Source organism: Bradyrhizobium iriomotense (genome assembly GCF_018129405.1).
GTDB classification, from domain to species: Bacteria; Pseudomonadota; Alphaproteobacteria; order Rhizobiales; family Xanthobacteraceae; genus Bradyrhizobium; species Bradyrhizobium iriomotense_B.
This window is the reverse complement of the sequence record NZ_JAFCLP010000013.1, coordinates 1-113,721: the sequence shown is the minus strand read 5'-3', so window position 1 is coordinate 113,721 and position 113,721 is coordinate 1. Positions and strand designations below refer to the sequence as shown.

Here is a 113,721-nt window from a genome sequence, read left to right as displayed (position 1 = left end):
TTCCGGCGGATAGGCATCGCGGCGCGAGGCGTTGGGCTGGGCCTTCGGATAGGGCGGGCCTTCCATCATGCCTTGATAGGCATGGACGCCGTAGATCTCGAGATGATGCTGCCAGCGCTTGGCGAGGTAGGGATAGAGCTCGGTGCGGGTGGCGCGTGCCGGGTGGATGTCGCAGTCGGCGATCGCGGTTTTGACGGTCAGTGGGGAAGCGGCTTCTTGGCTCTCGCGGAACTGGACATTCATCGCCTTGCCTCCTTTGGCAGCGGGCTCATTTCAGGCGGGGATAGGTTGCATACGGATTGTCGATCATGATCTTGCGCACGAGATCGGGGGACAGACCTTCGGGCAGCGCGTCCTGGTCGTCGAACTGCCAGTGCGGATAGTCCGTAGAGAATAAGACCAATTCGTCCGACTGCATATGCTCAAACAGGCGAATTAATGTCTCGGGTTCCGGCGGCGCATCAAATGGCTGTAACGAGAAGCGGATGTTGCTGCGCACAAGTTCCAGCGGCGCGCGATCGACCCACGGTGTCTCCATCCGCACCCCGCGCCAGAACTTGTGCAGCCGCCAGAGATACGGCGCGATCCAGGAGACGCCGGATTCCAGCATCACCATTTTCAGCCGCGGATATTTGGCGAACACACCCTCGACGATCACGCTGGTGAGCTGGGTCTGGAACGCCTGGGCCTGACCGACATAGTCCTCGATGTGATAGGACCCCCATCCCACAGCGGTCGGCGGATTGTGATAGGCGGAACCGGCGTGGATGCCGATCGGCAGGTCGAGCCGTTCCGCGGCTTCATAGATCGGCCACAGCGCGCGCTTGCCGAGCGGCGTGTCGCCCATCACCAGCATCAGCACCTGCACGAAGCGCTTGTCCTCTGCGCAGCGCTCGATCTCGGCGACGGCCTTCTCGATGCTTTGCGTGGGGATCACGATCGAGCCGCGCAGTCGTGAATCGCGATCGAGCCATTCCTTCACAAGCCAGTCGTTCAGCGCGCGGCAAAAGGCGGCCTGCAAATCTTCCGAAAACACCATCTGCACGCCGTAGAGCGGATTGCAGATGGCATGCTTGAGCTGGAAGGGATCGAGCACATGACGTTGCATGGCCTCCAGGCTCTCGCCCGGCTTGCCGCTTTCGGGCCGCCAGTCGTGACGCGCCGTGATCGGCGAGTTCTTCGGATAGGATTGCGAGACGAGATCGACCATGCCGCGCGTCGTCACCTGATCGCGCCAATAGTCGTTCAGGTACGGCAGCAGGCTGGTCAGATGCGGCACAGCCGGATGCACGTCGCAATCGATGCCGCCGGCGATCAGGGACGCCATGACGTCTCCCTTCTCACGTTTCCTCGCATGTCTCTTTTTGTACCCCACCATTCAAGCAGGCCTGCCCGTCGCTCGCAACTCGGCCAAGCCTGCTGTCATATGCTAGGAAGGCTGAGCTCGGTTGCGAAGGAATAAGGGGTCTCAGGGATGAAAGAGCTCATCGGCATTGCGGAACAGGTCGCGGCAAAACTGATCGCGCGCAAACAGACCATTGCGGTGGCGGAATCGTCCGGCGGCGGACTGATCTCGGCCAGCCTGCTCGCGGTGCCCGGCGCCTCCGCCTATTACCTCGGCGGCGCCGTGGTCTACACCCGCGATGCCAGGCGCGTGCTGATGGATATTTCGGATGAAGGAATGAAGGGCTTCCGTTCGTCGTCCGAGCCCTACGCGCAATTACTGGCCGAACAGATGCGCAGCCGCTTTGGCTGCGACTGGGGCCTGTCCGAGACCGGCGCAGCCGGCCCTACCGGCAACCGCTACGGTGATGCCGCCGGCCATAGCTGCATGGCCGTCGCGGGGCCCGCAGCGGAGGTGATGACGCTGGAGACAGGCAGCAACGACCGGTTCGCGAACATGCAGGTGTTTGCTGCGACGGCGCTGAGGTTGTTGTTGAGGAAGCTGGAGGAATAGCGGGCTCCTCGCGTCGAGGGAGACGGTGCGGCCGCGCCTTACATTCGGTGTCGTCCTGGCGAAGGCCAGGACCCATTACCCCGAATGAGCGTTATGCGGACAGTGGTGCCACAGCTTCTTCTAATAACGTAAGCCGGTGGTAATGGGTCCTGGCCTTCGCCAGGACGACATCGTGGAAGCGTTGTGCCCTACCGCCCCAAATGCCGCATGAAAATCCGCACCACGTAGCCCTGCACCCTCGGCGCCTCGTCGTAGAGGTCCGAGGCGATGCGTTCGATGGTTTCGCGCAGAGAGAGGAATTGCGCCTGCCGCGCGCTGCTCTCGGTGCCCTGCATGCCCGCAAGTTCGTCCATCGCGGCGTCGGAGATCTGGCAATCCACGACGTCACCATCGTTCAGCATGGTGAAGCGAAAGGCCAGACGTTCGAGGTCGTGGCCGATAATCCTGTCGCGCGTCAGCGGCATCCAATTGTCCCGTTCGCGCCCCCGAACGGGACAATGCTGAAAATCTGACGCGTTGTCACCACCCGCGCCGGTGACATGGCCGTCATACGACGCTCTTCAACAGCGCGCCCGTCAGCCCGCCACGCTCCGACTTCAGTAAACGAGCGCCGTTCCGGCCGGCTTGTCCAGTGCCGCGGCCAGCGATCGATATTCCTCGCAGTCCGTCCCGCAGATCGATGCGATCCGACCGAGGTGATAGAGCGCTTGCTCGCGGTTGCCCCGCTCGAGCTGCCACAGTCCATAATATTGCCATGTCAGCACGTGGTTCGGATCTGCCTGCAAGGCGCGCTCGTACCAGACCTGCGACTGTTCGTAGTCGCCGAGCTTGCGGTAGGAGTAGCCGATGAGGTTGGCGACGTTCGGATGGTCGTCATGGCCGAGCGACTTCAACTGCGCGATCGCGGCCGCATAGTCGTTGTGCTCGTAGATGGTATCATAGGCGGCGCGATAGCCGGCGGCGAAAGCGGGATCGCCAATGCTGGACTGGTTGCCTTGCTTCTTACCCTTCTGGGTTGCCTTGGCGCCTGGCCGCTTCGGATAGGTCGCCTGCGGCTTCTGATCCGAATAGGCGCCGGCATAAGGATCGGTAGAACCGGAACCGCCACCGCCTCCTCCACCACCGCCCGCCGCGAACGCCGGCAAACTCAACAGGGCTGCCGCAAATGTACCTAGCGTGACGAGCCTGATCATCCCAGTGAACATCTTCGTCTCCTGTCCTGCTTCGCGCGCCCCGGACGAATTGATAACCCTGCCTCGGCAGCGTTATTCCGGGACGCGGTGCTCACGGAGACGTCAGCGTTCGTACGACAGTTCTGTTGTCCTTTACTGGAATGCCACTTCGGCAAAGCTTCTCAGCTTTCGCGAATGCAGGCGTTCGGATTCCTGCTGCTTGATCCGCTCCAGTGCCTTCAGGCCGATCTCGAGATGCTGGCCGACACGGCGGCGGTAAAATTCGCTGGCCATGCCCGCGAGCTTGATCTCGCCATGCAGCGGCTTGTCGGAGACGCACAGCAGCGTGCCGTAGGGGACGCGGAAGCGGTAACCGTTGGCGGCGATCGCAGCCGATTCCATGTCGAGCGCGACCGCGCGCGACTGCGACATGCGGCGGATCACCTCGGGCCCGGAAATCTCCCAGTTGCGGTTGTCGACGCTCGCGACAGTCCCTGTGCGCATCAGGCGTTTGAGCTCGAAGCCTTCGAGGCCGGTCACGTCCTCGACCGCCTCCTCGAGTGCAACCTGCATCTCGGCCAATGCCGGGATCGGGACCCAGAGCGGCAGCTCGCGGTCGAGCACGTGATCCTCGCGCACATAGCCGTGCGCGAGCACGTAGTCGCCGAGCCGCTGCGTGTTGCGCAGGCCCGCGCAATGGCCGAGCATCAGCCAGGCGTGCGGCCTCAGCACCGCGACGTGGTCGGTGACGTTGCGCGCATTCGACGGGCCGGTGCCGATATTGATCAGCGTGATGCCGCGATAATCGGGTTCGACCAGGTGGAAGGCCGGCATCTGCGGCGTGCGGGCGGGCGCGGCCCCCGTCGTCGCGCCACCGGCGCGTGTGATGACGTTGCCGGGCGCGACAAAGGCTTCGAGGCCGGCTTCACTAGCCTGAAGCCGCTGCTGGCAGAGCTGCGCGAAGGCGTCGATATAGAACTGGTAGTTGGTGAAGATCACGAAGTTCTGGAAATGCTCGGGATCGGTGCCGGTGTAGTGGTAGAGCCGGCGCAGCGAGTAGTCGACGCGGGCAGCGCGGAACAGGGACAGCGGCTCGGGCGCGCCCGCCTGGAGCTCGAAGGTGCCGTCGGCGATGGCATCGTCCATGGTGGCAAGGTCAGGGACGTCGAACGCATCGCGCAGCGAGCGCGTGACGGGCGAGTTCTCGCTGGTCGTGATGGCGGCCTCGATGTTGATGTCGCGGCGATAGGCGAAGTGAATCGGGATCGGCTCGGTCGACTCGCCGATCTCGACCGGCACACCATGATTCTGGATCAACAGACCGATCTGCTCGGTCAGGTAGGCGCGGAACAGATCCGGCCGCGTGACGCTGGTCTCGTGCACGCCGGGTCCGGCGACGAAGCCGTAGGACAGCCGGGAATCGAGCCGCGCATGCGTCGCGGTGGTGAGGCGGACGAAGGGATAGTAGGCCCGCACCCGCGTGGTGACGGCTTCGCCGCCAACATAGGCCTCGAACCGGTCGCGCAGGAACTTTGTGTTGCGCTCGTAGATCTCTTCGAGCCGGGCAACGGCAAGAGACGCATCGGAGAAGGATTTGGTGGCGATGGACGGAGGGGACTGCATTGTTCGACCGCCGGGTTGCTGGGGGCTTGAGCCGAACTATAGCAAAGAAGGAGGTGCCGTAGGGTGGGTTAGCGCAGCGTAACCCACCACTTCTGCTTCTGACTTCTGAAGAGAGTGCCGTAGGGTGGGCAAAGCGAAGCGTGCCCACCAAAATGCTCGTCGTATGAAAGACGGTGGGCACGGCGCGTTGCGCCTTTGCCCACCCTACGAGATCCCGCAACACACCGCTGTCATGCCCCGGCTTGACCGGGGCATCCAGTACGCCGCGGCGTCTCGGTTCAATCACAACGGTCTCTGGAATACTGGATCGCCCGGTCAAGCCGGGCGATGACAGCGAGTGTGCGGCTCGAGATCCCGGATGCGCGCCAGGCGCGCTCCGGGATGACGCGCTTTCGCGCGTCACTTCTCGCGGAAGGCCCGCATCAGCTGGTCGTGCAGCGGCTTCATCAGGTAGGACAGCATGGTGCGGTCGCCGGTCTGGACGAAGGCTTCCACGGGCATGCCGGGGATGATCTTGACGTCGCCGAGGCGGGCGATCTCTTCCGGCGGCATCGAGACGCGGATGGTGTAATAGCTCTGGCCGGTGCGCTGCTCGGTGGTGACGTCGGGCGAGACGCGGCTGACGACGCCGTTGAGCTCGGGCGTGGTGCGCTGGTTGAAGGCGGACAGGCGCAGCAGCGTCTTCTGGCCGATCTGGAGCTTGTCGATGTCGACCGGATTGACCTTGGCCTCGACCTGGAGGTCGTCGGCCTGCGGCACGATCAGCATCAACGTGTCGCCGGCAGTGACGACGCCGCCGACGGTATGCACCGTCGATTGCAGCACCATGCCGTCCTGCGGCGCGCGGATGTCGACGCGGCGAAGCTGGTCCTCGGCGGCGACCTTGCGCTCGATCAGCTCGCCGATCTTGTCGTTGGTCTCGCGCAGATCCTTGGAGACCTCGCTGACCATGTCCTTGTCGACCTGGATGATCTGAAGCTCGGTCTCGGTGATCTTGCCCTTGGCCTGTGCGCGCGAGGCGATGTACTGCGCACGCTCGCCGTTGAGGCGGGCACTGTCGCGCTCGAGCTGGGTCAGGCGCGAGATCTGCACCAGACGCTTGTCATAGAGATCGCGGACGCCGGTGAGCTCGTTCTGGACAAGCGCGATCTCCTTGTCCTTGGCCGTCTCCTGTGCGGACAGGCCCTCGATTTCCTCGTTGAGCTGCAGGACGCGCTCGCGGAGCTGCGCCTTCTGGCCGGCGCGGCCGTTGACGCGGACGTCGAACAGCTTGGACTCGGCGGAGAGCAGCGCCTTGACATCGGGATCGTTGCCGCGATCGAGCAGGGATTGCGGGAACTCGATCTTGTCGAGACCGCGCTGCTCGGCCTGGAGCCGCGCGGTGCGCGCCTGCGCGGCATCGAGATTCTTGGTGACGATGGCGAGGTTCGCCCTGGTCACGGTGTCGTCGAGCCGCACCACGATGTCGCCGGCCTTGACCACGTCGCCGTCGCGGGCGCGCAGCTCGCCGACCACGCCGCCGGTCGGGTGCTGCACCTTCTTGACGTTGGATTCGACCACGATCTGGCCCGGCGCGATCAGCGCGCCCGAGATCAGCGCCGTCGATGCCCAGCCGCCGAGGCCGACGACGAGGACCAGCACGATGCCGAGGCCGAGCATCAGGTGAAACGTGATGGAATCACGCACGGTCTTCTTGGCGGCGGGCTTCGTACCGCCGATCGCCATCGTGCTCATGACTTTGTCACTCCGCCTTCACTGACGACCTTGATCGGTGCCGGCGGTGTCACCCGTGGCTGGAGCACCTGAGCGAGCACCTGCTCCTTCGGGCCGAACGCCTGCATGCGGCCCTCGCGCAGCACCAGAATCTGGTCGACCGCCTCGACGCCGATGGGGCGATGCGCCACCACGACGACGATGGCGCCGCGCTCGCGGGCGGCGCGGATGGCGCGGGTCAGCGCCTCGTCGCCTTCGGTATCGAGGTTGGAATTCGGCTCGTCGAGCACGATCAGGAACGGGCTGCCGTACAGCGCGCGCGCCAGCGCCACGCGCTGCGCCTGTCCTGCGGACAGCGCTGTGCCCTGCTCGCCGACTTGCGTGTTGTAGCCCTCGCGCATCTTGATGATCATCTCGTGCACGCCGGCCTCCTTGGCGGCGGCGATGATGCCGTCGGAGGTGGCCTCGGGATCGAACCGGCTGATGTTCTGCGCGATGGTGCCGCCGAACAGTTCGACGTCCTGCGGCAGATAGCCGATGTGGCGCCCGAGCACGTCGCTTGACCATTGGTCGAGCGCCGCGCCGTCGAGCCGCACCTTGCCGCGCACCGGCTGCCAGACACCGACGAGCGCGCGGATCAGCGAGGATTTGCCGGAGCCGCTCGGCCCGATCACGCCGAGACCGTTGCCGGCGTCGAGCGCGAAGGTGACGTCCTGCACGATGAGGCGTTGGTCGCCCGGCGGCACCATGGCGATGCCCTCGACCGAGAGGCGGCTGGTCGGCGCCTGCAGCTGGGTCGGCATCGTCTGCGCCGGCATCTGCTCCAGAAGGCGCGTGAGGCGCTGCCAGCTCTGACGTGCCGCGACGAAGGACTTCCAGTGCGCAATCGCGAGATCGACCGGCGCCAGCGCGCGGGCCGAGAGGATCGAGCCGGCGATGATGATGCCCGCGGTCGCCTCCTGGTGGATGACGAGATAGGCGCCGACGGCGAGCACCGCCGATTGCAGCATCATGCGCAGCACTTTTGCGACCGCCCCTAAGCCGCCGGCGACGTCGCTGGCACGCTGATTGCCGGCGAGATATTTTTCGTTGGCCTCGCTCCAGCGCTGGTTCATCCGGCCGCTCATGCCCATCGCCACCATCACCTCGGCGTTGCGGCGGCTGGACTGGGCGAGATCGTTGCGCTGCGCGGCAAGGCCCATCGCCTCTTTCGCCGGCTGGCGGGACATGAATTCGGTAACCAGCGTCAAGCCCACCAGGATGATGGCGCCGACCAGTGCGGTCACCCCGATCATGACGTGGAACGCGAAGCAGATGGCGAGGTAGAGCGGCAGCCAGGGCAGGTCGAAGAACGCGCTCGGTCCCATGCCACCGAGAAAGGAGCGGACATTGTCGAGGTCGCGCAGCGGCTGCAGGCCCTCGTTGCGGCTCCCGACCAGCAGCGGCAGGCGCACGATGGTGTCGAACACGCGCTTGTTGAGGGCATCATCGAGCGCGGTTCCGATCCGCCCCAGGATCCGGTTGCGGATCATGTCGAGCACGCCCTGCGCCATGTAGAGGAAGCTGGCGAGGATGATGAGGCCGACCAGGGTTGGAACGCTGCGGCTCGGCAGCACCCGGTCGTAGACCTCCAGCATGAAGATCGACCCGGTCAGATAGAGCAGGTTGATCACGCAGCTCATCAGGCCGACGCCGACGAACGCCGTGCGACAGGCGCGCAGCGCGTCACCGAGCTCTGAACGGCGAACGCCAGGTGCGGCTGCCATCAGTCTGTTCTCTTTCGGGTGAGGGGACAAAGCCCCTGATTTCAAAGGCAATCTCAGGAGTACTTGACCCGGATTAACATCGCGTTTTCCGCTCGTCCAACGCAGTCGAATTAATCCAGGACCCTGATGAGCCACATCTACCCCGACCGGCCTTCCGCGCAAGTCCGGAATTTCACAGGCTTGCGGCTTTTTCTTGCAGGCTTTCAGCCCCTCCCGGGGAAAGGACGAGGCTGAAAGTCCGAATCGGGACGCTAGAGGCGGCCGCCGCCACGCACCAGGCGCACCACCAGCAGCAGGATGACCGCTCCGATGGCGGAGTAGACGATCTCCGAAACGAGGCCGGTCCCGAGCCGGATGCCGAGCTTCGGAAACAGGAAGCTCGCAACCAGCGCGCCGGCAACGCCGACCACGATGTCGCCGATGATGCCGAACCCGGTTCCGCGCACCACCTTGCCTGCGAGCCAGCCGGCGACGAGGCCGACGAACAGGATGACGAGCAGGCCTTCATTGGAAATGTACATAAGTGAGGTCCCTCTGGCGTGAACGGGCGCATGGAACCGGAACCGGGATGAATGAGGTCTGAATACCTTTGCGGCCGCGCCGCGCCACCCCCGACAAAAAAGTCGAAAACAACCCCATGCACAGTAGAGGTGCGCCCAGCGGTCAGCGCCCGGCGAACTGTGACAAGTCGGTGATGTCGTGGGGGAATTTTGAAGGAAGCTCGCCTTGAGCTGGAGAACGAACTAAGTCACCACCACCGGCTCCGCCAGCACGCACCGCGCCGCCCGGCCCGGTCCTACCTCCACATTCCCTGGCAATTGCTCCAGGCAGCGCGGCTGCGCCGCGGCGCAGCGGGGGGCGAAGGAGCAGTTGTGGGGTTTCTCGGCCAGCGATGGCGGCGTGCCGGGGATGGTCTCCAGCCGTGCCCCGCGCTTCGCTCCGTGGATGGTCGAGGCGAGCAGGCCCTTGGCGTAGGGATGCACGGGGGTGCGGACGATGTCGCGCAAGGTCCCCTGCTCCACGATCTGGCCGGCATACATCACCGCGACGCGGTCGCAGATCTCGATGGCCACACCGATGTCGTGGGTCACGAAGATCACGGACATGCCGAACTCGCGCTGCAGCTCGCGCAGCAGCAAGAGGATCTGGATCTGCACCGTGGCATCGAGCGCGGTGGTCGGCTCGTCCGCCAGCAAAATCTTGGGCCGGCAGGCGAGCGCCAGCGCGATCATCGCGCGCTGGCGCATGCCGCCGGACATCTCGTGCGGATAGGCATCTAACCGACGCTTGGCTGAGGGAATGCGCACGACCTCGAGCATCTCCAGCGCCCGCGCCCTGCCCTCCGCATAGCTTTTGCCCTCGTGGCGCACCACGCTTTCGGCGATCTGCGCGCCGATGGTGTAGACCGGATCGAGCGCGAGCGCGGGCTCCTGGAAGATCATCGAGACGGTCTGGCCGCGGAAGGACGAAAGCTGCTCGTCATTCATGGCGAGCACATCCTGTCCCATCACGTTGACCGTGCCCGAAATCTGCGTGCGCTTCTTCGGCAAGAGCCGCATCAGGGCACGCAGGGTCACGCTCTTGCCCGAACCGGACTCGCCGAGCAGGCCAAGCACCTCACTGTTGCCGAGCGAGAGATTGAGATCGTTCACGGCATAGACCGTGCGCTCGCCGGTGAAGCGGATGTTGAGGCCTGAGATCTCGACGAGTTTTGTCATGACGGCAGTTTGGGTATCCGGTCGTGATAGTCGGTGGCACGCTGGAAGGCGGCGCCGATGGTGAGCAAGGTCGCCTCATCGAAGGAGCGGCCGATCAGCTGCATGCCGACAGGCAGGCCGCTCTTTGTGAAGCCCGAGGGCACGGTCAGCGACGGCAGGCCCAAAAAGTTGACCGGACGGGTGAACAGCGTCAGCCGCTGCAACAGCGCCGGCGCGTTCGGTCCGCCGCCGACGTCGCTCTCCTCGATCGACGGCGCCGGCACCGGCGAGGCCGGGGCGATCACCGCGTCGACGCCCGCCGTCGCCGCATTGTGCGCGGCGAGTGCCGGACCACGCCAGCGCATCGCCTCGAGGTAAGTGATGGCGGGAACGGCCAGGCCGTTCTGGAGGCGCATCAATGTCTGCGCGCCGTAATCCTGCGAACGCTCGATCAGCCAGCGCTTGTGGAAGGCGGCGGCTTCAGCGGCCAGCACGAGCTGGCTCGCCGCCTGCAATTGCCGCTGGTCCGGCAGCTCGACCTTGACGATGTCGGCGCCCTCGCGCTTGAGCACCGCAATGGTCTCGTCGAGCACGCGCGCGACCTCGCTGTCGAGATCGTCGACATAGTAGGTCTCGGGCACGCCGATCTTGAGGCCGTTCAGGGATCCCTTGGTCGCGGCGACGTAGTCCGAGAGAGGCTCGTGGCTCGCGGTCGGATCCTCCGGATCCGGGCCGGCCGTCAACGCCAGCAGCAGCGCGCAATCCTCCGCGGTGCGCGCGAGCGGGCCGACCGTGTCGAGCGATTGCGACAGCGGCATGGCGCCGGCGCGGCTGACGCGGCTCCAGGTGGTCTTCAGTCCCGTGACGCCGCAGAAATGCGAGGGCATGCGGATCGAGCCGCCGGTGTCGGAGCCGAGCGCGGCATAGGTCAAGCGCGCTGCGACCGCCGAGCCGGAGCCCGAGGACGAGCCGCCGGTGATGTGCGCCACGTTCCAGGGATTGCGCACCGGACCATAATGGCTGTTGTGCCCGGTCGCACCATAGGCGAATTCGGCGAGGTGCAGCGTGCCGAGGCGGACCTGGCCGGCGTCCTTCAGCCGCTGCAGGGCGGTGGACGTCACGGTCGGGACGAAATCGCGACGGATCAGCGAGCCGCAGGTCGCGACGTGGCCCGCATCGTAATACATGTCCTTGTGCGCGAGCGGCACGCCGTGCAACGGCCCGCGGACATTGCCCTTGGCGAGCTCGGCATCGGCAGCTTCGGCCGCCTTCAGGGCAGCTTCCGACTCGATCGACACGAAGGCGTTGAGATGCGGCTGCCACTGCGCAATGCGGTGCAGCAGCGCACGCGTGACCTCATGCGAAGACACCTGCTTCATCGCGATCGCGCGCGCGACCTCGGTGAGCGTCATCAAGGCAGGCACAAGGCTCATTTCGACACCTTCTGCGTCTGCGCAACCACATAAGTTGCCGGCTCGAGGTCGAAAGGCAGCGTGCCGGCGATCGCGGCAAAGCCCTCGAAGGCGGGTCCAATGGAGTTGGAGATGCGCGTTGCAATCTCATCGTCCACGGGAATGCCCGAGATTTGCGCGATGGGCTTGATCTCTTTTGGTGTCGGTCTTGTCATGCTGTTTCCCCTGCGGGCGCGCGGCTATGGCCTGAACCCGGGATCGCCATGTAGCACGCGGCCTCGTGGCCCATTGTATCGACGGCCGTGAGCTTTGGTGCGGCATTTGCGCAGAGCGGCTCCGCAAACGCGCAGCGGGTGTGGAAGCGGCAGCCCGGGGGCGGATCGATCGGATTGGGCGGATCGCCCGTGATCGGCGGCTTCTCGGTACGGCTATCAGGATCGGAGGACGGCATCGCAGCGAGCAGCGCACGCGTATAGGGATGCGCCGGGTTGTCCCAGACCTGGTCGACCGGGCCGAGCTCGACGACCTCACCGAGATACATCACCAGCACGCGATCACTGATGTAGCGCACGACGTTGAGGTCGTGGCTGATGAAGAGATAGGTCAGGCCGAACTCGCGCTTGAGATCGGCGAGCAAATTGAGCACCTGCGCCTCGACGGATTTGTCGAGCGCGGAGACGGCCTCATCCAAAATCACCAGCCGCGGCGACAGCGCCAGCGCACGTGCGATGTTGACGCGCTGGCGCTGGCCGCCGGAAATCTCGTGCGGATAGCGGTTGGCGAAGTTTTCGGGGCGCAGGCCGACCTTGCCGAGCAGCTCGCGGGCCAGCGCCCGCGCCGTGCCATCGGCCATGCCGTGGACTTTTGGGCCGAAGGCGATCGACTCTTCGATGGTGAGACGTGGATTGAGCGAGGCGTAAGAATCCTGGAACACCATCTGCATGCCGCGGCGCAGCTCGCGCAGCGACAGCGACTGGCCGACGGTCATGCCGTCATAGATGATGTCGCCGTCATCGCGCGGCATCAGATGCATCAAGAGGCGCGCGGTGGTCGACTTGCCGCAGCCGGACTCGCCGACGATGCCGACCGTCTCGCCCTTGGCGACGGAGAAGGTGACATTATCGACGGCACGCACGGTACGTTTGGCGGCGAACAGCCCGCCGCGCACGGGGAAATGCTTCGTCAGGCCGTTGACCTGGAGCAGCGGCTGCGCGACGCCGCCGACGTCCTCGACCTGCTCCAGCATGGCAACAGAAGTGTTGCTCTCGCTCATGGCCGCGACCTCCCACCTCTCCCCATCGGGGAGAGGTCGCGCCGAAGGCGCGGGTGAGGGGGAGCGGCATTCCCGGTGGAGCGTAACCCCTCACCCGGATTGCATCGTTCGATGCAATCCGACCTCTCCCTCCGGGAGAGGTGTACGGAGGACGCCGCAACAGTGTGCTTCCGCATCATCATCGCTAATTCCTGATGTCCATGGCGCTGCGCAGGCCGTCCGAGAGCAGGTTGAAGCAGATCGAGACCGCGAAGATCATCGCGCCCGGCAAGGCCGCGACCCAGGGGTTGACGTAGATCGCGGTGCGCAGCGTGTTCAGCATCAGGCCCCATTCCGGCTCCGGCGGTTTTGTGCCGAGACCGAGGAAAGACAGACCGGCCGCCAAAATCATCGAGACCGAGATCAGGCTGGTGGCATAGACGAAGATCGCACCCAGCACGTTGCCGAGGATGTGCACGCGCATGATGGTGAAGGCGCCGGCGCCGGAGGCGCGCGCGGCTTCGACGAAGTCCATGTTGCGCACGCCCGTGGTGACGCTCTCGGCGACGCGGGTGATCTGCGGCACGAACACGATGGTGAGCGCCACGATGGAGTTGAGGATGCCGGCCCCCAGCGCGCCGGAGATCGCGATCGCCAGCAGCACGGAAGGGAAGGCGTAGAACACGTCCACCGTGCGCATGATCGCGGTGTTGAGCTTGCCGCCGACATAGCCGGCGACGATGCCGAGCGAGGTGCCGATGCAGAAGGCCAGGATGACGGGCAGGATGCCGATGACCAGCGACAGCCGCCCGCCATAGATCAGCCGCGCCAGCATGTCGCGGCCAAGTTCGTCGGTGCCGAGCGGATAGCCCACGGTGCCGATGTGACGGAGGCGGCGGATCATCGAGCCCTTGTAGGGGTCTTCGAGGCCGAGCCACGGCGCAAGGATCGCGGAAAGGAAGATCAGCAGCAGCACCAGCGCGCAGGCCATGCTGACCTTGTCGCGCATGATGCGGCGGCCGACGGTCGCCCAATAGCCGCGCGCCTTGGTCGCAGGCGCGGCCTGCAGCGCGGCGTCGGCGGTTGCGGACAACGGAAGCTCGCTCATTGGCTAGCCCCGCTTGATGCGCGGGTCGATCGCGGCTTGCGCGATGTCGACCAGCAGGTTGAGGAAGACGAAGAACAGCGCCAGGATCAGGATCGTGCCCTGCAGCAGCGGCAGGTCGCGCTGGAAGATCGCCGAGTTGAGCAGGAAGCCCGAGCCCGGCCAGGAGAACACGGTCTCGATCAGGATCGAGCCGCCGAGCATGTAGCCGAGCTGAAGCCCCATCACCGCGAGCGCGGTGGGTGCGGCGTTCTTGATGACATGGCGGAACACGCCGGTTTCGCGCAGGCCTTTTGCGCGCAGTGCTTCGACGAAGTCTTGCGACAGGATATCACCGGTCAGCGCGCGCACCGTGCGGGTGACGATGCCCATCGGAATCACCGAGGTCGTGATCGCCGGCAGCACGAGATATTTCAGGTGTGCCCAGTCCCAGGCCCAGGAGTTGGAGCCGCTGGGGCCGGCGCCGACCGCGGGCAACCAGTTGAGCTGGACCGAGAAGATGATGACCAGCAGCATGCCGAGCCAGTAATGCGGCACGGAGACGCCGGCGATGGCGAAGGAGGTCGCGACCTTGTCGATCCAGGTCTCGCGGAAATAGCCGGCGATCAGGCCGAGCAGGATGCCCATGGTGAAGCCGATGATGGCGGCCGCAATCGCGAGCGTGACGGTGTTGCCGACCGCGCGCATGACTTCGGCCAGCACCGGGCGTCCCGTCGCGATGGAATTGCCGAGATCGCCATGAAGGGCACGCAGCAGCCAAAGCCCGAACTGCACCGGCAGCGGGCGATCGAAGCCATAGGCGGCGCGCAGCTGCGCCGCGAGCTCCTGCGACGCATCGGCCGGCAGCACAGCGACGAGCGGATCGCCCGGCGTGATGTGCACAAGCAGGAAGCACACCAGCGCCACGCTGATGACGATCGGGACGACATAGACAATGCGTCTGGCGGTATAGGCGAGCACGTTGTTTCTTTTTCTTCCCTTCTCCCCTTGTGGGAGAAGGTGGCGCGAAGCGCCGGATGAGGGGTTCTATCCGCGGACACATAATTCAAGTGAGAGGGTCACTCGCGGAGAGAGACCCCTCACCCGGCTTCGCTGTCGCGAAGCCACCCTCTCCCACAAGGGGAGAGGGTGCACTCAGCAAGCCGGTGGATTACTGCGCGATCGACACCGGCGAGAAGTCGATGAACCAGCTCTTCGGCTGCACAACGCCTCTCACCTTCGGGCTCATGGCGCGGGGGCCGACGTCGTGGGCGACGTAGAGGAAGGCAGCGTCATCGACGGAGGCCGCGTGCAGCTCGGCGAGCGCGGCGTCGCGCGCGGCGGGATCGAAGGTCTGCCGCGCCTTCTTCACCAGCTCGTCGAACTTGGAATCGTTGATGAAGCCCCAATTGTTCGAGACCGGCGGCGCCATGCTCGATTGCAGGAAGCGCACCAGCGCGAAGAACGGGTCCATCGCCGCATAGGTGACGTTGGTCGCGTTCGAGCCGTTGGCGCTGGGGTCCTTGGCGCCGCGGCGCCAGTTGGTGAACAGCGTGTTCCACTCGATGACGTCGAGCTTCACGTCGAAATAGCACTCGGCGAGCGCCTGCTGGAGATATTCGTTCATCGGCAGCGGCTGCATCTGGCCGGAGCCGGACGCCGAGGTCTGGATCTTGACCGCAAGCTTCTTGCTGGGACCGAAGCCGGCTTCCTGCATCAGCTTTTGCGCAGCCGCCTTGTCATACTTGATCTCGAAGCCCGGCTTGCCGCGCCAGGGATGGCCGGGCTCGAAAGTGCCGGACGCCGGCACCATCAGCCCCGCAAGCAGACCGTCCTTGAGGCCTTCGCGATCGACGCAGAGATTGGCGGCCTTGCGCACGCGGATGTCGTTCCAGGGCGAGCCCTCGACGCGCGAGAACTGCCACGGCCAGACATGCGGCTGCTCATTGGCGTAGAGCTTGAAGCCGCGCTGCTTCAGCTCGGGCAGCGCATCCGGCGCCGGTGCTTCGACCCAATCGACCTGACCCGAGAGCAGCGCCGCGGTGCGCGCGTTCGCCTCCGGCATCGGCAAGAGCACCATCTTGTCGACCTTGGGCACGCGATCCTTGTTCCAGTAGCTCGCGTTCTTGACCAGCTCGAGCCGCTCGCGCGGGGTGAAGCTCGCCATCTTCCACGGGCCGGTGCCCGAGGCATCCTTGGCGAACGCGGTCCAGGCGGCCTGCGACTTCGCCTTGGCGTCAGTGCCTTCAGCCTTGTCGTAGAAGGCCTGCCATTTCGCCGGGCTCGCCATGAACAAATTGGTGAGGTTGATCGGCAGGAAGCTGTCGGGCTCCTTGGTGGTGAGCTCGACCGTCATGTCGTCGATCTTCTTTGCGGAGGCCAGCGTCGGCATGCGCGAGGCCGTGACGCCGACCTGGCTGGCGTCGAACTGTGGCGCGTCCTGCTTCAACACCTTCTCGACATTCCACACCACGGCGTCGGCATTGAACGGCGAGCCGTCATGGAAGGTCACGCCGGGACGCAGCTTGAAGGTCCATTTGGTCTTGTCGGCATCGTCGACCTTCCACTCGGTGGCAAGGCCGGGAATCACCACGCTGGGCTTGTCGGCGGAGGACAGATCCCAGCCGGTCAGCGCGTCATACATGGTGAGGCCGGTGAAGCGATTGCCTTCAAAGCCCTGATCGGGCTGACCGAGGGTGCGCGGAATATCGGCAGCCGTCATGCCAATGCGCAGCACGGTTTCTGCAGCCACCACGCGCGGCCATGCGGCCGCGCTGCCAAGTGCCAAAAGCGCGATCAGCGCCACCCGTGTCTTCTTGTTCTTGATAAGCATCGCCTCGATCCTTCTTCGGCTTTCGATGATTAATTTTGATGCAATCGTATGCAATGGCTATGCCAAAGAGAAACTTATTCTGCAAATTGCTCCTGCGACGACAAGTCCTTGTGATAACGCACGGACGAAACCGGCGCGCTGCCTATTCTGGCATCAAGATTGCAAGTTTGGCCCCGAAATCTCCTGGGAGCTTTGGGCCATGCGTATTCGTCTATCGACCTGTCTTGCCGTGCTTGCGCTGGCAGTTTCCGCGATCTCGGCGCGCGCCGAAACGGTGGTGCGCTACGGCATCTCGATGGCGGACATTCCGCTGACGACGGGCCAGCCCGATCGCGGTGCCGGCGCCTATCAGTTCACGGCCTATACGATCTACGATCCGCTGGTCGCATGGGAGATGGACGTCGCCGATCGCCCCGGCAAGCTGGTGCCGGGCCTCGTCACCGAATGGAAGGTCGACGATGCCGACAAGACCAAATGGCGCTTCACGCTTCGCAAGGGCGTGAAGTTTCACGACGGCAGTGACTTCAACGCCGATGCGGTGATCTGGAATCTCGACAAGGTGCTCAACGACAAGGCGCCGCAATTCGACAAGCGGCAGAGCGCGCAGGTGAAGACTCGCCTTCCCTCCGTCGCCAGCTACGCCAAGATCGACGACTTCACGGTGGAGATCACCACCAAGACGGTCGATTCCTTCTTCCCCTATCAGATGCTGTGGTTCCTGGTCTCGAGCCCGGCGCAGTACGAAAAGCTCGGCAAGGACTGGGACAAGTTCGCCAGCCAGCCCTCCGGCACCGGCCCGTTCAAGCTGACCAAACTGGTGCCGCGCGAGCTCGCCGAGCTCAGCAAGAATCCGGACTACTGGAACAAGAAGCGCATTCCCAAGGTCGACAAGATCGTGCTGGTGCCGATGCCGGAAGCGCTGACGCGCACCAACGCGCTGCTCGCCGGACAAGTGGACCTGATCGAGACGCCGGCGCCGGATGCCGTGCCGCAGCTGAAAGCGGCCGGCATGAAGCTCGTCGACAACGTCACGCCCCATGTGTGGAATTATCACCTCAGCGTGCTGCCGGGCTCGCCCTGGACCGACATCCGCCTGCGCAAGGCGCTGAACCTCGCGATCAACCGTGACGAAGTCGTCGGCCTGATGAACGGCCTCGCCAAGCCCGCCAAGGGCCAGGTCGATCCTTCCAGCCCGTGGTTCGGCAAGCCCAGCTTCGAGCTGAAATATGATCTCGCCGCCGCGAAAAAGCTGGTGGAGGAAGCGGGCTACTCCAAGGCAAAGCCGCTGAAGACCACGTTCATCATCGCGCAAGGCGGCACCGGCCAGATGCTGTCGCTGCCGATGAACGAGTTCCTGCAGCAGAGTTTTAAAGAGATCGGCATCGACATCGACTTCAAGGTGGTCGAGCTCGAGACGCTCTATACGCATTGGCGCAAGGGCGCGGCCGACGAGATGAACGCCGGCATCACCGCCAACAACATCGCCTATGTCACCTCGGACCCGCTCTACGCCATCGTCCGCTTCTTCCACTCCGGCCAGATCGCGCCGGTCGGCGTCAACTGGGGCGGCTACAAGAACCCGAAGGTCGACGCACTCATCGACGAGGCCAAGCAGACCTTCGACAGCGCCAAGCAGGATGAGCTGCTCGCCCAGGCGCACGCGCTGATCGTCGACGATGCCGTGCTGGTCTGGGTCGTCCACGACACCAACCCGCACGCGCTGTCGCCGAAGATCAAGCAGTTCGTGCAGGCCCAGCACTGGTTCCAGGACCTGACGACGATCGGGGTGGAGTGAGGGGCGACAAGCGCCGCTGTCGTAGGGTGGGCAAAGCGTAGCGTGCCCACACCATGCTACGACGAGGAAGAGCAGACGTGGGCACGGCGCTGACGCGCCTTTGCCCACCCTACGAGAGTTGCTTTTTGGCGCACACTGACGCGTCAAACATCCCTGTCGTCCCGGGCAAGCGCCAGCGCAGACCCGGGACCCATAGCCACAGGGAGTGGTTTGGCGAAGACTCGCGGTTGCCGATCGCGTGCCGCAACTCCTCCCTGGGGTTATGGGTCCCGGATCGGCGCGCGCTTCAGGCGCGCTTGTCCGGGACGACAGCGAGTGTGTGACCACTACTTCGTCAGCAGCGCATACGCCCCGGTCCAGTCCTCCGGCGGCGGATTGATCTGGAAATCCTTGATCCTCGCCTCGTAGAGCTTGAACAGCTTTTCCAGCGTGTCGGCGTCCTCGCTCTTGCGGCCGCGCTCGATCGCATTGATTGCGCCCTGCCAGTCGCGGTTGCGGTAGCAGCCGAGCATCTCGATGGTGATGTTGCGCAGCCGCTGGAAGGCGGCCGAATGCATCACGTCCTCGCGGCCGGCGATGGCGTAGATCACTTCCGGCTCGGTCTTGCCCTTGACCATGATGAAGTCGAGCTCGAGGATCGCGAACTTGTCCTTGGCCGCGAGCGCGGTCCTGGAGCCGACGATGATCGGGAAGCCGTATTCCTTGGTTTGCCCTTCCAGGCGTGAGGCCAGGTTCACGCTGTCGCCGAGCACCGAATAGTTCTTCTTGAGGTCGGAGCCCATGTTGCCGACCACACCGATGCCGGTGTTGAGGCCGATGCCGACATTGAGCGGGATGTAGACGTGGCCGCCGTCGGCGGCCTCCTGCTCGCGCTCCTTGTTGACCTCGTCGATCTTCTCGAGCATCTGGATCGCGGCCTCGCAGGCGTTGACCTCGTGCTCGGCATCGTCGAGCGGCGCATTCCAGAACGCCATGATGGCGTCGCCCATGTATTTGTCGATGTAGCCCTTCCGCTCGATGATGACGTCGGTCAGCGGCGTCAGGAAGCGGTTCATCAGCGCGATCAGCCCCTGCGGATCCTGCTTGTAGCTTTCCGAGATGGTGGTGAAGCCGCGCACGTCGGAGAACATGATCGTCATCTCGCGCTCCTCGCCGCCGAGCACGAGCTTTTCCGGCGACTGCGCCAGCTGCTCGACCAGCACCGGCGACATGTATTGCGCGAACATGCCGCGGATCTGCACGCGCTGGCGCTGCTCGCGCACGAAGCTGGCGAAGATCAGCGTCAGGTAGATCGCGGTGGTCGAGAGCAGCGGATAGGTGAAATCGATGAGATAGCGGTACTGCAAATAGAAGAACCAGGACGTGCCGACCAGGATCGCGGCGAACATCGCGCCCGCCAACACGAGGCGGACGGGGCCGAGATTGGGCGTGAAGATGATGACGAGCAGGCCGATGAACAGCGCGGCGAGCAGCTCGACGCCGAGCGCGTAGTTCGGCTGCGAGATCACCGCGCCGCTCAGCACGCTCTCCAGCACCTGGGCGTGGATCTCGACACCCGGCATGGCCCGGGATACCGGCGTGGTCTTGATGTCGTTCAGGCCGACCGCGGAGGTGCCGACCAGCACGAGCTTGCCGGCGATCTTGCTCGGCGACACCGTGTTGTCGAGCACGTCGGCGGCCGAGACGTAGATCGAGGGATCATATCGGGCGTAATGCACCCAGAGCTGGCCGTTCCTGTCGGTGGGGATCTCTACGCCCTTGAGGCGGATGGCCCGCACGCCGGACTTGTCGGTCCGGACCAGCAGCGTCGGCGTACTGGTGATGACCCGCAGGATCTCCAGGCTGAGCGAGGGCATGATGTTGCCCTGGGCGCGCATCACCATCGGCACGCGACGGATCAGGCCGTCGCGCTCGGTCCTGATCGTGAACAGGCCGCGACCGGCGGCGACCTTCTCGATCACGGGCACGTTGCGCAACAGGCCGGGGAACTCGAACAGAAACTTCTCGGCGTTCTCCTCGCCGACCGTCGCCACCCCTGTGAAGGGAAGCGTCTTGTCGATCTCCGACGTGATCTCAGACTGCCCGGTCTCGCCCAGCACCACGCGCGAGCGCCTGATCGCTTCCGAGAGGATCTGGTCGTTGCTCGGCAGCTCGCGCAGCCTGGCACGCGTGGCATCGTCCAGATAGCGCATCTGTCCCGCGACCAGGTCCGGGTTGAGCCGGTCGGGCTCCGAGAACACCACGTCGAAGCCGATCGCGACCGCGCCGTTGCTGGTGAGGTTCTGGATCAGGTCGGCGATCCGCGTCCGCGGCCATGGCCACTGGCCGAGCCTGGCGAGGCTCTTGTCGTCGATGTCGACGATGGCGACCGGCCGCATCGTCTTGTGGCGCGGATCGATCAGCTGAAACATGTCGAAGGTGCGCAGCCGCAATTCCTGGATCGGCGGCGGGTCCCAGAGGCGGGCACCGGCGAATATGACCAGCAGCGCAAGGCACATCAGCCGCGCAAAGCCGAACTTCTGCGCAAACCACCGCCGCAAGATCCTGAGACGTCTCATGCTGGTCGAGTTTCCCGCGGCCCGCCTTCGGCCGATATCGGGCCGACAATACGCAATCGGCTATGCCTTTGGTACTGGAATCCGCCGCGGACGAGGTGCCGCCGCCGAACCTCAGGCGTGGTTTGCAACGATGAAATCGCTGGCGTGCAGACTGCTCGCGACGAGATTCTTCAGCAGGATCGACTGGTGATCGTCGAGCGTGACCAGCGCGCCACCCGCCTGCGGCGTGATGACGATGTCGCTGAAGGACTTGATGCTGGCGAACTCGCGCAGGTCGATCCTGTCCTGGCCCAGCTCGAAATCGACGATCGTGCTCTGCACCGGAAGCGTCGAATTCGCAAAAGCGAACTGGTCCTGTCCGCTGGTCCCGACGAGGGTCGGTCCCGTCGGCGGATCGACGACCAGCGTACCGCCGTTGCCGTCGCTGACGAACTCGAAGCTGTCGATGCTGTAGCTGCCGGCGAACTTGATGTTCGCGGTGTCGGCGCCGTCGCTCAGCGTCAGCACGCCGCCGAGATGGTCGGCGTTTTCGGTCCAGCTCACCCCGGTCAGGTGCGAAAAGTCGATGTCCTTGAGGTCGAGCAGATCCGAATTGGCGACGGTGCCGTCGCCGGCAAAGCCGTTGATGACGCCGGTGAAATCGGCGGCGTGCTCGATCGCGAGCGTGCCGGTGGTTCCGCTGTTGTTGGCGAAGGTCACGTCCTGTGACGAAGCCTCGCTGAGGGTCAGCACCGTGCCGCTCTCGATCGTCATGGGCGTGTCGGCGAGCGGATCGTAGACGGTGGTGCCGCCTTGACCGTCGCTCTGAAGATGCCAGTTCAGGTCCCTGCCGAGGAACAACAGGGTGACGGTGGTCGTGCCGTTGTAGAAGCCGACCGTGGTGATGTTCGTATCCGAATTGTAGTCGGCCTGCGCCGACATCGTGGACGTCCAGGCGAGGTCCTTCAGGTCGATCAGATTGTTGGACGAGAGCGGGGCTCCGTGCGGAGACCCCGAGATCAGCCCGTGGAAATCCTTGGAATCGTCCAGGATCAGGGTGCCGAGTCCGTTGTCGAAATAGACGACGATTCCCGAGAATGATCCATTGACCAGCGTCCCCGAAACCGAGCCCTCGATCTCGACGACCGCCTTGTTGGAGAACTCGATCGCGCCGGTGCCGGTGACGTTGCCCTTGATGTCGATGTTCGAAATGTTGTTTTCGGAGAACGGGCCGGCCTCGATCAGGCCGTCGAGGACGACGTCGCCGTTGACGGTGAACACGGTGCCGGGCTCCGTCAGCAGCGTCACGCCCGAATTGACCGTGAGGCTCTGGATCGTGACGCTGGTCGTACTGTCGACGGTGTAGGTTCCGGGCGCGTCGAGCTGAACGTCGTAGCTCGCCGCCGGCACGCCCAGGCTCCAGTTCGACGCCGTATTCCAGTCGCCGCCGGCAGGGTTGGTCCAATGATCGGAGGCGATCTCGACGACGGTGCCGCCGGCGCCGTCGCTGCTGGTGATGAAATGCGCCTCGCTGTAGTCTCCGATCAGCTTGAGCGTGAAGCTGTGACCATGCGTGTCGCTGACGACGAGATTGCCGGTCACGGAATCGTAGACCGCCGTGGTCCCGGCGTCCCAGGTGAACGTCGACAGATCGATCTTCTCGTTGGCGGCGAAGTCGGCGATCGAACCGCCGAAGGTTGTCGTGTCGATCTCGAGCTCGGCACCGGCACCCGCGAAAGTGATGGTCTGGGCCACCGCGTCCTTGATCTCGAGCGTCGCGCCGGCGTCGATCGTGACCGAGCCGGAGCCCGACAGCGTGCCGAACAGCGTCAGCGTGCCGGTGTGGACCTCGATCGAGCCGGTGCCGGCGTTGGTGATGTCGCCCGTGATCGACGCCGTGCCCCAGCTTTCGATCTCGTTAGAATTGGTGATGCCCGGCCCGGCCACGGAAATCGAGGCGCCGTTGAGCAGATCGATCTCGCCGCCGTTGACGATCGAGGACACGTTGCCGAACACGCTCGTTCCGGACACCGTCCAGATGCCGCCGGCGTTGTTGTAGAAGGTCGCGCTGACGACGGAGATGTTGCCGTTGATGTGGCCGGTGTTGTTGATGGTGATGGCGCCGCCGGTCTCGACGATCGCATAGGTCGCAGAGGTCACGCTCGAGGCGGCGGCCGGCCCGATCGTGCCGGTATTGTCGATCGTCGCCGAGCCGGTGGCGTTCTCCTGGATGAAGATCGCAGCATGACCGGCCGCACCCACGACCGAGCCGTTGTTGGTAATATGCGTCGAGCCGGTCGCGACCGGATCGCCGGCCGCATCGGCGTCGTTCTGCGTGACGCTGATGCCTGCGAGGCTCGTGCCGGTGATGCTGCCGTGATTGATGATGGTGACGTCGCCCGCGCCGGCCGCCAAAGCGGACAGGCCGACGGCGCCGGTGGCGGAGCCGTCATTGGTGACGGTCACATCGCCGCCGCCGTGATTGAAGGCGCCGATCGCGGTACCTGCGGCGGTGATCTGCGAGGCCGCGCCGGTCGTGACGGTGATGTCGCCGACGCCCCAGGTGAACGCGTCGATGCCGAAGCCGGCATCCGCGGTGATCGTCGCATCGCTGGTGACGGTCACGTTGCCGTAGACGGCGCTCGAGAAGGTCGAGGTGCCAGCCGGCCTGTAACCGGCGATGATCGCGCCCGGCGTGCTGCCGTCGCTGTTCAGCGAGGAGCCGGAGTGGATGGAGCCGTGCGCCACGACCGAGATCGTGCTGCCCACCCCGCTTGCGATCGCCGTCGCATAGTTGACCGCCACGACGCCGGAGCTGCCCGAGGTCACGTGATCGCCCGTCGCCAGGGTGACGCTGATGTCGCCTTGATCGATGCTGTAGGCGAGAATGCCGTAGCTGGTCGTGCCCGTCACCGCGGCGTTGGCGCCGAGCGTGACGGCGATGTTGCCGGTGCCGCCGCTGAGCGCCTGGGCGAGGATACCCATCTCGGCACCGATGATGGTGGTGCCGGCAGCGTCGTTCACGGTGACGTCGCCATTCCCGTAATTATAGGCGTGGACGCCGTAGCCCGCGGCAGCGGTGATGTTGGCATGGTTGTTGACGACAACCGAGCCGTTGACGGCGGTGTTGGCGCTGACGCCGTCCGTGGCCCCGGTGTAGCCGGTCTGGATGCCGGCCGGGGAATTGCCGCTCAGATTCGGGCTGCTGCCGGAGTTGATCGTGCCGTAGGCGTTGATCGTGATGGTGCTACCGGCCGCTGCACCGATCGAGGTCGCACGATTGACGGCGACGATGCCGGAACTGCCCGAGGTGAGAACGCTGCCGGCCTCTGTCGTGACGGTCTGGTTGCCGGTGCCATAGCTGCGCGACCGGATGCCGTAGATCGAGCTGCCGGTGATGATACCACCGGCGTCGATGGTGATGTCGCCACTGCCCCGGGTGAGGGCATCGATGCCGTAGGCGCCGCCGACGGCGCCGCCAAGCTGTGTGATCGAGATGTCGCCGGCATTGGCGGCATTGGAATTCTCGACGAGGACGCCGACCGAACCGGCCCCGGTGCCGGTCGCCTTGCCGGTGAGATCGTTGACCGTGATGTTGCCGGCGCCGGTCGACCCGTCGCTCAACCAGATGCCGTGGCCGGCGGAGCCGGTGACGTCACCGGTCGCGGTCAGCGAGACGTCGCCGACACCGTTTTGAGTGACGCCGATGCCATTGGTCGCACCCGCGAGAGTGCCGGTCAGCGTGAGCGCGACGCTGGCATTCGCCCCCGTCGACACCGTGAAGTCGAGTGCGTCGCCAGCCGACGCCGCGATATCGGCATCGCCGGTGACGGTGAATGTGCCGTCGGCCGCCGCCTCGCCCGCGATGGTCCCGGTGAAGCTCTGGCCGGCAACCTTGTCGAGCTGCAGCGTGCCGGTGCCGCCGGTGAATGTGACAGTCTGCGCATCGGCGCCGCCGAGCTCGAGCGTCGCGCCGTCGTCGATGATCAGCGTGCCGACACCGGTGATGCCGCCGGCGAGGTTGAGCGTGCCGGCCTGAACTTCGATGGTGCCGCCGGTGTTGGTGACGCCAGCCGTGATCGTGTTGAAGCCCGACACGCTGTAGAGATTGCCGGCATTGCTCAGGCTGCCGCCGTTGATCGATACGTTGGTCAGATAGAGCTTCGATGTGCCGTCAACCGAGATCGTCCCGCCGGTGTTGGTGATGATGGCGGCCGTCAGCTTCAGCGTGCCGCCGGCCACTGCCTCGATCAGGCCGTGATTGGTGATGGCGTGGATCGTGGCCGGATCGATCGTCAGCGTGCCGCCGGTGACGGTGATCGTACCGGTGTTGGTGATATCGGTGGTATTGTCGATCGCGCTGGTGCCGGTCGACACCAGCGTTCCCGCAATCGTCAGCGTGCCGCCGTCGATGACCGTACCGACGAGATCGAGCGCTGCGCCGCCGTCAACCGTCACCGCGCCGGCGTTGGTGACGACGTCGTTGAGCAGCGTCGCCGCGCCCGCGATCTCCAGCGTGCCGGTGTTGGTGACCGCGCCGCCCTGGATGCTGGCGCCGCCCTTGAGCTTGACGAGGTTGTCGAGCTCAACGCCGGCGTAGTCGGTGATATCAGTCCCTGACACCGTAACGCCGTCCAGCGTCAGCTTGGCATGGGCAATGACCGCGCTCGTGCTCAGCGTGGCGCCGCCGTCGATCTTGCTGGCGCCCGCGACGTCGATCGTGCCGCTGCCGTTGATGGCGCCGCCGGAAATCTCCGTGCCGGAGAGCGTCAGCGTCTGGCCGCCGTCGACCGTCACCGTGCCGGTATTGGTCACGACATCGTTGAGCAGAATCGCGGCGCCGGCGATTTCGAGCGTGCCGAGGTTGGTGACCGGGCCACCCTGGATCTTTGCGCCGTCCTTGAGCTTGACGGTGCCACCCACCACGATGCCGGAATTGTCGGTGATATCGGTACCGGAGACCGTGACGCCGTCCAGCGTCAGCTCGGCGTCGACGGTGACCGTGCTGATGCTCAGCGTCGCCCCGCCGTCGATGCGGCTGGCACCGGCGACCTCGATCGTGCCCGCACCCTTGATCGCGCCGCCGCTGATCGTGGCGTCGTCGAGCGTCAGCGCGGCATTACCGTCGATGACGACGTTGCCGCTCGAATTGTCGACCGTCGAGCCCAGATCGATCGCGAGCGCGCCGCCGGCCAGCACTTCGATGATGCCGGCGTTAGTGACGGTCTCCCCGCTCAGCGCATTGCCGGTGCCGCTGACGTTGAAGACGGCATTGTTGTTCAGCATGCCGCCGCTCAGGACGGCGCCGCCGGTGAGATCGATCTCACCATCGTTGGTGATCGTGCCGGCGCCCTGAAGACCCGCATTGAAGACGGGGCCACCCTCGCCCCCGCCGTTCAAGGTGCCGATCACCTCACCGCCGATCGTCGCGTTGTTGACGACCAGCCTGCCGGAGGCGTCGATGGTGATCTGGCCGGCATTGGTGACGCTGGAATCCTGATGGATCGTCAGCCAGCCATTTGCCAGCACCTCGATCACACCGCTCGACGCGTTGTCCACGGTCTCGCCGGCGAACTCGGCGGTGCCCTTGACGTTGACCGTGCCCGAATTGTTCAGCGTGCCGTTCTCGATCAGGCTGACGCCGTCGAGCTCCAGCGTGCCGAGAATGGTGACGGTGCCGCCGTCGACCGTCGTGCCATCGACGATCAGCGTCGCGCCGGCATCGGTCTTCAGCGTGCCGCCGGCATTGTGGATCTCGGCCAGCGTCTTCAGCGTGCCGCCGAACAGTTCGAGCGTACCGGAATTGGTGATCGTGGTGCCGACGGCGAAATCGCCGCCGGCCTTGAGCGTCAGGTATCCGGCGTTGGTCAATACGCTGGTGTCAAGGATCTCGGCCAGGCCGCCGACCGACGCCGTGCCGGTCGCGGCGTTGGTGAAGATCGAGTCCGCGCTCATGTCGAGCGAGCTCGCGATGGTCAGCGAGCTCTTGTTGATCAGTTGCGGCGGCGGACCGCCGAAATCATTCATCGTGACCGACTTGGCATAGGCCGGCGCGTCGATCGTCGCCGGAAAAGACGGCGTCAGTCCGTGCAATTGATCGGTGATGACGATGACGTCGTCGTCGATGGTCGGAACGGTGCCGGTCGCCCAGTTCGCCGCGTCTTTCCAGAAGCCGCCGGCGGGAGCGCCTTCCTTCTCGGTCGCGATCCACACCACGGCGGGGGCATCGGTACCGGTGATCGTGACGGTGATGGTCTGTTGCGCGGTCGCGCCTTGCGCGTCCGTGACCGTCACGGTGTAGACCAGCGTCAGCACCTCGCCCCTCGGAATGAAGTCGGCGAGGTAGACCGGAAGGTCGGCCAGCGACCAGTTGATGGTGCCGGTGCCATCGCCGGTGCTGTCGGCCCCCGACGCGATCGCAACCGACATCGCGCTCTGGAACGCCGCAAGCGGACCCGGCGGAACGGTGCTTCCATCAGGCAGCGTCGCACTGGTCAGCGCCACCGACACCGTGTGCGTGTCGGTCAAATCGACGTCGGCAAAGTTCAGCGTGCCCGAGGTCGCCTCATCGCTGATGAGCGGTCCGCCCGGCACGCTGGTGCCGCCTTCGAAAGTGATGGTCGGAACGCTGCTGGTGATCACCGGCTTGTCGTTGGTGCCCGTGATCGTGATGGTGATCGGGATGAACGCCGATTCGGGGTTGACCTGGAAATTGGTGTCGACGCGGACCATGTAGGTCAGCGTCAGCGTTTCGCCGGCCGCGAGGAAATCGAACACGTTGTCGGGGATCGTGTAGGTCCAGACCGCCGAGCCGTTGTTGTTGTTGCCGCCATCGGGGGCGACGCTGATCTGGATCAGCGTCGCCGCGATGTCCTGCTTCTGGAGAGCGCTGAGCGAGCCGGTGACGTCCTGCTGGCCGGCATTCTTGTAGACGTAGTTCGGCGCCTCGGCGAGGCTTATGCTCACCGTCGGCCGGTCGCCGAGATTCTGATCGACGAAGGTGATCCGGCCGGAGATCGTATCGGAATGCGTGCTGTCGCCGGTGGTGCCCGCGCGCTCGCTCAGCGAGAACGCCGTCGTCACGTTGCCGCCGAGGTCGAGGCTCCGCGCCAGCGGCTGGCCGGGAATACGAGTCGCGGTCGACGTGGATTCGCCTGGCCCTTCCGGCCCGGCGCGATTGAGGTTCGTGAAGGTCGCGATCACGACGTCGCCCGACCCCGACTTGAACACGATATCCTGGGTGGTCGGCGTGATCGTGTCGGTGTAGTTCGTCAGCTTGGTGTTGCTGTTGTTGTCGGTGAACTTCAGCGTGAACACGTCCGTGATCAGCTTCTGCACGTCGGGCGACATCAGCGCGTTGCTGATCGAGACGTTGCCGCCGCTGATCTGGATCATCTGGCCGGCCTGGTTGACCGTCGCGATCGGCAGCAGCGTGATCTTGTCGAACAGGATGTAGGAGCCCGTGGTGCCGTTCGGCTCGACCAGCACCTGGAAGCTCGCCTGCGGCTGCGGGTCGCCGCCGCCGGCGGGAACGACGAAGTTGATCTGGGTCAGCACCGCGGTGCCGCGGATCCCCATGGTCGCGACCGGCGTGTCGACCTTCATGTCGCCGTGCTTGGCGGTTTCGCCGGCGACAAAGGTGATGGTGCCTGCGACCAGGCTCAGCAGCGAGGAGTTGTTCGACCCGTTGGGGTCGTAGACCATCTCGTTCAACACCATCCGCGCATTCGAGGACAGGCCGAACACGGTGCCGTCGATGAAGGTGATGCCGAGCGTCGAATCCGCGCCGGTCGACACCACGTCGCCCTTCTCGACATTGTCGCCGTTGTTGAGGATGACCGAGACGCCGTTGCGGATCGCGGTCGCGCTGCCGGAGAGCTTTGTGACGTGGCCGATGACCTGGCCCGCGGCCGTGCCCTGCGCAGCCTGGGCAACCTGAACGTGGCCCGTCAGCGCGTTGACGACGTCGCCGGTAAGGTGGGCGCCATCGGACGAAGCGAGAGCAGCACGCTTGTCGCCCCTAAAATAATCGTGAACGACGAAGTCGCGCCCCTCATGGGACAGCACGAGGTCGGGACCTGAGCGCTTGAACTCGCCGTTGAAGATCAGGTTCGGGTCGGGAACAACGACAGCGCCATCGGGAACATGACCGTGCGCCTTGGCGGTGAAGGAATCGACATGGACATAGGCGGGCGAGTGGGAACCTTCGCCGTGGAAGGGAATCGCGGCGTCAAATTTGCCAGCGTAATTCAACGGGGCACCGTAAAAGGGTTAATAATTATGAAAGTATCGACCGCCTAAGCTTGCTTAGCATTACCAAGTCCTTAGCGAAACCATCTATTGCTTGTGTGATTTCGCATCACTTGGCCCTACGGACGCCCGGAAAACCGCGCTTCCAGCAAGGAAGCGAAGTAATACCTACAGTATTCTGAAGTCGAATTCGGCTTTTTTGCGAACATTTCCAAGCATCCAAAGTAACCTGCTGTATAGATCAGACAGCAGATACTCACGTCATCTTTTCTGCGGGGTTCCCCGCGGCATCCTGCGGCAAATACGGAACTAAATCTGTGACCTAACTAACAGACCCCGTGAAATCGCGGACTTGTTAGCCATAGCACGCAGAATCGGGGCCATCGCAACCTGCGATTGCAATCGACCCGTCTTCGCCGCCGGCGGACACCTCGTAGCCGCCGATTCGTAAGATTTTACGCAATTTGGGCGGGCTTGTTTCAGCCTGTCCCACGGTTTTGGGACCCCTGCAGGGCGCGTTAAGCAGAACAAAACGGCCCGTCTCGCACTATCTCCGCGAAAGCAACAAAGCCCGGCACGTCGAGGTCGATCAGACCTGGGCGAAGCCGGAAGGGGATGTCAGATGGAGACCGCTGCTCGCTCGCGCGCCTGGCGCGCAATCCTTGTCCTGTGCGGACTGGTCCTGCTCGGATCGGCCGCCGAGCTTCGCGCCGGCACGTTGCTGTCGCCGGGCGCCGGTGCCCTCGTGCGCAAATCCGCCGAGCCGTTCGGCGTGTTCGCCTTCGCCATCTCGTCCGGCGGCCTCCAGCAGAAATGGTCCGCGCTGAAGTCCAGGCTCGACGACGACATGGTGCAGCTCGCGCTGTGCGACGGCGACCGCGACAATTGCGCTTCGCCCGCGGCCCTCAAGCTGCTCGCCATCGTCGACCAGGCTCGTACCCGCGACGGCCGCGCCCGGCTGGGCGAGACCAACCGCGCCATCAATCTCGCCATCCACGCCGCCAACGACGGCGCCGACGACGTCTGGAGCTCGCCGCTTGCGACCTTCGCGCGCGGCGCCGGCGATTGCGAGGACTATGCCATCGCCAAGCTGGCGGCATTGCGGCTTGCCGGCATCGCCACCGAAGACCTTCGCATCGTCGTGGTGCGCGACGTCAGGGCCGGCGAAGACCACGCGGTTGTGGCCGCAAAGCTCGACGGCCACTGGCTGATGCTCGACAACCGCCGCATGGCGATGGTCGAGGACGACGCTGCGCGCAGCTACCAGCCGCTGTTCGTGCTCTACCAGTCGGCCGTGATGAAATATGTCGACGAGCCGGTGCGGCTGTCGATGGCGCCTGCCGAGGCGCACTGATCCTCTTGTAGCCCGGATGGAGCGAAGCGAAATCCGGGACTCTTACCACTGGCACCGGCCCCGGATTACGCTTGCGCTCCATCCGGGCTACGAGGCGACTCGCTCCATCCGGGCTACGGGTCCGCACCCAGCAAAAACCCATTCCACCGCGCGATCCGGGACGCTAGCATGGCCGCGGGCTTTGCGGGGGCGACCGGAATGCGGTTCATCGTGCTGTCTGTGCTTGCGCTGCTGGCGTTTGCGGCGGCGCCCGCGTCCGCGCAATCCGACCGCGCCGTCGCCGACAGGCTGCCGCTGTTCGCCCGGAACAACTGCCAGCAGATTCGCGATCCCGGCAATCAATTGTTCTGCGGGGACACCGAGCTTGCCGCAGCCGCCGCGAAGCTGAGCATGGCGAACGAGGCGCGGCTCGCCCGCCTGCCCGATCGCCTGCCGGCGATCGAGGAGAACGCGATCTGGGGCCGCCAGCGCAATCTCAGTTGCGGCATCGTCGGCCAGACCGCGATCCGCGCCGACGAGTTCGACCAGGTGAAGGCGTGCCTGCTCAAGGTGACCGAGGAGCGCGCCGCGATCCTGCGCGATCCCGATTTCGACTGTCTCGCCGCGAATACGGCCGCGGGCGCGGTGATCTGCGCGGACCCGTCGCTGGCGCTTGCCGAAACGGAGCTCAATGGCCAGGTGCTCGGCCTGATCGGCAAGCTGGATCCGACCGCGGCGCGCTTTGCCTTCGCCGAATACGGAAGGTGGACGCGAGAGCGCGATCGCAAATGCAATCTCGTCGGCAAGGAGAACGTGCCGCTGCAAGAGCTCGAGTCTGCGGAAGATTGTCTCGCCGACTACCTCACGCGCAAGGCCGACGACATCCGCGCCGCCAAGGGCGATCCGAAAAAGGTGTTCGGCCGGCAGGTTGCGGCCCACTCGCCCGACACCGATGCCGTCGATTTCTGCGCAGCGCGGATCCACGCCGCCAATTCCTGCGGCAATTTCCTGCGCATCAACCGCGTCTACGCGATCGACAGCCAGGTGACCGACCAGGAGGCGCAGGTCACGGGCGAGATCGAGATGGTGGTGCTGGCCCCCTTCACCACCTGCAGCAAGGTCGCCTCCGGCTGCACCGGCACTTGCTGGGACGCCAGGACGGGCCGTCCGCAACCGGGCGCCGGCAACAAGGAGCGTTCCGCAGACGCCTTCAACGTCACGCGCCGGCTGAGGATCCAGCGAACCTTCGCCTTCGTCAAAGCCGCCGACGGCTGGCGCTGCCGGGAAGACGAGCTGGCCCCGGTGAATTCGGGGACGGCAGGCGGGGGGTCGTAGGACTCTCTCCGCGCGCACTTTCTTCCTTCTCCCCTTGTGGGAGAAGGTGGCGCGAAGCGCCGGATGAGGGGTTCTGACCACGCGCAAGACTCTTCGCGAGGATAGAAACCCCTCACCCGGCTCGCCGCTTCGCGGCGATCCACCCTCTCCCACAGGGGGAGAGGGTGCACCGTTCGCGCCGCGAGAGTGTCCGCCATCAAAACATCAGATTGTCCTTCACCAGCACCCAGCGGCCGTTCTTGACCTGCTGGACCTGGGTGATGGTGGTGGCGAGATGGTTGGTCTTCGAGAACACCGTCGGCGGCGAATTGAAGATGTCCTGGAACTTGTCGCCGGACTCCAGCGCGTCGAGCATCTTCTGGCCAGTCAGATCCTTGCCCGCCTTCTGCGCATAGAAGGCGAAGGTCATCACCGCATTGTAGCCGATGATGGCTTGCGTATTGGCATCGGTGTTGAACGTCTTCTTGTAGTTGACGAGCCAATCCTTGACCTTGTCCTTGGCCGTGTCCTCGTAGGGAATCTCGAAGCCGCTGGCGGCGTAGAGACCTTCGACGGCTTCCTTGCCGAGGGCGGGCACTTCCATCACGTTGGTCGGCGTGGCACCAAGGAAAGTGACGTCCCAGCCGAGCTTCTTGGCTTCGGACATCGCGCCAATCGTTTCGCGGATCACGGTGCCGAGCACGACGAGGTCGCAGCCGTCGGACTTCATCTTGGCTACTTGTGCGCTGAAGTCGGAGGCGCCGCGCTTAAAGCTCGTGGCCGAGGCCGGCTGGAGCTTCATCGCCTCGAGCTGCTGGGTGAAACCGTCGAGCACGTTTTTACCGTACTCGTCGTCCTGATACATGATGCAGGGCTTCTTCGGGCTTTTGATCTCCACCATGTATTTGAGCGCAGCGCGGGTACTCTCGACGTAAGGAACGAGATTGGCGAACTTCAGCCGCTCCTGCGGCTTGTTGGGATCTAACTTGAAGGTAAATTCAGCCGAACTCAGGGGAAACAGCTGCAGCACGCCGGCGTCGAACAGCACATCCTGGGCGGCGAGCACGGTCGGCGACCCCATCGGGCCGATCATTGCGAAGATCTTGTCGCGCTCGATCAGCTTCTGCGATGCCAGCACCGCCTTCTTCGGATCGTAGCCGCTATCCTCGAGGACCATCTTGATCTTGCGGCCGTTGATGCCGCCGGCGGCGTTGATCTCCTCGACCGCCATCTTCATCCCGTTGGATACCGACACGCCCCAGCCCTTGACCGGACCCGACAGATCCTGATGGGTGCCGATGATGATCTCGGTCGCCGAGATGCCTTGATTGGTAACCTTGGTCTGCGCTACGGCCGGCAGATGCGTGAGCACCACCGCGCCCACCACAAGGCCGACCGCCCTGAACGATTTCGACATTGACGTCTCCTCTCCTTTGGGCCCGTATTCTGCGAAGGGCAGGGCCATCGCTCCCTCGCTTTTTCAAATGATTCACGCCACCGCGCGCTCGCGGTACATCGCGTCGATCTCGGCGGCATAGCGCTTGTTCACGAAGCTGCGCTTCAGCTTCATGGTCGGCGTCAGCTCCTCGTCCTCCGGCGTGAGCTGGCGCTCGATCAGATAGAACCTCTTGATGGTCTCGACGCGGGCGAAATTGGCGTTGACCGCTTCGATCTCGTGCCAGATCAGGTCCTGGATCTCCGTCGCCCGGCACAGGCTGGCATAGTTGGTGAAGGGGATGTCGTGATCCTGCGCGAACTTCTCGACATTCTCCTGGTCGATCATCACGAGGCAGGTGAGATACGGCCGCTTGTCGCCGATCACGACGGCATCGGAGATGTAGGGCGAGAATTTGAGCTGGTTCTCGATCTCGGACGGCGTGATGTTCTTGCCGCCGGAGGTGATGATGATGTCCTTCATCCGGTCGGTGATGCGGACGAAGCCTTCGTTGTCGATGGTGCCGACATCGCCGGTGTGCAGCCAGCCGCGCGGATCGATCGTCTCGGCGGTCTTCTCCGGCTGGTTTAGGTAACCCATGAACAGGAAGTCGCCCTTGATCAAGATCTCGCCATCGGGCGACAGCGTGACCTCGCCCCAGGGCACGGCGGTGCCGACCGAGCCGAGCTTGATCCGCTCCGCCGGCATCATGGTGGCGACGCCGCAATTCTCGGTCTGGCCGTAGAGCTCGTGCATGTCGATGCCGAGCGCGAGATACCAGCGAATCAGCTCCGGCGCGATCGGCGCTGCACCCGTGAAGGCGATGCGGCAGCGGTCGAGCCCGATCATGCGGCGGATGTTGCGGAAGGCGAACTGGTAGGCAAATCGGTTGGCGATGCGCAACGACAGCGGCGGCGCTTTGCCCTCGAGCCGGCAATCGACCATGCGATAGCCGATGTCGATGGCGCGGCGATACACCCATTGCTGCAGCGGGGTCGCATCCTTCAGCGCGATGGTGATGGCGGAATAGAATTTTTCCCAGATCCTGGGCACCGCGAGGAAGACGGTCGGCTGCACCTCGCGCAAATTGTCCGGCACGGTCTCCGGGCTTTCGGCGAAATTCATCACCGAGCCGAGCGCGACCGAGATGTAATAGCCGCCGATGCGTTCGGCGACGTGGCAGAGCGGCAGGAAGATCAGCCGGTCCTCGTCCTCCCGCGCCGGGATGAAGTCGTTGGCGTGCCGCATCTGGTGCGTCACGCTGCGGTTGGCGTGCATCGCGCCCTTGGGCGGGCCTGTCGTGCCCGAGGTGTAGACCAGCACCGCGAGATCGCCGGTGCTGCGGCTATCGATCATCTCCTGCCACAGCGCCTCGCGCCCGACCATGTGGTTGCGCCCGAGCGCGCGGAACTCGTCGAACGACATCACCATGTCGTCGGAGAAGCCGCTGAGGCCTTCCATGTCGAACACGATGATCTTGTGCAGGGACGGGCAGCGCGCGCGGCAGGTGAGGATCTTGTCGAGCTGCTCCTCGTCCTCGGCAAAGATCACCCGGGTGGTGGAATCGTTGACGAGATACTCGACCTGGGATGAGGAATCGGTCGGATAGATTCCGCTAGAGACGCCGCCGGCGCACAGGATGCCCATGTCGGCGTAGACCCATTCGGGCACGGCATTGGCGATGATGGAGGCGACGTCGCCGGGCATGAAGCCGATGGCGCGAAGCGCGTAGGCGATCTCCTTCGAGATCTCCAGCCACTCGCGCCAGCTGGTCGGCTGCCAGATGCCGAACTTCTTCTCGCGGATCGCGGGCCGATCGCCCCGCGTCTCCGCGGCGCGCAGGAAGCTCTTCGCGATCGTATCAGCGACCGTCAGCACCGCCGGTCGGGCCATGCGCGTCTCCTCCTTGTCGCCTTTCCCTCCGCTGCCTGCCTTGCGGCGGTCTATGCGCTGGAGGGATTACCATCTAACGCCACGTTTTCTTCTTTTTCCAGCGCCGTTCGCCTCTAGCACCCGCTTCCTTGGCGCCAAGGTAAAACTCCTGGATGTCCTGGGAATGCATCAAGCGGTCGCAGCTGTCGTTCATCACGATGCGGCCGATCTCGAGCACATAGCCGTAATGCGCGGTTTCCAGCGCCACCTTGGCATTCTGCTCGACCAGCAGGATCGACATGCCCTGCTCCTCGTTGACCCGGCGGATGATGGTGAAGATCTCCTTCACCAGCAGCGGCGACAGGCCGAGCGAGGGCTCGTCGAGCAAGAGCAGCGTCGGCCGGTTCATCAGCGCCCGGCCGATCGCGAGCATCTGCTGCTCGCCGCCGGAGAGCTGGCCGGCCGGCTGGTTGATGCGCTCCTTCAGCCGCGGAAAATAGCCATAGACGCGCTCCATGTCCTCGGCGACGCCGTCCCGGTCCCGGCGCGGATAGGCGCCCATCATCAGGTTCTCGCGCACGGACAGGAACGGGAACACCTCACGTCCTTCAGGGACGTGGCTGAGGCCCAGCCGCACGATCCGGTCGGCCTCCATGCGCTGGATCGGCTTGCCCATGAACTCGATCGCGCCCTTCTGCGGATCGAGGATGCCGGAGATGGTCTTCAGCACCGTGGTCTTGCCGGCGCCGTTGGCCCCGAGCAGCGTGACGATGCGGCCGCGCGGCACCTCCAGCGAGATGCCGCGGATCGCCATGATCGGCCCGTAATAGCTCTCGATGTTGGAGAGCTTCAGGATGATGTCAGGGGTCGCCGCGGCGTCCATGCGTCAGGCTCCCAGATACGCGGCAACGACGTCGGGATGCTGCTGCACCTCGGCGGGCGAGCCCATGGCGAGCACCCTTCCGTAGTTCAGCGCGATGACGCGGTCGGAGACGCGGTTCACCAGCGACATGTCGTGCTCGACCATCAGCACGGTGACGCCGAGCTCGCTCTTCATGTCGCGGATCCAGAACGACATGTCGTCGGTCTCCTCGACATTGAGGCCGGAGGACGGCTCGTCGAGCAGGATCAGCTTCGGCTCGGAGCACAGCGCGCGCGCCAGCTCGATCACCTTGCGCACCCCGTAAGGCAGGCCCGAGATCAGCTTGTCGCGATAGGGCTCGAGATCGAGGAGCTCGATGACCTGCTCGACCCGGCGGCGGTGCACTTTCTCGCTGGCGCGCACGCTCGGCAGGAACAGCAGCTCCTGCCAGAGCTGCGTGGTCGAATGGCGGTGGCGGCCGACCAGCAGGTTCGACAGCACGGTTGCGTTCTCGAACAGCTCGATGTTCTGGAAGGTGCGGGCGATGCCGAGCTTTGCGATGTCGTAGGGCGGCTGCTCGGTGATGTCCTGGTCCTCGAAGAAGATGCGGCCCGAGGTCGGCCGGTAGATCCGCGAGATCAGGTTGAAGATCGAGCTCTTGCCGGCGCCGTTGGGGCCGATGATCGAGAGGATCTCGCCCTTCTCCACCGCGAACGACACCGCATCGACGGCCTTCAGCCCTCCGAAATGCAGCGACAGGTTCTCGGCGCGGAAATAACTCATCGGTTGCGCTCCGACTTCACATAGATCTTCTGCCGCTTGAAGGTGGCGCGCTTGTAGAGCGGGAACAGCTGGAAGAAGAGCTTGATCTTGAGCCAGCGGCCGTAGAGTCCGAGCGGCTCGAACAGCACGAACAATACGATGATGATGCCGTAGATCGCGCCCTTCAGGCCGTTGAGCGAGGCGAAGGCCGCGACTTTGGACTGGATATTGCCTGCAGTCGCCGAGCTCGCCCCGAATGTCGCGGCGACGCCGGCGATGATGCCGGGCATGTCGTCCTTGAGGTAGGTGAGGAACGGATCGATCATCACGATGAAGATCGCGCCCAGCACCGCGCCGTGCAGGCTGAAGGTGCCGCCGATCAGAATCACGATGATGAACTCGATCGAGAGCTGGAGCGTGAACATCTCCGGCGAGATGAAGGAGAGCTTGTGCGCGAACAGCACGCCGGCAAAGCCGGTGATCGCGGCCGAGATCGCAAACGACTTGACCTTGTAGAGCGCGACGTTGACGCCCATGCTGCGCGCCGCGGTCTCGCTGTCGCGGATCGCGACGAAGGCGCGGCCCGTCGGCGATCGCAGCAAATTGAGCGTGCCGACGATGGTCAGCACCAGCACGGCAAGGCACAGATAATAGAAGGTCGGGCTGTCGCGCGGCACGGTGACGCCGAGCAGCGACAGCGTCTTGACCCGCATGCCCTCATTGCCGTTGGTGACGCTCTCCCACCGCGCCAGGATCTCCTCGACGATCAGGGCAAGGGAGATGGTGGCGATGACGAGATAGATGCCGGTGAGGCGCAGCGCGGGAAAGCCGACCATCGCGCCGATGATGCCGGTCAACAGCCCGGCGGCGAGGAAGTAGACCGGGAACGGCACGTTGTATTTCTGTAAGTAAGCCGCGGTGTAGGCCCCGATCGCGAGGAACGCGGCGTGGCCGAGCGAGGCCTGGCCGGTGAAGCCGGTCAGGATCAGCAGCGCCACGCCGACGGTTGCGTAGATGCAGACGAAGACGAGCTGGCTCATCAGATAGCTGGAGAGCACGTAGGGCGCGATCAGCAGCAGCGCGAGCAGGATGCCGTAGGTGACGACGTAGCCCGAATGGGGAATCAGCTTGATGTCGTCCTCGTAGTCGGTCTTGAACAGGAAGCGCATGGCGTTCAGACCTTCTTGCGGACGTGAAGGCCGAACAGGCCTTCGGGCTTCAGCAGCAGCACGGTGAGCAGCACGATGTAGGGCGCGACGTCCTTCCAGCCCTCGGGCAGGTAGAACCCTGCCATGCTCTCGATCACGCCGATCAGGACGCCGCCGACCACCGCGCCCGGGATCGAGCCGAAGCCGCCGAGCACGGCGGCCGGAAACGCCTTGAGGCCGAGCACGAGACCGACATTGGAATGGATGAAGGTGATCGGCGCCAGCAGCACGCCGGCGCAGGTCGCCACCGCCGCGCTGATCGCCCAGACGATCGACACCACCCGCTTGACCGGAATGCCCATGTAATAGGCCGCCAGCATGTTCTCGGAGCTGGCGCGCATCGCGGTGCCGAGCGTGGTCTTGTTGAAGAACAGATAGAGCAGCGTGCACAGGATCATCGTCGCCGCGATCACGGACAGCTTGTCGTAGGCGAGGACCAGCGAGCCGATCCGCAGCACGCCCTGGCTGAACGGCGTCTCGATCTTCAGATCGTCGGTGCCCCAGATCATGCCGGCGATCGAGCGCAGGAAATAGCCGAGGCCGATCGTGGCCATGATGATGGAGAATTGCGGATAGCCGAGGATCGGCCGCACCACCACGCGCTCGGCCAGCATGCCGAACAGCGCCATGGCGGCCACCGCGCCGGCAAAGCCGATCCAGTAGTTCAGGCCCATCATGCCGATGAAGGTGAAGGCGAAGAAGCCGCCCAGCATCATCAGATCGCCCTGGGCGAAATTGACGACCTCGGTGGCCTTGTAGACGAGCACGAAGCCGAGCGCGATCAGGCCGTAGACGCAGCCGAGCGCAACACCGCTGACCAGCTGCTGAACGAAATCCAGCATCGCCGCGCATCCTCCCGATGCAACCAACGGTTCTTCCGACCGCCTCTCTGCATCTTGTGTCCAGTCGCTACGCAGTCGTTTCGCCGCGTTAGCGCCATTTGTCCGAAATCAATTCAGCCTGAACGCCCGCGCGCTGTCAACAAACGGTGACTTGCCTTTAGTCCAATCCGGATGCCGGAATTTGTCGGCCGTAGATTCACGGTGCCGAAACATCTTCAAGTCAAGGTCGCGGGCGATGCAAAACCGGATGGTAAGGTCGTCATGAAGCCGGACAACTCGGCGCTGGAAGTCCGAGGGTTAACGAAGCGTTTTGACCGTCTGGCGGTCGACAGCCTCGATCTCACAATTCACGCCGGCGAGTTCTATGCCCTGGTCGGCCCCAACGGGGCCGGCAAGACCACCACTTTGCGCATGGTTGCGGGCCTGCTCAGGCCCGATGCCGGCGCGGTCTCGATCTTCGGCATCGATGCGCTGGCAAACCCCGTCGCCGCCAAGCAGGTGATGGCGTGGGTCTCCGACGAGCCCATGATCTATGACAAGCTGACCCCGCTCGAATATCTCGAATTCGTCGCCGGGCTCTGGGGCATCGCGCCGTCGGTCTCGGAACCGGTCGCCGAGGAGCTGCTGAGCTCGCTGGGGCTCGAGCCGCACCAGCACGAGCGCTGCGAGGGTTTTTCCAAGGGTATGCGCCAGAAGGTGGCGCTGGCCGGCGCGCTGGTGCACGACCCCCGCCTCATCATCCTCGACGAGCCGCTGACGGGGCTGGACGCCGTCTCCGCCCGCCACGTGAAGGGCCTGCTCGGCGAGCGTGTCCGCGCCGGCTGCACCGTCATCATGACCACGCACATCCTCGAGGTCGCCGAGCGCATGGCCGACCGCATCGGCGTGATTGCCTCGGGCCGCCTCGTCGCCGAGGGCACGCTCACCGAGCTGCGCCAGCAGAACGGCCATGCCGACACCAGCCTGGAAGATCTCTTCATTGCGCTGGTGACGCTGCAGGAAGCCGCATGAGCTCGGCGACCGCGCTGTCCTGGTTTGCCCGCCACGAGCTCAGGCTCGCCTGGCGCGAATGGTTCGCCATGATGACCGGCGGCCGGCGCACGCGGGCGCGCGCCGCCGTCATCGGCCTGCTGTTCTTCGCAGCGCTCCTGCACGTGCCGGCCTGGGCGGTGATCGGCCGCTTCGCCGATCTGCAGCTGCCGCTCGACAAATCCTCGCTGATCGTGATCACGGCGACGATCTTTCTGGCCTGGACCTTGATGCTGTCGCAGGCGATCGAATCGGTGACGCGGGTGTTCTACGCCCGCGCCGATCTCGACCTCATCATGTCCTCGCCCGCGACGCTGGCCAATCTGTTCTCGGTCCGCATCGCCGCGATCGCGCTCACGGTCACCGCGATGGCGCTGCTGTTCTCGACGCCCTTCATCGACGTGCTCGTGATCGGCGGCGGGCCGCGCTGGCTCGCGGCGTTCGGCGTCGTGGTCGCGATGGGACTGTCGGCCGCGGCGATCGCGATCGCCGTCACCATCCTCTTGTTCCGCCTGATCGGCCCGGCGCGGACGCGCCTCGTCGCGCAAATCCTCGCCGCCATCATCGGCGCCGGCTTCGTGATTGCGCTGCAAGTCGCCGCGATCATGTCCTATGGCACGCTGTCGCGCTTCACCATCCTGACCTCCGGCAGCATGGCCGCCCACGCCCCAGACGTCGACAGCATCTGGTGGTGGCCGGCACGCGCGACGATGGGCGACAACGAGGCGCTGCTGCTGCTCCTCGCGCTCGCTCTCGTGCTGCTCGGAAGCGTCATGGCGGTCTTCTCGGGCCACTTTGCCGACACTGCGATCGATGCCGCCGCCTACGGCAGGTCCGGCCGCAGCAGCGCGAAGCAGCGCGCGTTCCGCGGCGGATCGCGGCAGCAGGCGCTGCGGCGCAAGGAATTCGCGCTGCTTTGGCGCGATCCCTGGCTGATCTCGCAGACCCTGATGCAGCTGCTCTATCTGGTGCCGCCGGCGCTGCTGCTCTGGCGCAATTTCGCCGAAAGCTCGGCGGCGCTGACGCTGATCACACCCGTGATCGTGATGGCGGCGGGACAGCTCGCCGGCGGGCTCGCCTGGCTGACGATCTCCGGCGAGGACGCTCCCGACCTGGTCGCGACCGCGCCGCTGACGCCGTCGAGCGTCATCCGCGCCAAGATCGAGGTGGTGCTGATCGCAATCGCCGCCATCTTCTGCCCGCTGGTCGCCGCGCTCGCTTTCGCCTCACCGTTCCAGGCCGTGGTGAGTGCCGGAGCCCTCATCGTCAGCGCGGCCTCCGCGACCGCAATTCAGCTCTGGTTCCGGGTCCAGGCCCGACGCAGCCAATTCCGCCGCCGCCAGACCTCGTCGCGGCTGGCGACCTTCGCCGAAGCCTTCTCCTCGATCGGCTGGGCCGCGAGTGCGGCTCTGCTGCTCGCCCTGCCGCTGGCCGGCCTGATCAGTGGCCTGATCACCGCGAGCCTCGTCGCCGTCACCTGGAAGTTCAGCCCAAGGCGCCAATAATAGGTGCGACACTGACGCGCTATTGATCGCGTCCTATTGGCCACGCGCTGCATTGCACGCTAGACTTCCCCGGACGTCATCGGGGACGGATTCATGTGGCGACTGGTTTCGGCGGCTCTGGCGCTGTTCGGCGCATTCCTCTCACCTGCCCTCGCCCAGCAGCCCCAGCGCAGCGAATGTCTGGCGATGGCCAATGCCGCGCCGCAGGTCATTCCGGTCGCCTTCAGGCAGGCGACGACGGCTGCGGAGGTCGAGATCACCTATGCCGGCCACTCCACCTATTTCATCGACACGCCCGGCGGCTTGCGCATCGCCACCGACTATAGCGGCGCCTATCAAGTCGGGCGGCTGCCCGACGTCGTCACCATGAACCGGGCGCACAGCACGCACTACTCCTTATTTCCGGACAAGCGCATTCCCCATGTGCTGCATGGCTGGGGCGAGGACGGCAAGCCGGCTATTGTCTCCGAGCGCATCAGTGACACTTTCATCCGCAATGTCACCACCGACATCCGCCGCTATTTCGGCGACGATGCCGGCACCGACATGATTCGCGACGGCAACTCGATCTTCATCTTCGAGGTCGCCGGCCTCTGCATCGGCCATCTCGGTCACCTCCACCACAAGCTCGACGACAGCCATTTCGCCCAGATCGGGCGGCTCGACATCGTGATGGTGCCGATCGACGGCACCTATACCATGTCGCTCGACGGCATCTCCGAGATCACCAGGCGGCTGCGCGCCTCGGTGGTGCTGCCGATGCACCGCTTCGCCACCCCGCTCGACGACTTCATGCGCCGGATCGGCCAGCAGTTCGAGATCGACCGGCGCATCGACCGCTCGTTCCGGATGTCGCGGGACGGGCTGCCGACGACGCCGACGGTGATCATCCTCGACGGCGTCTGACGCGCAATTTTCTCCAAGCCGGCTGTCGCCTTTGGTGCTGATCTCCTGCCAGAGGAGACCGACATGACCGACTTTGCGCGACTGCTGCACGCCGATGGACCGAACCCGGAGCACGCGGCGGCGCTCCAGCTTTACGGCCGCTTTGTCGGCGACTGGGAGGCCGAGATCACGGCCCACGGACCCGATGGAACGAAGCACACAGCGCCCGGCGAAATCCATTTCGGCTGGATTCTGGAGGGACGCGCCGTGCAGGACGTCTGGATCATTCCCCGGCCCGCGAACACGCCGGCCTTTCCGATTGCCGGCAATTGGTACGGCACAACGCTGCGGGTCTATGATCCCGCCATGTCCGCGTGGCGGATCTCCTGGTTCGATCCCGGCCGCGGCGTGTTCCGCCAGCAGATCGGCCGCCCGCGCGGCGATGACATCGTGCAGGACGGCACGACCGATGCGGGCGAGAAGACGCGCTGGAGCTTTACCGAGATCACCGACGACTCCTTCCACTGGTTCGGCGAGGTCAAGCCTGCGACCGCAACCGATTGGCGGCTGGTCGTCGACGTGAAGGCGAAGCGGCGCAAGGCCTGACGACAGCGCCGCTGTGCTCGAGACGAAGGGCGCGGTTGCGCGCCGCGCGCTGCTGGATGCAAGGACGAGTTGCTAGGCTCCCGCCACAAAATACTGAGGGAGCGAACGCCGATGACCGCAAGCGGTATGCCCGCCAACACGAGCGGACTGTTCGTCGAGCCGCGCGAGGACTGGCTCGCGCTGCATCAGGAGGAGATCATCGATCCCTTGCGGCCGATCGTCGATCCCCACCACCATCTCTGGAATCGCGGGCACCGCTATCTGATCGAGGAGATGGCCTCCGACATCGCCTCCGGCCACAACGTCATCGCCACGGTCTATGTCGACTGCCGCTCGATGTATCGCGCGCACGGACCCGAGGCATTCCGGCCGGTCGGCGAGGTCGAGTTCGCCAACGGCGTTGCGGCGATGAGTGCGAGCGGCGGTTACGGCAAAGCCGCGATCTGCGCCGGCATCGTCAGCCACGCCAATCTGCTGCTGGGTGACGCCGTCAAACCGGTGCTGGAGGCCGAGATCGCGGCAGGCAACGGCCGCTTCCGCGGCATCCGGCATTCCTCGGCATGGGACGAAGACCCCGTCGTCGCCGGCATGTATGCCAACCGGCCAAAAGGCCTGTTGCAGGACCCGGTCTTCCGCAAAGGCTTTGCCCATCTCGCCCCGCTGAACCTCAGCTTCGATGCCTGGCTGTTTCATCCGCAGATCGGCGAACTGACCGAGCTGGCGCGCGCCTTCCCCGACACCAGGATCGTGCTCGACCATTGCGGCGGGCCGGCGGGCGTCGGCCGCTTCGCGGGACGGCGCGAAGAGGTGTTTCCGCAATGGCGCGCCTCGATCCGGGAGATCGCAAAATGCGAGAATGCGGTGGTGAAGCTCGGAGGCCTCGCGATGTGCCTGCTCGGCTACGACTTTCATTTGCGCGAGAGGCCACCGTCATCCGAGGAGCTCGCCGCAGCCTGGCATCCCTATGTAGAAACCTGCATCGAGGCGTTCGGCGTGAGGCGCGCGATGTTCGAGAGCAACTTTCCGCCGGACAAGGGCCAGTGCAGCTACCAGGTAATCTTCAATGCCTTCAAGCGGATCGCCGCGCCCCTGAGCGAGGCCGAGAAGACGGCACTGTTCTCGCAGACCGCGACCGAATTCTACCGGCTCGATCTGCCGTCGTGACAGCGTCTATGTCCTGACGAGAAGAGGGGCCGGGATGTTGATCCCGACCCCTCTTCGTCGTGGCCGCTGGGAAGCGTCCTTGAAACCGTTGTTGGATGATTAGCCGGCGCCCATCAGCGAGGCCGGACGGCGCTCGCCGCTGAAGGCGAACATCTTCTTGAGCTTGTTGACGACGCGGATCAGGAAACCGATCATCACCGGATTGGTCTTGCGGCAGAAGGCGATCTTCTTGACGTGGCCTTCGACATGCCATTTGGCATGCGCGCCGTCGCGGAAGAAGATGACGTCGCCGGGGCCATAGCGCTTCGGCGGGAGCCCATCGCTCTCGAGCACGATCGATCCTTCCATGATCATGATCGTCTCGTCGATGTCGTAGTACCAGTTGAAGCGGCCTTCGGTGCAATGCCAGATGATTGTCTGGGCGGTGCCGTCGGCACTGGTCGACAGGACGTGCGAGCGCGACACCGGATTGCCTTCGATGATCCAGGACGGCTCGATCGGCCGCAGCTCGAGCTCCACATTGCAACTACCGATTTCAATCAATGAACGCGACATCTACTTCCCCAGGGATATTAATATGTATGGCCGGGTCTCGGCCCGGATTGAAAGATGTTTGGAACGCTAGTGGCCGGCTTTTAATTCTTTCTTACGCGGGCCCCGACAATCATCCGCAAGTTGCAGGTGCGAAGCAGCTAACGTCACGATTTCCCTGCAAATCCGCGCACATGAACCGATCTTTTCCGGGGTGCGACAAAGTGCGCGAAGAAGCAAAAAGGAGCCACACCGATGCCCCTCAGCCCAGAGGCTCTGACAGCCAAAGGCGACGTGGTCGCCCGGCTCGGCGGCTTCGATGTGTCCTTCGCGCAGGACGAAGAGCCCTGGTTCACCATCGACGGCATAGAAAGCCCGCGGCAGATCGGCAGCGACGGCTCCGGCGGCGCGTTCGTGCTGCTGCCGTCGCAGAATGTGCTCTACGTGTCATCGGAGGGCCGCGCGGGAATCATCGCGGAGAGCTTCGAGGCATTGATCCAGCTCGTCATCGCTCGCCCCTACTGGCTCGATATCCTCAAGTTTTCCGCCGGCGGCGACCTCCTGGAGATGCGGCGCGCGGCGGATGCGCTGGAGGCGACACTGGACGACGAGGATGAGATCAACGAGGCCCGCGAGGACATCCGCAGAAGCCTCGACCTCGCCGAGCCGGACGATCCCGTCGGCGCGCTCTACGAAGCGGTCGCCGCCTCCGACGCCATCGTGCGAACCACCGACGGCACCCCGTTCACGACGTTGTTCAACCGTTTCAGCATCGACAACAACCCGATGCTGCGCAACGCGGCGGCGTGAGAGGCAGGAGGGACTGTCGCGAGGACGCTCACCTCTCCCCGACGGGGAGAGGTCGGATTGCGCAGCAATCCGGGTGAGGGGCCGCGGCGATCAGTGACACCAGAACCCCTCACCCGGATCGCATCTTACGATGCGACCCGACCTCTCCCTTCGGGAGAGGTGAAGAGCTCCGGGGCACGATCACGGGCTACTTCGCCCACTCGCCCTTGCGGAACACCGGGACCTTGCTGCCGTCGGCGAGAATGCCGTCGATATCGGTCTCGGCCGAGCCGATCATCCAGTCGATATGGATCAGGCTCTGGTTACCGCCCTGCGCGGCGATCTGCTGCGGCGTGAGCTGGGCGCCGTTGACGAAGCATTTGGAATAGCACTGGCCGAGCGCGATGTGCGAGGCGGCGTTCTCGTCGAACAGCGTGTTGTAGAACAATAATCCGCTCTGCGAGATCGGCGAGGAATGCGGCACCAGCGCCACCTCGCCGAGCCGGCGGGCGCCCTCGTCGGTGTCGAGCACCTTGTTGAGCACCTCCGCGCCGCGCGAGGCCTTGGCATCGACGATCTTGCCGTCCTCGAAGCGCACAGCGATATTGTCGATCAGCGTGCCCTGGTAGGACAGCGGCTTCGAGCTCACGACATGGCCATAGACGCGCCGGCAATGCGGCGTGGTGAAGACCTCCTCGGTCGGGATGTTGGCGTTGCAGCTGATGCCGTTCTTGGACAGCGAGGCGCCGCCTTCCCATTCATGGCCGTCGGCGAGCCCGATGGTGAGGTCGGTGCCCGGGCCCGAATATTGCAACGCACGAAAACGCTGGCCGTTGAGCCAGTTGGTGCGCTCGCGCAGCACCGCATTGTGGCTCGCCCAATTGCCCATGGCGTCTTCACGGTCGACGCGGGACGCGGCGAAGATCGCCTCCGCGAGCTTGCCGACGGCGACGTCCTCGGGATCATTGGGGAAGACCTGCCTGGCCCAGGACGGGCTCGGATAGGCGATGATGTTCCAGTTGGTGTCGAAATTGACGATCTTTTCCAGCGCGGGCTGATAGGCCATGGAATTGGCCTTGCTGGCGCGTGCGACCTTGGACGGATCCTCGCCCGACAGCAGCATCGGATTGTCGCCGACGATGGCGAGCCGTGCGGTGTTGTCCGCGAAGGCCTTGGCCATACCCTCGTAGAGCCAGCTGGCGGCGCGATCGAAACTGTTGTCGTGACCGTGGCGATAGCGCGCCAGCGTCATCTCCTCGTCCGACAGGATCGGCGTGACGATGCCGGCACCGGCCTTGTAGGCATGCACGGCGATCCGCCTCACCAGCGGCAGCGCGATCGCCGGCGCCGTCAGCAGCAGATCCTGTCCCGGCCGCAAGCCCAGGCCCACCTTCACCGCCACCTCGGCCAGCCGGTCGAGTTTCGCGGGATCGATGGGAGTGGCGGTGATGCGTTGATCGGTCATGCCGGGTCCTCTGCCGAAAGTCTCTCGTTCAATCTAAGCCTAGCATCGCGAGACACAAGTATGCGAGCGCCTTGCGAGACGGGAAAGATACGTGGTTTCACGCATCTTGGTTTTCAACGCGTTGAGGATCTGAGCACCCGATCGACCATGGCGGGCGCAAGCCCGAGGTAATTTTTCGGTGAGGTGAGCGCCTCGATTGTGGCACGGTCGATGCGGCTCGATATCCGTGAATCTGCGGACAGCGCATCGGCGAGGCTGATCCCCTTGTCGTTAGCCTCGCGGCAGGCGTCATAGACCACGTCATGCGCCTCCTGCCGCCCGATTTGCGGCGCAAGCCCCATCATGACCGCTTCGGCCACAATCAGGCCGCGGCTGACGGCGAGATTGTCGTTCATCTTCTTTTCGTCCACGATCAGGCCTGCGAGCGCGAACTTCGCCTGGTGCAGCGCGCCGGCGGTCAGCACGAAGCTTTCGGGGATCGCAATCCATTCGGCGTGCCAGGGGCCGGTGGCGCGCTCGAAATCCTGCACCATCGCGTCCAGCATCAGGCCGGCGTGCTGGCGCACGGCCTTGGACGCCGCAAGCATCAGCTCCGAGGAGATCGGGTTGCGCTTCTGCGGCATGGTCGAGGAGGCGCCGCGGCCCTTGACGAAGGGCTCGTAAACCTCGGCAAACTCGGTCGAGGCCATGATCATGATGTCGAGCGCGATCTTGCCGAGCGAGCCCGTGACGAGCGCGAGGAAGTTCACGGCCTCGGCAAAGCCGTCGCGCGCGACGTGCCAGGTCGAGGCGGGAACGCCGAGCTTCAGCTCGGCGCAGAGCGCCTCCTGCACCTCGAACCCCTTGTCGCCGAGCGAGGCCAGCGTGCCGGCGGCGCCGGCGAACTGGCCGACCAGCACGCGCGGCTTCAATTGTGCCAGGCGCTCGGCGTGGCGGTCGAACATCGCGAGCCAGATCGCGGTCTTGTAGCCGAAGGTGACCGGCAGCGCCTGCTGCAGATGGGTGCGGCCCGCCATCGGCGTGTCGCGATAGCGCTTCGAGAGATCGGCAAGGATCTTGCGCAGCCCGGCGATGTCGCGTTCGACGATCTCGAGCGCGGCGCGCAGTTGCAGCACCACGGCGGTGTCCATGATGTCCTGCGTGGTCGCGCCCCAATGCACGTAGCGGCCGGCCTCGCCGCACTGCTTCACCATCTGATGCACCAAAGGAAGGATGGGATAGCCGACGATGTCGGTCTCTTGCCTGAGCAGATTGAAATCCAGCGCCGCGACGTTAGTCCTCGCCGCGATCTGGTCGGCAGCGTTCTGCGGAATCACGCCGCATGCCGCCTCCGCCTTCGCCAGCGCCACCTCGACCTCGGCATAGCGCGCGACCAGCGCAACGTCGGAAAACACCTCGCGCATCTCGGGCGTGCCGAAGGCATCGCGGAACAGCATGGAGTCGAGCACGGTGGTCGAGGCGTGAAGAGCGGGCATGGGCGTTTCTTCGTGGCTGTTGTTCTGTATGCGGGCAGCTTACGCAGGTCGCAGTGTTCGGCAATGGACATTCACCGTTCGTCACATGTTCAGCGGCCGTTACGACGATCGCGCCGCCCCGCGCTCCGTCATCCTTCGAGGCCTCCGCTATGCTCGGGCGCCTCCAGCGACAACCGCTTCGCGGTTGCGCGGGGATGACGGCGATAGTCGTCCCGGATGTCGCTCCGCTCATCCGGGCTGCGATCAGCGCTCGACCCATGAGTGCCCGCGACAATCCGACCGAAACGGCCTGATTCTCATTTCGGGTTCTATTCCTCCTCGAAAACCGCATGGCTGCCATCACGCGATCGTGGTGAACCGGGCAGACCGCTCGGTCGACACACAGACTTCAAGTCGAAATCCATTTTGTTTTTTTATTGCCCGATACCGCCGTGAGATCTGAGTTTCGACGTGCAGTTTCTATTCCGGGATCATCTTCTCGACACTGACCTGCGCGAGCTGAGCCGCGAGCAGGTTCCCGTTGCCGTGGAACCGCAGGTTTTCGATCTCGTGGTCCATCTCATGGAGAATCGCGACCGGGTGGTCAGCAAGGACGAGCTGATCGACAAGATCTGGCACGGGCGCAGCGTGTCCGAATCCACCCTGACCAGCCGGATCAACGCGGCCCGCAAGGCGATCGGCGACAACGGCGCGAACCAGGCGCTGATCCGTACCATCGCGCGCAAGGGATTTCGCTTCGTCGGCGACGTGCAGACACAGCTTGGCACGGTTCCGCCGGAGCTCGGTCGCCTCACCCCGGCGCCGCAGCCTGCGCTCGCGCTGCCCGACCGGCCCGCCATCGCCGTGCTGCCCTTCACCAACATGAGCGGCGACCGCGAGCAGGATTATTTCTCCGACGGCATCAGCGAGGACATCATCACCGCGCTGTCGAAGCTGCGCTGGTTCTTCGTCATCGCGCGCAATTCCTCCTTCGTCTACAAGGGCCGCGCCGTTCACATCCACGAGGTCGCGCGCGAGCTCGGCGTGCGCTACGTGGTCGAAGGCAGCGTGCGGCGGAGCGGCGACCGGCTGCGCGTCTCGGCCCAGCTCAACGACGTCTCGACCGGCAGCCATCTCTGGGCCGAGCGCTACGACCGCGAGCTTGCCGACATCTTCGCCGTACAGGACGAGATCACCGAGGCGATCGTCGCCGCGATCGAGCCGCAGCTCTATGCCGCCGAGAGCTTTCGTGCCCAGCAGAAGCCGCCGGGCAGCCTCGACGCCTGGGGCCTGTTGATGCGAGGGCTGTCGCATTACTGGCGCATCACCCGCGAGGACAATGCGACGGCGCAGGGGCTGCTCGAGAAGGCCGTCGCGATCGACCCGGCCTACGGCAAGGCGCTGGGCCTGCTCGCGACCAGTCACATCTTCGGCGCGCATATGGGCTGGGCCGACTTGGCCGCGACCGTGCCGGTCGCCGAACGCGCGGCGCTCGCCGCGGTGGAGGCCGATCGCGAGGACGCCTTCGCCCATCTCGGCCTCGCCTATACCTATCTGTTCCGCCGCCGCTTCGACGATGCGCTGGCCGAGTTCGAGCTGGCCTTGCGGCTCAATCCGAACTTCGCCATGGCGCACGCCTTCTACGGCGTGACGCTGTGCTACGCAGGACGATGGCAGGACGGCGATGCCGCCGCGCGCCGCGCGCTGCGGCTGAGCCCGCGCGATCCGCTCGCGGCGATCTATTGCGGCGTTGCCGCCTATGCCCAGTTCATCGGCTGCAACTACGAACAATCCATGCAGATGGCACGGGAATCGATGCGGCAGCGCGCCGATTTCGTCGGCGCCCATCGCGTGCTGACCGCCGCCGCCGGCATGTCGGGAGATCCCGAGCTCGCGGCGTCCGCGCTGGAAGGCCTGCGCCGCACCCAGCCCGGGATCTCGCTCGCCTGGATTACGCGCGAATTGCCGATGCTGCGGCAAGAGGACCGTGCGCATTATCTGGAAGGATTGCGGCGGGCGGGGATGAGGTGAGTCATCTCCCTCGCCCCGCTTGCGGGGAGAGGGTCGGGGTGAGGGGGAATCTCCGCAAGGGCACTGACAGTTGGATTCGCGGAGATTCCCCCTCACCCGGATTGCATCTTCGATGCAATCCGGCCTCTCCCCGCACGCGGGGAGAGGCGAAGAGCACCCCTACTCCTGCATCATCTCGCCGCTGCCGCCGAACTCGGCGGGGAAATCCTTCAGCTTGGGCAGGCCGTCGCGCATCGGCAGCACGGTCTCGGCGTAATTGACGTGGACGCCGGGCGTGAACGCGAGCGTGGGAAGGGTGGCGGTGAAGACGTCGACGAGACCGAGCGGCGGGTGATTGGTCATGAGATGGCCACCGCACTTCCTGCAATATTTGCGCTGGCTGAGCGGCGTCTTGGCGAAGGTCTCGACATGCTGGGCGCCCTCGGTGACGCGCACGGCTTCGGGCTTCCACAGGCTGAAGGCGTTCACCGGTCCGCCGGACCAGGACCGGCAGGAGCGGCAATGGCAATAACCCATCGCCTCCGGCGCGCCCGTGACCTCGACCGTGACAGCGCCGCAGAAGCAGTTTCCGACATGTTTCATTTGGGTCGTCTCCATGATGAAGGATCGATATCGCGTGTCGGGGCGCCACGCGTCCTCCTTTCGGTGGACGCATGGCGCGAGGCGAAGACTATACTGATCTGCGCCAGGGAATAAGCATCGACACCCGTTGTTTGTACTGCCGGTACTCGTCGCCGAAGAGATCGACGAGGTCGTGCTCCTCCAGCGCGATGCCGACGAAGATGTAGAGCGTGGTCACGGCCGCGAACAGCAGATGTCCCACAGTCATGACCGGCGCCGCCCAGAACGCGATGATGAAACCGAGATAGATCGGATGACGGACGAACTTGTAGAGCAGCGGCGTCTTGAAACGCGGCGGTGCGGCTTCCCTGCCGACGAGATGATCGGCCACCTGAGACAGGCCGAACAATTCGAAATGGTTGATGATGAAGGTCGAGGTGAAGACCAGCACCCAGCCCGCAAAGGACAGCGTGACCACCGTCACGGCAAGATCGGGGTTCTCGACCTCCCATATGACCGCGGGCAGCGGACGCCACTGCCAGAACAGGAGGAGCAACGACAGGCTCGCGAACAACACGTAGGTCGAGCGCTCGACCGGCTTGGGGACGAACTGCGTCCACCACGCCTTGAATTGTTGTCGCGCCATCACGCTGTGTTGAACCGCAAACAGCGACATCAGCAGCAGATTGATGATGACCGCGCGAACGACGGGCGCTTCTGCTCCGGTGTCGATGGTCTTCGGCACCATCACCCCCATGACGAAGCCGATGGCGTAGAGAATGGTGACGAAAAAGACGAGATATGCCGCAATTCCGTACAGAAAGGCGATGAACTTGAAAATGCGTGAGCCCGCAACCTCCGGGCCGATGGAATGAACCTGGTGATCAAGTTGGGTCATAGAACGCTCCGTTGTGCCGAGGCATCGGCACTGTTTGGTCTTCGCACCATGCCGGATCGGACGTCCCCCGGCTTTCGCGGAGGGTTGATTTTCGCCTGAGACGACTTTGATTTTTGCTTGAGACGACAGAAACGTGCGATTTTGCTTTGAAAACAACGTGCTGGACGGCGATCTGCGCGAATTGACCTGCGCCGGAGTGGCCGTGTCGTTGCAGCCGCAGGTGTTCGATCTCCTGCTTTACCTCGTCGCGGAGCGCGCCCGGGTGGTCAGCAAGGATGACCTGATCAGCCAGATCTGGAGCGACCGCATCGTCTCGGATTCCGCCCTGAACAGCCGCATCAACGCCGCGCGCAAGGCGCTGGGCGACGACGGCGCGACCCAGCGGCTGATCAAGACCATTCCGCGCAAGGGCTTCCGTTTCGTCGGCGATGTCCGGGAAGACGTGGCAGCCGCGCCGACACCCGCCGAACCCGCAACGGTGCGCGCAGCGACGGACCGCCCGGCGATCGCCGTGCTCGCCTTCGAGAACATGAGCGGCGATCCCGCACAGGACTATTTTGGCGACGGGATCAGCGAGGACATTCTTACCGCGCTGTCGAAGCAGCGCTGGTTCATGGTGATCGCCCGCAACTCGTCCTTCACCTACAAGGGCCGGGCCGTCCATATCAGGCAAATCGCCGAGGAGCTCGGCGTCCGCTACATCGTCGAAGGCAGCGTGCGCAAGGCGGACAACCGGGTGCGCATCACCGCGCAGCTGAACGATGCCACGTCAGGCAGCCATCTCTGGGCCGAGCGCTACGACCGCGAGCTGGTCGACGTCTTCACCGTGCAGGACGAGATCACCAACGCGATCGTCGCGGCGATCGAGCCGCAGATCCACGCCGCGGAGAATTTTCGCAGCCATCGCAAGCCGCCCGCGAGCCTGGACGCCTGGGACCTCTTGATGCGCGCGCTGTCGCATTACTGGCGTGTCACCCGGCAGGACCACGAGGCCGCGAAGGCGCTGCTCGAGCGCGCGATCGCAATCGATCCGAATTACGGCCAGGCGCTGTCGCTGCTGGCCGTGAATGACATGTTCGGCGTGCATCTCGGCTGGGCCGAGCTGGCCGCGGTGGCCCCGGCCGCGGAAGCCGCCGCGCTCAAAGCGGTGCGCTGCGACCATGAGGATGCCTGGGCGCATGCCGCGCTCGGCAGCGTCTACTTCTCGACCCGCAGGCTTGCGGACGCGTTGTCCGAGTTCGAGCAGGCCCTCGTGCTCAATCCGAACTTCTCTCTGGCGCAAGGCTACCACGCGCTGGCGCTGTCCTATGCCGGACGGTCGAAGGAGGCGTTTGCGGCGGCGCAGAAGGCGATCCGGCTCTCACCGCGCGATCCGTCGCTGGCGATCTATCACGGCATCGCGGCCTATGCGCGCTTCACCGAGCGGCAGTATGACGAAGCCATCGCGCTGGCGCGCGAGGCGATCCGCCATCGCGGCGACCTCACCGGCGCCTACCGCGTTCTCGCCGTTTCGGCCGGCATGAGCGGCGATCGCGCGCTTGCGGAGATGGCACTCGGCGAGCTCCGCCGCACCCAGCCGGGCATCTCGCTGCAGTGGATCGCGACGCAACTGCCGTGGGCCTGCGACGCCGATCGCGAGCACTATCTGGAGGGATTCCGGCGGGCGGGCTTGCGGTGAGGCGGTGCTACGCCACGCTCTTCCGGCGCAGATGGACGATGACGTCGAGCCGCGCGATCTCGTGGCCGGGAAGCGCCTCGGGCATCCTGGTGAAGGCGAGGCCGTCGGCGACGTCGACCAGCACATCCTCGCCTTCGAGGTAGAAGTGCGGATGCACCGATGTGTCGGTATCGAAGAACGACTTGATGCCGTCGGCCGCGATCCGGCGCAACAGGCCGGCTTCCGTGAACTGGTTCAGGGTGTTGTAGACGGTCGCGAGCGACAGATAGGCGTTCGCGGCCATCGCCTCTTCATAAAGGCTCTCCGCGGTGACGTGACGGTGACCGCGCAGGAACAGCAACTGGCCGAGCGCCACGCGCTGGCGGGTCGGCCGCAGGCCGGCATCGACGAGCAATTGCAGACAGTGCTGCATGCCCTCATCCACCTCCGGTCCGGCGACATCGGGTCCGCTGTCGTCGCCCGCAGCGATATTCACGGCGTGCATGTCCATCGATCGTCTCACGTCTGCAAGAACCAGGACGCGCAACACGACATCCCGCCAGTTGCTATTGGATCGCAGAAGCGCCTGCCGGGCTTTGATCCGGATCAAATTCGGGCGCCGCCCTCGCCTCTGACCTATCGCAAGGCGGCCGGGTTTATTCCAGGCCACAATGGCTTGGTATCGATGAGGCTCACATGTCCAGGCCGGTCCCCGACAAGGCAGAGGTCGCGCTCGAATATCCCGACAAGTTCTATGTCGGCACCTTCGAGCATTCATCCCGCTTCGAGGCGCGACTCGACGGCAGCGGCGTTGCGCTCGTGCTGCAGCATCCGGGCGCGGCCGACGAACGCAAATCGGTGCATCTGCACATCAATTTCGGACTGCTCGCCGGCATCCTGCGGGAGCTCGCTTGCAGCGTCGCCGCCATGCCAAAGGACGACATCGCGCATCGCGAGCAGCTGGCAGACGCGCTCGACGAATTGCGACGGGCGCTGCGGACGCCCTGACGGCTACTTCGCTTTGACCTGGATCGGCTTCGGTGCCGGCGCCGCCGCCCACTCCTTGTCGGCGCGTGGGCCATTGAGATCGCCGGTCAGGCCGACGAGCTGACCGGGCAGAACGTCGAGGGTCTGCTGCCAGGTCTGAGTCTGGCACAGGAATTTGATGAGGCAGCCTTTCAGCTTCAAGCGATCGGCCGAATCGCGCCAAAGCGAGACCGAGTAGAACTTGCCATCCTCGGCATTGTAGATGTCGCCGGCAAACCGACCCTCGGGCGTCGCCTGCAGGCCCATGATGAGCTGGTGACCGAGCAGCGTGCGGGCGCGCTTGTCGGCATCGGGATTTTCCTTGTCGCGATAGGGCTGGCCGCGCTTGTCGGCCGGCTCCTTCATCCAGACGATGAAGCCGCAGATGCGGTCGCGCGCCGGACCGCAGCGCTCGAGGCGGATGCGGGCGCGACCGTCCTCGACGAGCCATGTGCCGCTGGGATCGGTCGGGGTGGCCGCGCCGGCGCGGCCACCGATGATCATCATCACGACGGTAATCGCCACGCGCAGCACGAAGCGAAGGAGAAGGTTCATCTGCATGCCTTTCGTTGAGCGGGGTACCGCGTCAGTTCAGTTGCGCCATCAGCGCGTCGGCGCCCTTGTCGAGGCCGGCGGTGGCGGCCGCGAGCGCGCCGACGCTGGCCTTGATGTCGTAGGCGCCGGGGTATTGCTTGGTGACGTAGGCCGAGAGCAGGCGCGAGGTCGAAGCATCGAATATCTCGACGCCGTAGATGACCGAGCCGGTCAACATGCCCTCGCCGTCGCGGGCCGCCTGCACGCCGTTGTAGACCGCGCCGGCCATGTCGAAGCGGGAGAGCGTGCCGAGCACCGGTGTGTTGGTGACGGCGCCGGTCAGCGTCAGCCTGATCCGCAGCGTGTTCGGCCCGCGCTCGCGCACCAGCGCGAAGCGGCCGCGCAGCCGATCGCCGAAACAGTTCTGCATGTAGGCGGCGAGCGTCGCCTTGTCCTTGTCGGACATGTCGCCGAACTGGTGATCCCTGCCGCGGTAGACCACGACGGGATCGAGGATCACTTTATTATAGGAGCGCCAATCGACCGGCGTGGAATAGCGGTAGGGCACGCGGCCGGAGCTATCCGACTTGTCCGGAGCCATGTAGGCCGAGGACGCCATCTCCGAATAGGGCACGGGCGCGACCGAGGCACAGCCGGCTGAGGTGAGGCAAAGCACCAGCGTTCCCAGACCGCGCAGGGCGATCGAGCGATCCATTCCAGACTCCTCTTGCGGCTTCTTTGGAAGGCCAACCTTTAAAGATGCGGTGACGACCGCAGCCGCGCTTGGGACCAGACACGGCTGCGGCGCTCACCATTGCCGGCCCAAGGGCATCGTCCGGGGCCTTTTCGGATGCCCTGGGCCGTCTCAGTGTTTCCACTTATAAAACCGACCAGTTGGTTTGTAAAGTCTCAAAACGGCGACCTGACGCATTTGGCCGCAGGCGCGGCATTAGGCAGCGTCCGGTTGGAATTCGTTAACGCTGAATCAGGCGCGCTTGCGCGGGGTTGCAGCCTTTGCCGCCGATGCCGCTCCCGATTTTGCAGCACGCTTCGTCGCCGGCTGTTCGAGGCCGGTCCACTGCGCATCGTCGAGCAAGCGCGCGAACAATCGCTGGTGCTCCTCGCTGCTGAGCGGCGACATGCCAAACAGCGAACTCAACAGCAGTCCGAGCGCTCCTGCCCAGCGCAGCATCGCGAGATCAGGGTCGGCAGCCTCTTCCCTGATCGCCGCCATCCGCTTCGTCTCGAGTTCGCGCGGCAACGCCATCAGGTTGGGATTTTCAACCATGGCCGCAACCAGGGCCAGCGCGGCGGAATTCGGTGAGGTCGCCGCTTCCCTGATCGTGGCAAGCTGGGTCGCCAGATTGGGATTTGCCGAGGTCGCGCGCACCTTCGCCATATAATGGGTCGAGAACTCCTCGAAATGCGCCATCTGCCGCTCGAGCAATGCCTTCAGCACCGCCTCTTTGGTGCGGAACTGGTGCATCACCCCGCCCTTGCTGAGGCCGCTCTCACGCGCGATCGCATCGAGCGTCAGCCGGCCGGGCCCGTCGCGCGCGATGATGGCGATGGCCGCTTCGAGCGCAGCGTTGCGGGACCGTTCGGAGCGCGTGGCATTGTCCATGGCGGACTTGTCTCCGTGACACGCCAATGAATCAAGTGAAAACAGGACGCGCTGTACATTTTTTGTGCGAACCCTGTCGAGACTTTCATCTTGCGGCGCCGAATGAGACTGTGTGAGCCTCGAAACCGGATGGGGACTGGGAAGGGCCGGCCGTCGCTTTGCGCGCGAGGACGTCGCGAAGCGTTTGCGGCTGGCCGCGCTTGAGAAAGATACGATATGCCAAAACGAGTGTTGCTTGGTCTCCTCCTCGCTTGCGGCCTCACGGCCCCGGCGCTGGCGCAAGAGCCGAAAACGGGGGGCGTGATCAATGCCGTGATCCAGCCCGAGCCGCCCGGCCTGATGCTTGCGCAGGTCCAGAACGGCCCGACCCAGATGGTCTCGGGCAACATCTTCGAGGGCCTGCTGCGCTACAGCCCGAAGCTCGAGCCGCTGCCGGAACTTGCCGAAAGCTGGAGCGTCAGCGAGGACGCCAAGACCTACACCTTCAAGCTCAAGAAGGGCGTGACCTGGCATGACGGCAAGCCCTTCACCGCCGCCGACGTCCTGTTCTCGATGGAGATGCTGAAGCAGACGCATGCGCGTGCCCGCACCAATTTGGCGCAAGTCGACAAGATCGAGACGCCGGACGACTATACCGTGGTCTTCACGCTGAAGCAGCCGTTCGGCCCGTTCCTCGGCATCTTCGAGGTCGGCTCGATGCCGATGGTGCCGAAACATCTCTATGAAGGCACCGACTGGAAGACCAACCCCTACAACAACGCGCCCGTCGGCACCGGCCCCTTCATGTTCAAGGAGTGGCAGAAGGGCTCGTTCATCCGCCTGGTCAAGAACCCGAACTATCACGAGAAGGGCAAGCCCTATATCGACGAGATCTACTGGCAGATCATCCCCGACGCCGCCGCGCGCTCGGTGGCCTATGAGACCGGCAAGGTCGACGTGCTGCCCGGCGGCTCGGTCGAGAACTTCGACGTGCCGCGGCTCTCCAAGCTGAAGGACACCTGCGTCACCGGCGCCGGCTGGGAGTTCTTCTCGCCGCTGGCCTGGCTATGGCTGAACAACCGCCAGGGTCCGCTCGCCGACAAGCGGGTGCGGCAGGCGATCATGTATGCGATCGACCGCGATTTCGCCAAGGACGTGATCTGGAACGGACTCGGCAAGGTTGCGACCGGCCCGTCCGCCTCGACCATCAAGTTCTACACCGATGACGTGCCGAAATACCCTTACAATCCGGCCAAGGCCAAGGCGCTGCTGAAGGAAGCCGGCTACAAGGGCGAGAAGATCCGCCTCCTGCCGCTCGCCTATGGCGAGACGTGGCAGCGCTGGGGTGAGGCGGTGAAGCAGAACCTTCAGGACGTCGGCATGAACATCGAGACGATCGCCACCGACGTTGCCGGCGGCAACCAGAAGATCGGCGACTGGGACTACGACATCGCCTTCACCTATCTCTACCAGTATGGCGATCCCGCGCTCGGCGTCGGCCGCAATTATATCTCCAGCAACATCGCCAAGGGGCAGGTCTTCAACAACGTCGAGGGCTACTCCAACCCGGAGATCGACAAGCTGTTCGCCGACGGCGCGACCGCAACCCCGGATTCCAAGCGCAAGGAGATCTACGACAAGGCGCAGAAGATCCTGGTCGAGGACGTGCCGGTGGCCTGGATGCTGGAGCTGCAATTCCCGACCATCACGCGCTGCAAGGTCAAGAACCTGATCACCACGGGGATCGGGGTCAATGACGGCTTCAAGGACGCATGGCTCGACAAGTGAGCCCTTCCTTCTTCACCTCTCCCCGCCTGCGGGGAGAGGTCGAATGTGCGCATAGCGCACATTCGGGTGAGGGGGAGTCTCCACGAGTCCAACTGCTGATACGCTCGCGGAGAGTCCCCCTCACCCCAACCCTCTCCCCGCAAGCGGGGCGAGGGAGTCACTCCGTCTCCGTGGCTCCAGGTCACATCACCAATATGACTCACTAGATGCTCTCCTTCGTCGCTCAGCGTATCGTGAAGGGCGTGATCGTCCTGCTCGCGATCGTCGTCCTCAATTTCTTCCTGATCCGGCTCGCGCCGGGCGACCCCGCGATCGTGATGGCGGGCGAGGCCGGCGCCAGTGACCAGGTCTTCGTCAAGCAGCTCCGAGAGAAGTTCGGCCTCGACAAGCCGCTGCCCGAGCAGCTCTTCATCTACGTCAAGGGCGTCGCAACCCTCGACCTCGGCTTCTCCTTCCGCCAGCAGGCGCCGGTCGCCAAGCTGATCGGCGAACGGCTGCCGGCGACGCTGCTGCTGACGCTGACCGCCTTCGCGATCTCACTTGCGCTCGGCATCCTGTTCGGCACCTTCGCCGCGCGCTTTGCCGGAACCTTTCTCGACACCGGCATCACCGTGTTCGCGCTGATCTTCTACGCCATGCCGATCTTCTGGGTGGCGCTGATGGGCATCCTGCTGTTCTCGGTCACCATGGATTGGCTGCCGAGCTTCGGTTACGAGACGGTCGGCGCCAACCTCACGGGCCTTGCCCATGCGGTCGACGTCGCAAAGCACCTGATCATGCCGGCGATGACGCTCGGCCTGTTCTTCATGGCGACCTACACCCGCATGACGCGCGCCTCGATGCTGGAGGTGAAGCGGCTCGACTTCGTCAAGACCGCGCGCGCCAAGGGCCTCTCCGATGCCGTGATCCAGCGTCGCCACGTGCTGCGCAACGCGCTGCTGCCGGTCGTGACGCTCGCCGGCGTGCATTCCGGCACGCTGATCGGCGGCGCGGTCATCACCGAGACCGTGTTCGCCTGGCCGGGCATCGGGCGGCTGATGTACGACGCGCTGCTGCAGCGCGACTACAATCTGCTGCTCGGCGTGTTCGTGATCTGCTCGGCCATGGTCCTGATCTTCAACCTCATCACCGACCTCGTCTATCGCCTGGTCGATCCGCGCATCGAATACGCCACATGAAACAGTTCTGGAAAGCGATGCTGAAGAGCCCCAGCGGCGTCATCGGCCTCATCATCCTCCTGCTCGCGATCTCGGTCGCGGTATTCGGGCCGATGCTGTTCCCGAACTCGCCCTGGCGCATGGTGCAGCGGCCGTTCCTGCCGCCCTTTACGCTCTCGACCGTGCCGCTCGGCACCGACGCGCTCGGCCGCGACGTGTTCGCCGGCATGATCTTCGGCGCACGCGTGTCCCTCCTTGTTGGCCTCGTCTCCACGCTCGTCGCGCTGGTCGTCGGCGTTCCCATCGGCGCCATGGCCGGCTATTTCGGCGGCAAGGTCGACGACGCCCTGATGCGCTTCACCGAATTCTTCCAGACCATCCCGAGCTTCGCGCTCGCCATCGTGCTGGTCGCGATCCTGCAGCCTTCGATCTATTCGATCGTGGCCTCGATCGCGGTGGTGAGCTGGCCGCCGGTCGCGCGCCTCGTGCGCGGCGAGGTGCTGTCGCTGCGCACGCGCGAATATGTCCAGGCCGCCGTCGTGACCGGCCAGAGCAACAGCTGGATCATCCTGCGCGAGATCCTGCCCAACGCGCTGTCGCCGGTGATCGTGCTGGCCTCGCTGATGGTGGCGACCGCGATCCTGCTGGAATCCTCGCTGGCGTTCCTCGGCCTCGGCGATCCCAATCTGATCTCATGGGGCTACATGGTCGGCGCCGGCCGCACTGTGATCCGGCAGGCCTGGTGGATCACCGTATTCCCCGGCGTCGCCATCCTGATCTCGGTGCTCGGCCTGAACCTGATCGGCGAAGGCCTCAATGACGCGCTCAATCCGCGCCTGTCGCGGGAGGGCCGCTGATGATGACCGCTCCTCCCGCAGTCTCGATCAAGAACCTCAGGATCGCGCTCCCCAAGGGCGCCGAGCGTCCCTTCGCCGTCGACGGCGTCTCGCTCGACCTGCGGCCCGGCAAGATCGTCTGCGTCGTCGGCGAATCCGGCTCCGGCAAGTCGATGTGCGCGCATGCGCTGATGGGCCTGTTGCCGGATACGGTGTCGGTCGCCTCCGGCGAGATCCAGTTCGAAGGCCGCGATCTGCTCAAGCTCGACGACGACGGCTGGCGCGATCTGCGCGGCCGCAGGCTGGCGATGATCTTCCAGGAGCCGATGACCGCGCTCAATCCGTTGATGCGGATCGGCGACCAGATGGCAGAGATGTTCGAGGCGCACGGCCTGCTGACGCCGAAGGAGCGGCGTGCGCGAGCCCTGGCGCTGGCGCGCGAGGTCGGCCTGCCCGACCCTGAAAGAATCGTGCGCGCCTATCCGCACCAGCTCTCCGGCGGCCAGCGCCAGCGCGCCATGATCGCGATGGCGCTCGCGCTCGAGCCGGCCGTGCTGGTCGCGGACGAGCCGACCACTGCGCTCGACGTCACCACGCAGGCGCAAATCCTGAAGCTGATCCGCAACCTCCAGCGCAACCGCAACATGGCGGTGATGTTCATCACCCATGATTTCGGTGTCGTCGCCGACATCGCCGACCAGGTCGTGGTGCTCCGCCACGGCAAGGTCGTCGAGGAAGGTCCCGCCGCCACCGTCTTCAGCAAGCCGCAGCACGACTACACCAAGGCATTGCTCGCCGCCGTGCCGTCGATGGATCCACCGGCGCGCAGCCCCCTCGACGATCAGGCCAGGGCCGTCGAGGTGATCGGGCTGGACAAGACCTATGTCACGTCAGGTGGCTGGTTTCGCGAGGACCGCCGCGTCGATGCGGCGCGCGCGGTCAATTTCAACATCCTCAAGGGCGAGACGCTCGGCCTCGTCGGCGAATCCGGCTCCGGCAAGTCGTCGGTGGCGCGCCTCGTCATGCGGCTGATCGAAGCCGACCGCGGCACGGTGCGGATCGGCGAGACCGATCTCACGCAGCTTTCGGGCAAGGCGCTGCGCGCCGAGCGCCATCGCATCCAGATGATCTTTCAGGATCCGTTCGCCTCGCTCAATCCGCGGCGCAAGATCGGCCACATCATCGCCGACGGCCCGATCGCTGCCGGTACCGATCCGAGGGTGGCGTTCGACCGCGCCCGCGACCTCTTGAAGATGGTCGGCCTGGATGCCGGCGCACTCGAACGCTATCCGCACGAATTCTCCGGCGGCCAGCGCCAGCGCATCGGCATTGCCCGCGCGCTCGCGCTCGAGCCGGAGATCATCGTCGCGGACGAAGCCGTCTCGGCGCTCGACGTCTCCGTACAGGCGCAGGTGTTGAAGCTGCTCGAAGACCTCAAGGCGCGCCTCGGCCTGTCGATGCTGTTCATCACCCACGATCTGCGCGTCGCTGCGCAAATCTGCGACCGCATCGCGGTGATGCAGCGCGGCGCCATCGTCGAGCTGAAGCCGACCGCGCAGCTCTTCGCCGCGCCCGAGCATGAATATACGCGTGAGCTGCTGGCGGCGGTGCCGGGGCGGAAGGAGCGCGCACCGGCGGCCTGAGGCGGCTTGTCATCGTTCGTCAATCTTCGTGATCGTTCCAAAAACTTGCACGCTGCAGGAATCGAAACATATTCGATCGAGCAGCATTTGCTTCGTGGACGATCCTTGCTGATGGCAGCAAGGGGTAGGCTGACACCAGCAATCGTTCGCGCGCCGGCGAGATCCGTACAACGAACGTGACGTGGTGAACGGCTTCACAACCCAGCGTGTGAGACACTCCGGGAAGTTGGGTTCTTCGGAGCGCGGTCACACGCTTTTTATCCGGTCGTGATCGGCCCGCCGCTTCAAAGCCGAAGGCGGCACCATAGCTATCCATTGAATGATCGACGTCATCTCATGACGGACTCACACACCGATATTCGGAGCCAACATGGGCGAAGTTATTCGATTTGTCTCCAAGTCCGAGCGCGAGCGAGCACGCCTCATCGCGGAGGCACGCGCCATCTACGACAGCATCTTCCCGCCGGCTGATCCGGCCAATGAGGGGCGGGGAAAGCCGGCGATCGGTCGGCCGTTCATCGGCCGCGAGGGGGGTAATCTGTCGTGATCAAGATCATTGCCGTGCTCTGCAGTCTCGCCTCTCCGACCAATTGCCACGAGCAGATCGTCACCACCTCGGACTTCGCGCAAGTCTCGGTGCAGTCCTGCCTGATGGGCGCGCCGCAGCTCGCCGAATGGATGAACCAGCATCCGGCCGAGCGCCTGGCGGCATGGCGCTGCGTGATCGGTCAACAGACCGGCCGCGGGATCTAGGCCGGCGCCCCGCTACCACTTTCGAGCCGGAAGCAGCTCACGCAAGGCAGTGACGGCACTCCATCGCCGGGGTAACCTCTTGTTGCGGCCATTGGCAGCAAGGGGGAAGCCGGATGGAAGTCGCGAGCCTCGTTCTTCCCGTTTTCGCGATCATCGTCACCGGCTGGCTGGCCGGCGAGTTCGGCTATCTCTCGCGATCGCTGGCCGACGCGCTGGTGCACTTCGCCTACAACGTGGCAATGCCTGCGCTGCTGGTCGTCACGATCGCGCAGGAGCCGGCGCGCAATCTGCTGGAATGGCGCTTTCTGCTCGCGTTCGGCGGCGGCTCCCTCATCTGCTTTGCCCTGGTCTTCCTGGCGGTCCGCGCCGGCGGAAAGCATGATCTCGCCAGCAGCACGATCCATGGCATGGCGGCGGCGATGACCAATACCGGCTTCGTGGCGCTGCCGATCCTGCACGCGATCTACGGCCAGCCCGCCGTGCTGCCGGCTGCGGTGGCGACGGTGTTCGTCGCGGCCGTGATGTTTCCCATCACGGTCATCCTGCTGGAAAGGGACGCGCGCGGGTCGTCCGCGCAGTCCGCGGGCCTCGCGAAGCAGATCCTGCTCAATCCGATGGTACTGTCGACGCTTATCGGTCTCGTCTGGGCGATCACGGGCCTGCCGATTCCGGCGCCGGTCGCCGCCTATCTCAACATGATCGCCGCCGCGCTGACGCCCTGCGCACTGTTTGCCATCGGGCTCGGCCTGTCGGTCGAAGGCCTGCGCTCCAGCCTGAAGGCCTCGTTCGCGCTCGCGGCCGTGAAGCTCGTGGCCATGCCGCTGATCGTCTACGGACTTTGTGTGATCACCGGCCTCAACGCGCTCTACACCGTCGCCGCCGTGATATGCGCGGCCGTGCCGACGGCGAAGACCGTGTACGTGCTGGCGCACGAGCACAAGGTCGAGGAGAAGCTTGTCGCGGCCACGGTCTCGGTCACGACGATGCTGTCGGTCGCAACATTGCTGATCGCGCTGTACCTGCTCTCGGACCTCGCGACCGGGACGCGCTGACCCGCACAGGCGCGCTTATCTCGTGGTGTTGCTCCAGGTCGGAACGGCGTTGGTCACCCCGACCGACGGCCAATTGTACGACCCGATCGACGGCGCCGTGACCGTGCCGACCGTCTGTCCCGACGAGCCGTAAGCCGCCCTGGGCTGTGCAATTGGCGCGCCGGCACCGCTATAGGTCGGACCCACCACGCTTGTGTTGTAATAATGTCGGCTCGAGCGGGCCTTCTTCGCTTCGGCCGCGAAGGGCGCAGCGAGCAGTCCGGCAGTGATGAATGCGGCGATGGCGAGCCTGATGCTGGTCATGGCTGATCCCTCCGTCGTTGGGATGCCCCTTTGCTCATCTGATCATGCATCGGACAATTTCCATAGGCCTGTCGTTCATAACTCCGTGCGCGCGCGAAGGTGCCGCAGCGCGGCGCGCCGCCTTCGGATGGACCCGAATCAGCGCTAGTGCATTGCCTGAATGACCTCCTGGACGCGAGTGACATGACCGGCCCCGAACTGAAGCAGCTTCGCAGCGACCTTTCCGACGTCATCGAGCGCAAGCTGACGGCAGCCGATATGGCCAAGCTCTGCGGCTTGCCGGAGAAGGGCGGGGCCGACACCATCCGGCGCTGGGAGGTGAGCGGCCCGAGCCCGTCGGCGACCAAGGTGCTGCGCGTGCTCGCGATGGCGAGCGAGCGCTATCCGATCCTGGAGAAGTTCGACATCTTCGATCGCCACGACGTGCGCGAGGAGGATCGGCCGGCCAGGCGCGCGGCGTTCCGCGCGCAGATGCGCGACGAGGTGCTGCGGCGTCTTGGTTAACGGAAGACGCGCGCAAGCTTGCCGGCAGCCGCGGAATTAAGCCTTCCTTCAGCATTTCTTAAGCTGGCATTAAGCACAAAAATCAATTGCAGCCCAATAAGTTAGGTTGGCTGCCGCTGTGCCACGGTTGTGACAGCATTATCATCAAAAGCGAGCTATCTGCAAAACCAACGACGGCGCGGAAAGCGCGCCAGCCGGGGACCTTACGTGTTGGAGTTCAAGACGATGAAGAAGATTCTGTTTGCGACCGTGGCGCTGCTGGTGGCGGGCGCTGCCGCGCCGGCGCTCGGTGCCGATCTCGGCAACCGCAACTACTACAAGACGCCGGCGCCGGCCTACGTCGCGCCGATCTACAACTGGACCGGTTTCTACGTCGGTGGCCATCTCGGCGGCGCCTTCTCCAGCGACAACAATTTCAACGGTCTCTCCACCGGCAACAACGGCAACGGCCGTTTCCTCGGCGGCGTGCAGGTCGGTGCGGACTGGCAGTTCAACCCGAACTTCGTGGTCGGCGTCGAAGGCCAGTACTCCTGGCTGTCCGGCAGCGTCGGTGCGGTGTTCCCGGGCGGCGTCGCCTACACCAACGACCAGCGTGGCCTCGGCTCGATCACCGGCCGCGTCGGCTACACCTGGGGCCCCGGCCTCGTCTACGTGAAGGGCGGCTACGCCTATTCCGACAACAACGAGAAGGTGACCGTCGGCGGCGTGCCGACCGCTTTCGTCATCACCGGCGATCACCGCAACGGCTACACCGTCGGCGCCGGCCTCGAATACATGTTCGCCCCGAACTGGTCGGCCAAGGCCGAGTACCAGTACTACAATTTCGGCGACGCGAGCTTCACCGGCGGTCCGCTGGCGGGCACCGGCAGCTTCACCACCGACGACCACACGGTCAAGGCCGGCCTCAACTACCGCTTCAACTGGGCGAGCCCGGCGGTCGCGCGCTACTGATCGGTTAGCAAGATCTTATCCTGACCAAGGGCCGGCGATCTCGCCGGCCCTTCTTTTTTTCGCTGTGCGGAACCAAATGCAAGCAATTGCACCAATTGCGATTTTTTAACCGGCCCTGCCGATACTGCCCGCCACAAAACAGAAGCAAGAGCGTGGGGGAATTTCGATGGCGATCCGTCTGGGCGCTGGCCGTTTGCTTGGTCGATTCAAGCCTCGTTTCAAAAAGCCACAATGGGGCGTGCGCGGAAGCTTGTTCACGGCGTTCGCGGTGATCGCGGGCATGGGCCTCGTGATCGCAGCCGGCGCCGGCCTGGCGCTGCAGAATCTCGGCGGACGTATGATTGAACTGAGCGGGCGGGACATTCCGCGCCTTGCCGCGAGCCTGCAATTGTCGGCTCTCAGCGCGAGCCTCGCAGCACAGGGACCGGCCCTGCTGGCGGCTCAAAGCGAGGAAGCCCTGAACGAGCGCACCAAGAAGCTCAGGGAATTGCAGGAGCAGACGCAGCAGAAGCTCAACGAGATCATCGAGCTCGGCGGCGACAAGGCCGTCGTCGCCGGACTCAGCGAGACGATGAAGAGCATCAACGAGGCGGCGCAGAGCCTGGCCAAGGCCGCCCGCGAACGGCTGGACATCGCGGCCCTCCATGACAAGCAATATGACGCGCTGCGTAGCGCCCAGGGCGCGTTCGTCGGCGCGGCCAGTCCGGCGATGCTGGACGCGCAGACCCGGGTCAACGCCATTCTCGGCTCGGCAAACCTGTCGGCCGAAGATGCCACCGATGCCGCGCAGACCGTCGGCCAGCTCGGCAACGTCGTCGCCAGCGGCAATCTCGCAGCCGCCGACATGAGCGCGGCGCTGTCGGCGAACACGAGCGACAAGCTCGACGACATCCAGAAGGAGTTCAAGACCGCCCAGGGACGCCTGCGGTCGAACCTCGATCTGCTGCCGGACAATGAGGGCAACAAGATGCTGCGCGCGACGGCGGAAAAGCTGCTCGCGCTCGGCACCGGCAAGACCGGCGTGTTCAATCTGCGTGAGAAGGAGCTCGACTCCATCGACTACGGCCAGACCATCCTGGACGAGACGCGCAAGCTCAATGTCGGCCTCGGCATCAGCGTGCAGCAGCTCGTCGACGGCGTGCAGAAGGAGACCAACGTCTCGACCTTCCAGGCGCGGCAGGAGATTTCGCTCGCCACAACGGTCATGCTGGCGCTGGGCGCGCTGATGCTGGTCGGCTCGGCCTTGTTCGTCTGGCTCTATGTCGGCCGCAACATCCTGCGCCGGATCACCGGTCTCCAGCGCGCCATGCAGCAGCTCTCGGCCGGCGACCTCGACACCGAGATCGCGCGCTCGAAGCACAATGACGAGATCGGCGCCATGACCGACACGCTGACCGTATTCCGCGACAGCATGGTCGAGGCCCGCGCGCTCGCCGGCGAGCAGGACAAGGACCGCGCCGCCAAGGCCGAGCGGGCCGCGCGCATGGAAGCCAGGATCGCCGAGTTCGAGGGCACCGTGCGCACCGCGCTCGACAATCTGGCGCAATCGGCCAATTCGATGCAGTCGACCGCGCAGAGCATGTCGACCACCGCCGACCAGTCCAACGCGCTGGTGAACGCGGTCGCCTCCGCCGCGGAAGAGACCTCGGTCAACGTGCAGACGGTGTCGTCAGGCACCGAGCAGCTGTCGTCCTCGATCGAGGAGATCAGCAAGCAGGTGGTGACCTCGGCCGCGATCGCCAAGAAGGCGGTCGACGAGGCCGGCGCCACCGACACCACGGTGCAGAGCCTCGCCGACAGCGCCAGCCGCATCAGCGTCGTCGTCGACCTGATCCAGACCATCGCCTCGCAGACCAATTTGCTCGCGCTGAACGCCACCATCGAGGCCGCCCGCGCGGGCGAGGCCGGCCGCGGTTTTGCGGTGGTCGCCTCCGAGGTGAAGAGCCTCGCGAGCCAGACTGCCAAGGCGACGGAGGAGATCCGCACCCAGATCGCCAGCATGCAACAGGTCACGACCTCCGCAGTCGGCGCCATCCAGGGCATCGGCCGGATCATCGGCGAGATCAACGACGTCACCACCACGATCGCAGCCGCGGTCGAGGAACAGGGCGCGGCCACCCGCGAGATCGCCCGCAACATCCAGCATGCGGCCGGCGGCACCAGCGAGGTCTCCAGCAACATCGTCGGCGTCTCTACCGCCTCTGCGGAGGCCGGCGCAGCGGCAAGCGAGGTGCTGGGTGCCTCCGACGCGCTCCGCCGCGAAGCCGACATGCTGCGCGGAGAGATCGACGCGTTCCTCAACAACATGCGGGCGGCGTAAGGACGCCAGCCCGCGGCCCCGTAGCCCGGATGGAGCGCAGCGTAATCCGGGGATGGTCCCACACGAGAGAAAGTCCCGGATTGCGCTGTGCTCCATCCGGGCTACGGAAAAACGGCCGGTATGACCGCCATGCGGAGACCACGGCCTGTCCTTTTTCGGCTGGCGTCCCGCCCCATGTGCAGGTACCGATAGTGCATGCATTCGAAAACCGACACCGTGCAGTCCTCGGCCGAGGCCCTGCGCTATCCCTGGGAACAGCATCCCGGCCATGAGGAGGTCGTGGAGGTCAGGCCCGGCGTGTTGTGGGCGCGGCTGAAACTGCCGTTCCGCCTCAATCACGTGAACATCTATCTGCTCGCCGACGGCGACGGCTATGCGATGGTTGATGCCGGCTTCGGCAACGAGGAGACGATCGAGGCCTGGACGAAGCTGTTCGATGGTCCGCTGAAGGGCGTCAACATCACGCGCCTGATCGTCACCCATTCGCACCCCGATCATGTCGGGCTCGCGGGCTGGATCGTGGAGCGCTTCAACTGCCCGCTGGTGATGTCGCAGGTCGAATATCTGCAATCGGTCTATCACCAGAACCGCGGCACCGAGGAGCGTCGCAACGCGCAGCGGCTGTTCTTCCGCCGTCACGGCATGGACGAGTCGCTGACCGAAAAGCTGCTCGGCCGCGGCCAGGATTATCTCAAACAGGTGTCGGTGCTGCCGCCGTCCTACCGCCGCATCTCGCATGGCGACGAGATCGTGATCGGCCCGCGCCGCTTCAAGGTGATCACTGGCGGCGGACACGCGCTCGACCAGGTGATGCTGTATTGCGCCGACGACAAGCTGTTCCTCTCCGCCGACCAGGTGCTGAGCAAGATCTCGCCGAATGTCAGCGTGTGGGCGGTCGAGCCCGACCAGAATTCGCTCGGCGAATATCTGGCCTCGCTCGCCAGCCTCACCACCACCCTGCCCTATGACCTCTTGGTGCTGCCCGGCCACGGTGTGCCGTTCTACGGCCTCAAGACCCGCATCAAGCAGCTCGCCGACCACCACGAGGAGCGTTGCCGCCTGATTGCGGACGCCTGCCGCGAGCAGCCGAAGACCTCGCGAGAACTGGTGCCGGTGGTGTTCAACAAGCACGTGCTGGACGAACACCAGATGGGTTTTGCCGCCGGCGAGCTGGTCGCCCACGTCAACTACATGATCGTCGAGGGCCGGCTGACGGCCGAGACGAAGGACGGCGTGCTGCAGTTCCGGACGACGTGAGTGGTGCTTCACCTCGCCCCGCTTGCGGGGAGAGGTCGGTCGCGAAGCGACCGGGTGAGGGGGACTCTCCGCGAGTCCAACTCTCACCGTCCCCGCCGAGAGTCCCCCTCACCCCAACCCTCTCCCCGCAAGCGGGGCGAGGGAGCAGACCTTCGCCGCGGCTAGCAACTCACTTCATATTTGCGATCGCGTGCAGCGCTGCGATGTAACCGAACGGCCCCAGCCCGCAGATCACGCCCGTTGCCACGAACGAGATCTTGGAGTGCCGGTGATATTCGTCGCGGGCGTGGATGTTGGAGATGTGCACCTCCAGCACCGGGCCCTCGAACGTCTTGATGGCGTCCATGATCGAGACCGAGGTGAAGGACAGGCCCGCCGGATTGATGACGATGGCATCGGCATCCTGCCGCGCCGACTGGATCAAATCGACGAGCACGCCCTCATGGTTGGACTGGTGGAAGGCGAGCTTGAGGCCGAGCTTGGTGGCGGCGTCCTCGCAGCTCGCGTTGACCTCTGCGAGCGTCGTCGTGCCGTAGATGTGCGGCTCGCGGATGCCGAGCATGTTGAGGTTGGGACCGTTGAGGATCATCACGCGCTTCATGGAGAGGTCCTTTCGAAGGCCTGGTTCGAGCATGCGCGCCGGGCCAACGGCGCATGTGCTGCGGGAATCGGAGCGGGTAAAGCCGGCGGCCGCGGTCAAGGAAAGCGCGTGCCGAGCCGCGAAGGAAGACCAGGGCCGGCCAGACCCGCACCCCGGCGGATGCTGCAAAGCAGCATTGTTACCTCTCGCCCGAACTTGATCGGGATCAAGTTTCAAATCGCACGATAGGGCATTTTGCCCAAATGCCCACCAGGGCCAGATGTGGGATAGCGCATAGACATTGGAGCTGGAAAAGCTCTAAGAAGATGCCGCCCCTTGGTCAGGTTCCGTCTTAGGTTTTGCCGATGGATTACAGCCAGTTCTTCAATTCCGCCCTCGATCGTCTCCACTCCGAGCGACGCTATCGCGTGTTTGCCGATCTCGAGCGCACGGCGGGCCGGTTCCCGCATGCCGTCTGGCATTCTCCCAAGGGCAAGCGCGACGTCGTGATCTGGTGCTCGAACGACTATCTCGGCATGGGCCAGCACCCGAAGGTGGTCGGCGCCATGGTCGAGACCGCAACGCGCGTCGGCACCGGCGCCGGCGGCACCCGCAACATCGCCGGCACGCATCATCCGCTGGTCCAGCTCGAGGCCGAGCTCGCCGATCTCCACGGCAAGGAAGCCGCGCTGCTGTTCACCTCGGGCTATGTCTCGAACCAGACCGGCATCGCGACCATCGCCAAGCTCATTCCGAACTGCCTGATCCTGTCGGACGAGCTCAACCACAATTCGATGATCGAGGGCATCCGCCAGTCCGGCTGCGAGCGGGTCGTATTTCGCCACAACGACCTCGCCGATCTCGAAGCGCAGTTGAAGGCTGCGGGCCCGAACCGGCCGAAGCTGATCGCCTGCGAGAGCCTCTATTCCATGGACGGCGACGTCGCTCCGCTCGCCAGGATCTGCGATCTCGCCGAGAAATACGGCGCGATGACCTATGTCGACGAGGTGCATGCGGTCGGCATGTACGGCCCGCGCGGCGGCGGCATCGCCGAGCGTGACGGCGTCATGCATCGCATCGACATCCTCGAGGGCACGCTGGCCAAGGCCTTCGGCTGCCTCGGCGGCTACATCGCCGCCAACGGCCAGATCATCGACGCCGTGCGCTCCTACGCGCCGGGCTTCATCTTCACCACCGCGCTGCCGCCGGCGATCTGCTCGGCCGCGACCGCCGCGATCAAGCATTTGAAGACCTCGAACTGGGAGCGCGAGCGCCACCAGGACCGCGCTGCCCGCGTCAAGGCGATCCTTAGCGCCGCCGGCCTGCCGGTGATGTCGACCGACACCCACATCGTGCCGCTGTTCGTCGGCGATCCCGAGAAGTGCAAGCAGGCCTCCGACCTCCTGCTCGAAGAGCACGGCATCTACATCCAGCCGATCAACTACCCGACTGTACCAAAGGGCAGCGAACGCCTGCGCATCACGCCCTCGCCCTATCACGATGACGGCCTGATCGATCAGCTCGCCGAAGCCCTGCTGCAGGTGTGGGACCGCCTGGGCCTGCCGCTCAAGCAGAAATCGCTGGCGGCGGAGTGATTGTCGTCCTGGCGAAAGCCAGGACCCATTACCCCGACTGCGGATTGTTGCGCCTCGCTGGGGCCACCAGTGTGCCCATAACCACGTCCTGTGGTTATGGGTCCTGGCTCCCGTGCGCAATTGCGCACTAGGCCAGGACGACGTTGGGGTTTGCACCTTAACGACAACCCCAGTTCCTCCCCCGGCACGGCATTTCGCTGTCGCCTGCGTCCCTGCAACGCGCTAGATTTACAGGGAAAATGAGGCCGGGCGCGCTGGCGCCCAGGGAGAAGCGCGCTCGCCATGCTGCACGACTGGGGCGTGATCGCCGCCGCCTTCGGCTATATCGGCTTCCTGTTCCTGGTGGCGAGCCATGGCGACCGCCGCTCGCTGGCCGGACCCGGCCGCGCGTCCGGGCTGATCTATCCGCTGTCGCTGGCGATCTACTGCACCTCCTGGACCTTCTTCGGCTCGGTCGGCTTCGCCACCCGCACCTCGACCGACTTCCTTGCGATCTATGTCGGCCCGATCCTGATGATCGGGCTTGGCGCCGGCGTGCTCCGCCGCGTGATCCAGCTTGCGAAAGCCCACAACATCACCTCGATCGCCGACTTCATCGGCGCGCGCTACGGCAAGAGCCAGGCGGTGGCGGCGACCGTGGCGCTGATCGCGATCATCGGCTCGGTGCCCTACATCGCGCTCCAGCTCAAGGCCGTCGCCTCCTCGCTGGAGACGATCCTGAGCGAGGACCAGGCCTTCTCCCACATCCCAATCCTCGGCGACGTGGCGCTGATGGTGACGCTGGCGATGGCGGCCTTCGCGGTTCTGTTCGGCACGCGGCAGACCGACGCGACCGAGCACCAGCACGGATTGATGCTGGCGGTCGCGACCGAATCCATCGTCAAGCTGGTCGCCTTCCTCGCCGCCGGCATCTTCGTCACCTTCTGGATGTTCTCCCCGCATGAATTGATCGAACGCGCGATGAGAACGCCGGAGGCGGTGCGCACGATCAACTATTCGCCGTCGATCGGTAACTTCCTGACCATGACGCTGCTGTCGCTGTGCGCGATCATGTTGCTGCCGCGCCAGTTCCACGTCAGCGTGGTGGAGAATTCCAGCGATGCCGAGGTCGGTCGCGCGCGCTGGCTGTTCCCGCTCTACCTCGTCGCCATCAATCTGTTCGTGATCCCGATCGCGCTCGCCGGCCTCGTTACCTTCCCGTTCGGCGCAGCCGACCCTGACATGTACGTGCTGGCGCTGCCGATGGAGGGCGGCGCGGATCTGCTCAGCGTCGCCATCTTCGTCGGCGGCCTGTCGGCGGCGACCGCGATGGTGATCGTCGAGTGCGTCGCGCTCTCGATCATGGTCTCGAACGACCTCGTGGTACCCCTGGTGCTGCAACGGCGGCCGGAGGGACGCACCGGCGGCGCCGATTTCAGCGACTTCCTGCTGCGCTCGCGCCGGCTCGCGATCTTCGCCATCATGGTAATGGCCTATTTCTACTATCGCGCACTCGGCAACACCCAGCTCGTCGCGATCGGCCTGCTCTCCTTCGCCGCCATCGCCCAGCTCGCGCCGAGCTTCTTCGGCGGGCTGCTGTGGCGGCGGGCGACCGCGCGCGGTGCGATCGGCGGCATGCTGGTGGGCTTTGCGGTGTGGCTCTACACGCTGTTCATGCCAAGCTTCATGGATTCCTCGACGACGGGCATCCTGCTGCTCCAGCACGGCCCGTTCGGAATCGAGGCGCTGCGGCCGCAGGCGCTGTTCGGCGCCGACCTGCCGCCGCTGATGCACGGCGTGATCTGGTCGCTGTCGCTCAACATCCTCACCTATGTGCTGCTCTCGCTGGCGCGGCGGCCGTCGTCGATCGAGCTGGTGCAGGCCGATCTGTTCGTGCCCAACACGCTCGCCCCGATCGCCCCGAATTTCCGCCGCTGGCGCACCACCGTCACGGTGCAGGACATCCAGACCACGGTGGCGCAATATCTCGGGCCCGACCGCGCCCGGCATTCATTCGAAGCCTTCTCGGCGCGGCGCAATGTGCGGCTCGAGCCCGGGGCACCCGCCGATTTCGAGCTGTTGCAACACGCCGAGCACCTGATCGCCTCGTCGATCGGAGCTGCGTCCTCGCGCCTCGTGATGTCGCTGCTGCTGCGCAAGCGCACCGTCTCCGCCAAAGCCGCGCTAAAACTGCTCGACGATTCCCATGCGGCGCTGCATTTCAACCGCGAGATCCTCCAGACCGCGCTCAACCATGTCCGCCAGGGCATCGCGGTGTTCGATGCCGACCTGCAGCTGATCTGCTCCAACCGGCAGTTCGGCGATCTCCTCAACGTTCCCCCGCATTTCATCCAGTTCGGCACGCCCTTGCGTGAAATCCTGGAATTCTTGGGCGTAAGCGATCCGGACAATCAGGCCGACCGCGAGGCGATGATCGAGCAGCGGCTCGTGGCCTATACCACCGACAGCGAGCCCTATCTCGAGCGCTTGCCGGAACGCCACATGGTGATCGAGGTGCTCACCAACCGCATGCCCGGCGGCGGCTTCGTCATCACCTTCACCGACGTCACACCGACCTTCGAGGCGGCGGAAGCGCTGGAGCGCGCCAACGCGACGCTGGAAAAGCGCGTGCGCGACCGCACCGAGGAGCTGACCCGGCTGAACTCGGAACTCGCACTCGCCAAGAGCACGGCGGAAGATGCCAGCATCTCCAAGACGCGCTTCCTCGCCGCCGCGAGCCACGACATTCTCCAGCCGCTGAACGCGGCGCGGCTCTATGTCACCAGCCTAGTCGAGCGCCAGCACAGCGGCGAGGAGACGCGGCTGGTCGAGAACATCGACGAATCGCTCCAGGCGATCGAGGAGATCCTCGGCGCGCTGCTCGACATCTCCCGGCTGGACGCCGGCGCGATGGCGACCTCGATCTCGAGCTTCAAGATGGCCGACCTGATGCGCTCGCTGGAGATCGAGTTCGCGCCGATCGCGCGCGCCAAGGGCCTCGATCTCGCCTTCGTGCCCTGCTCGCTGCCGGTGCAGTCGGATCGGCTGCTGCTGCGGCGCCTGCTCCAGAACCTGATTTCCAACGCGATCAAATACACTCCGCGCGGCCGCGTGCTGGTCGGTTGCCGCCGCCAGGGCGCCGCGCTCAAGATCTGCGTCTACGACACCGGCGTCGGCATCCCGCCGGTCAAGCGCGGCGAGATCTTCAAGGAATTCCACCGCCTGGAGCAAGGCGCGCGGATCGCGCGCGGCCTCGGCCTCGGACTCTCGATCGTCGAGCGGCTGGCGCGCGTGCTCAACCACAGCATCGCCATCGACTCCAATGTCGGCGGCGGCTCTGTCTTCTCGGTGACGGTGCCGACGGCGAAGGCGATCACGCTCACGGCCGCCGTCACCAGCGCGACGCCGCTGGCGCGCACGCCGATCGCGGGCGCGCTGATCGTCTGCATCGAGAACGATGCCGCGATCCTCGACGGCATGCGCACGCTCCTGAAGGCCTGGGACGCCGAAGTGATCGCCGTCGCCGATCCCGAAGCCGCGATCGCCGCGATCGAGGCTGCCGGCAAGCGCGTCACCGGCCTGCTCGTCGACTATCACCTCGACCGCGGCAACGGCATCGCCGCGATCCGCGACGTCCGCCGCCGCTTTGGCGACGCCATTCCAGCGATCCTGATCACCGCCGACCGCAGCCCCGCCGTGCAGCAGGCCGCGCGCGAGGAAAAGATCGCGGTGCTCAACAAGCCGGTGAAGCCGGCCTCGCTCCGTGCCCTGCTCGGCCAGTGGCGCACGCAGCAGATGGTGGCGGCGGAATGAAGCGCACCGACGTTCAGTAGTCCGTCGATACGCTGAGGGCGCGCCACTTCTCCAATTCTTCGAGACGGAGCCTGTCCGTCGCGGCGACGGCGTTGACGGCATCGCTTCCGAGCGCGATCCGCAGGGGTGGACGATCCATGTCGGCGAGCTTCAGAACCACGCCGGCGGCCTTGGCCGGATCACCCGGCTGGCGGCCGTCATAGTCGCGTTGCATCCTGACGGCAGCACCGACGACGGCATCGTACTCCGGACGCCCTTCGCCGGTCGCGTGCGCGGCCTGGGCAAAGCCGGTCCGGAAGCCGCCGGGTTCGACGACTGTCACATGCACGCCGATCAGCGCCATCTCGCGCGCCAGCGACTCCGAGAAGCCCTCGATTCCCCATTTCGCGGCCGAATAGGCCGCGCGTGCCGGGGCACCGATCCGGCCGCCGACGGACGAGACTTGCATGATGTGACCGCGGCGCTGCCGGCGCAGCACCGGAATCGCCGCCTTGGTGACGATGATAGTGCCCATCAAATTGGCCTCGATCTGCCGCCGGAACGAGTCCAGGCTCGTGTCCTCGACCGATCCGAGATCGCCGTAGCCGGCGTTGTTCACGACCACGTCGAGGCCGCCGAACGTCGTCACGGCAAGTCCGATGGCCGCCTGCGCGGCAGCCTCATCGGTGACGTCGAGCGTTGCGAGCCGCAGTCTTTCGCCGAAACGTGTCCGCAACGATTCGAGCGGTCCGAGCGTCCGCGCAGTGGCAACCACCTGGTCGCCCGCGGCGAGCGCCGCTTCCGTGATGGCACGGCCAAGGCCGCGAGAGCTGCCGCTGACGAACCAGGTCTTCAAGCTATCCTCCGCATGGTCTCACGGCGCGAGCCGCGTGAAGACATAATCGCGGCTCCTGGCGCGGGCTTCGTGGCAGGCGAAGCAGGTGCGGTGCTGGGCCTCGTCGACCGGCTTGCCGTTGATGAACCGGCCAAAACCCCAGCCGCCGGTCGAGGCGTATTTCTTGGAATCCTTGACCATCACCTGGACCGTGGTGGCGGCGCCGGGAATCGTCGCGGATGCGAATTCCGGCGAATGTTTCCGCTTCCAGGCGCGCTTGACCAGAATGGTGCCGTCCGGAAACGGCAGCTTGCCGGCCTGATAGGCGTCAATCGCTGTCTGGTTGCCGAGGACAGCGCGAAGCTCGTCGAGCGGTGCCGCCTCTTCGGCCGGGGCGATCAGCTCCCACTGCTTGTAGCCGGCCGGAATCGTGACGCCGAAGATCGGCGAGGCATCAGCCGTGTTGTTTTGCGCCGGTTCTTCGGCAATGGCGATCGATACCAAATTGGGCACGCAAGTCAGGAGAACGACGAGAAGGAGCACGGCAAGCGTGATCACCGTAGCGTAGGAGCGCTTTTTCGTTTCAGGTTCGACAGGCGTCATGATGTTTCTTCAAACGGGGATCGCGGAACGTCCTCGGTCCAGCTGCGCTGGACCGAGGAACTGAAAAAGTCCTCAGGCGCCGTCGGCGTCGATGACGGCCTTGGCAAAGGCCTGCGGTGCTTCCTGCGGCAGATTGTGGCCGATGCCGCCTGTGATCAGGCGAAAGTCGTAGCGGCCGGAGAATTTTTTGGCATAGGCGCTGGGGTCAGGATGCGGCGCGCCGTTGGCGTCGCCTTCCATCGTGATCGTCGGCACGCTGATGACGGGAGCTGCCGCGAGCTTCTTTTCGAGCTCCTCATACTTCGCCTCGCCCTGGGCAAGTCCGAGCCGCCAGCGGTAATTATGGATCGTGATCGCGACATGATCCTTGTTGTCCAGCGCCGCCGCGCTGCGGGCGAAGGTGGCGTCGTCGAACTTCCACTGCGGCGAGGCGAGCTTCCAGATCAGCTTGGCGAAATCGTGCGTGTATTTCTCGTAGCCGGCGCGGCCGCGCTCGGTCGCGAAATAGAACTGGTACCACCACTGCAACTCGGCCGATGGCGGCAGCGGGGCGCCGCCGGCGGCCTGGCTGGAGATCAGATAGCCGCTGACGGACACCAGTGCGCGGCAGCGATCCGGCCACAGCGCGGCGATAATGTCGGCGGTGCGCGCGCCCCAGTCGAAGCCGGCGACGACGGCCTTCTTGATCTCGAGCTTGTCCATCAGCGCGATGATGTCGGCGGCCATCGCGGCCGGCTCGCCGTTGCGCGGCGTCTCGCTGGACAGGAACTGCGTCGTGCCGTAGCCGCGCAGATAAGGAATGATCACGCGATAGCCGGCCTTCGCCAGGATCGGCGCGACGTCGACGAAGGCGTGAATGTCGTAGGGCCAGCCGTGCAGCAGGATCGCGACAGGACCGTTCGACGGACCTGCCTCAACATAGCCGACATTGAGGACGCCGGCCTCGATTTGCTTGATTGGGCCGAACGACGCATTCGATGTGGAGGCGCGCGGCGCCTCCGTTTCGGCGCGGGCGAGGTCGAGGACGCCGAGACCGACGGCGACCGTCCCGGCGGCGACGCCAAAGAACTTGCGGCGGTGCTGGTCGATGAGCTGCTTCATGATGTTGCTACCTCGTTGATGGCTAGTGATGGTGCGTCAGGTCAGCGCGACCGCGACGTCGATGTTGCCGCGTACGGCCTTGGAATAGGGACAGGTCTGGTGCGCCTCATCGATGATGTCGCGCGCGACCTCGCGATCGAGACCCGGCAGGCTGACATTGAGTCGCGCCCGAAGCGCATATGTGCCTTCATCGACAAGAAGATCGATTTCCGCATCGATTGCGCTTTTTCTGGGAAGCACGATTTTCCGCTTGCGCGCCGCGATCTCCATGGCGCCTTCGAAACATGCTGACCAACCGGCCGCGAACAATTGCTCGGGATTGGTGCCGATGCCGGCACCACCCGGCGGCGACAATCTGACATCCAGGCGGCCATCGGAGCTGCGGGACATGCCGTCCTGCCGCCCGCCGCTGGTGCGGGTCCTGGCCGTGTAGAGCAGCTTTGCCGCTTGCGTCATGAAAGTCTCCTTGCCGTCGCGCAACTGACTACCAGCCGCCCCGGCAGGACACCCGTTGGGACTTGTGAGAAGTTGTGAGGCGGTCAGGGAACCCGGTCTGGAGGCCTGCATACGCGGTCTGATGCCGATGCAAAGCCGGTCTTGCCGGATCGGCGTCCGCTGGTTATCCGGTTTTCCAAATGAGCAAGATTTCGTGATGACTGAACCGGCCGCGCCCGCGGCAACGACACTGTCGTTCGGGCCATTCACCGTGAGGCCGCATGAGAGGCTCGTGATGCGCGACGGCGTCGCGCTGCCGATGGGCGCCAAGAGCTTCGATACGCTGATCGCACTGATGTCGCGGCCGAACGAGGTCGTCAGCAAGTGGGACCTGATGGCGCAGGTCTGGCCCGGCATGGCCGTCGAGGAGGCGAACTTACGCTTTCACATCGCGGCGCTTCGCAAAGTCCTCGGCGACGGCAAGGACGGCGCCCGCTACATCACCACGCTCTCGGGCCGCGGCTATTGCTTCGTGGCACCGATCGCGGAAACGGAGATTGCAGCGAAGCCGCGCCCCGCACCGCGGATGGAGCTGCCGCCAGTAAAACTGCCGAACCGGCTGCAACGGATGGTCGGACGCGACGATGCCGTTGCCGCCATCTCGGACAAGCTCATCACGGCCCGCTTTGTCACGATCGCCGGCCCGGGCGGCGTCGGCAAGACGGCCGTTGCCGTGGCGATCGCTCACGACCTGCTCGAAAATTTCTCCGACGCCGCACATTTCGTCGATCTTGCTGCTCTGAACGATCCCCAGCTCGTGATCACGTCGATCCTGCTGATGCTTGGCCTGCCGGCCGAGGCCGACGATCCCCTGCCCGCGCTGCTCGCGCATCTCAGGGAGAAGCGGATGCTGCTGATCCTCGACAATTGCGAACACGTCATCGCCACGGCGGCGCCGCTGGCGGCGGAAATCTTCCACGCCGCGCCACATGTCCATATCCTCGCAACCAGCCGCGAAGCCCTGCGTGTCGAAGGCGAGCAGGTCTATCGATTGGCGCCCCTTGCCGTTCCGCCGGACAGTGCCGGACTGACTGCGGCGGCCGCGCAGACCTATCCCGCGCTTCAGCTCTTCATCGAGCGGGCCACCGCTGCCGGCGCGCAGATTGCGCTCGACGACGGCAACGCCGCGCTCGTCGCCGGCATCTGCCGCAAGCTCGACGGCATGGCCCTGGCGATCGAGCTCGCCGCCGGCCGGGTCGAGGCCTACGGCCTGGAGCAGACGGCGGCGCTGCTCGATGAGCGCCTCAATCTGCTCTGGCAGGGTCAGCGCACCGCGCCGCCGCGGCAGAAGACGTTGCGTGCGACGCTGGACTGGAGCTACGGGCTCCTGTCGGACATCGAACGTCTCGTGCTGCGCAGGCTCGCGATCTTCGCTGGACATTTCACCATCGACGCCGCGCTCGAGGTCGTGCCGGACGAGCACGTCGACCGCGCGCGGCTGTTCGACGCCATCGACAGCCTCGTCGCCAAGTCGATGGTCGCGCCGCGACCGGTCGGTGCCATGATGCGCTACCGTCTGCTCGACACGACACGCGCCTATCTGCTCGAGGTCGAGCCTGACGACGCGGCACTCTCGGCTCGCCACGCGACCTACTACCGGCGATGGCTGCAGCAGGCCGGCACGACATGGGCGACGGTGCCGAGCGCCGACGAACGCGCGATCCATTTCTCAGCGCTTCACAACGTGCGCGCCGCTCTGGACTGGTGTTTTGGCGCGAATGGCAATGCGAACATCGGTATAGCGCTGGCTGCCGCTGCAGCCCCGATCTTTCTCGCGATGTCGCTGCTGATCGAATGCCGGCGCTGGTCGGAACGGGCGCTGCTTGCGATCGATCCCTCCTCGCGCGCCAGCGCCGAGGAGATGCACATCCAGGCCGCTCTCGGCCTGACGTCGATGTTCACGCGCGGCGGCAGCGAGGCGGCGCGCACGGCCTTGCGCCGGGGTCTCGCGATCGCGCAGGCGCGCAGCGACGCGCCGAACCAGCTTCAGCTGCTCGGCCGGATGCACATTTTCCACGAGCGGATGGGACAGTTCGACGCCGCGCTTGGTTACGCGCGGCAGAGCCTCACGGTTGCCGAGGCGCTGGGCGATGCCGCCTCGATTGCCCTCGCCCATTCCCTCCTGGGCGTGTCCTTGCATCTGGCCGGTGAGCATCGTGACGCGCTGAACATGCTGCAGGCGGCCTGGCAGGGGCCCGGCACGGAGCGGATCAGCACGGTCCACGGCTTCGATCACCGCAACCGGGCCGGCATCTCGCTGGCACGGGAGCTTTGGCTGCAGGGCCGGCCCGCGGACGCGCGGCAGCTGGCGCGGCAGACGGTCACCGAGGCCGCCCAGATGGACCATCCGATCACGCTCTGCATCGCGCTGATCTGGGCGGTTTCGATCGATCTCTGGAGCGGAGAGCTCGACGATGCCGAAGAGAACATCGACCGCTTCATCGCACATGCCGAGTCGCGCTCGATGGGCCCCTATCTCGCGGTCGGCCGGGGCGTCAAAGGCGAGCTGGCGATCCGGCGCGGCGACGCCGCCGGCGGCGTCGAGACGATAAGAGCCAGCCTGCGCGAGCTTCACGATGCCGGCTACGAGCTGCTCACCACGACGTTCAACATCGCGCTGGTTCAAGGCTCATTGGCGCTCGGACAGGTCGAGCAGAGCGCGCGCCTGATCGACGACGCGACCCGCCTCGTCGAGCAGAGCGGCGATCATCTCTACATGCCCGAGCTGCTGCGGATGAAGGCCAAGGTCTTGCTGTCGCTCCCGGCGCCAAGCACCGGCGACGTGGAAGGTCTGCTGATGCAGTCGCTCGAGCTTGGCCGCCGCAAGGGCGCGAAAGCCTGGGAGCTGCGCGCAGCGATCGATCTTGCGCGGCTTCTTGCTGAACGGCGCAGCTGCAAAGACGCAAAGCTGTTGCTCGAAGCGGCGCTTGAAGGTTTCGTCGAAGGCTCCGACACGGCGGATATCAGCGCGGCCAACGGTCTGCTGGAGACATTGTAGCCGGACTACCCCGTCGGCGTGCCCTGCTTCCACTGGCCGCCGGCGATCTTCGCGGCCGCAATCACCGCCTGGGTGCGGCTCTCGACACCGAGCTTCTGCAGGATCGCCGAGACGTGCGCCTTGATGGTGGCTTCGGAGACGCCGAGCTCGTAGGCGATCTGCTTGTTGAGCAGTCCCTCGGACAGCATCATCAGGACCCGGACCTGCTGCGGGGTCAGCGTGACCAGGCGATCGCGCAGGCGCGTCATGTCGGGGTCGGCAGCGGCGGACAGGTCGGTGTCGGCGGGAACCCAGACGTCGCCTTCCATCACCTTGAGAATGGCGTCACGCAGCGTCTCGACGCCGAACCGCTTGGGGATGAAGCCGGAGGCGCCGAAATCGAGCGAGCGGCGGATCGTGGCGCTGTCGTCGGAGGCCGAAACGATCACCACGGGGACCGCCGGATATTGCGCGCGCAGATAGATCAGGCCGGAGAAGCCGGAGATCCCGGGCATCGAGAGATCGAGCAGGATCAGGTCGACGTCGGAGGTCTGCTCCAGCAGCTTGGTCAGATCCTCGAACGATCCAGCCTCGTCGATCCTGGCCGAGGTCAGGACGCTCGCCACAGCCTGCCGCAGCGCGTCGCGGAACAGGGGATGGTCATCGGCAATGACGAGATGGGTCGAGGGAGCGTTCATCGTTCTCTTGCTGTCGTTCGCAACCGGCCGGCGAGTCGATGCCGCGGCACCTCAATTCTTCCCTGCCCGGCCGTGGCATGCAAGTGCACATTATCCCTTTGCTGCAAAGGGGTTAATCCGCAAGCCTTCACGGCGCGCACCGGCGCCCGATACCGCGCGGTCAGGTGCGCGTCAGTGCGCAAGGCCGAAAGTCGTATTGGGGCGGGTTTCACGCCGATGTTACCTTGCAGGCAAGACCTGGGTCGATCCGGCACATCCGGACGCCCGGGGCGCGAGGAAACGCATTTTCGGGGAGCGACTCAATATGTCGACAATGGCTGTATCTCAGGCTGGCGCAGGAGGGATGACGAAGGACGAACGTTTCGTCATTCTCGCCTCCTCGCTCGGTACCGTCTTCGAGTGGTACGATTTTTACCTCTACGGTTCGCTCGCCTCGATCATCGGCGTGCAGTTCTTCTCGGATTATCCTCCCGCCACCCGCGACATCTTCGCGCTGCTGGCATTCGCCGCCGGCTTCCTGGTGCGTCCGTTCGGCGCGATCGTGTTCGGCCGTATCGGCGACATCGTCGGCCGCAAATACACCTTCCTCGTCACCATCCTGATCATGGGTCTGTCGACTTTCATCGTCGGCCTGCTGCCCAACGCGGCCACCATCGGCATCGCAGCCCCGATCATCCTGATCGCGCTGCGCCTCGCCCAGGGCCTTGCGCTCGGCGGCGAGTATGGCGGTGCGGCGACCTATGTTGCGGAGCACGCGCCGCACGGCAAGCGCGGCTACTACACCTCCTTCATCCAGACCACGGCGACGCTGGGCCTGTTCCTGTCGCTGCTCGTCATCCTGTTCACCCGCACCGCGACCGGCGAAGCCGATTTCGCGAAGTGGGGCTGGCGCATCCCGTTCCTGGTCTCGGTGCTGCTGCTCGGTATCTCGGTCTGGATCCGGCTCCGCCTCAATGAATCGCCGATCTTCCAGAAGATGAAGGAAGAGGGAAAGAGCTCGAAGGCGCCGCTGACGGAAGCCTTCGGCAACTGGCAGAACGGCAAGCTCGTGCTGCTCGCCCTGCTCGGCGGCACCATGGGCCAAGGCGTGGTCTGGTACACGGGGCAGTTCTACGCGCTGTTCTTCCTGCAATCGATCCTGAAGGTCGACGGCTATACCGCCAACCTGCTGATCGCCTGGTCGCTGTTGTTCGGCACCGGCTTCTTCATCGTGTTCGGCATGCTGTCCGACCGAATCGGCCGCAAGCCGATCATCCTCGGCGGCTGCCTGATCGCGGCGCTGACCTTCTTCCCGATCTTCAAGATGATCACCAGCAACGCCAACCCGGCGCTGGAAAAGGCGATTGAGTCGGTCAAGGTCGACGTGGTGGCGGATCCCGCAGGCTGCGGCGACCTGTTCAACCCGGTCGGCACCCGCGTCTTCACCGCGCCTTGCGACACCGCGCGCGCCTACCTGTCGCAGTCGTCGGTCAAGTATTCGACGACGGCCGGTCCGGCTGGCTCCGGGGTCAAGGTCGTCGTCAACGGCAAGGACGTGGCCTACGCCAACGCCAAGGACAGCAACCCCGCGGTGCTCGCCGCGGTGCAGGCGGCCGGCTATCCGAAGGCGGGCGACGCCGGTATCGTGAAGATGTCGAATCCGTTCGACATCTTCCGCCCGCAGGTCGCAGCCATCATTGGCCTGCTGTTCATCCTGGTGATCTTCGTCACCATGGTCTACGGGCCGATCGCGGCGATGCTGGTCGAATTGTTCCCGACCAGGATCCGCTACACCTCGATGTCGCTGCCCTACCACATCGGCAACGGCTGGTTCGGCGGACTGTTGCCGGCGACCGCATTCGCGATCGTGGCCTCGACGGGCGATATCTATGCGGGTCTCTGGTATCCGATCGTGTTCGCGGTGATCACCGCCGTGGTCGGCTTCCTGTTCCTGCCCGAGACCAAGGACACCGACATCAAGGCGACCTGATCGAAGCCAGCGAACCCAAACGACACGAACCGGCCGCGGTCTCCGCGGCCGGTTTTGTTTTGGACCAGAGCTTTTTGTTTTGACGCGCTTTCTTCGCGCGGCCGGTTTCCGCCTCGCTCGAAAACGCTCTACTGGTTGCTGCCGATGAATTGCAGCACCACCTCGCGCCGGTGCGGGCGGGCGCGGTGCTCGATCAGATAAATCGCCTGCCAGGTGCCGAGCGCAAGCCTGCCGTTCAGGACCGGGACCTGCAGCGAGGTCTGCGTCAGCATGGTCTTGACGTGCGCAGGCATGTCATCCGGCCCCTCGGTATCGTGCGTCCAGCCGGCGTTCTCCGGCGCGAGCCGGGACAGCGCGGTGGTGAGATCGACGAGCACGGAAGGATCGGCGTTCTCCTGAATCGTCAGCGACGCCGAGGTGTGGCGGATGAACAGCGTCAACGCGCCTTCGCGTGCGTGGGCCTCGGCAATGAATTTTGCGGCTTCGCTGGTGAGGTCGGTAAAGCCGCGGCCCGGTGTTTGCACAGTCAGCAGTGACGATGAGATGGTGGTGACTTGCACCGTCGATGGCGCCGAGCGGGTTACGGATTTGCCTGATGTCATAGAGGGCCTCTCGTAACGTCGTCCTGGCCTTGTGCGCAATTGCGCACGGGAGCCAGGACCCATTACCCCGAATGCGCGTGACAGCGAAAGGTGGCAACGGGCATCGAAATTGAACCGAGAGGCCGCGGCGTATGGGTCCTGGCTTTCGCCAGGACGACAAACTCAAATCTTTCCCGACACGTCCTTTTGCACCCGGTTGGCCATATCGATCAGCCGGCGCCAGGCCTTTTCCAGGAACGACATCACGCGATCGAGGTCCTGATCGCTTGGCAGCGGGATCTCGATCTTGCGGTCGCCCTCGGCGACCTTCGGTTCCGGCTTCTTGAGCGGGTCGGATTTCGGCAGCGCATCGTCGATCTTGCCCGACACGGCCGGCCCGGCCGCGAGCTGTCCCTTCAGCTTCTCGACCTCGGCCTGGAGCCGGCCGATCTCGGCATCGAACGCGGCGCGCTCGTCGGGCACGGCGTAGCAGGCCCAGCCGGTCCCATTCCTGGTGCAGGTCGACATCGTTCCCGTGCGGGTGTCGAGCCGCAGCACACCCTCCGGGATCGGCGTCATCGTGTAGCGGCCGTTTTCGCTGTCGGGCGCCGATTGCGCGGCCACCAGGCTGCCGCTGACGGCCATCACAGCGGCGAACGACGCCGCGAGCCATGATGCTGTGGATGACGTCACTGGTCTCATCGCGCTCTCCGCCACGACGCGCAGGTGGCACGTCCCGCAATTCTACACCGCGGCGCGGCGATCCGCCGCCAAAAACACCGTCCGAAATCAACGATCCCGCCTGCCGGTTTGATCCCGGCAGCGCGGCGAAATGGCGGCCACATCCATCGATCAAGAGGAGAGCTGCTGCGGTGCGGCGTCACGCTGTGCGCAGCGCTGCCGCACACGCCAATATTATCAAGCAAATCAGCTACATAGCGGAAAGCGACGCAATCGTGACTTGGCTTGACTTGATTATAGGCCATCAGTATGGTCCGCGCGGCTTTTGAGGGTGGCGGGCGTAATTTCCATTTGGCCGCAGCGTTTCGGGTCTTTGTCGCATGGCACAGAGCACGGGACACGGTGAGAATGGAGATCGCGATAGATCGTCCGAGGAAGCTGCGCTTTCCGAACGGCTCGGAAATCTCGATCAGCGGTTGTCCGAATTTCGCGACCGCCGGATCAAGACCGAGCAACCCGCAGGTGACGGTGAGGACAGAGCGGCCAGAGCCTCGGCGATGGCGCTTGGTTTTCGGTTATCCTCCGAGTTGGTCGCCGGTGTCGTTGTCGGAGCGGGGATTGGCTGGGGGTTCGACCGCTTGCTGTCGACGTCGCCCTTCGGATTTATCGTGTTCCTGCTGCTGGGCTTCGTGGCCGGCGTGGTGAATGTGGTGAGATCGGCGGGCGCGGGTCAAAACAGGCGCGGTGGTTCGTAAGGCGATCCGCAGGAGAGGAATGATCGTGCCGGTCTTGCCGGTACGGGCCGGCCCGGCCGGCAGACCGAGACCCGCCGGCATCGCCCGGCAGACCAAGAGATGCCGCGCTGATGAAAATCGACCCGATCCACCAGTTCAACATCGAGCCTCTCTTCACCCTGGGCCATATCGGCAATCACACGATCGCCTTCACCAATTCGTCGCTCTACATGCTGGTGGCGGTGGCGATCATCTCGATCCTGATGCTTGCCAGCGGCACGCAGCTGGTTCCCGGGCGCCTGCAGTCGGTCGCCGAGATCTCCTACGAGTTCGTAGCCAGCACCATCCGTTCGACGGCCGGCGCAGAAGGCATGAAGTTCTTCCCGCTGATCTTCTCGCTGTTCATGTTCATCTGCGTCTCGAACCTGGTCGGCATCATCCCCTACACCTTCACGGTGTCGAGCCACCTGATCGTCACCGCAGGGCTGGCGCTGCTGGTCTTCTTCACCGTGCTGATCTACGGCGTCGCCAAGAACGGCCTGAAATTCTTCTCGATTTTCGTTCCTCACGGCGTCCCCGGCTACGTCCTTCCGCTGGTCATGTTCATCGAGGTCCTGTCGTTCTTCCTGCGGCCGGTCTCGCACAGCATTCGTCTGTTCGCCAACATGCTGGCCGGCCACATCGCGCTGAAGGTGTTCGCGGGCTTCGTCGCCATGCTCGGCTTCTCCCTCGGCGCCATCGGCTGGGTCGGCGGCGTGCTGCCGCTGGCACTCACGATCGCGCTGTACGCTCTCGAGATTCTGGTCGCGTTCCTGCAAGCCTATGTGTTTGCGATCCTGACCTGCATCTACCTCAACGACGCCATTCATCCGGGACACTGAGCGGTCCGGGGAATTTCCACCCACAACCCAATCTTTCTTCCAAGGAGTCTAAAATGGATCCGGCAGCAGCTAAACTTATCGGCGCGGGCATCGCGTGCATCGGCATGGGCGGTGCGGGCGTCGGCGTGGGCGTGATCTTCGGCAACTACCTCGCCGCAGCCGTCCGCAACCCGTCGGCCGCTCAGGGCCAGTTCGGCAACCTGATCTTCGGCTTCGCCGTGACCGAAGCGCTCGGCATCTTCTCGCTGCTGATCGCGCTGCTTCTGCTGTTCGTTTTCTGAGAACGACTTCTTTCGCGCCGCTTCATCCGAAGCGGCGCGTGACAGCAACGGGAGTACTCCATGGCCGAGAGTCATGGCGGGGCGAAAAGTCCGGCGGCGGGCGCCCACACCGAAGCCGATGGCGGTCATCACGGCGGTGGCTTTCCGCCGTTCGAGAGCAGCACCTTTGCTTCGCAGCTGGTGTCGCTCGCGATTTTCTTCGTCCTGCTTTACGTGATCGTGTCCAAGCTCGCTCTGCCGAAGGTCGGCGGTGCGATCGAAGCGCGTCAGAACAAGATCGAGGGCGACCTCGCCGAAGCGCAGAAGCTGAAGGACCAGTCCGAGGCTGCGCTGAAGGCCTATGAAAGCGAGCTCGCTTCGGCGCGTTCGCGGGCGCAGGCGATCGGCAACGAATCCCGCGACAAGGCGAATGCGCAGGCGGACGCCGAGCGCAAGGCCCTGGAAGAGCAGCTGGCGGCCAAGCTCGCCGAGGCGGAAAAGACCATCGCCTCGACCCGCACGACCGCCATGAGCAACGTCCGCGGCATCGCGGCCGATGCGGCAGGCACCATCGTGCAGCAGCTCACCGGCGTCATTCCGGATGCCGCGTCGGTCAATGCCGCCGTTGACGCGTCCTTGAAGGGTTAGTCGATATGTTCTTCGATCCTGAAACCTGGGTCGCCGTCGCCTTCGTGATCCTGATGATCGTGTTCGCCTATCTCGGGGTCTTCAAGTCGGCGATGACCGCGCTCGATCATCGCGCCGCCCGCATCAAGGCCGAGCTCGACGACGCCGCGCGCCTCAAGCAGGAGGCGGCCAAGGTGCTCGCCGACTACAAGGCGCGCAGCGCCACCGCCGAGCGCGAGGCTGCCGACATCATCGCCAACGCCAAGGCCGAAGCCGAGCGCATCGCGGCCGACGCCAAGGCGAAGATGGAAGACTTCGTCGCCCGCCGCACCAAGACCGCGGAGAGCAAGATCGCGCTCGCCGAGGCCCAGGCGCTGGCCGATGTTCGCGCCGCAGCCGCGGAAGCCGCCGTCCAGGCCGCCTCCACGATCCTGTCGCAGTCGGTCAAGGGCCAGGTCGCCGACGACCTGCTCGCCAAGGGCATCAACGAGGTTCGGCAGAAGCTGAACTGACGGCGTCGCCTTCATCAATCAAAAAAGCCGGCGCGCGAGCGCCGGCTTTTTTGCTTGTCCGATCTAAAGCGCGATGAGATCTGGATGAATCGTCATCGCGCTTTAGGTTGTTGTTTACGCATGATCTTTTCGGAAAACCGCTTCGCACTTTTCCGGATCATGCTTTAGTAGTCCACCTTCATCAGATACAGCCCGTCCGGGGGAGCGACGATGCCGCAGGCGGTACGGTTGCGGGCGGCGAGGGCTGCGGAGAGATCGTCCGCGGTCCAGCGGCCCTCGCCGACCCAGACCAGCGATCCCACCATCGAGCGCACCTGGCTGTGCAGGAATGACCGCGCCGAGGTGATGACGGTGATCTCGCGGCCGTCGCGGATGACGTCGAGCTGGTCGAGCGTCTTCTCCGGCGATTTGGCCTGGCACTCGGTGTGGCGGAAGGTGGTGAAATCGTGCTTGCCGAGCAGGCGCTGCGCCGCCGCGTGCATCGCCTCGGCATCGAGCCGGCGCGGCACGCGCCAGGCATGGCCGACGTCGAGCGCGAGATTGGCCCGGGTGTTGACGATGCGGTAGCGGTAGTGGCGCTTCACGGCCGAAAAGCGCGCCTCGAACGTATCAGGCACGATCTCCGCCTCGAGCACCGCGATCGGATGCGGGCGCAGATGCGCATTGAGCCCGTCGCGAAAACGACCGGGCGGAAACTGTTTCTCGACGTCGACATGCGCGACCTGGCCGCGCGCATGCACGCCGGCATCGGTGCGGCCCGCACCATGCACCCGCAGATCCGCGCCGGTCATCGCCTTCACGGCCGCTTCCAGCGCGCCCTGCACCGACGGCAGCGTGTCCTGCACCTGCCAGCCGAAGAACGGCGCGCCGTCATATTCGATGGTGAGCTTGTAGCGGGGCATCTTTCCCGGTGTCATCGTCCGCGCAGGCGGACGATCCAGTACGCCGTGACGGTTCGGTTCAATTTCAAAAGCCTCGGCGTACTGGATACCCCGCCTTCGCGGGGTATGACAGCGTCAGGTGAATTTGGCGCCGGCCTTCAGCGGCACACCGCGCAAAAAGTCCGCGGCCTGCATCCGGGCCTTGCCCTCGCGCTGAAGCTCGATGATGCGGATCGCGCCCTCGCCGCAGGCGATGGTGAGGAGGTCGTCGAGCACCTCGCCGGGCGCGCCCGCCCCCTTCGCCAGCTCGCAGTGCAGGATCTTTACGCGCGCATTCTCGAGCTCGGCCCAGGCGCCGGGAAACGGCGACAGGCCGTGGATGTGGCGCAGCACCGCGCGCGCAGGCTTGCTCCAGTCGATCCGTGCCTCGGCCTTGTCGATCTTGGCAGCATAGGTGACGCCGTCCTCGCTCTGCGTCTTGAGCTGGAGCCCACCGCGTTCGAGCGCGGCCATGGCGCGCACCATCAGGTCGGCGCCGAGGCGGGAAAGACGGTCATGCAGGTCGCGCGCGGTCATGGTGTCGGTGATTGGAAGGCGCTCGGCCATGGCGACGTCGCCGGTGTCGAGACCGACATCCATCTTCATCACCATGACGCCGCTCTCGGCATCGCCTGCCATGATCGCGCGGTTGATGGGGGCGGCGCCGCGCCAGCGCGGCAGGAGCGAAGCGTGCAGATTGTAGCAGCCGAGCTTCGGCGCATCGAGGATCGCCTGCGGCAGGATCATGCCATAGGCGACGACCACGGCCGCATCGGCATCGAACGCGCGAAACTCCTCGAGCGCTTCCGGCGTCTTCAACGTCTTCGGCGTCAGCACGGGAATGCCGAGCTTTCGCGCGGCTTCCTCGACCGGGGTCGGCTGCAATTGCAGGCCGCGCCGTCCGCCCGGCTTCGGCGCACGCGTATAGACAGCCGCAATCTCATGGCCATGCGCGACCAGCTCGAGCAGCGTCGGCACGGAGAAATCGGGCGTGCCCATGAAGATGAGGCGGAGGGGCATCAAAAAACCTGCGAAGGACGCAATCAATGTGACCGTCATTCCGGGGCGGCACGAAGAGCCGAACCCGGAATCTCGAGGTTCCGGGTTCGATGCTTCGCATCGCCCCGGAACGACAGAGAGACTCACTCGCCCGCGCGCTTGGCGGCTTTCTCGAACTTCTTCATCACGCGGTCGCGCTTGAGCTTCGACAGATAGTCGACGAACAGCACGCCGTTGAGGTGGTCGATCTCGTGCTGGATGCAGGTGGCGTAGAGGCCTTCGGCGTCCTCCTCGTGCACCTTGCCGTCGAGATCGGTGAAGCGCACGCGCACCTTCGCAGGCCGTTCGACCTCCTCGTAATATTCGGGGATCGAGAGGCAGCCTTCCTCGTACACCGAGAGTTCCTCGGACGAGGCGAGGATCTCGGGATTGATGAAGACGCGCGGCTCATGCTTGGTCTCGCCGCTCTCGTCACGCTTGGCGAGATCCATGGTGATCAGCCGCAGCGGCTGCGCGACCTGGATCGCCGCCAGCCCAATGCCGGGCGCGTCGTACATGGTCTCGAACATGTCATCGGCAAGCTTGCGGATCTCCGAGGTGACCTTCTCGATCGGCTTGGAGACAAGGCGCAGCTGCTTGTCGGGCAGGATGATGATTTCTCGTAGGGCCATGGCGGCGATTTAAGCCCCGCGCCGGATGCGGTCAATGCGGCGAGGAACCCCGTTAACGCTCCGCTAACGATAAAGCTTCAGGTTTTGTTAACCATAAAAAATAGGGGGCGGTTAACCGACAGTGTTCTCTCTTCGTTCGCGCCCGACTGCGAATCGGTTAGAAGAGCTGGCATGAACGAGATCATTGTCATGCTCGGCGACTGGCCGGTGCGCACCATCGACGCGCTGATCGGCTTCGGCGCGCTCGTCCTCATCCTGCTGGTCGTGATTGCCGTCGTGATCGCCCGCTCGGGACGGCGGGGTGCGGAACTCGCCATGGCGCATGCGATCCGGGCCGACGAGCTCGAGGAACGCCTCGCCCAGGTGCTTCGCGCCCAGAGCGAGGCCTCGGGCCGGGTCGACGCCATGAGCCAGGCGCTGGCCGGCCGGCAGGCCGAGATGGCGCGGGCCGTCAACGAGCGGTTGGACTCGGTCACCCATCGCGTCGGCCAGTCCATGGAACATTCGACCCGCAACACCATGGAGAGCCTGCGCGCCCTGCACGAGCGGCTCGGCATCATCGACAACGCGCACAAGAACCTCACCGACCTCACCACGCAGGTGACCACCTTGCGCGACGTGCTCGCCAACAAGCAGTCGCGCGGCGCCTTCGGCCAGGCGCGGATGGAGGCCATTGTTCAAGATGGTCTGCCGAAGGGCTCCTACGAGTTCCAGTTCACGCTCTCGACGGGAAAGCGGCCCGACTGCGTCGTGTTCCTGCCCGACCAGCGCCCGCTCTGCATCGACGCCAAATTCCCGCTGGAGGCGATGACGGCGCTGCACGACGCCCGCACCGATGAGGAACGCCGCGTGGCCACGCAGCGCCTGCGCGGCGACGTGATGAAGCATGTCAGCGACATCGCCGAAAAATACCTTGTCACCGGCGAGACCCAGGAGATGGCGCTGATGTTCGTGCCGTCGGAATCGGTCTATGCCGAGATCCATGACGGTTTCGACGACGTGATCCAGAAGGCCTACCGTGCCCGCGTCGTGCTGGTGTCGCCCTCGCTGCTGATGCTGGCGATCCAGGTGATGCAGCAGATCATGAAGGACGCGCGCATGCGCGACGCCGCCGACCAGATCCAGACCGAGGTGATCAAGCTCGGCGACGATTTGGGACGCCTGCGCGAGCGCGTGCTGAAATTGCAAAAACATTTCTCCGACGCGAACGAGGACGTCCGCCAGATCCTGATCTCCGCCGACAAGATCGAGAAACGCGCAGGGAGGATCGAGGAGCTCGATTTCAGCAAGAGCGATGCGCCGGAAGGGCCGCGGCTGGTGGCGACGGGCGCGGGCGAACTGTTTCCGAGGAAGCTCCAGGCGGGGGAGTGAGATTTCTTACCTCTCCCCGCTTGCGGGGAGAGGTCGAATTCGATCGCAGATCGAATTCGGGTGAGGGGGTACAGGTCTCACGGCCATCTCACGTGTGGAGAGAGGCCCCTCACCCCGCCCTCTCCCCGTAAGAACGGGGAGAGGGAGACGAGGCATCACGGCCAGAATCTGCTAACACCACCCCATGACCGCTCCCGACGCGACCTCCTCCGCCGCGACCGCTGCCCCTGCGCCCTCCTGGCGCGAGAGCCTTGCCGTCTACCTGCAACCGCGGGTGCTGATCGTGCTGTTCCTCGGCTTCTCCTCGGGGCTGCCACTGGCCTTGTCGGGCTCGACGCTGCTGGTGTGGATGCGCGAGGCCGGGGTCGAACTCAAGACCATCGGGCTGTTCGCGCTGGTCGGCACGCCCTACACGCTGAAGTTCCTGTGGGCGCCGCTGGTGGATGCGCTGCATGTGCCGCTGTTCACCCGCGCCTTCGGGCGGCGGCGCGGCTGGCTGGTGTTCTCGCAGCTGCTGCTGATCGTCGCGATCCTGCTGCTGGCGATGACCGACCCCGCGCGCTCGCCGTTCTACGTTGCGCTCGGCGCGCTGCTGGTGGCGACGACGTCGTCGACGCAGGACATCGTGGTCGATGCCTTCCGCGTCGAGAGCCTGCCCGAGAGCGAGCAGGCTGCCGGCATGGCGGCTTACGTCGCCGCCTATCGCATCGGCATGCTGGTCTCGACCGCGGGTGCGCTGTTCATCGTTTCCGGTTTCGAGGGCACCGGCATCACCCGCACCTCAGCCTGGATGTGGGGCTATGTGGTGATGGCCGCGATGGTGCTGATCGGGACGATCACGGCGCTGGTCGCGACCGAGCCCGAGCAATCCGTGCGGGCCGAGGCGGCGACGCAAAAAGAGACCGCATTTACCCGCGTGCTGCATGCGGCGATCGGCGCCTTCTCGGAATTCTTGACGCGCAAGGACGCAGCTGCGGCGCTCGCCTTCGTGGTGCTGTTCAAGTTCACCGACGCCTTCTCCGGCACGATGACGGCGCCGTTCGTGATCGACCTCGGCTTTACGCGCAACGACTATGCGGCGATCGTGAAGGGCGTTGGCCTTGCCGCGACGCTGATCGGCGGGTTTGCCGGTGGCTTCGTCGCGCGGCGCTACTCGCTGGCGACCTCGCTCTGGATCGGCGGCGTGGTGCAGGCGCTCGCCAATCTGTCCTTCTCCTGGCTTGCCGTGGTCGGCACCAATCAATGGGCGCTGGCGCTCGCCATCTGCGCCGAGAATTTTACCAGCGCCATCGGCACGGTGATCTTCGTCGCCTATCTTTCGGCGCTGTGCCAGAACCCGCTGCACACGGCGACGCAATATGCGCTGCTAACCGCGCTCGCGGCGGTGGGGCGGACCTATCTGTCATCGAGCGCCGGCTATGTCGCGGAGACCACCGGCTGGCCGCTGTTCTTCGTGATCTGCGTGGTGGTGGCGATCCCGAGCCTGATGCTGCTGACGTATTTGCAGAAGCGCGGGCACTTTGAGGCGCTGGGGCCGGTCAGGGTGTAGAGGTCTCGTAGGGTGGGCAAAGGCGCGACGCGCCGTGCCCACCATCCCTCTAGGAATTCAAAAGAAGCGGTGGGCACGCTTCGCTTTGCCCACCCTACGGCAGTTCGCCTGTCGCTTACTGCCTCTTGATCAGGCTCCACTTCGTGATCACGGCCTCGCTCATCTGGCCGGGATCGCTGGCGCAGGCGACCTCGTCGACCTTGACCGAGATCTCCTTGCCGACGAACGATTTCAGCTGCGCGGCCTGCGCGTCGCTGGAGGTGACGAGCTGGAAGGTCTCAGGACCCGTCTCGAGGTTGCACAGCCCGTTCGGCGCCGGCAGGCGGCGCGGCTCGGAGGTGATCTGGTACATCGCAACGCGCTTGCCGGCGTTCTTGACGTCGCGCACCTTCATTGCGTTCAATTCGCCCGAAAGCACGTCGCCGGTGTTGATCGGCTTGCCGGGCTTGGACGGTGGCGGCGCCGCATCGTCCTGCTGCGCGGAGATGGCCGGGGTCACCAGCAGCATCATCGTCGCGGCCAAAGCCAAGCGTGTGGCGAAAAGTTTCGTCATGTCGTCCGTTCCGTGAAGTCTGATGGCTAGAACAGGGTCCGCTGCCGCATGGCGGCCGATAGCGTACCTTCGTCGAGATAATCAAGCTCGCCACCGACCGGCACACCATGCGCGAGCCGGGTTACTTTTACGTTGGCGTCCTGAAGCAGGTCGGTGATGTAGTGCGCCGTGGTCTGGCCGTCGACGGTGGCATTCAGCGCCAGGATGATCTCGTGCACCTCGGCAGCATGCGCGCGCGCAACCAGCGCGTCGATGGTGAGGTCCTGCGGGCCGACGCCGTCGAGCGGCGACAATGTCGCGCCCAGCACATGGTAGCGCCCCTGGGTCGCATTGGCCCGCTCCAGCGCCCAGAGGTCGGCGACGTCGGCGACGACGACGATGATCGCGGGATCACGCTTCGGGTCGGTGCAGATCGTGCAGGGATTTTGCGTGTCGATGTTGCCGCAGGTCTTGCAGACCTGGACCTTGTCCAGCGCGACCTGCATGGCGGACGACAGCGGCATCATCAGCGCTTCGCGCTTCTTGATCAGGTGCAGCGCCGCGCGCCGCGCGGAGCGCGGGCCGAGGCCCGGCAGCCGCGCGAGAAGCTGGACCAGCCGCTCGATCTCGGGACCTGCAACCGCGCCCATGTTACTGGCCGAACAGCCCCGGCGGCAGGCCGAGCCCGCCGGTGAGCGACTGCATCTTGTCCTGCACCGCAGTTTCCGCCTTGCGGCGGGCATCACTGAGCGCAGTGACGAGCAGGTCTTCCAGGACCTCGCGCTCCTCCGGCTTCATCAGCGAGGGATCGATCTTGATGCCCTTGACGTCCATCTTGGCGGTCATGCGCACGGCGACGAGACCGCCGCCGGAGATACCTTCAACCTCCACATTGGCGAGCTGCTCCTGCATCTCCTGCATCTTGGATTGCAGTTGCGCCGCCTGCTTCATCATGCCGAGAAAATCAGCCATCGGTGCCTGTCCTTGGAAAGAATGGCTCAGAGATCGTCGCCGTCGGAACCGTCGGGCGGATCATCACTGCCATAGTCCGTGTTAATATTGGATTCCGGCGCCTCGGGGGCAAGCCTGCGGACCTCGACGACCTTCGCACCGGGGAAGCGCGACAGCACCTCCTGCACGCGCGGGTCGGCTTCGGCGGTACGCGCATGCTCCTGCTTGGCGGCCTGGTTCACCGAGCGCAGCGTCGGCTGGCCCTGCTCGTTCGAGACGATCACGGTCCAGCGCCGGCCGGTCCACAGCTCGAATTTCTTCGCAAGCTCCGAGATCATGGTCTTGGAGGCGTTGGGCTCGAGCGCGACCTCGAGCCGGCCCTCCTCGAAACGGACGAGGCGCATGTCGCCCTCGAGCGCGCCCTTGGTCATGAGGTCGCGCTTTTGGCCGGCGAGCGCCACGAGCTGGGTGAAGCTGGTGATACGCAGCTGGGGTGCGACACCTTGCGGATCAGGCGCGGGCGCCGCCATCTGCGGGCGGACCGCGCCGCCGAACGCGGTCGGCGACGATGTCGGCATACGAACGGGCGCGGCGGACGCAACGGGCGATGCAGAAGCAACCGGTGCGGCCGACCCGCTGCTGCGCGCAGCACCGCCGCCGTTCACGACCGGCGAGCCGCCGCCGTTCTGCTCCAGCATCCTGATCGCCTCGTCCGGCGTCGGCAGGTCGGCGACATAGGCGATGCGCACCAGCACCATCTCGGCGGCCGCCGCGGGACGCGTCGCGGCCTGCACCTCGGTGATACCCTTGAGCAGCATCTGCCATATCCGCGACAGCACGCGCATCGATATCTTCGAGGCGAAATCCTTCGCGCGCACGCGCTCGGTCTCGCCATAGGCGACGTTGTCGGCCGTCGCCGGCACGATCTTCACGCGGGTGACGAAATTGACGAATTCGGCGAGGTCCGAGAGCACCACGATCGGATCGGCGCCGACGTCGTACTGGTCGCGGAATTCCTTGAAGGCTGCCGCGATGTCGCCGCGCGCCAGCGAATCGAAGAGGTCGATGACGCGGGTGCGGTCGGCAAGGCCCAGCATCTGCCTGACCGCGTCGGCCTTCACCTGCCCCGCCGCATGCGCGATGGCCTGGTCGAGCAGCGACAGCGAATCACGCACCGAGCCTTCCGCCGCCCGCGCAATGATGCCGAGCGCTTCCGGTTCGATCTCGACGCTTTCCTTGGCGGCGATGTTGGCGAGGTGCTTCATCAGCACGTCGGCCTCGACGCGGCGCAGGTCGAAGCGCTGGCAGCGCGACAGCACGGTGACCGGAACCTTGCGGATTTCCGTCGTCGCGAACACGAACTTGGCGTGCTCCGGCGGTTCCTCCAGCGTCTTCAGGAAGGCGTTGAACGCCGCCGTCGACAGCATGTGGACTTCGTCGATGATGTAGACCTTGTAGCGGGCGCTGGCCGGCGCATAGCGCACGCTGTCATTGATCTGGCGGACGTCATCGACGCCGGTATGCGAGGCCGCGTCCATCTCCAGCACGTCCATGTGCCGGCTTTCCATGATCGCCTGGCAATGCACGCCCAGCGTCGGCATGTGGATGGTCGGGCCCTGCACCGAGCCGTCCGGCATCTCGTAGTTGAGCGCACGGGCCAGGATACGCGCAGTGGTGGTCTTGCCGACACCGCGGACGCCGGTGAGGATCCATGCCTGCGGGATGCGGCCGGTCTCGAACGCGTTGGAGACGGTGCGGACCACGGCCTCCTGGCCGATCAGGTCGTCAAAGCTGGAAGGACGGTATTTCCGCGCCAAGACCCGGTAAGGCGCGTTGCCAGCCGGGCCGGCGCTATCAGGGTTTGGAGGGGCGCCAGCGTCGGTCATCGGTCGATCCGCAATGAAATCTCTCTCGGCCGGCTTTTGCGGAAAGGAGCGCGCTGGCGGGAAGGCCCGCCGGCGCAATTCGCTCGGAAAAACAGGTAGGAGACTGACGAGCGACCCGATCCGGACCTCGTTAGGGCTGCTTCCTTCCGGACCTGACCCGGTTGGCGAGTGGCTCGTCCACCGCCAATCTCCCGGTCCCTATTTGGGGCCAAAGGGAGCGGAAAGCAAGCGGGTATCGGCGCGAGCGGATTGAGTTTGCCCAGCATCCGGGCAATTTTCGGCCTGCCCAGCCGATAGGCTGTGCTTTCGCTGCCGGGACCACCTTGCTAAGAACGCTGCCGGAACTCACCCAACCAGAAAAGCGATTGATCCCAATGGTTACACGTCGTGATGTTGCATCGATTGTCGGACTTGGTGCCGTGACTGCGGCCGCGCTGGCCGCGCCAGCCGTGGCCCAGACCGCCGATCCGAACGAATCGACCTTCGCCCGCATCCGCCGGACCAAGAAGATGCGGATCGGCGCGGTCGGCGGCGGCGCGCCCTATTACATGAAGGATCTGGCGACCGGCCAGTGGAAGGGCTTCTACATCGACATTGCCAAGGGGCTTGCCGACGACATGGAGGCCGAGCTCGAGATCACCGAGACCACCTGGGGCAATTCGGTGCTCGACCTGCAGTCCAACAAGATCGACATCTTCTTCGGCCTCAACCCGACGCCGAAGCGCGCGCTGGTGATCGACTTCTCGGTGCCGGTCTTCAACAACGCCTTCGGCATCCTCTGCAAGAAGGACTTCAAGCCGAAGAGCTGGGCCGAACTGAACTCGCCCGACATCAAGATCGCGGTCGACCAGGGCTCCTCGCACGACCAGGTCGTCAGCCGCCTGACGCCGAAGGCGCAGATCACCAGGCTCAAGACCGCCGATGATGCCACCGCCGCGCTGCAGACCGGCCGCGTCGACGCGCAGTGCCTGATCACCATGCTGTCGCTCACCGTGCTGAAGAAGAACCCCTCGCTCGGCCAGTTCGTGCTGCCGACGCCGATCTTTGCCACCACGTCCAACGCCGGCTTCCGCCGCGAGAGCGACAAGACCTGGCGCGACTACGTCAACACCTGGATCGACTTCAACAAGGGCCTCGGCTTCATCCGTAACGCGATCATCACGAATATGGAGCTCGTGGGCGTGACCGAAGCGGACATTCCGCCGGGCGTTTCGCTGTAAATTCTCACACTGTCATTCCGGGGCGCCCGCAGGGCGAACCCGGAATCTCGAGGTTCCGGGTTCGATGCTTCGCATCGCCCCGGAACGACAATGCCAGCGGCTAGGGCGTACGACGAGTTAAGACACGCATGTATCAGTGGGACTTCGGCATCCTCTGGAGCTATCGCTGGCTCTTTCTCAACGGGCTCGGCGTCACTGTCGGCTTCACCGTGGTCATCGTCGTGTGCGGACTGCTGTTCGGCCTGTGTGGGGCGTTCGGCAGCCTGTCGCGCTTCAGGGCGCTGCGGCTGACCGCGCTGGCCTTCATCGAGGCGTTCCGCTGCACGCCGATCCTGGTGCAGCTGATCTGGTTCTATTACGCGCTGCCGATTCTCGCCGGTGTCGAGATGACGCCGATCACGGCCTCGGCGCTGGCGCTCTCGCTCTATGGCGGCTCGTTCTATTCGGAGATCATCCGCGGCGGCATCGTCTCGATCGACAGCGGCCAGTCGGAGGCCGGCGCCGCGCTCGGCATGACGCCGAGCCAGGCCATGCGTCGCATCGTGCTGCCGCAGGCGATCAAGCGCATGATCCCGGCACTGATGAACCAGTCGATCATCCAGTTCAAGAACACGTCGCTGGTCTCGGTGCTGGCGGTGCCGGACCTTGTCTATCAGAGCCAGGTCGCCGCCCATGACAGCTACCGGCCGCTGGAAACCTACACGGCGGTTGCGGTCGCCTATGCGGCGATCCTGATCCCGCTCACCATCATCGTCCGCCGCGGCGAGAAGCGACTGGCGGTGAGCGAATGAGCGATACAACGAAGATCGAGATCCGGGGCCTGCGCAAGAGCTTTGGCAGCAACGAGGTCCTGAAGAACATCAATCTCGACGTCGCCAAGGGCGGCGTCGTGGCGCTGATCGGGCCATCAGGCTCGGGCAAATCGACGCTGCTCCGCTGCATCAATCTGCTGGTCGTGCCCGATGGCGGCAGCGTCCGCGTCGGCGACACCCGCTTTGCATTCGGCGAGGGCGCGAAGCTCCCCGATGTGAAGACTCTCGCAAAGTTCCGCGCAACCACCGGCATGGTGTTCCAGCATTTTAATCTGTTCCCGCACATGACGACCCTTCAGAACGTAATGGAGGGCCCGGTCACGGTGCGGCGCATGGCCAAGGCCGATGCGGAAAAGCTCGCACGGGCTCAGCTTGCCAAGGTGGGCCTCGCCGAGAAAGCCGATCAATATCCCGCGACGCTCTCCGGAGGACAGAAGCAGCGCGTCGCGATCGCGCGGGCACTTGCGATGGAGCCCGACGTCATGCTGTTCGACGAAGCCACCTCGGCGCTCGATCCCGAGCTCGTCGGCGAGGTGCTGAACGTGATGCAGCGGCTCGCGTCCGAAGGCATGACCATGGTGATCGTGACCCATGAGATCGCGTTTGCCCGCGAGGTCGCAGATCGCCTGATCTTCATGCGCGACGGAATCGTGGTCGAGGAAGGCCCGGCGCGGCAGGTGATCGACCATCCGCAACAAGCCGCAACGCGCGCTTTCCTCAGCCATTTCCACCGCACCGGCGCGCTGCCGCCGGCCAACGCAACACCGTGATGTCCAATATCGATCGCGCCTATCTCGTCACCGGTACCGCCAGCGGCATCGGCCGCGCCACCGCAGAACTGCTGGCGTCGCCAGGCACCGCGTTGCTGCTGCACACGCGGTCGAACGCGGAAGGTCTCGACGCCACCGCGGCGGAAGCCGAAGCGAAAGGTGCCGTGGTCGCAAAATGCCTCGGCGATCTCGCCGAGGAAGCGGCGGTCACCGACGCCATCGCAGCAGCGCAAGCCGCCTTCGGCCGGCTCGACGGACTGGTTCTCGTCGGCGGCCATGCCCGCCGCGGCAGTGCCATCGGCACGCCGGCGGAGGAGTTCCGGCAGGCGATGGATGAATCGGCGCTGGCCTTCACGCGGCTCGTCGACGCGGCACTGCCGCTGCTGCGCGCAGGGCACGACGCGCGGATCGTCGCAGTGTCCTCCTTCGTCGCACATGCGATCCGACCCGAATTCGCGCCGTTCGCCGCGACCGCGGCGAGCCGCTCCGCGCTGGAAGCGCTGGTGCGGCTCACCGCGATGGAGCTCGCCAAGGACGGCATCACTGTGAATGCGGTGTCCCCCGGTCTCATCGTCAAGGACAAACCAAGCGAGAGCCGGCTGTCGCCCGAGCAAATCGCCGCAACCGAAGCACTGATTCCGATGCGCCGCCGCGGGCGGCCAGAGGAAGTCGCCGAAATCATCGCCTTCCTGGCATCCCCGAAGGCGTCCTACGTCACCGGCCAGGTCTGGCACGTCAATGGAGGCCTGACATGACCGAAGCAACCGTCGAACGTATCAGGCTGTTCCTGATCGAAAGCCCGATCAAGATGGCGCGCCTGCAGGGCGTCGGCAACGTCAAGGGCACGGTGAAACGCGTGCTGATCGAGCTCACCTCGAGCGACGGCGTGGTCGGCTGGGGCGAGGCAGCGCCGTGGGAGGTCTTTACGGGAACGCCGGAGGCCGCGTTCTCCGCGCTCGACATCTATTTGCGGCCGATCGTGCTCGGCAAGCCGGTGCGCCGAATCCGCGCGCTGATGGCCGAGCTCGACCGCGCGCTAGTCGGACATGCCGAAGCCAAGGTCGGAATCGAGATGGCGCTGCTCGACATCGTCGGCAAATCGTCAGGGCTCTCGGTCGCCGACCTCCTCGGCGGCCGGGTGCGCGACACCATCCCTCTCTCCTTCTCGATCGCCGATCCGGATTTTTCCGCCGATCTCGAGCGCATGCAAAAGATGGTTCCCGAAGGGAACGTCATCTACAAGGTCAAGACCGGCGTGAAGCCGCATCGCGAGGATCTCGATCACCTCGAGGCGATCCGGAAGGAGTTTGGCGACAAGGTCGACCTGCGCGTCGACTACAACCAGGCGCTGGCACCATTCGACGCCATCAAGATCTTGCGCGATGTCGAAGAGTTCGCGCCGACCTTCATCGAGCAGCCCGTGCCGCGGAAATATCTCGACGTGATGGCGCAGCTCACCGCGGCGCTGGAGACGCCCGTGCTCGCGGACGAAAGCTGCTTCGACCGCCGCGATATGATGGAGGTAGTGCGCCGCGAAGCGGCCGATGCGGTCTCGATCAAGCTGATGAAGGCCGGCGGCCTGTTCGAGGCGCAGGCGATCATGGCGATCGCCGACATCGCCGGCCTGCCCGGTTATGGCGGCACGCTGTGGGAAGGCGGCATTGGCCTTGCCGCCGGCACGCAGCTGATCGCGGCCACATCAGGCATTTCGCTCGGCTGCGAATTCTACATGCCGCACCACGTGCTGACCGAGGACGTGCTGGAAGAGCGCGTCGCCAACCGCGCCGGCCACGTCGTGGTGCCCGACGGCCCCGGCCTCGGCATCCGCGTCAGCGAAGCCTCGGTCCGCGCCAATGCGCGGGTGCTGGCGGAGGGGTAGGGCCGCCTGCGCCACCACAAACTCGGTCGTCGTCCCGGGCAAGCGTCAGCGCAGACCCGGGACCCATAACCACAGGATCGAGTTTGGCGAAGATTCGGAGCTACCGGCTCGCGCAATAACCACTCCCTGTGGTTATGGGTCCCGGATCTGCGCGCACTTGGGGCGCGCTTGTCCGGGACGACGACCGTGTATGCAGCAGTAGCGGGGCCCAATCCTTCCCCAATCGGAATCGCTGTCGTATGGTCGCACCAAACAAGCCCGTTCCCCGTCGGGCCATCCGGAAACGCATATGCCCGAACCCGCCTGGTCGCTGCACTCCCGCCTGAAAGAGGACACCATCGACATCGGCGATCTGCCGCTGTCGAAGGTGCTGGTCATCAAGGACGCGCATTATCCCTGGCTGCTGCTGGTGCCGCGGCGGGTCGATGCGGTCGAGATCATCGATCTCGACGAGGTGCAGCAGGCGCAGCTGATGACCGAGATCTCCCGCGTCTCGCGCGCGCTGAAGGAGATCACCAAATGCGACAAGCTCAATGTCGCCGCGCTCGGCAACCTCGTGCCGCAGCTGCACGTCCACATCATCGCACGGCGGACCAGTGATGCGGCCTGGCCGCGACCGGTGTGGGGCGTGATGCCGCCGCTGGCGCATGACGCCGCGGAGGTGCAGAATTTCATCAGCGCGCTTCGCCGAAAAATCTGGTTGGGTTGAAAGAACAACAATGTCAGCATTCGACGCATTTCCGCTGGGGCAGCCGGCCTTCGTCACCAACGTCCTCGACCGCGCCGCGCATCTGCGCCGCGACGACGAAAAGCTGTTCGCGCTGGAACAGAAGCCGTCCTCGCGCGCCTACGTCGTCTATCGCGACTCGCTGCTGGTGAAGCGCGAGGGCGACAAGGTGCGCGCGCTGCTGGGAATCGACGAGGCGCTGAAATGCGGCGCCAATCCCGGCACAGTCTTCCTGGGCCTGCGCGACGGCGCGGCAATGTTCGGCATGGGCATGTCGCAGGCCGCCGCCGAGCAGCTGATCGGCCGCGAGGACTACACCGTCACCGAGCTGCGCGGCATGGCGATGCAGGGCGCGATCCCGCCCGAGGAGCTCTCGGCCGTGGCGATGGCGAAGTCGATGGTCGGCTGGCACCAGCGCCACGGCTATTGCGCCAATTGCGGCACGCGTAGCGCGATGAAGGAAGGCGGCTGGAAGCGCGACTGTCCGAGCTGCAAGGCCGAGCATTTTCCGCGCACAGACCCCGTCGTGATCATGCACGTGTCGTCCGGTAACAAATGCCTGCTCGGCCGCCAGAAGCAGTTTCCGCCCGGCATGTTTTCGTGCCTTGCCGGCTTCGTCGAGGCGGCCGAGACGATCGAGGACGCTGTGCGCCGCGAGATCCTCGAAGAGTCCGGCATAAGCTGCACCGACGTGCAATATTACATGACGCAGCCCTGGCCATACCCGTCGTCGCTGATGATCGGCTGCAGCGCGCGGGCCGTGAGCGAGGACATCGTCGTCGATCACTCCGAGCTGGAAGACGCGCGCTGGTTCACGCGCGAGGAGGCGGCCAAGATGCTGACGCGGACGCATCCCGACGGGCTCGCCGGCCCACATCCCTTCGCCATCGCCCATCACCTGCTCGGCCGCTGGGTGCACGACAAGAGCTGACCGCCGATGGCGCTACCTGCGACCGCGCCGCGCATCCTCTGCATCGGCATTCCCGTGCGCGACCTCACCTTCCGGGTCGAGGCCGTGCCCGCGCGCGGCAGCAAGGCGAACGCCACGCATCTGGCGGAGATCTGCGGCGGCAATGCGCTCAATGCAGCCATCGCGACGGCACGACTTGGCGGCCGCGTCGCGTTCGCAGGTCCCATGGGCGATGCGCGGGAGACGTCGAGCGATTTCATTCTCGCGCAGATGGCGCAAGACGGCATCGACACCACGCACATCGTGCGCATGCCGGGTCTGGCCACGCCGGTCTCCGCAATCATGATCGAGCCCTCCGGCGAGCGGACGCTCACCATTTATCGCGATCCCGGGCTGTGGAACGTGAAGCTGCCCGACGCCGACAAGCTGCTCGCCGATTGCCAGGCGGTCCTGATCGAGAGCCGCTGCGGCACCTTCTGCATCGATCTCTGCACCGAGGCACGCCGGCGCGGCATTCCCGTCATCGTCGGCGTCGACCGCGCGATGTCGTTGCAGGACGAACTGCTCACCGCTGCCTCGCACCTGCTGTTCGCCAGCGAACAGGTGCAGGAGACGGCCGGCATCGCCGATGACGGCGCGGCGCTGAGGCGCCTGTCCGGCCTGACGCCGGCCTTCCTCGCCGCCACCCGCGGCCCGCATGGCACGATCTGGCTGGACCAGGCGGGCGCGCTCGAGGAGACCCCGGCCTTCCCGGTCCAGGCTGTCGATACGCTCGGTGCCGGCGACGTCTTCCATGGCGGATTCGCGCTTTGCCTCGCCGAGGGTAAGGGAGTGCGGGAGGCGCTGCGATTCGCCGCGGCCGCCGCAGCACTGAAATGCACCCGCCACGGCGGGGGCCTGGCTGCCCCGCAACGCATTGAAGTTGAAGAGTTTTTGCGTAGCCAACCCTAGAGCGATTCCACCGTTACGCCGAGATTATGGGCTTGCTGTGGAAAGATTTTCTCTATATCAGGGAAATCGGCCCCTGAAATGGAACAAAGTTCTTCAAATGACTGACGTCGCCGTCCAGATCCCCGAGACCAGCCGCCGCCTCGACGCCATCGACCGCAAGATTCTGATGGTACTCCAGGAAGATGCCTCCCTGTCCGTTGCCGAGATCGGCGACCGCGTCGGGTTGTCCTCGACCCCGTGCTGGAAGCGCATCCAGCGCCTGGAGGCCGATGGCGTGATCCTGAAGCGGGTCGCGCTGGTCGACCAGAACAAGATCGGGCTCGGCATCTCTGTGTTCGTGTCGGTGGAAAGCTCCGATCATTCCGACGCCTGGCTGAAGAAATTCGCCGAGGCCGTCAGCGCCATGCCGGAGGTGATGGAGTTTTATCGCATGGCCGGCGACGTCGATTACATGCTGCGCGTCGTGGTCGCGGACATGCAGGCCTACGACATCTTCTACAAGAAGCTGATCAGTGCGGTGCCGCTGAAGAACGTCACCTCGCGCTTCGCGATGGAGAAGATCAAGTCGGTGACGGCACTGCCGATCCCGGCGGTGGTGGCGGCTTGACGCCCCGATTCTTGTTTTGACGCGTTTTCTTCACGCGAACCGGCATCCACTTCGCTCGAAAACGCTTTAGGCCGGTTCAAAGACCGGCAGCGTGACGGTGACGCGCGAGCCTCCGCCCGGGGCCGCGCCGATCTCGATCGTGCCGCCATGGGCCTCGACCAGGTTGCGGACCACGGCGAGGCCGAGGCCGGCGCCTCCGGTCGCGCGATTGCGCGACTTCTCCAGCCGGTGGAACGGCTCCAGCACGGTCTGACGCTGATCGGCGGGAATGCCCGGCCCCTCGTCGTCGATCGACACGACGACGGCACCGTCCTTCAGGGCCGTGCGCACATCCGCCGCATGGCCGTAGGCGAGCGCATTGTCGATGATGTTGGCGAGGATACGCCGCAGCGCCAGCCGGTCGCCGAGCACGACACAATTCCGGGCGCGCTCGTCCGTGACCAGATCGACCGGCTTGCCCTGAACGCGCCGGTCGTGCACCTCGACGGCGATCAGCGCAGCCAGCTCGACCATTTCCTGCGACAGCCCGCCGGCGCCCGCCCGCGTCGACAGCAGCGCGTCGTCGAGCAGCCGCATCATGTCGTCGATATCGGCAACCGCCCGCCGCCGTTCGGCATCGTCGGGGATGTGCTCGACGCGCAGCCGCAGCCGTGTCGCAAAGGTCCTGACGTCATGGGCGATGCCGCCAACCAGCGTCATGCGCGCGCGCAGCATCTCGGCGAGCCGCGCCTGCAAGCGGTTGAACGCGGCGATGACAGCACGGATCTCCGGCGCGCTGCGCCGCGCATCCGGCAGCGGCGGCGGATCGGCCGACAGATCGACACGATCGACGGCCGCGGCAAGCCGCGCCAGCGGCCGCGTCTCGCGCTGCATGACGAGAAGCGCCAGCAGCGCCACGATCGAGCCGAACAGGCCCGCGCCGAAGCCGACGGGCAGGCCGAACGGGGTCACCGGCAGGCGGGTATAGGCGTCGATCACCAGCAGATCGCCGCTGCGCAGGCCGATGCGAAACTCGACCGCATTGGCCATCAGCCGCGCGAGGCGGGGAAACAATCTATTCGCGCGATGATCGGGCGGGGATACGATCTCGACGGGGCGGCCCGCAAGGCCGGCCGCATAGGTCTCGCGCAACTGCTCCTGCTGCGGCGGCGTCTCGCCGCTGACCGGTGCGCCTGACGGCACGATCCGCGCCATGAATTGCGGCGACGACACCGCGTCGAGAACGGCCTGCCGCGCGTCGCCGGCCGTGCGCTCGAGCAGCGTTGCCAGTGCATCGAGCCGCGCAGGCGAAGGCCGCGTCAGCTCGTTCTCATGCACCGTGGTCCGGTAGAAGATCGCCAGGATGACGGTGACGACCACCGTGAATCCCACCAGTCCGATCAGCGCCAGGCGCGCGGCGAGCGTGACGCGCAGCATCACGACACCTGCTTGACGGTCGCGGTGAACAGATAGCCGCCGTTGCGCACCGTCGTGATCAGGTTCGAGCCGGGGCTAGCGCCGTCGAGCTTCTTGCGCAGCCGCGAGATCAGCATGTCCACGGTGCGATCAAACGGCTCGGCCGAACGTCCGCGCGTCCAGTCGAGGATCTGGTCGCGCGTCAGCACCCGGCGCGGGCGCTGCACGAAGCAGCCGAGCAGGTCGAACTCCGCGCTGGTCAATTGCAGCGCCACGACCTCGCTCTCGACAATCTCGACACTGCGTGAATCGAGATCGATGACAAAACGGTCGAACGCGAAGCGCCGGACCAGCGGCTTTGCCGGCGCCCCGTTGGCCCGGCGCAGGATGGCGCGAACCCGCGCCAGCAACTCGCGCGGACCGAACGGTTTTGTCAGATAATCGTCGGCGCCCATTTCGAGGCCGACGACACGATCGATCTCGTCGCTCTTGGCGGTCAGCATCAGGATCGGGAGGGAGTCGTCGGCGCGCAAGCGGCGGCAGATCGAAAGCCCGTCCTCGCCCGGCAACATTAGGTCGAGGATGACGATGTCGGGCCGCAGGCGCTGGAGCATATTGTCCATCGCCTTGCCGTCGGCGACGCAAGCGACCTCGAACCCCTCGCGCCGCATGAAGTCGGCAACGAGGCGGCTGATCTCGGGATCGTCCTCCACCATGAGAATCGTGGCCGCTTGCGTGTTCATGGCTGCATTGTGGGCAACGGCACGCGTCACGCAAGGGCGCGGGCCCACCTGTTACATAGTGTTACACGGAGCCGACAAAGCCATAACAATCGTTTCGCGCCGGCAATGCGATGCACACGCCGCAGCCGCAGTCTCCTCCGCACGGCTCGCGCTCACGGCAGCCCCCACAAAGGAGACGACGACCATGAACAAGTTCTTCCTCAGCTCCCTCGTCATCGGCGCCCTGTCGGTTGCCACCGCAGTCGACGCCAATGCCTGGACGCGGTCGGCGACGGCGAGCGGTCCGCGGGGCACCTCCAACGTCACCGCGACGGGAAGCTGCGCCAACGGAAGCTGCACGCGCAACGTCACCCGTACCGGCCCGGCCGGCAACACCTACACCCGCACCGGCACGATCTCGCGCTGAGCGGGCCGGACCGTCGCCGCGCCTAGCCCCGGGCGGCGACGGTCTATCGCCTCAGATCAGAAAGGATGAGCACCGTGTCATCAATCTTTCGCGCCGTCTCCCTCGCGCAAGCCGCAACCATCGTCGTCCTCGGCGCCGCGACTTCGACGTCCGCATTTGCCCAGAGCCAGCCGCGAACGCCGGCCACGCCGCAGATGCGCAGCGAAGCGCGGGCGGTCATGCAGGCCTGCCGCGCCGACTATGACCGCCTTTGCAGCGATGTCGCACCGGGTGGCGGACGCATCCTCGCCTGCCTGCAATCCCATGCCGGCCAGCTCACCCCGACCTGCGCACAAACGCTGCCGCGCGCGCAGGCGCTGAGGGACAGCGCCGTCAGCGCCGGCGTTGCACCGAAATAGGAGGATGCCGTGGGCTACGCTTCACTCCTGCTCGATCCGACGCTCCGGCGCGTGATCCTGGCGACAGCGATCGGCCTGATGCTGCTCGAATACGGCATCGGCCGGCTCGCGCATCGCGAGACCCACGACTGGCGCGAGAGCGTCGCGTCGTTCGGCGTGGCCCTCGGGCAAAACCTGCTGCGCGCGGTCGAGGCCGGCATTCTCGCGGTGCCGTTCGCGTTCCTGTACGAGCATCGCCTGTTCGACTTCGCGCAGACCAGCCCGCCCGCGCTCGCGGGGTTATTCATCGGCAGCGAGTTCCTGTACTACTGGCAGCACCGCGCCTCGCACCGTATTCGCTGGATGTGGGCGACGCATGCCGTGCATCATTCGACGACGCGGCTGAACCTGACGGCGGCGATCCGGCTCGGCTGGACCGGCAACATCTCCGGCAATTTTCTGTTCTTCCTGCCGCTGGCGCTGCTCGGCTTCCATCCCCTCGCGATTGTCGCGATGCTGGGGACCAATTTGTTCTACCAGTTCTTCGTCCACAGCGACTTCGCGCCGAAGCTCGGCGCGCTCGAATGGCTGCTCAACACGCCGAGCCACCATCGCGTGCATCATGCCTGCAACGAGCCGTGCCTCGACAAGAACTATGGCGGCATCCTGATCGTATTCGACCGCCTGTTCGGGACCTTCGCAGAGCAGCCCGCCGACCAGCCGCTCCGCTTCGGTCTCGTCGGCGGCACGCCGTCCTTCAACCCGATCCGGATCGCGCTCGGCGAATGGATCGCGATGCTGGGCGATGCCCGGAGCGCGCGCGGCGCGGGCGCGAAGCTCCGCGCCCTGTTCGGCCCGCCCGGCGGCTGAGCGCGCGAGCGCTCAGATCGTCTGATTGTACTCGCCGACTTCGGGATGCGTGCGCAGCACGCTGTTCACCATCTCGAACATGTCGTGCATGCGCTGCTCGGAGACCGGGCTCTCGACCACGACGACGAGTTCGGGCTTGTTGGAAGAGGCGCGCACCAGGCCCCAGCTGCCGTCCTCGACGGTGACGCGGACGCCGTTAACGGTGACGAGATCGCGGATCGACTGGCCGCCGATCTTGGCGCCCTTGGCCTGCAGGCCTTCGAAATGCTTCACCACCTTGTCGATGACGCCGTATTTGACCTCGTCGGCGCAATGCGGCGACATGGTCGGCGACGACCAGGTTTTTGGCAGCGCGTTCTTCAGGTCGGCCATCGACTTGCCGGGCGCACGATCGAGCATGTCGCAGATCGCGATCGCCGAGACGAGACCGTCGTCATAGCCGCGGCCATACGGCTTGTTGAAGAAGAAATGGCCGGACTTCTCGAAGCCGGCGAGCGCGCCCGTCTCGTTGGTGCGGCGCTTCATGTAGGAATGGCCGGTCTTCCAATAGGCGGTCCTGGCGCCCTGCTTCTGCAGCACGGGATCGGTGATGAAGAGGCCGGTCGATTTCACGTCGACGATGAACTGTGCGTCCTTGTGGATCGCGGACATGTCGCGCGCCAGCATCACGCCGACCTTGTCGGCGAAGATCTCCTCGCCGGTATTGTCGACGACGCCGCAGCGATCGCCGTCGCCGTCGAAGCCGAGGCCGACATCGGCCTTGTGATGCAGCACCGCGTCGCGGATCGCGTGCAGCATCTCCATGTCTTCCGGATTCGGGTTGTATTTCGGGAAGGTGTGATCGAGCTCGGTGTCGAGCGGAATCACCTCGCAGCCGATCGCTTCCAGCACCTGCGGCGCGAACGCCCCGGCGGTGCCGTTGCCGCAGGCCGCGACGACCTTCAGCTTGCGCGTCAGCTTCGGACGATTGGTGAGATCGGCGATGTAGCGCGCCGGATAGTTCTCGTGGAACTGGTAAGCGCCGCCCGCCTTGTTCTTGAATTCGGCATTGAGCACGATCTCCTTCAGCCGGGTCATCTCGTCGGGGCCGAAGGTGAGCGGACGGTTGGCGCCCATCTTCACCCCGGTCCAGCCATTGTCGTTGTGCGAGGCCGTAACCATCGCGCAGCAGGGCACGTCGAGATCGAACTGCGCGAAATAGGCCATCGGCGTCACCGCGAGGCCGATGTCATGCACCTTGCAGCCCGCCGCCATCAGGCCGGAGATCAGCGCGTATTTGATCGAGGCCGAATAGCCGCGGAAATCATGACCGGTGACGATCTCCTGTTTGACCCCGAGCTCGGCGATCAGCGCGCCCAGCCCCATGCCGAGCGCCTGCACACCCATCAGGTTGATTTCCTTCTGGAACAACCAGCGCGCGTCGTATTCGCGAAAGCCGGTGGGCTTCACCATCGGCTCGGATTCGAAGGCGTAGGTGTTGGGCAGCAGGACGGGTTTCGGCTTGGGAAACATTGAGACGGTCTCGTGAAAAGGGCAGGAATTGATGCAGCCTTAGCGAATGCCGGGCCGCAGCGGAAGGCGGGAATGAAGGCTTATGGCCGATAATTGCGGCAGTTTGGTAACGGGGAAACGCGATCTTGCGCGGGACTTGCGCCCGTTCCGTCCAAAAAGTTCGTGCGAATGGCCGTTCGTCAGCTCGCTAGGGAGAGCGCATGACGCGGCTTACTGCTCCAGCACCATCTGCCCGTTGGCGTATTCGAAGCGCTTGAGGCGGGACAGGAAGGAAAGGCCGAGCAGGTTTTCGGACAATGCCTCGTCCGGCAGCACCATGGCATCGACGTCGCGCACGATGAGGCCGCCGACATCGAGCATGGCGATGCGGGTGCGCGCGGCCTTGATGGTGCCGTTGGCGGTGGAGACGGTGGCGTTGTATTCGTTGCGCGAGGGACGCAGGCCGAAGCGAGCAGCCGAGGTCTCGTTCAGCGCGACGACGGAGGCGCCGGTATCGACCATGAAGCCGATGCGCTGCCCGTCGATCCGGCCTTCCGTCTGGAAATGACCACGGCCGTCGCGGGAAATGGCGAGGCTGCGGCCTCCGGCCGGAGCTGCGGCGGCAACAGCAACGGTCGTGCGCGGCACTGACGTGGCGGACGCCGAGCTCACCCTGTCCGCCATTTGCGCCATGAAGGTGCCGAGGCCGATCATGATGGCCGCGAAGATCATAATGTTACGCATCACACCACTTCCGAGCCGGAAAGCCCGATTTCACCACGCAACCTCTCTAGCCGCGACCACCGCGGCGGCCAGAACGTCGCCATTTTGGCGAAAAGGATGAGCGGACGGTTAATGTGGCCTACAAAACTCACGTCCCGCGCGGCTTCGCCCGCCGGGTCGGCAGCGCACCCGCCGGATCGTCCGGCCAGGGATGGCGCGGATAGCGCCCGCGCAGGTCGGAGCGCACGGCGGCGTAGCTGCCGCGCCAGAAGCCGGGGAGGTCGCGCGTCACCTGCACCGGGCGCTGTGCCGGCGACAGCAATTCCAGCACCAGGGGCACCTTGCCGGCCGCGATAGAGGGATGGGTATTGAGGCCGAACAATTCCTGTAGCCGCACAGCGATGGTCGGCCCCTGCTCGGCCTCGTAGTCGATCGCGAGCACGCTTCCGGTCGGCGCCTCGAAATGGGTCGGCGCTTCGCGATCGAGCCGCGCGCGCATCTCCCAGGGCAGCAGCGCCATCAGCGCATCGGAGAGATCGCCGGGAGAGATATCCTTGAGCGCGATCTTGTCGTAGAGCGCCGGCACCAGCCAGTCGTCGCGCCGCGCGATCAGGCCGTCGTCGGACAGATCCGGCCAGCTGTCGCCCTCGGCCTTGCGCAGGAACATGACGCGATCGCGCCACTGTTTTGCGGCCTTCGACCAGGGCAGCCGGTCGAGGCCGGCGGCAATCAGTCCATCGGCGAAGATGCGCGCGGTTTCTTCCGAAGGCGACACGGCAAGCGTCGCCTCCGACAGCGTGATCGCATGCAGCGCGCGCCTGCGCCGTGCGCGCAGTGCCATCGCGCCGCGGTCGAAGGAGATCTCGTCGACGGTTCCGATATGCTCGGCGAAATGAAGCTCGATCTCGTCCTGGGTGATTTGCGCCGCGAGCAGGATGCGGCCGCTCGCCGCCGTGCCCGTCATCTCACCGACCGCGATATAGGGCACGCGTGCGAGCGAGGAGGTCTGCTCCACGGCAGCACCGCGGCCGTTGGCGAGCACGAAGCTGCCGTTGCCGCGATTGCGCGCGACGCGGTCCGGAAAGGCATAGGCCAGCATCAGGCCGGTGGAGAGATCCTCCTGCTGCCCTGCCTTCTCCGACGCTGCCACCTGCGAGGCCCAGCGTCGCGCCAGATCGCGCGCGCTTGCGGCGCGCGGCGAGCGGTCGCGGCGAAACTGGTCGCGCCGATGCTCCAGATCGACGCTGTCGCCGCCAAGCCCGCGCTCGGTGATGATGGCCGCGATCTCGGCAGCGGCCTCGCCCTCGCCGGCGCGATGCGAATCCACGATCATGCGCGCCAGCCGCGGCGGCAACGCCAGCGCGCGCAGGCTCTTGCCCTCGGCGGTGATGCGGCCGTCGCCGTCGAGCGCGTTGAGCTCGGACAGCAGGCTTTTGGCTTCCTTCCAGGCCGGCTGCGGCGGCGGATCGAGGAACGACAACGCGGCGGGATCAGTGACGCCCCATTGCGCGAGATCGAGCACCAGCGACGACAGGTCGGCGCTCAGGATTTCCGGCTGGGTGTAGGGCGCGAGCGAGGCCGTCTGCGGCTCGTCCCAGAGCCGGTAACAGACGCCGGGCTCGGTGCGGCCGGCGCGGCCGCGGCGCTGGTCCACCGCCGCGCGCGCGGCGCGCACGGTCTCGAGCCGTGTCAGCCCGATGTCGGGCTCATAGCGCGGCACGCGGGCGAGACCGGAATCGACCACGATGCGCACGCCCTCGATGGTGAGCGAGGTCTCCGCGATCGAGGTGGCCAGCACCACTTTTCGCGTGCCCTTCGGCGCCGGTGCGATGGCGCGGTCCTGCACGGCGGCGTCGAGCGCGCCGAACAGCGGCACGATCTCGATGCTGGCGTCCTGCACGCGCTCGGCCAGGAAATTCTGGGTGCGGCGGATTTCCGCGGCGCCCGGCAGGAATGCCAGCACCGAGCCGCTATCGGCGCGGAGCGCAGATGCGATCGCATCGGCCATCTGCCGCTCGATCGGCGCGTCGGCCTTGCGGCCGAGATAGCGCGTCTCGACTGGAAAGGCGCGGCCTTCGCTCTCGACGACAGGGGCATCGCCGAGCAGCTTTGCGACGCGCGCGCCGTCGAGCGTTGCCGACATCACGAGGATGCGTAGGTCCTCGCGCAGGCCGGTCTGCGCGTCGCGCGCCAGCGCAAGGCCCATGTCGGCATCGAGCGAGCGTTCGTGGAATTCGTCGAACAGGATGGCGGCAACGCCTGACAGTTCGGGATCGTCGAGGATCTGGCGGGTAAAAATGCCTTCGGTCACCACCTCGATACGCGTCGCGCGCGAGATCTTCGAGCCGAAGCGGACGCGATAACCGACGGTCTCTCCGGCGCGCTCGCCCAGCGATTTGGCCATGCGGTCAGCGCTCGCCCGCGCCGCGATGCGCCGCGGCTCCAGCACGATGATCTTCTTGCCCTTCGCCCAGGGCGCATCGAGCAGCGCCAGCGGCACGCGCGTGGTCTTGCCGGCACCCGGCGGGGCCACCAGCACGGCCGCGTTATGCTGATCCAGCGTGCGCGACAGGTCGTCGAGCACGGCATCGATCGGGAGGGGCGTGTCGAAATTGCGGGGCAATAGTCTCGGTCCGTCATCGTCCGCCTTGCGCGCAACTGCGTGGGGCGGACGATCCAGTCAATTCAGATCCCGGCCATCCCGAAATCCGTGTACTGGATACCCCGCCTTCGCGGGGTATGACAATCGTATGTAGGATCAGCCCTGCGCCGACGGGCGGCCGACGCTCTCATAGGTGAAGCCGGCCGCGCGCATGTCTTCGGGGCTATAGATGTTGCGGAGGTCGACGACGACAGGCTGCGCCATGACGCTCTTCAGCCTATCGAGATCGAGGCCGCGGAACTGCACCCATTCGGTGACGACGACCAACGCGTCGGCGCCTTGCGCACAGGAATAGGCATCTTCGCAATAGGTGATGTTGGGCAGCTCACCCTTCGCCTGCTCCATGCCGACGGGATCGAACGCCTTCACCTTCGCACC

The 113,721-nt window shown here is 65.2% G+C and carries 101 protein-coding genes and 1 other RNA gene (1 of these 102 only partly in view); 47 read left to right on the top strand and 55 right to left on the bottom strand.

Annotated features, from left to right (window positions below):
• Together JQ592_RS24675 and JQ592_RS24670 are read right to left on the bottom strand one after the other, a co-directional pair.
• Positions 1 to 243, bottom strand: the beginning of a protein-coding gene (locus JQ592_RS24675; protein ID WP_211405369.1) for an amidohydrolase family protein. It extends 867 nt beyond the left edge of the window; the window shows 243 of its 1,110 coding nt (coding positions 1-243); it begins with the start codon at positions 241 to 243; the stop codon falls past the left edge of the window.
• 25 nt (positions 244 to 268) lie between these two features.
• The gene (locus JQ592_RS24670) at positions 269 to 1,327 is read right to left on the bottom strand and encodes an amidohydrolase family protein (RefSeq protein ID WP_211405368.1); all 1,059 of its coding nucleotides are present in this window, start codon (positions 1,325 to 1,327) and stop codon (positions 269 to 271) included.
• A 147-nt stretch (positions 1,328 to 1,474) separates the two neighbouring features.
• On the opposite strand from JQ592_RS24670, the gene JQ592_RS24665 reads away from it, so the two are divergent.
• Positions 1,475 to 1,957, top strand: a complete 483-nt coding sequence (locus JQ592_RS24665) for a CinA family protein (protein ID WP_211405367.1) — start codon at positions 1,475 to 1,477, stop codon at positions 1,955 to 1,957.
• 188 nt (positions 1,958 to 2,145) lie between these two features.
• Here the strand turns inward: JQ592_RS24665 and JQ592_RS24660 are convergent, their stop codons facing one another.
• From JQ592_RS24660 to JQ592_RS24600, 13 genes are all read right to left on the bottom strand, one after another.
• Positions 2,146 to 2,421 (bottom strand): DUF1488 family protein, encoded by a 276-nt coding sequence (locus JQ592_RS24660; RefSeq protein WP_130365771.1) that lies wholly within the window; start codon positions 2,419 to 2,421, stop codon positions 2,146 to 2,148.
• A gap of 132 nt (positions 2,422 to 2,553) precedes the next feature.
• Entirely contained in the window at positions 2,554 to 3,162 is a 609-nt protein-coding gene (locus JQ592_RS24655; protein ID WP_211405366.1) for a tetratricopeptide repeat protein, read from the bottom strand.
• A 120-nt stretch (positions 3,163 to 3,282) separates the two neighbouring features.
• Positions 3,283 to 4,752 (bottom strand): AMP nucleosidase, encoded by a 1,470-nt coding sequence (locus tag JQ592_RS24650; RefSeq protein ID WP_211405365.1) that lies wholly within the window; start codon positions 4,750 to 4,752, stop codon positions 3,283 to 3,285.
• Positions 4,753 to 5,151: 399 nt separating this feature from the next.
• Positions 5,152 to 6,486, bottom strand: coding sequence for an HlyD family type I secretion periplasmic adaptor subunit (locus JQ592_RS24645; RefSeq protein WP_211405364.1), 1,335 nt, complete (start codon positions 6,484 to 6,486; stop codon positions 5,152 to 5,154).
• Positions 6,483 to 8,231, bottom strand: a complete 1,749-nt coding sequence (locus JQ592_RS24640; protein WP_211405363.1) for a type I secretion system permease/ATPase — start codon at positions 8,229 to 8,231, stop codon at positions 6,483 to 6,485. The genes JQ592_RS24645 and JQ592_RS24640 overlap by 4 nt, the downstream gene beginning before the upstream one ends.
• 251 nt (positions 8,232 to 8,482) lie before the next feature.
• Positions 8,483 to 8,752, bottom strand: a complete 270-nt coding sequence (locus tag JQ592_RS24635; protein ID WP_063696276.1) for a GlsB/YeaQ/YmgE family stress response membrane protein — start codon at positions 8,750 to 8,752, stop codon at positions 8,483 to 8,485.
• Between the two features lie 222 nt (positions 8,753 to 8,974).
• On the bottom strand, positions 8,975 to 9,949 hold the full coding sequence (locus JQ592_RS24630) for an ABC transporter ATP-binding protein (protein ID WP_211405362.1): 975 nt from the start codon (positions 9,947 to 9,949) through the stop codon (positions 8,975 to 8,977).
• Positions 9,946 to 11,361: an amidase gene (locus JQ592_RS24625; protein WP_211405361.1), complete on the bottom strand. Its 1,416-nt coding sequence runs from the start codon at positions 11,359 to 11,361 to the stop codon at positions 9,946 to 9,948. The genes JQ592_RS24630 and JQ592_RS24625 overlap by 4 nt, the downstream gene beginning before the upstream one ends.
• On the bottom strand, positions 11,358 to 11,555 hold the full coding sequence (locus tag JQ592_RS24620) for a hypothetical protein (protein WP_211405360.1): 198 nt from the start codon (positions 11,553 to 11,555) through the stop codon (positions 11,358 to 11,360). The genes JQ592_RS24625 and JQ592_RS24620 overlap by 4 nt, the downstream gene beginning before the upstream one ends.
• Positions 11,552 to 12,613 (bottom strand): ABC transporter ATP-binding protein, encoded by a 1,062-nt coding sequence (locus JQ592_RS24615; RefSeq protein WP_211405359.1) that lies wholly within the window; start codon positions 12,611 to 12,613, stop codon positions 11,552 to 11,554. The genes JQ592_RS24620 and JQ592_RS24615 overlap by 4 nt, the downstream gene beginning before the upstream one ends.
• A 184-nt stretch (positions 12,614 to 12,797) precedes the next feature.
• Complete coding sequence (locus tag JQ592_RS24610; RefSeq protein WP_211405358.1) at positions 12,798 to 13,700, bottom strand: ABC transporter permease; 903 nt, start codon at positions 13,698 to 13,700, stop codon at positions 12,798 to 12,800.
• Between the two features lie 3 nt (positions 13,701 to 13,703).
• On the bottom strand, positions 13,704 to 14,657 hold the full coding sequence (locus JQ592_RS24605) for an ABC transporter permease (RefSeq protein ID WP_018643381.1): 954 nt from the start codon (positions 14,655 to 14,657) through the stop codon (positions 13,704 to 13,706).
• A 190-nt stretch (positions 14,658 to 14,847) separates the two neighbouring features.
• Positions 14,848 to 16,509, bottom strand: coding sequence for an ABC transporter substrate-binding protein (locus JQ592_RS24600; RefSeq protein WP_211405357.1), 1,662 nt, complete (start codon positions 16,507 to 16,509; stop codon positions 14,848 to 14,850).
• Positions 16,510 to 16,708: 199 nt separating this feature from the next.
• Here JQ592_RS24600 and JQ592_RS24595 point away from each other — a divergent pair, with 199 nt between their 5' ends.
• The gene (locus tag JQ592_RS24595; protein WP_211405356.1) at positions 16,709 to 18,304 is read left to right on the top strand and encodes an ABC transporter substrate-binding protein; all 1,596 of its coding nucleotides are present in this window, start codon (positions 16,709 to 16,711) and stop codon (positions 18,302 to 18,304) included.
• A gap of 326 nt (positions 18,305 to 18,630) precedes the next feature.
• Here the strand turns inward: JQ592_RS24595 and JQ592_RS24590 are convergent, their stop codons facing one another.
• Positions 18,631 to 20,862, bottom strand: coding sequence for a CHASE2 domain-containing protein (locus JQ592_RS24590; RefSeq protein ID WP_211405355.1), 2,232 nt, complete (start codon positions 20,860 to 20,862; stop codon positions 18,631 to 18,633).
• A gap of 111 nt (positions 20,863 to 20,973) precedes the next feature.
• Positions 20,974 to 29,094 carry a FecR domain-containing protein gene (locus JQ592_RS24585; protein WP_246820648.1) on the bottom strand — a complete coding sequence of 2,707 codons (8,121 nt, stop codon included), beginning with the start codon at positions 29,092 to 29,094 and terminating at the stop codon, positions 20,974 to 20,976.
• A 619-nt stretch (positions 29,095 to 29,713) separates the two neighbouring features.
• Between JQ592_RS24585 and JQ592_RS24580 the strand changes: the two genes are divergently transcribed.
• Together JQ592_RS24580 and JQ592_RS24575 are read left to right on the top strand one after the other, a co-directional pair.
• Positions 29,714 to 30,445, top strand: a complete 732-nt coding sequence (locus JQ592_RS24580; RefSeq protein ID WP_211405354.1) for a transglutaminase-like cysteine peptidase — start codon at positions 29,714 to 29,716, stop codon at positions 30,443 to 30,445.
• 198 nt (positions 30,446 to 30,643) lie between these two features.
• A complete protein-coding gene (locus tag JQ592_RS24575; protein WP_211405459.1) occupies positions 30,644 to 31,759 on the top strand; it encodes a hypothetical protein in 1,116 nt (371 codons plus the stop codon).
• Positions 31,760 to 31,955: 196 nt separating this feature from the next.
• Here the strand turns inward: JQ592_RS24575 and JQ592_RS24570 are convergent, their stop codons facing one another.
• From JQ592_RS24570 to JQ592_RS24545, 6 genes are all read right to left on the bottom strand, one after another.
• Entirely contained in the window at positions 31,956 to 33,155 is a 1,200-nt protein-coding gene (locus JQ592_RS24570) for an ABC transporter substrate-binding protein (RefSeq protein WP_211405353.1), read from the bottom strand.
• A 72-nt stretch (positions 33,156 to 33,227) separates the two neighbouring features.
• A complete protein-coding gene (locus tag JQ592_RS24565; protein WP_211405352.1) occupies positions 33,228 to 35,066 on the bottom strand; it encodes an AMP-dependent synthetase/ligase in 1,839 nt (612 codons plus the stop codon).
• Between the two features lie 73 nt (positions 35,067 to 35,139).
• Entirely contained in the window at positions 35,140 to 35,928 is a 789-nt protein-coding gene (locus JQ592_RS24560; RefSeq protein WP_211405351.1) for an ABC transporter ATP-binding protein, read from the bottom strand.
• Between the two features lie 3 nt (positions 35,929 to 35,931).
• Positions 35,932 to 36,690, bottom strand: a complete 759-nt coding sequence (locus JQ592_RS24555) for an ABC transporter ATP-binding protein (protein WP_018643391.1) — start codon at positions 36,688 to 36,690, stop codon at positions 35,932 to 35,934.
• Positions 36,687 to 37,838 (bottom strand): branched-chain amino acid ABC transporter permease, encoded by a 1,152-nt coding sequence (locus tag JQ592_RS24550; protein ID WP_211405350.1) that lies wholly within the window; start codon positions 37,836 to 37,838, stop codon positions 36,687 to 36,689. The genes JQ592_RS24555 and JQ592_RS24550 overlap by 4 nt, the downstream gene beginning before the upstream one ends.
• Positions 37,839 to 37,843: 5 nt before the next feature.
• Positions 37,844 to 38,719, bottom strand: coding sequence for a branched-chain amino acid ABC transporter permease (locus JQ592_RS24545; protein WP_211405349.1), 876 nt, complete (start codon positions 38,717 to 38,719; stop codon positions 37,844 to 37,846).
• A gap of 261 nt (positions 38,720 to 38,980) precedes the next feature.
• Here JQ592_RS24545 and JQ592_RS24540 point away from each other — a divergent pair, with 261 nt between their 5' ends.
• The 5 genes from JQ592_RS24540 (at position 38,981) to JQ592_RS24520 (ending at position 43,908) form a co-directional block, all read left to right on the top strand.
• Positions 38,981 to 39,730, top strand: coding sequence for an ABC transporter ATP-binding protein (locus JQ592_RS24540; RefSeq protein WP_211405458.1), 750 nt, complete (start codon positions 38,981 to 38,983; stop codon positions 39,728 to 39,730).
• Entirely contained in the window at positions 39,727 to 41,253 is a 1,527-nt protein-coding gene (locus JQ592_RS24535; protein ID WP_211405348.1) for a permease, read from the top strand. The genes JQ592_RS24540 and JQ592_RS24535 overlap by 4 nt, the downstream gene beginning before the upstream one ends.
• A gap of 93 nt (positions 41,254 to 41,346) precedes the next feature.
• On the top strand, positions 41,347 to 42,159 hold the full coding sequence (locus JQ592_RS24530) for an MBL fold metallo-hydrolase (RefSeq protein ID WP_211405347.1): 813 nt from the start codon (positions 41,347 to 41,349) through the stop codon (positions 42,157 to 42,159).
• 63 nt (positions 42,160 to 42,222) lie between these two features.
• Complete coding sequence (locus JQ592_RS24525) at positions 42,223 to 42,744, top strand: hypothetical protein (RefSeq protein WP_211405346.1); 522 nt, start codon at positions 42,223 to 42,225, stop codon at positions 42,742 to 42,744.
• Positions 42,745 to 42,855: 111 nt separating this feature from the next.
• Complete coding sequence (locus tag JQ592_RS24520) at positions 42,856 to 43,908, top strand: amidohydrolase family protein (RefSeq protein ID WP_211405345.1); 1,053 nt, start codon at positions 42,856 to 42,858, stop codon at positions 43,906 to 43,908.
• A gap of 99 nt (positions 43,909 to 44,007) precedes the next feature.
• On the opposite strand, the gene JQ592_RS24515 is transcribed toward JQ592_RS24520, so the two are convergent.
• Entirely contained in the window at positions 44,008 to 44,463 is a 456-nt protein-coding gene (locus JQ592_RS24515; protein ID WP_211405344.1) for a cupin domain-containing protein, read from the bottom strand.
• A 231-nt stretch (positions 44,464 to 44,694) separates the two neighbouring features.
• Between JQ592_RS24515 and JQ592_RS24510 the strand changes: the two genes are divergently transcribed.
• Positions 44,695 to 45,249, top strand: coding sequence for a hypothetical protein (locus JQ592_RS24510; RefSeq protein ID WP_211405343.1), 555 nt, complete (start codon positions 44,695 to 44,697; stop codon positions 45,247 to 45,249).
• Positions 45,250 to 45,436: 187 nt separating this feature from the next.
• On the opposite strand, the gene JQ592_RS24505 is transcribed toward JQ592_RS24510, so the two are convergent.
• Both JQ592_RS24505 and pcaB read right to left on the bottom strand, forming a co-directional pair.
• A complete protein-coding gene (locus JQ592_RS24505) occupies positions 45,437 to 46,693 on the bottom strand; it encodes an aminopeptidase (RefSeq protein WP_211405342.1) in 1,257 nt (418 codons plus the stop codon).
• Between the two features lie 113 nt (positions 46,694 to 46,806).
• Positions 46,807 to 48,168, bottom strand: a complete 1,362-nt coding sequence (gene pcaB, locus JQ592_RS24500) for a 3-carboxy-cis,cis-muconate cycloisomerase (RefSeq protein ID WP_211405341.1) — start codon at positions 48,166 to 48,168, stop codon at positions 46,807 to 46,809.
• A gap of 450 nt (positions 48,169 to 48,618) precedes the next feature.
• Between pcaB and JQ592_RS24495 the strand changes: the two genes are divergently transcribed.
• Entirely contained in the window at positions 48,619 to 50,178 is a 1,560-nt protein-coding gene (locus JQ592_RS24495; protein WP_211405340.1) for a winged helix-turn-helix domain-containing protein, read from the top strand.
• A gap of 159 nt (positions 50,179 to 50,337) precedes the next feature.
• Here JQ592_RS24495 and JQ592_RS24490 read toward each other — a convergent pair whose 3' ends face one another.
• Positions 50,338 to 50,760, bottom strand: coding sequence for a GFA family protein (locus JQ592_RS24490; protein WP_211405339.1), 423 nt, complete (start codon positions 50,758 to 50,760; stop codon positions 50,338 to 50,340).
• An 88-nt stretch (positions 50,761 to 50,848) separates the two neighbouring features.
• Positions 50,849 to 51,637, bottom strand: coding sequence for a methanethiol S-methyltransferase (gene mddA, locus JQ592_RS24485; RefSeq protein ID WP_211405338.1), 789 nt, complete (start codon positions 51,635 to 51,637; stop codon positions 50,849 to 50,851).
• Between the two features lie 133 nt (positions 51,638 to 51,770).
• On the opposite strand from mddA, the gene JQ592_RS24480 reads away from it, so the two are divergent.
• Positions 51,771 to 53,315, top strand: coding sequence for a winged helix-turn-helix domain-containing tetratricopeptide repeat protein (locus JQ592_RS24480; RefSeq protein ID WP_211405337.1), 1,545 nt, complete (start codon positions 51,771 to 51,773; stop codon positions 53,313 to 53,315).
• Positions 53,316 to 53,322: 7 nt separating this feature from the next.
• Here JQ592_RS24480 and irr read toward each other — a convergent pair whose 3' ends face one another.
• A complete protein-coding gene (irr, locus tag JQ592_RS24475) occupies positions 53,323 to 53,805 on the bottom strand; it encodes a Fur family transcriptional regulator Irr (protein WP_283816169.1) in 483 nt (160 codons plus the stop codon).
• A 185-nt stretch (positions 53,806 to 53,990) separates the two neighbouring features.
• Between irr and JQ592_RS24470 the strand changes: the two genes are divergently transcribed.
• A complete protein-coding gene (locus JQ592_RS24470; RefSeq protein WP_211405336.1) occupies positions 53,991 to 54,302 on the top strand; it encodes a hypothetical protein in 312 nt (103 codons plus the stop codon).
• 3 nt (positions 54,303 to 54,305) lie between these two features.
• Here JQ592_RS24470 and JQ592_RS24465 read toward each other — a convergent pair whose 3' ends face one another.
• From JQ592_RS24465 to JQ592_RS24455, 3 genes are all read right to left on the bottom strand, one after another.
• Positions 54,306 to 54,875 carry a DUF2147 domain-containing protein gene (locus JQ592_RS24465; protein WP_211405335.1) on the bottom strand — a complete coding sequence of 190 codons (570 nt, stop codon included), beginning with the start codon at positions 54,873 to 54,875 and terminating at the stop codon, positions 54,306 to 54,308.
• Positions 54,876 to 54,906: 31 nt separating this feature from the next.
• Positions 54,907 to 55,569 (bottom strand): DUF3313 domain-containing protein, encoded by a 663-nt coding sequence (locus JQ592_RS24460; protein ID WP_211405334.1) that lies wholly within the window; start codon positions 55,567 to 55,569, stop codon positions 54,907 to 54,909.
• Positions 55,570 to 55,839: 270 nt separating this feature from the next.
• Positions 55,840 to 56,478, bottom strand: a complete 639-nt coding sequence (locus JQ592_RS24455) for a TetR/AcrR family transcriptional regulator (protein ID WP_211405333.1) — start codon at positions 56,476 to 56,478, stop codon at positions 55,840 to 55,842.
• Between the two features lie 216 nt (positions 56,479 to 56,694).
• Here JQ592_RS24455 and JQ592_RS24450 point away from each other — a divergent pair, with 216 nt between their 5' ends.
• The 7 genes from JQ592_RS24450 (at position 56,695) to JQ592_RS24420 (ending at position 63,686) form a co-directional block, all read left to right on the top strand.
• Positions 56,695 to 58,245 carry an ABC transporter substrate-binding protein gene (locus JQ592_RS24450; protein WP_211405332.1) on the top strand — a complete coding sequence of 517 codons (1,551 nt, stop codon included), beginning with the start codon at positions 56,695 to 56,697 and terminating at the stop codon, positions 58,243 to 58,245.
• Positions 58,246 to 58,451: 206 nt separating this feature from the next.
• Positions 58,452 to 59,423, top strand: a complete 972-nt coding sequence (locus JQ592_RS24445) for an ABC transporter permease (protein ID WP_211405331.1) — start codon at positions 58,452 to 58,454, stop codon at positions 59,421 to 59,423.
• Positions 59,420 to 60,259, top strand: coding sequence for an ABC transporter permease (locus JQ592_RS24440; RefSeq protein ID WP_211405330.1), 840 nt, complete (start codon positions 59,420 to 59,422; stop codon positions 60,257 to 60,259). Before JQ592_RS24445 ends, JQ592_RS24440 begins: the two co-directional genes overlap by 4 nt.
• Before the next feature lie 2 nt (positions 60,260 to 60,261).
• Positions 60,262 to 61,881 carry an ABC transporter ATP-binding protein gene (locus JQ592_RS24435; RefSeq protein WP_211405456.1) on the top strand — a complete coding sequence of 540 codons (1,620 nt, stop codon included), beginning with the start codon at positions 60,262 to 60,264 and terminating at the stop codon, positions 61,879 to 61,881.
• Positions 61,882 to 62,251: 370 nt separating this feature from the next.
• A complete protein-coding gene (locus JQ592_RS24430) occupies positions 62,252 to 62,428 on the top strand; it encodes a hypothetical protein (RefSeq protein WP_211405329.1) in 177 nt (58 codons plus the stop codon).
• Entirely contained in the window at positions 62,425 to 62,634 is a 210-nt protein-coding gene (locus JQ592_RS24425; RefSeq protein ID WP_183246088.1) for a hypothetical protein, read from the top strand. The genes JQ592_RS24430 and JQ592_RS24425 overlap by 4 nt, the downstream gene beginning before the upstream one ends.
• A 113-nt stretch (positions 62,635 to 62,747) precedes the next feature.
• Entirely contained in the window at positions 62,748 to 63,686 is a 939-nt protein-coding gene (locus tag JQ592_RS24420) for an AEC family transporter (protein ID WP_211405328.1), read from the top strand.
• 15 nt (positions 63,687 to 63,701) lie between these two features.
• Here the strand turns inward: JQ592_RS24420 and JQ592_RS24415 are convergent, their stop codons facing one another.
• Positions 63,702 to 63,989, bottom strand: coding sequence for a hypothetical protein (locus JQ592_RS24415; protein WP_211405327.1), 288 nt, complete (start codon positions 63,987 to 63,989; stop codon positions 63,702 to 63,704).
• A 183-nt stretch (positions 63,990 to 64,172) separates the two neighbouring features.
• Between JQ592_RS24415 and JQ592_RS24410 the strand changes: the two genes are divergently transcribed.
• The 4 genes from JQ592_RS24410 to JQ592_RS24395 all read left to right on the top strand — a co-directional run bounded on the left by JQ592_RS24410 (position 64,173) and on the right by JQ592_RS24395 (position 69,021).
• Complete coding sequence (locus tag JQ592_RS24410) at positions 64,173 to 64,493, top strand: hypothetical protein (RefSeq protein ID WP_211405326.1); 321 nt, start codon at positions 64,173 to 64,175, stop codon at positions 64,491 to 64,493.
• A 225-nt stretch (positions 64,494 to 64,718) separates the two neighbouring features.
• On the top strand, positions 64,719 to 65,444 hold the full coding sequence (locus JQ592_RS24405) for an outer membrane protein (protein WP_211405325.1): 726 nt from the start codon (positions 64,719 to 64,721) through the stop codon (positions 65,442 to 65,444).
• A 166-nt stretch (positions 65,445 to 65,610) separates the two neighbouring features.
• Positions 65,611 to 67,764, top strand: coding sequence for a methyl-accepting chemotaxis protein (locus tag JQ592_RS24400; protein WP_211405324.1), 2,154 nt, complete (start codon positions 65,611 to 65,613; stop codon positions 67,762 to 67,764).
• A gap of 195 nt (positions 67,765 to 67,959) precedes the next feature.
• Entirely contained in the window at positions 67,960 to 69,021 is a 1,062-nt protein-coding gene (locus tag JQ592_RS24395) for an MBL fold metallo-hydrolase (protein WP_211405323.1), read from the top strand.
• 169 nt (positions 69,022 to 69,190) lie between these two features.
• Here JQ592_RS24395 and aroQ read toward each other — a convergent pair whose 3' ends face one another.
• Entirely contained in the window at positions 69,191 to 69,622 is a 432-nt protein-coding gene (gene aroQ, locus JQ592_RS24390; protein WP_211405322.1) for a type II 3-dehydroquinate dehydratase, read from the bottom strand.
• Between the two features lie 344 nt (positions 69,623 to 69,966).
• Here aroQ and hemA point away from each other — a divergent pair, with 344 nt between their 5' ends.
• Together hemA and JQ592_RS24380 are read left to right on the top strand one after the other, a co-directional pair.
• Positions 69,967 to 71,196, top strand: a complete 1,230-nt coding sequence (hemA, locus tag JQ592_RS24385) for a 5-aminolevulinate synthase (RefSeq protein WP_211405321.1) — start codon at positions 69,967 to 69,969, stop codon at positions 71,194 to 71,196.
• A 282-nt stretch (positions 71,197 to 71,478) separates the two neighbouring features.
• Positions 71,479 to 74,988 (top strand): PAS domain-containing hybrid sensor histidine kinase/response regulator, encoded by a 3,510-nt coding sequence (locus tag JQ592_RS24380; RefSeq protein WP_211405320.1) that lies wholly within the window; start codon positions 71,479 to 71,481, stop codon positions 74,986 to 74,988.
• A gap of 13 nt (positions 74,989 to 75,001) precedes the next feature.
• On the opposite strand, the gene JQ592_RS24375 is transcribed toward JQ592_RS24380, so the two are convergent.
• The 4 genes from JQ592_RS24375 to JQ592_RS24360 form a co-directional block, all read right to left on the bottom strand.
• Positions 75,002 to 75,823: an SDR family NAD(P)-dependent oxidoreductase gene (locus tag JQ592_RS24375; protein WP_211405319.1), complete on the bottom strand. Its 822-nt coding sequence runs from the start codon at positions 75,821 to 75,823 to the stop codon at positions 75,002 to 75,004.
• Between the two features lie 18 nt (positions 75,824 to 75,841).
• A complete protein-coding gene (locus tag JQ592_RS24370; protein WP_211405318.1) occupies positions 75,842 to 76,405 on the bottom strand; it encodes a cytochrome P460 family protein in 564 nt (187 codons plus the stop codon).
• A gap of 72 nt (positions 76,406 to 76,477) precedes the next feature.
• Entirely contained in the window at positions 76,478 to 77,506 is a 1,029-nt protein-coding gene (locus JQ592_RS24365; protein ID WP_211405317.1) for an alpha/beta fold hydrolase, read from the bottom strand.
• 36 nt (positions 77,507 to 77,542) lie between these two features.
• Positions 77,543 to 77,962 carry an organic hydroperoxide resistance protein gene (locus tag JQ592_RS24360; RefSeq protein ID WP_211405316.1) on the bottom strand — a complete coding sequence of 140 codons (420 nt, stop codon included), beginning with the start codon at positions 77,960 to 77,962 and terminating at the stop codon, positions 77,543 to 77,545.
• Between the two features lie 196 nt (positions 77,963 to 78,158).
• Between JQ592_RS24360 and JQ592_RS24355 the strand changes: the two genes are divergently transcribed.
• Entirely contained in the window at positions 78,159 to 80,999 is a 2,841-nt protein-coding gene (locus tag JQ592_RS24355) for an ATP-binding protein (RefSeq protein ID WP_211405315.1), read from the top strand.
• Positions 81,000 to 81,004: 5 nt separating this feature from the next.
• Here JQ592_RS24355 and JQ592_RS24350 read toward each other — a convergent pair whose 3' ends face one another.
• On the bottom strand, positions 81,005 to 81,676 hold the full coding sequence (locus JQ592_RS24350; protein ID WP_018643430.1) for a response regulator: 672 nt from the start codon (positions 81,674 to 81,676) through the stop codon (positions 81,005 to 81,007).
• 343 nt (positions 81,677 to 82,019) lie between these two features.
• Between JQ592_RS24350 and JQ592_RS24345 the strand changes: the two genes are divergently transcribed.
• On the top strand, positions 82,020 to 83,645 hold the full coding sequence (locus JQ592_RS24345) for an MFS transporter (RefSeq protein WP_211405314.1): 1,626 nt from the start codon (positions 82,020 to 82,022) through the stop codon (positions 83,643 to 83,645).
• A 128-nt stretch (positions 83,646 to 83,773) separates the two neighbouring features.
• Here the strand turns inward: JQ592_RS24345 and JQ592_RS24340 are convergent, their stop codons facing one another.
• Together JQ592_RS24340 and JQ592_RS24335 are read right to left on the bottom strand one after the other, a co-directional pair.
• Positions 83,774 to 84,247: a secondary thiamine-phosphate synthase enzyme YjbQ gene (locus tag JQ592_RS24340; RefSeq protein ID WP_211405313.1), complete on the bottom strand. Its 474-nt coding sequence runs from the start codon at positions 84,245 to 84,247 to the stop codon at positions 83,774 to 83,776.
• A 162-nt stretch (positions 84,248 to 84,409) separates the two neighbouring features.
• On the bottom strand, positions 84,410 to 84,928 hold the full coding sequence (locus JQ592_RS24335; protein ID WP_211405312.1) for a hypothetical protein: 519 nt from the start codon (positions 84,926 to 84,928) through the stop codon (positions 84,410 to 84,412).
• Between the two features lie 359 nt (positions 84,929 to 85,287).
• Here JQ592_RS24335 and JQ592_RS24330 point away from each other — a divergent pair, with 359 nt between their 5' ends.
• From JQ592_RS24330 to gspM, 5 genes are all read left to right on the top strand, one after another.
• A complete protein-coding gene (locus JQ592_RS24330; protein WP_211405311.1) occupies positions 85,288 to 85,662 on the top strand; it encodes an AtpZ/AtpI family protein in 375 nt (124 codons plus the stop codon).
• Between the two features lie 110 nt (positions 85,663 to 85,772).
• On the top strand, positions 85,773 to 86,522 hold the full coding sequence (locus JQ592_RS24325; RefSeq protein WP_211405310.1) for a F0F1 ATP synthase subunit A: 750 nt from the start codon (positions 85,773 to 85,775) through the stop codon (positions 86,520 to 86,522).
• A 53-nt stretch (positions 86,523 to 86,575) separates the two neighbouring features.
• Positions 86,576 to 86,803, top strand: coding sequence for a F0F1 ATP synthase subunit C (locus tag JQ592_RS24320; protein WP_018643436.1), 228 nt, complete (start codon positions 86,576 to 86,578; stop codon positions 86,801 to 86,803).
• A gap of 60 nt (positions 86,804 to 86,863) precedes the next feature.
• Positions 86,864 to 87,430, top strand: coding sequence for a F0F1 ATP synthase subunit B (locus tag JQ592_RS24315; RefSeq protein ID WP_211405309.1), 567 nt, complete (start codon positions 86,864 to 86,866; stop codon positions 87,428 to 87,430).
• Between the two features lie 5 nt (positions 87,431 to 87,435).
• Positions 87,436 to 87,921, top strand: coding sequence for a type II secretion system protein GspM (gene gspM / locus JQ592_RS24310; RefSeq protein ID WP_211405308.1), 486 nt, complete (start codon positions 87,436 to 87,438; stop codon positions 87,919 to 87,921).
• Positions 87,922 to 88,085: 164 nt separating this feature from the next.
• Here the strand turns inward: gspM and truA are convergent, their stop codons facing one another.
• The 3 genes from truA to def all read right to left on the bottom strand — a co-directional run bounded on the left by truA (position 88,086) and on the right by def (position 90,511).
• Positions 88,086 to 88,823, bottom strand: coding sequence for a tRNA pseudouridine(38-40) synthase TruA (gene truA, locus JQ592_RS24305; RefSeq protein ID WP_211405307.1), 738 nt, complete (start codon positions 88,821 to 88,823; stop codon positions 88,086 to 88,088).
• Positions 88,824 to 88,937: 114 nt separating this feature from the next.
• On the bottom strand, positions 88,938 to 89,861 hold the full coding sequence (gene fmt / locus JQ592_RS24300) for a methionyl-tRNA formyltransferase (RefSeq protein WP_211405306.1): 924 nt from the start codon (positions 89,859 to 89,861) through the stop codon (positions 88,938 to 88,940).
• A gap of 122 nt (positions 89,862 to 89,983) precedes the next feature.
• A complete protein-coding gene (gene def / locus JQ592_RS24295) occupies positions 89,984 to 90,511 on the bottom strand; it encodes a peptide deformylase (RefSeq protein WP_080133421.1) in 528 nt (175 codons plus the stop codon).
• A gap of 171 nt (positions 90,512 to 90,682) precedes the next feature.
• Between def and JQ592_RS24290 the strand changes: the two genes are divergently transcribed.
• Positions 90,683 to 91,882, top strand: a complete 1,200-nt coding sequence (locus JQ592_RS24290) for a DNA recombination protein RmuC (RefSeq protein WP_211405305.1) — start codon at positions 90,683 to 90,685, stop codon at positions 91,880 to 91,882.
• Positions 91,883 to 92,066: 184 nt separating this feature from the next.
• Entirely contained in the window at positions 92,067 to 93,431 is a 1,365-nt protein-coding gene (locus JQ592_RS24285) for an AmpG family muropeptide MFS transporter (RefSeq protein ID WP_211405304.1), read from the top strand.
• 115 nt (positions 93,432 to 93,546) lie between these two features.
• Here the strand turns inward: JQ592_RS24285 and JQ592_RS24280 are convergent, their stop codons facing one another.
• From JQ592_RS24280 to ffs, 5 genes are all read right to left on the bottom strand, one after another.
• Positions 93,547 to 93,984 carry a hypothetical protein gene (locus JQ592_RS24280; RefSeq protein WP_211405303.1) on the bottom strand — a complete coding sequence of 146 codons (438 nt, stop codon included), beginning with the start codon at positions 93,982 to 93,984 and terminating at the stop codon, positions 93,547 to 93,549.
• A 26-nt stretch (positions 93,985 to 94,010) separates the two neighbouring features.
• Positions 94,011 to 94,613: a recombination mediator RecR gene (gene recR, locus JQ592_RS24275; RefSeq protein WP_211405302.1), complete on the bottom strand. Its 603-nt coding sequence runs from the start codon at positions 94,611 to 94,613 to the stop codon at positions 94,011 to 94,013.
• 1 nt (position 94,614) lies between these two features.
• Positions 94,615 to 94,935 (bottom strand): YbaB/EbfC family nucleoid-associated protein, encoded by a 321-nt coding sequence (locus tag JQ592_RS24270; RefSeq protein ID WP_211405301.1) that lies wholly within the window; start codon positions 94,933 to 94,935, stop codon positions 94,615 to 94,617.
• Between the two features lie 26 nt (positions 94,936 to 94,961).
• A complete protein-coding gene (locus tag JQ592_RS24265) occupies positions 94,962 to 96,800 on the bottom strand; it encodes a DNA polymerase III subunit gamma/tau (RefSeq protein WP_211405300.1) in 1,839 nt (612 codons plus the stop codon).
• Positions 96,801 to 96,895: 95 nt separating this feature from the next.
• An RNA gene (gene ffs, locus JQ592_RS24260) (signal recognition particle sRNA small type) lies at positions 96,896 to 96,992 on the bottom strand.
• 182 nt (positions 96,993 to 97,174) lie between these two features.
• On the opposite strand from ffs, the gene JQ592_RS24255 reads away from it, so the two are divergent.
• The 9 genes from JQ592_RS24255 (at position 97,175) to JQ592_RS24215 (ending at position 104,676) form a co-directional block, all read left to right on the top strand.
• The gene (locus JQ592_RS24255; protein WP_211405299.1) at positions 97,175 to 98,020 is read left to right on the top strand and encodes a transporter substrate-binding domain-containing protein; all 846 of its coding nucleotides are present in this window, start codon (positions 97,175 to 97,177) and stop codon (positions 98,018 to 98,020) included.
• A gap of 128 nt (positions 98,021 to 98,148) precedes the next feature.
• On the top strand, positions 98,149 to 98,811 hold the full coding sequence (locus tag JQ592_RS24250; protein ID WP_211405298.1) for an amino acid ABC transporter permease: 663 nt from the start codon (positions 98,149 to 98,151) through the stop codon (positions 98,809 to 98,811).
• Complete coding sequence (locus JQ592_RS24245; protein WP_211405297.1) at positions 98,808 to 99,602, top strand: amino acid ABC transporter ATP-binding protein; 795 nt, start codon at positions 98,808 to 98,810, stop codon at positions 99,600 to 99,602. The genes JQ592_RS24250 and JQ592_RS24245 overlap by 4 nt, the downstream gene beginning before the upstream one ends.
• Positions 99,602 to 100,357 (top strand): SDR family NAD(P)-dependent oxidoreductase, encoded by a 756-nt coding sequence (locus JQ592_RS24240; protein ID WP_211405296.1) that lies wholly within the window; start codon positions 99,602 to 99,604, stop codon positions 100,355 to 100,357. Before JQ592_RS24245 ends, JQ592_RS24240 begins: the two co-directional genes overlap by 1 nt.
• Positions 100,354 to 101,481 (top strand): muconate cycloisomerase family protein, encoded by a 1,128-nt coding sequence (locus JQ592_RS24235; protein ID WP_211405295.1) that lies wholly within the window; start codon positions 100,354 to 100,356, stop codon positions 101,479 to 101,481. Before JQ592_RS24240 ends, JQ592_RS24235 begins: the two co-directional genes overlap by 4 nt.
• Positions 101,482 to 101,770: 289 nt before the next feature.
• Positions 101,771 to 102,190 carry an HIT domain-containing protein gene (locus tag JQ592_RS24230; protein ID WP_211405294.1) on the top strand — a complete coding sequence of 140 codons (420 nt, stop codon included), beginning with the start codon at positions 101,771 to 101,773 and terminating at the stop codon, positions 102,188 to 102,190.
• A gap of 10 nt (positions 102,191 to 102,200) precedes the next feature.
• The gene (nudC, locus tag JQ592_RS24225) at positions 102,201 to 103,139 is read left to right on the top strand and encodes an NAD(+) diphosphatase (RefSeq protein ID WP_211405293.1); all 939 of its coding nucleotides are present in this window, start codon (positions 102,201 to 102,203) and stop codon (positions 103,137 to 103,139) included.
• A gap of 6 nt (positions 103,140 to 103,145) precedes the next feature.
• Complete coding sequence (locus tag JQ592_RS24220) at positions 103,146 to 104,069, top strand: sugar kinase (protein WP_211405292.1); 924 nt, start codon at positions 103,146 to 103,148, stop codon at positions 104,067 to 104,069.
• A 97-nt stretch (positions 104,070 to 104,166) separates the two neighbouring features.
• Complete coding sequence (locus JQ592_RS24215) at positions 104,167 to 104,676, top strand: Lrp/AsnC family transcriptional regulator (protein ID WP_063693182.1); 510 nt, start codon at positions 104,167 to 104,169, stop codon at positions 104,674 to 104,676.
• A gap of 66 nt (positions 104,677 to 104,742) precedes the next feature.
• On the opposite strand, the gene JQ592_RS24210 is transcribed toward JQ592_RS24215, so the two are convergent.
• Both JQ592_RS24210 and JQ592_RS24205 read right to left on the bottom strand, forming a co-directional pair.
• The gene (locus JQ592_RS24210) at positions 104,743 to 106,092 is read right to left on the bottom strand and encodes a sensor histidine kinase (protein WP_211405291.1); all 1,350 of its coding nucleotides are present in this window, start codon (positions 106,090 to 106,092) and stop codon (positions 104,743 to 104,745) included.
• Positions 106,092 to 106,814: a response regulator gene (locus JQ592_RS24205; protein ID WP_211405290.1), complete on the bottom strand. Its 723-nt coding sequence runs from the start codon at positions 106,812 to 106,814 to the stop codon at positions 106,092 to 106,094. The genes JQ592_RS24210 and JQ592_RS24205 overlap by 1 nt, the downstream gene beginning before the upstream one ends.
• 184 nt (positions 106,815 to 106,998) lie before the next feature.
• On the opposite strand from JQ592_RS24205, the gene JQ592_RS24200 reads away from it, so the two are divergent.
• The 3 genes from JQ592_RS24200 to JQ592_RS24190 all read left to right on the top strand — a co-directional run bounded on the left by JQ592_RS24200 (position 106,999) and on the right by JQ592_RS24190 (position 108,467).
• Positions 106,999 to 107,220, top strand: coding sequence for a hypothetical protein (locus JQ592_RS24200; RefSeq protein WP_211405289.1), 222 nt, complete (start codon positions 106,999 to 107,001; stop codon positions 107,218 to 107,220).
• Positions 107,221 to 107,294: 74 nt separating this feature from the next.
• Positions 107,295 to 107,618 carry a cysteine rich repeat-containing protein gene (locus tag JQ592_RS38760; RefSeq protein ID WP_246820646.1) on the top strand — a complete coding sequence of 108 codons (324 nt, stop codon included), beginning with the start codon at positions 107,295 to 107,297 and terminating at the stop codon, positions 107,616 to 107,618.
• Between the two features lie 9 nt (positions 107,619 to 107,627).
• Complete coding sequence (locus JQ592_RS24190; protein WP_211405288.1) at positions 107,628 to 108,467, top strand: sterol desaturase family protein; 840 nt, start codon at positions 107,628 to 107,630, stop codon at positions 108,465 to 108,467.
• A 12-nt stretch (positions 108,468 to 108,479) separates the two neighbouring features.
• Here JQ592_RS24190 and JQ592_RS24185 read toward each other — a convergent pair whose 3' ends face one another.
• From JQ592_RS24185 to JQ592_RS24170, 4 genes are all read right to left on the bottom strand, one after another.
• Positions 108,480 to 109,979, bottom strand: a complete 1,500-nt coding sequence (locus tag JQ592_RS24185) for a phosphomannomutase/phosphoglucomutase (protein WP_211405287.1) — start codon at positions 109,977 to 109,979, stop codon at positions 108,480 to 108,482.
• A 210-nt stretch (positions 109,980 to 110,189) separates the two neighbouring features.
• Positions 110,190 to 110,702 (bottom strand): TIGR02281 family clan AA aspartic protease, encoded by a 513-nt coding sequence (locus JQ592_RS24180; protein ID WP_211405286.1) that lies wholly within the window; start codon positions 110,700 to 110,702, stop codon positions 110,190 to 110,192.
• Positions 110,703 to 110,829: 127 nt separating this feature from the next.
• Entirely contained in the window at positions 110,830 to 113,304 is a 2,475-nt protein-coding gene (gene hrpB / locus JQ592_RS24175; RefSeq protein ID WP_211405285.1) for an ATP-dependent helicase HrpB, read from the bottom strand.
• Between the two features lie 135 nt (positions 113,305 to 113,439).
• A partial coding sequence (locus JQ592_RS24170) for a UDP binding domain-containing protein (RefSeq protein ID WP_283816168.1) occupies positions 113,440 to 113,721 on the bottom strand: 282 nt, incomplete at its 5' end.

Excerpts from the sequence above, each read along its gene's own strand:
- JQ592_RS24240 (WP_211405296.1), top strand. The coding sequence starts at position 99,602 with ATGTCCAATATCGATCGCGCCTATCTCGTCACCGGTACCGCCAGCGGC.
- JQ592_RS24355 (WP_211405315.1), top strand. The coding sequence starts at position 78,159 with ATGACTGAACCGGCCGCGCCCGCGGCAACGACACTGTCGTTCGGGCCA.
- JQ592_RS24505 (WP_211405342.1), bottom strand. The coding sequence starts at position 46,693 with ATGACCGATCAACGCATCACCGCCACTCCCATCGATCCCGCGAAACTC.
- JQ592_RS24230 (WP_211405294.1), top strand. The coding sequence starts at position 101,771 with ATGCCCGAACCCGCCTGGTCGCTGCACTCCCGCCTGAAAGAGGACACC.
- JQ592_RS24285 (WP_211405304.1), top strand. The coding sequence starts at position 92,067 with ATGACCGCTCCCGACGCGACCTCCTCCGCCGCGACCGCTGCCCCTGCG.
- JQ592_RS24450 (WP_211405332.1), top strand. The coding sequence starts at position 56,695 with ATGCCAAAACGAGTGTTGCTTGGTCTCCTCCTCGCTTGCGGCCTCACG.
- hemA (WP_211405321.1), top strand. The coding sequence starts at position 69,967 with ATGGATTACAGCCAGTTCTTCAATTCCGCCCTCGATCGTCTCCACTCC.
- mddA (WP_211405338.1), bottom strand. The coding sequence starts at position 51,637 with ATGACCCAACTTGATCACCAGGTTCATTCCATCGGCCCGGAGGTTGCG.
- JQ592_RS24490 (WP_211405339.1), bottom strand. The coding sequence starts at position 50,760 with ATGAAACATGTCGGAAACTGCTTCTGCGGCGCTGTCACGGTCGAGGTC.
- nudC (WP_211405293.1), top strand. The coding sequence starts at position 102,201 with ATGTCAGCATTCGACGCATTTCCGCTGGGGCAGCCGGCCTTCGTCACC.
- JQ592_RS24630 (WP_211405362.1), bottom strand. The coding sequence starts at position 9,949 with ATGACAAAACTCGTCGAGATCTCAGGCCTCAACATCCGCTTCACCGGC.
- JQ592_RS24525 (WP_211405346.1), top strand. The coding sequence starts at position 42,223 with ATGACCGACTTTGCGCGACTGCTGCACGCCGATGGACCGAACCCGGAG.
- JQ592_RS24515 (WP_211405344.1), bottom strand. The coding sequence starts at position 44,463 with ATGTCGCGTTCATTGATTGAAATCGGTAGTTGCAATGTGGAGCTCGAG.
- JQ592_RS24180 (WP_211405286.1), bottom strand. The coding sequence starts at position 110,702 with ATGCGTAACATTATGATCTTCGCGGCCATCATGATCGGCCTCGGCACC.
- JQ592_RS24465 (WP_211405335.1), bottom strand. The coding sequence starts at position 54,875 with ATGAACCTTCTCCTTCGCTTCGTGCTGCGCGTGGCGATTACCGTCGTG.
- JQ592_RS24545 (WP_211405349.1), bottom strand. The coding sequence starts at position 38,719 with ATGCTGGATTTCGTTCAGCAGCTGGTCAGCGGTGTTGCGCTCGGCTGC.
- JQ592_RS24565 (WP_211405352.1), bottom strand. The coding sequence starts at position 35,066 with ATGGCCCGACCGGCGGTGCTGACGGTCGCTGATACGATCGCGAAGAGC.
- JQ592_RS24265 (WP_211405300.1), bottom strand. The coding sequence starts at position 96,800 with ATGACCGACGCTGGCGCCCCTCCAAACCCTGATAGCGCCGGCCCGGCT.
- JQ592_RS24220 (WP_211405292.1), top strand. The coding sequence starts at position 103,146 with ATGGCGCTACCTGCGACCGCGCCGCGCATCCTCTGCATCGGCATTCCC.
- JQ592_RS24185 (WP_211405287.1), bottom strand. The coding sequence starts at position 109,979 with ATGTTTCCCAAGCCGAAACCCGTCCTGCTGCCCAACACCTACGCCTTC.
- JQ592_RS24575 (WP_211405459.1), top strand. The coding sequence starts at position 30,644 with ATGCGGTTCATCGTGCTGTCTGTGCTTGCGCTGCTGGCGTTTGCGGCG.
- JQ592_RS24470 (WP_211405336.1), top strand. The coding sequence starts at position 53,991 with ATGTCCAGGCCGGTCCCCGACAAGGCAGAGGTCGCGCTCGAATATCCC.
- def (WP_080133421.1), bottom strand. The coding sequence starts at position 90,511 with ATGGCCCTACGAGAAATCATCATCCTGCCCGACAAGCAGCTGCGCCTT.
- JQ592_RS24435 (WP_211405456.1), top strand. The coding sequence starts at position 60,262 with ATGACCGCTCCTCCCGCAGTCTCGATCAAGAACCTCAGGATCGCGCTC.
- JQ592_RS24345 (WP_211405314.1), top strand. The coding sequence starts at position 82,020 with ATGACGAAGGACGAACGTTTCGTCATTCTCGCCTCCTCGCTCGGTACC.
- JQ592_RS24255 (WP_211405299.1), top strand. The coding sequence starts at position 97,175 with ATGGTTACACGTCGTGATGTTGCATCGATTGTCGGACTTGGTGCCGTG.
- JQ592_RS24595 (WP_211405356.1), top strand. The coding sequence starts at position 16,709 with ATGCGTATTCGTCTATCGACCTGTCTTGCCGTGCTTGCGCTGGCAGTT.
- JQ592_RS24420 (WP_211405328.1), top strand. The coding sequence starts at position 62,748 with ATGGAAGTCGCGAGCCTCGTTCTTCCCGTTTTCGCGATCATCGTCACC.
- JQ592_RS24650 (WP_211405365.1), bottom strand. The coding sequence starts at position 4,752 with ATGCAGTCCCCTCCGTCCATCGCCACCAAATCCTTCTCCGATGCGTCT.
- JQ592_RS24560 (WP_211405351.1), bottom strand. The coding sequence starts at position 35,928 with ATGGACGCCGCGGCGACCCCTGACATCATCCTGAAGCTCTCCAACATC.
- JQ592_RS24590 (WP_211405355.1), bottom strand. The coding sequence starts at position 20,862 with ATGAGACGTCTCAGGATCTTGCGGCGGTGGTTTGCGCAGAAGTTCGGC.
- JQ592_RS24520 (WP_211405345.1), top strand. The coding sequence starts at position 42,856 with ATGACCGCAAGCGGTATGCCCGCCAACACGAGCGGACTGTTCGTCGAG.
- irr (WP_283816169.1), bottom strand. The coding sequence starts at position 53,805 with ATGGACATGCACGCCGTGAATATCGCTGCGGGCGACGACAGCGGACCC.
- JQ592_RS24530 (WP_211405347.1), top strand. The coding sequence starts at position 41,347 with ATGTGGCGACTGGTTTCGGCGGCTCTGGCGCTGTTCGGCGCATTCCTC.
- JQ592_RS24410 (WP_211405326.1), top strand. The coding sequence starts at position 64,173 with ATGACCGGCCCCGAACTGAAGCAGCTTCGCAGCGACCTTTCCGACGTC.
- JQ592_RS24235 (WP_211405295.1), top strand. The coding sequence starts at position 100,354 with ATGACCGAAGCAACCGTCGAACGTATCAGGCTGTTCCTGATCGAAAGC.
- JQ592_RS24635 (WP_063696276.1), bottom strand. The coding sequence starts at position 8,752 with ATGTACATTTCCAATGAAGGCCTGCTCGTCATCCTGTTCGTCGGCCTC.
- JQ592_RS24440 (WP_211405330.1), top strand. The coding sequence starts at position 59,420 with ATGAAACAGTTCTGGAAAGCGATGCTGAAGAGCCCCAGCGGCGTCATC.
- JQ592_RS24645 (WP_211405364.1), bottom strand. The coding sequence starts at position 6,486 with ATGAGCACGATGGCGATCGGCGGTACGAAGCCCGCCGCCAAGAAGACC.
- JQ592_RS24280 (WP_211405303.1), bottom strand. The coding sequence starts at position 93,984 with ATGACGAAACTTTTCGCCACACGCTTGGCTTTGGCCGCGACGATGATG.
- JQ592_RS24315 (WP_211405309.1), top strand. The coding sequence starts at position 86,864 with ATGGCCGAGAGTCATGGCGGGGCGAAAAGTCCGGCGGCGGGCGCCCAC.
- JQ592_RS24200 (WP_211405289.1), top strand. The coding sequence starts at position 106,999 with ATGAACAAGTTCTTCCTCAGCTCCCTCGTCATCGGCGCCCTGTCGGTT.
- JQ592_RS24640 (WP_211405363.1), bottom strand. The coding sequence starts at position 8,231 with ATGGCAGCCGCACCTGGCGTTCGCCGTTCAGAGCTCGGTGACGCGCTG.
- JQ592_RS24370 (WP_211405318.1), bottom strand. The coding sequence starts at position 76,405 with ATGACGCCTGTCGAACCTGAAACGAAAAAGCGCTCCTACGCTACGGTG.
- JQ592_RS24430 (WP_211405329.1), top strand. The coding sequence starts at position 62,252 with ATGGGCGAAGTTATTCGATTTGTCTCCAAGTCCGAGCGCGAGCGAGCA.
- JQ592_RS24245 (WP_211405297.1), top strand. The coding sequence starts at position 98,808 with ATGAGCGATACAACGAAGATCGAGATCCGGGGCCTGCGCAAGAGCTTT.
- JQ592_RS24460 (WP_211405334.1), bottom strand. The coding sequence starts at position 55,569 with ATGGATCGCTCGATCGCCCTGCGCGGTCTGGGAACGCTGGTGCTTTGC.
- JQ592_RS24335 (WP_211405312.1), bottom strand. The coding sequence starts at position 84,928 with ATGAGACCAGTGACGTCATCCACAGCATCATGGCTCGCGGCGTCGTTC.
- JQ592_RS24535 (WP_211405348.1), top strand. The coding sequence starts at position 39,727 with ATGAGCTCGGCGACCGCGCTGTCCTGGTTTGCCCGCCACGAGCTCAGG.
- JQ592_RS24445 (WP_211405331.1), top strand. The coding sequence starts at position 58,452 with ATGCTCTCCTTCGTCGCTCAGCGTATCGTGAAGGGCGTGATCGTCCTG.
- JQ592_RS24570 (WP_211405353.1), bottom strand. The coding sequence starts at position 33,155 with ATGTCGAAATCGTTCAGGGCGGTCGGCCTTGTGGTGGGCGCGGTGGTG.
- JQ592_RS24380 (WP_211405320.1), top strand. The coding sequence starts at position 71,479 with ATGCTGCACGACTGGGGCGTGATCGCCGCCGCCTTCGGCTATATCGGC.
- JQ592_RS24320 (WP_018643436.1), top strand. The coding sequence starts at position 86,576 with ATGGATCCGGCAGCAGCTAAACTTATCGGCGCGGGCATCGCGTGCATC.
- JQ592_RS24670 (WP_211405368.1), bottom strand. The coding sequence starts at position 1,327 with ATGGCGTCCCTGATCGCCGGCGGCATCGATTGCGACGTGCATCCGGCT.
- JQ592_RS24600 (WP_211405357.1), bottom strand. The coding sequence starts at position 16,509 with ATGCTTATCAAGAACAAGAAGACACGGGTGGCGCTGATCGCGCTTTTG.
- JQ592_RS24395 (WP_211405323.1), top strand. The coding sequence starts at position 67,960 with ATGCATTCGAAAACCGACACCGTGCAGTCCTCGGCCGAGGCCCTGCGC.
- JQ592_RS24405 (WP_211405325.1), top strand. The coding sequence starts at position 64,719 with ATGAAGAAGATTCTGTTTGCGACCGTGGCGCTGCTGGTGGCGGGCGCT.
- JQ592_RS24360 (WP_211405316.1), bottom strand. The coding sequence starts at position 77,962 with ATGACGCAAGCGGCAAAGCTGCTCTACACGGCCAGGACCCGCACCAGC.
- JQ592_RS24205 (WP_211405290.1), bottom strand. The coding sequence starts at position 106,814 with ATGAACACGCAAGCGGCCACGATTCTCATGGTGGAGGACGATCCCGAG.
- JQ592_RS24555 (WP_018643391.1), bottom strand. The coding sequence starts at position 36,690 with ATGAGTTATTTCCGCGCCGAGAACCTGTCGCTGCATTTCGGAGGGCTG.
- JQ592_RS24510 (WP_211405343.1), top strand. The coding sequence starts at position 44,695 with ATGCCCCTCAGCCCAGAGGCTCTGACAGCCAAAGGCGACGTGGTCGCC.
- JQ592_RS24615 (WP_211405359.1), bottom strand. The coding sequence starts at position 12,613 with ATGAGCGAGAGCAACACTTCTGTTGCCATGCTGGAGCAGGTCGAGGAC.
- gspM (WP_211405308.1), top strand. The coding sequence starts at position 87,436 with ATGTTCTTCGATCCTGAAACCTGGGTCGCCGTCGCCTTCGTGATCCTG.
- truA (WP_211405307.1), bottom strand. The coding sequence starts at position 88,823 with ATGCCCCGCTACAAGCTCACCATCGAATATGACGGCGCGCCGTTCTTC.
- JQ592_RS24210 (WP_211405291.1), bottom strand. The coding sequence starts at position 106,092 with ATGCTGCGCGTCACGCTCGCCGCGCGCCTGGCGCTGATCGGACTGGTG.
- JQ592_RS24270 (WP_211405301.1), bottom strand. The coding sequence starts at position 94,935 with ATGGCTGATTTTCTCGGCATGATGAAGCAGGCGGCGCAACTGCAATCC.
- JQ592_RS24610 (WP_211405358.1), bottom strand. The coding sequence starts at position 13,700 with ATGAGCGAGCTTCCGTTGTCCGCAACCGCCGACGCCGCGCTGCAGGCC.
- JQ592_RS24455 (WP_211405333.1), bottom strand. The coding sequence starts at position 56,478 with ATGGACAATGCCACGCGCTCCGAACGGTCCCGCAACGCTGCGCTCGAA.
- JQ592_RS24365 (WP_211405317.1), bottom strand. The coding sequence starts at position 77,506 with ATGAAGCAGCTCATCGACCAGCACCGCCGCAAGTTCTTTGGCGTCGCC.
- pcaB (WP_211405341.1), bottom strand. The coding sequence starts at position 48,168 with ATGCCCGCTCTTCACGCCTCGACCACCGTGCTCGACTCCATGCTGTTC.
- JQ592_RS24665 (WP_211405367.1), top strand. The coding sequence starts at position 1,475 with ATGAAAGAGCTCATCGGCATTGCGGAACAGGTCGCGGCAAAACTGATC.
- JQ592_RS24215 (WP_063693182.1), top strand. The coding sequence starts at position 104,167 with ATGACTGACGTCGCCGTCCAGATCCCCGAGACCAGCCGCCGCCTCGAC.
- aroQ (WP_211405322.1), bottom strand. The coding sequence starts at position 69,622 with ATGAAGCGCGTGATGATCCTCAACGGTCCCAACCTCAACATGCTCGGC.
- JQ592_RS24415 (WP_211405327.1), bottom strand. The coding sequence starts at position 63,989 with ATGACCAGCATCAGGCTCGCCATCGCCGCATTCATCACTGCCGGACTG.
- JQ592_RS24330 (WP_211405311.1), top strand. The coding sequence starts at position 85,288 with ATGGCACAGAGCACGGGACACGGTGAGAATGGAGATCGCGATAGATCG.
- JQ592_RS24550 (WP_211405350.1), bottom strand. The coding sequence starts at position 37,838 with ATGCGCTTCCTGTTCAAGACCGACTACGAGGACGACATCAAGCTGATT.
- JQ592_RS24580 (WP_211405354.1), top strand. The coding sequence starts at position 29,714 with ATGGAGACCGCTGCTCGCTCGCGCGCCTGGCGCGCAATCCTTGTCCTG.
- JQ592_RS24625 (WP_211405361.1), bottom strand. The coding sequence starts at position 11,361 with ATGAGCCTTGTGCCTGCCTTGATGACGCTCACCGAGGTCGCGCGCGCG.
- JQ592_RS24325 (WP_211405310.1), top strand. The coding sequence starts at position 85,773 with ATGAAAATCGACCCGATCCACCAGTTCAACATCGAGCCTCTCTTCACC.
- JQ592_RS24655 (WP_211405366.1), bottom strand. The coding sequence starts at position 3,162 with ATGTTCACTGGGATGATCAGGCTCGTCACGCTAGGTACATTTGCGGCA.
- JQ592_RS24620 (WP_211405360.1), bottom strand. The coding sequence starts at position 11,555 with ATGACAAGACCGACACCAAAAGAGATCAAGCCCATCGCGCAAATCTCG.
- JQ592_RS24290 (WP_211405305.1), top strand. The coding sequence starts at position 90,683 with ATGAACGAGATCATTGTCATGCTCGGCGACTGGCCGGTGCGCACCATC.
- recR (WP_211405302.1), bottom strand. The coding sequence starts at position 94,613 with ATGGGCGCGGTTGCAGGTCCCGAGATCGAGCGGCTGGTCCAGCTTCTC.
- JQ592_RS24340 (WP_211405313.1), bottom strand. The coding sequence starts at position 84,247 with ATGACATCAGGCAAATCCGTAACCCGCTCGGCGCCATCGACGGTGCAA.
- fmt (WP_211405306.1), bottom strand. The coding sequence starts at position 89,861 with ATGCCCCTCCGCCTCATCTTCATGGGCACGCCCGATTTCTCCGTGCCG.
- JQ592_RS24540 (WP_211405458.1), top strand. The coding sequence starts at position 38,981 with ATGAAGCCGGACAACTCGGCGCTGGAAGTCCGAGGGTTAACGAAGCGT.
- JQ592_RS24660 (WP_130365771.1), bottom strand. The coding sequence starts at position 2,421 with ATGCCGCTGACGCGCGACAGGATTATCGGCCACGACCTCGAACGTCTG.
- JQ592_RS24400 (WP_211405324.1), top strand. The coding sequence starts at position 65,611 with ATGGCGATCCGTCTGGGCGCTGGCCGTTTGCTTGGTCGATTCAAGCCT.
- JQ592_RS24250 (WP_211405298.1), top strand. The coding sequence starts at position 98,149 with ATGTATCAGTGGGACTTCGGCATCCTCTGGAGCTATCGCTGGCTCTTT.
- JQ592_RS24350 (WP_018643430.1), bottom strand. The coding sequence starts at position 81,676 with ATGAACGCTCCCTCGACCCATCTCGTCATTGCCGATGACCATCCCCTG.